The 115,343-nt window shown below is 36.5% G+C and carries 90 protein-coding genes, 18 tRNA genes, 7 rRNA genes, 1 other RNA gene, 2 pseudogenes and 1 other annotated feature (1 of these 119 running past the window's edge); of the genes and pseudogenes, 62 read left to right on the top strand and 56 right to left on the bottom strand.

The window, feature by feature from the left end:
• Nucleotides 1-81 precede the first annotated feature (81 nt).
• Nucleotides 82-915 carry an SDR family NAD(P)-dependent oxidoreductase gene (locus LDP15_RS07965; protein WP_015425627.1) on the top strand — a complete coding sequence of 278 codons (834 nt, stop codon included), beginning with the start codon at nucleotides 82-84 and terminating at the stop codon, nucleotides 913-915.
• A 227-nt stretch (nucleotides 916-1,142) separates the two neighbouring features.
• Nucleotides 1,143-2,423, top strand: coding sequence for an O-acetylhomoserine aminocarboxypropyltransferase/cysteine synthase family protein (locus LDP15_RS07960; RefSeq protein ID WP_015425626.1), 1,281 nt, complete (start codon nucleotides 1,143-1,145; stop codon nucleotides 2,421-2,423).
• Between the two features lie 404 nt (nucleotides 2,424-2,827).
• On the opposite strand, the gene LDP15_RS07955 is transcribed toward LDP15_RS07960, so the two are convergent.
• Nucleotides 2,828-2,968, bottom strand: coding sequence for a hypothetical protein (locus tag LDP15_RS07955; protein ID WP_158414567.1), 141 nt, complete (start codon nucleotides 2,966-2,968; stop codon nucleotides 2,828-2,830).
• Between the two features lie 142 nt (nucleotides 2,969-3,110).
• On the opposite strand from LDP15_RS07955, the gene LDP15_RS07950 reads away from it, so the two are divergent.
• The 4 genes from LDP15_RS07950 to plsX all read left to right on the top strand — a co-directional run bounded on the left by LDP15_RS07950 (nucleotide 3,111) and on the right by plsX (nucleotide 7,224).
• The gene (locus LDP15_RS07950; protein WP_255596467.1) at nucleotides 3,111-3,236 is read left to right on the top strand and encodes a hypothetical protein; all 126 of its coding nucleotides are present in this window, start codon (nucleotides 3,111-3,113) and stop codon (nucleotides 3,234-3,236) included.
• 313 nt (nucleotides 3,237-3,549) lie between these two features.
• Nucleotides 3,550-5,187 (top strand): ABC-F family ATP-binding cassette domain-containing protein, encoded by a 1,638-nt coding sequence (locus tag LDP15_RS07945; RefSeq protein WP_014570333.1) that lies wholly within the window; start codon nucleotides 3,550-3,552, stop codon nucleotides 5,185-5,187.
• A 126-nt stretch (nucleotides 5,188-5,313) separates the two neighbouring features.
• On the top strand, nucleotides 5,314-6,126 hold the full coding sequence (locus tag LDP15_RS07940; RefSeq protein WP_015425625.1) for a Cof-type HAD-IIB family hydrolase: 813 nt from the start codon (nucleotides 5,314-5,316) through the stop codon (nucleotides 6,124-6,126).
• Between the two features lie 102 nt (nucleotides 6,127-6,228).
• Entirely contained in the window at nucleotides 6,229-7,224 is a 996-nt protein-coding gene (plsX, locus tag LDP15_RS07935; RefSeq protein ID WP_225513351.1) for a phosphate acyltransferase PlsX, read from the top strand.
• A gap of 452 nt (nucleotides 7,225-7,676) precedes the next feature.
• Here the strand turns inward: plsX and LDP15_RS07930 are convergent, their stop codons facing one another.
• Entirely contained in the window at nucleotides 7,677-8,990 is a 1,314-nt protein-coding gene (locus LDP15_RS07930) for an APC family permease (protein ID WP_015425623.1), read from the bottom strand.
• Nucleotides 8,991-9,151: 161 nt separating this feature from the next.
• Complete coding sequence (locus LDP15_RS07925) at nucleotides 9,152-9,589, bottom strand: OsmC family protein (RefSeq protein ID WP_003132235.1); 438 nt, start codon at nucleotides 9,587-9,589, stop codon at nucleotides 9,152-9,154.
• A gap of 162 nt (nucleotides 9,590-9,751) precedes the next feature.
• Nucleotides 9,752-9,986, top strand: a binding site (T-box leader).
• A gap of 104 nt (nucleotides 9,987-10,090) precedes the next feature.
• Between LDP15_RS07925 and trpS the strand changes: the two genes are divergently transcribed.
• The 8 genes from trpS to lpdA all read left to right on the top strand — a co-directional run bounded on the left by trpS (nucleotide 10,091) and on the right by lpdA (nucleotide 19,416).
• A complete protein-coding gene (gene trpS, locus LDP15_RS07920; RefSeq protein ID WP_015425622.1) occupies nucleotides 10,091-11,116 on the top strand; it encodes a tryptophan--tRNA ligase in 1,026 nt (341 codons plus the stop codon).
• Between the two features lie 116 nt (nucleotides 11,117-11,232).
• Nucleotides 11,233-11,883, top strand: a complete 651-nt coding sequence (locus tag LDP15_RS07915; RefSeq protein WP_015425621.1) for an HD domain-containing protein — start codon at nucleotides 11,233-11,235, stop codon at nucleotides 11,881-11,883.
• A gap of 80 nt (nucleotides 11,884-11,963) precedes the next feature.
• Nucleotides 11,964-12,809, top strand: coding sequence for a glycerophosphodiester phosphodiesterase (locus tag LDP15_RS07910; RefSeq protein WP_015425620.1), 846 nt, complete (start codon nucleotides 11,964-11,966; stop codon nucleotides 12,807-12,809).
• A 200-nt stretch (nucleotides 12,810-13,009) separates the two neighbouring features.
• A complete protein-coding gene (locus LDP15_RS07905) occupies nucleotides 13,010-14,011 on the top strand; it encodes a lipoate--protein ligase (RefSeq protein WP_010905078.1) in 1,002 nt (333 codons plus the stop codon).
• 88 nt (nucleotides 14,012-14,099) lie between these two features.
• Nucleotides 14,100-15,224, top strand: a complete 1,125-nt coding sequence (locus tag LDP15_RS07900) for a thiamine pyrophosphate-dependent dehydrogenase E1 component subunit alpha (RefSeq protein WP_010905077.1) — start codon at nucleotides 14,100-14,102, stop codon at nucleotides 15,222-15,224.
• 2 nt (nucleotides 15,225-15,226) lie between these two features.
• The gene (locus tag LDP15_RS07895; RefSeq protein WP_015425618.1) at nucleotides 15,227-16,207 is read left to right on the top strand and encodes an alpha-ketoacid dehydrogenase subunit beta; all 981 of its coding nucleotides are present in this window, start codon (nucleotides 15,227-15,229) and stop codon (nucleotides 16,205-16,207) included.
• The gene (locus LDP15_RS07890) at nucleotides 16,200-17,804 is read left to right on the top strand and encodes a 2-oxo acid dehydrogenase subunit E2 (RefSeq protein WP_015425617.1); all 1,605 of its coding nucleotides are present in this window, start codon (nucleotides 16,200-16,202) and stop codon (nucleotides 17,802-17,804) included. The genes LDP15_RS07895 and LDP15_RS07890 overlap by 8 nt, the downstream gene beginning before the upstream one ends.
• A 193-nt stretch (nucleotides 17,805-17,997) precedes the next feature.
• On the top strand, nucleotides 17,998-19,416 hold the full coding sequence (gene lpdA / locus LDP15_RS07885) for a dihydrolipoyl dehydrogenase (RefSeq protein ID WP_010905074.1): 1,419 nt from the start codon (nucleotides 17,998-18,000) through the stop codon (nucleotides 19,414-19,416).
• 70 nt (nucleotides 19,417-19,486) lie between these two features.
• On the opposite strand, the gene LDP15_RS07880 is transcribed toward lpdA, so the two are convergent.
• The 5 genes from LDP15_RS07880 to LDP15_RS07860 form a co-directional block, all read right to left on the bottom strand.
• On the bottom strand, nucleotides 19,487-19,660 hold the full coding sequence (locus LDP15_RS07880) for a helix-turn-helix transcriptional regulator (protein ID WP_225513350.1): 174 nt from the start codon (nucleotides 19,658-19,660) through the stop codon (nucleotides 19,487-19,489).
• A gap of 113 nt (nucleotides 19,661-19,773) precedes the next feature.
• The gene (gene recO / locus LDP15_RS07875) at nucleotides 19,774-20,529 is read right to left on the bottom strand and encodes a DNA repair protein RecO (protein ID WP_015425615.1); all 756 of its coding nucleotides are present in this window, start codon (nucleotides 20,527-20,529) and stop codon (nucleotides 19,774-19,776) included.
• Between the two features lie 98 nt (nucleotides 20,530-20,627).
• A complete protein-coding gene (locus tag LDP15_RS07870; RefSeq protein WP_042229974.1) occupies nucleotides 20,628-21,803 on the bottom strand; it encodes a pyridoxal phosphate-dependent aminotransferase in 1,176 nt (391 codons plus the stop codon).
• Nucleotides 21,804-21,954: 151 nt separating this feature from the next.
• Nucleotides 21,955-22,027: transfer RNA gene (locus tag LDP15_RS07865), tRNA-Lys, on the bottom strand.
• A gap of 241 nt (nucleotides 22,028-22,268) precedes the next feature.
• The gene (locus tag LDP15_RS07860) at nucleotides 22,269-22,790 is read right to left on the bottom strand and encodes a GNAT family N-acetyltransferase (protein ID WP_003132215.1); all 522 of its coding nucleotides are present in this window, start codon (nucleotides 22,788-22,790) and stop codon (nucleotides 22,269-22,271) included.
• A gap of 209 nt (nucleotides 22,791-22,999) precedes the next feature.
• Between LDP15_RS07860 and LDP15_RS07855 the strand changes: the two genes are divergently transcribed.
• Complete coding sequence (locus LDP15_RS07855) at nucleotides 23,000-24,622, top strand: SulP family inorganic anion transporter (protein WP_015425613.1); 1,623 nt, start codon at nucleotides 23,000-23,002, stop codon at nucleotides 24,620-24,622.
• 80 nt (nucleotides 24,623-24,702) lie between these two features.
• Here LDP15_RS07855 and LDP15_RS07850 read toward each other — a convergent pair whose 3' ends face one another.
• The 32 genes and pseudogenes from LDP15_RS07850 to ychF all read right to left on the bottom strand — a co-directional run bounded on the left by LDP15_RS07850 (nucleotide 24,703) and on the right by ychF (nucleotide 48,163).
• Entirely contained in the window at nucleotides 24,703-24,945 is a 243-nt protein-coding gene (locus LDP15_RS07850) for a TM2 domain-containing protein (RefSeq protein WP_015425612.1), read from the bottom strand.
• Nucleotides 24,946-25,005: 60 nt separating this feature from the next.
• A pseudogene (locus tag LDP15_RS07845) lies at nucleotides 25,006-25,305 on the bottom strand (GNAT family N-acetyltransferase); the annotation flags it as partial.
• A 51-nt stretch (nucleotides 25,306-25,356) separates the two neighbouring features.
• Nucleotides 25,357-25,470 carry an acetyltransferase gene (locus LDP15_RS07840; protein ID WP_225513349.1) on the bottom strand — a complete coding sequence of 38 codons (114 nt, stop codon included), beginning with the start codon at nucleotides 25,468-25,470 and terminating at the stop codon, nucleotides 25,357-25,359.
• Between the two features lie 319 nt (nucleotides 25,471-25,789).
• A non-coding RNA gene (gene ssrS, locus LDP15_RS07835) (6S RNA) lies at nucleotides 25,790-25,982 on the bottom strand.
• Between the two features lie 105 nt (nucleotides 25,983-26,087).
• On the bottom strand, nucleotides 26,088-27,245 hold the full coding sequence (locus LDP15_RS07830) for a mannitol-1-phosphate 5-dehydrogenase (protein WP_015425610.1): 1,158 nt from the start codon (nucleotides 27,243-27,245) through the stop codon (nucleotides 26,088-26,090).
• 137 nt (nucleotides 27,246-27,382) lie between these two features.
• The gene (locus LDP15_RS07825) at nucleotides 27,383-27,814 is read right to left on the bottom strand and encodes a PTS sugar transporter subunit IIA (RefSeq protein ID WP_003132182.1); all 432 of its coding nucleotides are present in this window, start codon (nucleotides 27,812-27,814) and stop codon (nucleotides 27,383-27,385) included.
• A gap of 47 nt (nucleotides 27,815-27,861) precedes the next feature.
• The gene (locus LDP15_RS07820; RefSeq protein ID WP_015425609.1) at nucleotides 27,862-29,799 is read right to left on the bottom strand and encodes a transcription antiterminator; all 1,938 of its coding nucleotides are present in this window, start codon (nucleotides 29,797-29,799) and stop codon (nucleotides 27,862-27,864) included.
• A 59-nt stretch (nucleotides 29,800-29,858) separates the two neighbouring features.
• Nucleotides 29,859-31,682 carry a PTS transporter subunit EIIC gene (locus LDP15_RS07815; RefSeq protein WP_225513348.1) on the bottom strand — a complete coding sequence of 608 codons (1,824 nt, stop codon included), beginning with the start codon at nucleotides 31,680-31,682 and terminating at the stop codon, nucleotides 29,859-29,861.
• Between the two features lie 149 nt (nucleotides 31,683-31,831).
• Nucleotides 31,832-31,905: transfer RNA gene (locus LDP15_RS07810), tRNA-Asn, on the bottom strand.
• A gap of 6 nt (nucleotides 31,906-31,911) precedes the next feature.
• Nucleotides 31,912-32,027, bottom strand: a 5S ribosomal RNA gene (gene rrf / locus LDP15_RS07805).
• 2 nt (nucleotides 32,028-32,029) lie between these two features.
• A tRNA-Ile gene (locus LDP15_RS07800) sits at nucleotides 32,030-32,103 on the bottom strand.
• A gap of 14 nt (nucleotides 32,104-32,117) precedes the next feature.
• Nucleotides 32,118-32,188: transfer RNA gene (locus LDP15_RS07795), tRNA-Gly, on the bottom strand.
• A gap of 11 nt (nucleotides 32,189-32,199) precedes the next feature.
• Nucleotides 32,200-32,272 (bottom strand) — tRNA-Phe (locus LDP15_RS07790).
• A 4-nt stretch (nucleotides 32,273-32,276) separates the two neighbouring features.
• Nucleotides 32,277-32,350: transfer RNA gene (locus LDP15_RS07785), tRNA-Met, on the bottom strand.
• A gap of 10 nt (nucleotides 32,351-32,360) precedes the next feature.
• A tRNA-Ser gene (locus LDP15_RS07780) sits at nucleotides 32,361-32,450 on the bottom strand.
• 5 nt (nucleotides 32,451-32,455) lie between these two features.
• A tRNA-Glu gene (locus tag LDP15_RS07775) sits at nucleotides 32,456-32,527 on the bottom strand.
• A gap of 221 nt (nucleotides 32,528-32,748) precedes the next feature.
• Nucleotides 32,749-34,836 (bottom strand): ATP-dependent zinc metalloprotease FtsH, encoded by a 2,088-nt coding sequence (gene ftsH, locus LDP15_RS07770; protein ID WP_003132177.1) that lies wholly within the window; start codon nucleotides 34,834-34,836, stop codon nucleotides 32,749-32,751.
• Nucleotides 34,837-35,040: 204 nt separating this feature from the next.
• A complete protein-coding gene (hpt, locus tag LDP15_RS07765) occupies nucleotides 35,041-35,592 on the bottom strand; it encodes a hypoxanthine phosphoribosyltransferase (RefSeq protein WP_021467019.1) in 552 nt (183 codons plus the stop codon).
• Entirely contained in the window at nucleotides 35,573-36,844 is a 1,272-nt protein-coding gene (tilS, locus tag LDP15_RS07760; RefSeq protein ID WP_015425606.1) for a tRNA lysidine(34) synthetase TilS, read from the bottom strand. The genes hpt and tilS overlap by 20 nt, the downstream gene beginning before the upstream one ends.
• Nucleotides 36,841-38,190, bottom strand: a complete 1,350-nt coding sequence (locus LDP15_RS07755) for a serine hydrolase (protein WP_080619308.1) — start codon at nucleotides 38,188-38,190, stop codon at nucleotides 36,841-36,843. Before LDP15_RS07755 ends, tilS begins: the two co-directional genes overlap by 4 nt.
• A gap of 137 nt (nucleotides 38,191-38,327) precedes the next feature.
• Nucleotides 38,328-38,651: a hypothetical protein gene (locus LDP15_RS07750; RefSeq protein WP_015425604.1), complete on the bottom strand. Its 324-nt coding sequence runs from the start codon at nucleotides 38,649-38,651 to the stop codon at nucleotides 38,328-38,330.
• Complete coding sequence (locus LDP15_RS07745; protein WP_015425603.1) at nucleotides 38,651-39,025, bottom strand: septum formation initiator family protein; 375 nt, start codon at nucleotides 39,023-39,025, stop codon at nucleotides 38,651-38,653. Before LDP15_RS07745 ends, LDP15_RS07750 begins: the two co-directional genes overlap by 1 nt.
• A 28-nt stretch (nucleotides 39,026-39,053) precedes the next feature.
• The gene (locus LDP15_RS07740; protein WP_003132170.1) at nucleotides 39,054-39,323 is read right to left on the bottom strand and encodes an RNA-binding S4 domain-containing protein; all 270 of its coding nucleotides are present in this window, start codon (nucleotides 39,321-39,323) and stop codon (nucleotides 39,054-39,056) included.
• A 118-nt stretch (nucleotides 39,324-39,441) separates the two neighbouring features.
• Entirely contained in the window at nucleotides 39,442-39,912 is a 471-nt protein-coding gene (locus tag LDP15_RS07735) for a hypothetical protein (protein WP_015425602.1), read from the bottom strand.
• Nucleotides 39,913-40,070: 158 nt separating this feature from the next.
• Nucleotides 40,071-43,556 carry a transcription-repair coupling factor gene (gene mfd / locus LDP15_RS07730; RefSeq protein ID WP_015425601.1) on the bottom strand — a complete coding sequence of 1,162 codons (3,486 nt, stop codon included), beginning with the start codon at nucleotides 43,554-43,556 and terminating at the stop codon, nucleotides 40,071-40,073.
• On the bottom strand, nucleotides 43,557-44,123 hold the full coding sequence (gene pth, locus LDP15_RS07725) for an aminoacyl-tRNA hydrolase (protein ID WP_003132167.1): 567 nt from the start codon (nucleotides 44,121-44,123) through the stop codon (nucleotides 43,557-43,559).
• 17 nt (nucleotides 44,124-44,140) lie between these two features.
• Complete coding sequence (locus LDP15_RS07720; protein ID WP_225513347.1) at nucleotides 44,141-44,611, bottom strand: hypothetical protein; 471 nt, start codon at nucleotides 44,609-44,611, stop codon at nucleotides 44,141-44,143.
• 287 nt (nucleotides 44,612-44,898) lie between these two features.
• Nucleotides 44,899-45,873, bottom strand: coding sequence for a hypothetical protein (locus LDP15_RS07715; RefSeq protein ID WP_015425599.1), 975 nt, complete (start codon nucleotides 45,871-45,873; stop codon nucleotides 44,899-44,901).
• Nucleotides 45,860-46,159 carry a hypothetical protein gene (locus tag LDP15_RS07710; RefSeq protein WP_042229970.1) on the bottom strand — a complete coding sequence of 100 codons (300 nt, stop codon included), beginning with the start codon at nucleotides 46,157-46,159 and terminating at the stop codon, nucleotides 45,860-45,862. Before LDP15_RS07710 ends, LDP15_RS07715 begins: the two co-directional genes overlap by 14 nt.
• A pseudogene (locus LDP15_RS07705) lies at nucleotides 46,157-46,246 on the bottom strand (hypothetical protein); the annotation flags it as partial. The gene LDP15_RS07710 and the pseudogene LDP15_RS07705, both read right to left, overlap by 3 nt.
• A 366-nt stretch (nucleotides 46,247-46,612) precedes the next feature.
• A complete protein-coding gene (locus tag LDP15_RS07700) occupies nucleotides 46,613-46,936 on the bottom strand; it encodes a helix-turn-helix domain-containing protein (protein ID WP_015425598.1) in 324 nt (107 codons plus the stop codon).
• A gap of 111 nt (nucleotides 46,937-47,047) precedes the next feature.
• The gene (gene ychF, locus LDP15_RS07695; RefSeq protein WP_015425597.1) at nucleotides 47,048-48,163 is read right to left on the bottom strand and encodes a redox-regulated ATPase YchF; all 1,116 of its coding nucleotides are present in this window, start codon (nucleotides 48,161-48,163) and stop codon (nucleotides 47,048-47,050) included.
• Nucleotides 48,164-48,444: 281 nt separating this feature from the next.
• Here ychF and LDP15_RS07690 point away from each other — a divergent pair, with 281 nt between their 5' ends.
• A complete protein-coding gene (locus LDP15_RS07690; RefSeq protein ID WP_015425596.1) occupies nucleotides 48,445-49,002 on the top strand; it encodes a helix-turn-helix domain-containing protein in 558 nt (185 codons plus the stop codon).
• Nucleotides 49,003-49,011: 9 nt separating this feature from the next.
• Here the strand turns inward: LDP15_RS07690 and LDP15_RS07685 are convergent, their stop codons facing one another.
• From LDP15_RS07685 to dnaA, 5 genes are all read right to left on the bottom strand, one after another.
• Complete coding sequence (locus tag LDP15_RS07685) at nucleotides 49,012-49,212, bottom strand: DUF951 domain-containing protein (RefSeq protein WP_003132155.1); 201 nt, start codon at nucleotides 49,210-49,212, stop codon at nucleotides 49,012-49,014.
• A gap of 36 nt (nucleotides 49,213-49,248) precedes the next feature.
• Nucleotides 49,249-52,860: a helicase-exonuclease AddAB subunit AddA gene (gene addA, locus LDP15_RS07680; protein ID WP_225513346.1), complete on the bottom strand. Its 3,612-nt coding sequence runs from the start codon at nucleotides 52,858-52,860 to the stop codon at nucleotides 49,249-49,251.
• Nucleotides 52,853-56,152 (bottom strand): ATP-dependent nuclease subunit B, encoded by a 3,300-nt coding sequence (rexB, locus tag LDP15_RS07675; RefSeq protein WP_015425594.1) that lies wholly within the window; start codon nucleotides 56,150-56,152, stop codon nucleotides 52,853-52,855. Before rexB ends, addA begins: the two co-directional genes overlap by 8 nt.
• Nucleotides 56,153-56,257: 105 nt before the next feature.
• A complete protein-coding gene (dnaN, locus tag LDP15_RS07670; RefSeq protein WP_003130856.1) occupies nucleotides 56,258-57,400 on the bottom strand; it encodes a DNA polymerase III subunit beta in 1,143 nt (380 codons plus the stop codon).
• Nucleotides 57,401-57,556: 156 nt separating this feature from the next.
• The gene (gene dnaA, locus LDP15_RS07665) at nucleotides 57,557-58,924 is read right to left on the bottom strand and encodes a chromosomal replication initiator protein DnaA (protein ID WP_015425593.1); all 1,368 of its coding nucleotides are present in this window, start codon (nucleotides 58,922-58,924) and stop codon (nucleotides 57,557-57,559) included.
• An 843-nt stretch (nucleotides 58,925-59,767) separates the two neighbouring features.
• Between dnaA and LDP15_RS07660 the strand changes: the two genes are divergently transcribed.
• From LDP15_RS07660 to LDP15_RS07620, 9 genes are all read left to right on the top strand, one after another.
• Nucleotides 59,768-61,314: ribosomal RNA gene (locus LDP15_RS07660) — 16S ribosomal RNA — on the top strand.
• A 93-nt stretch (nucleotides 61,315-61,407) separates the two neighbouring features.
• Nucleotides 61,408-61,480: transfer RNA gene (locus tag LDP15_RS07655), tRNA-Ala, on the top strand.
• Nucleotides 61,481-61,618: 138 nt separating this feature from the next.
• Nucleotides 61,619-64,519: ribosomal RNA gene (locus tag LDP15_RS07650) — 23S ribosomal RNA — on the top strand.
• Nucleotides 64,520-64,601: 82 nt separating this feature from the next.
• Nucleotides 64,602-64,717 (top strand): 5S ribosomal RNA (rrf, locus tag LDP15_RS07645).
• A 9-nt stretch (nucleotides 64,718-64,726) separates the two neighbouring features.
• Nucleotides 64,727-64,798: transfer RNA gene (locus tag LDP15_RS07640), tRNA-Glu, on the top strand.
• Between the two features lie 36 nt (nucleotides 64,799-64,834).
• Nucleotides 64,835-64,908: transfer RNA gene (locus tag LDP15_RS07635), tRNA-Asn, on the top strand.
• Between the two features lie 95 nt (nucleotides 64,909-65,003).
• On the top strand, nucleotides 65,004-65,945 hold the full coding sequence (locus LDP15_RS07630; protein ID WP_015427248.1) for a TIGR01212 family radical SAM protein: 942 nt from the start codon (nucleotides 65,004-65,006) through the stop codon (nucleotides 65,943-65,945).
• 130 nt (nucleotides 65,946-66,075) lie between these two features.
• Entirely contained in the window at nucleotides 66,076-66,666 is a 591-nt protein-coding gene (locus LDP15_RS07625; protein WP_015427247.1) for a class I SAM-dependent methyltransferase, read from the top strand.
• Between the two features lie 125 nt (nucleotides 66,667-66,791).
• Complete coding sequence (locus LDP15_RS07620; protein ID WP_003132622.1) at nucleotides 66,792-67,679, top strand: GRP family sugar transporter; 888 nt, start codon at nucleotides 66,792-66,794, stop codon at nucleotides 67,677-67,679.
• 72 nt (nucleotides 67,680-67,751) lie between these two features.
• Here the strand turns inward: LDP15_RS07620 and LDP15_RS07615 are convergent, their stop codons facing one another.
• Nucleotides 67,752-69,059 carry a serine hydrolase gene (locus LDP15_RS07615; RefSeq protein ID WP_015427246.1) on the bottom strand — a complete coding sequence of 436 codons (1,308 nt, stop codon included), beginning with the start codon at nucleotides 69,057-69,059 and terminating at the stop codon, nucleotides 67,752-67,754.
• A gap of 327 nt (nucleotides 69,060-69,386) precedes the next feature.
• On the opposite strand from LDP15_RS07615, the gene rpsL reads away from it, so the two are divergent.
• The 4 genes from rpsL (at nucleotide 69,387) to purR (ending at nucleotide 73,848) form a co-directional block, all read left to right on the top strand.
• Nucleotides 69,387-69,800, top strand: coding sequence for a 30S ribosomal protein S12 (gene rpsL, locus LDP15_RS07610; RefSeq protein ID WP_003129874.1), 414 nt, complete (start codon nucleotides 69,387-69,389; stop codon nucleotides 69,798-69,800).
• Nucleotides 69,801-69,818: 18 nt separating this feature from the next.
• Nucleotides 69,819-70,286, top strand: a complete 468-nt coding sequence (gene rpsG / locus LDP15_RS07605; RefSeq protein ID WP_015427245.1) for a 30S ribosomal protein S7 — start codon at nucleotides 69,819-69,821, stop codon at nucleotides 70,284-70,286.
• A gap of 266 nt (nucleotides 70,287-70,552) precedes the next feature.
• Nucleotides 70,553-72,682: an elongation factor G gene (gene fusA, locus LDP15_RS07600; RefSeq protein ID WP_015427244.1), complete on the top strand. Its 2,130-nt coding sequence runs from the start codon at nucleotides 70,553-70,555 to the stop codon at nucleotides 72,680-72,682.
• Nucleotides 72,683-73,032: 350 nt separating this feature from the next.
• Entirely contained in the window at nucleotides 73,033-73,848 is an 816-nt protein-coding gene (purR, locus tag LDP15_RS07595) for a pur operon repressor (RefSeq protein ID WP_010906422.1), read from the top strand.
• Nucleotides 73,849-73,897: 49 nt separating this feature from the next.
• Here purR and lepB read toward each other — a convergent pair whose 3' ends face one another.
• The 4 genes from lepB to LDP15_RS07575 form a co-directional block, all read right to left on the bottom strand.
• Entirely contained in the window at nucleotides 73,898-74,524 is a 627-nt protein-coding gene (gene lepB, locus LDP15_RS07590; protein ID WP_012898725.1) for a signal peptidase I, read from the bottom strand.
• Between the two features lie 11 nt (nucleotides 74,525-74,535).
• Nucleotides 74,536-75,414 carry a ribonuclease HIII gene (gene rnhC, locus LDP15_RS07585; protein WP_015427243.1) on the bottom strand — a complete coding sequence of 293 codons (879 nt, stop codon included), beginning with the start codon at nucleotides 75,412-75,414 and terminating at the stop codon, nucleotides 74,536-74,538.
• A 144-nt stretch (nucleotides 75,415-75,558) separates the two neighbouring features.
• Nucleotides 75,559-76,230 carry an ABC transporter ATP-binding protein gene (locus LDP15_RS07580; protein WP_015427242.1) on the bottom strand — a complete coding sequence of 224 codons (672 nt, stop codon included), beginning with the start codon at nucleotides 76,228-76,230 and terminating at the stop codon, nucleotides 75,559-75,561.
• Between the two features lie 8 nt (nucleotides 76,231-76,238).
• Entirely contained in the window at nucleotides 76,239-77,309 is a 1,071-nt protein-coding gene (locus LDP15_RS07575; RefSeq protein ID WP_042230664.1) for an ABC transporter permease, read from the bottom strand.
• A gap of 369 nt (nucleotides 77,310-77,678) precedes the next feature.
• On the opposite strand from LDP15_RS07575, the gene rplM reads away from it, so the two are divergent.
• The 12 genes from rplM (at nucleotide 77,679) to LDP15_RS07515 (ending at nucleotide 84,420) form a co-directional block, all read left to right on the top strand.
• The gene (gene rplM / locus LDP15_RS07570) at nucleotides 77,679-78,125 is read left to right on the top strand and encodes a 50S ribosomal protein L13 (RefSeq protein WP_010906417.1); all 447 of its coding nucleotides are present in this window, start codon (nucleotides 77,679-77,681) and stop codon (nucleotides 78,123-78,125) included.
• 19 nt (nucleotides 78,126-78,144) lie between these two features.
• A complete protein-coding gene (rpsI, locus tag LDP15_RS07565; protein WP_004254378.1) occupies nucleotides 78,145-78,537 on the top strand; it encodes a 30S ribosomal protein S9 in 393 nt (130 codons plus the stop codon).
• 407 nt (nucleotides 78,538-78,944) lie between these two features.
• Nucleotides 78,945-80,491: ribosomal RNA gene (locus LDP15_RS07560) — 16S ribosomal RNA — on the top strand.
• A gap of 93 nt (nucleotides 80,492-80,584) precedes the next feature.
• Nucleotides 80,585-80,657 (top strand) — tRNA-Ala (locus LDP15_RS07555).
• Nucleotides 80,658-80,795: 138 nt separating this feature from the next.
• Nucleotides 80,796-83,696 (top strand): 23S ribosomal RNA (locus tag LDP15_RS07550).
• Nucleotides 83,697-83,778: 82 nt separating this feature from the next.
• A 5S ribosomal RNA gene (gene rrf / locus LDP15_RS07545) occupies nucleotides 83,779-83,894 on the top strand.
• Nucleotides 83,895-83,897: 3 nt separating this feature from the next.
• Nucleotides 83,898-83,970 (top strand) — tRNA-Val (locus tag LDP15_RS07540).
• A gap of 35 nt (nucleotides 83,971-84,005) precedes the next feature.
• A tRNA-Tyr gene (locus LDP15_RS07535) sits at nucleotides 84,006-84,086 on the top strand.
• Between the two features lie 6 nt (nucleotides 84,087-84,092).
• Nucleotides 84,093-84,163: transfer RNA gene (locus LDP15_RS07530), tRNA-Trp, on the top strand.
• 10 nt (nucleotides 84,164-84,173) lie between these two features.
• A tRNA-His gene (locus tag LDP15_RS07525) sits at nucleotides 84,174-84,246 on the top strand.
• Between the two features lie 6 nt (nucleotides 84,247-84,252).
• Nucleotides 84,253-84,324, top strand: a tRNA-Gln gene (locus LDP15_RS07520).
• A 12-nt stretch (nucleotides 84,325-84,336) separates the two neighbouring features.
• Nucleotides 84,337-84,420 (top strand) — tRNA-Leu (locus tag LDP15_RS07515).
• A 130-nt stretch (nucleotides 84,421-84,550) separates the two neighbouring features.
• Here LDP15_RS07515 and LDP15_RS07510 read toward each other — a convergent pair.
• Together LDP15_RS07510 and LDP15_RS07505 are read right to left on the bottom strand one after the other, a co-directional pair.
• Entirely contained in the window at nucleotides 84,551-84,844 is a 294-nt protein-coding gene (locus tag LDP15_RS07510; protein ID WP_003131256.1) for a hypothetical protein, read from the bottom strand.
• A 378-nt stretch (nucleotides 84,845-85,222) separates the two neighbouring features.
• Nucleotides 85,223-86,242 carry an SDR family NAD(P)-dependent oxidoreductase gene (locus LDP15_RS07505; RefSeq protein WP_225513536.1) on the bottom strand — a complete coding sequence of 340 codons (1,020 nt, stop codon included), beginning with the start codon at nucleotides 86,240-86,242 and terminating at the stop codon, nucleotides 85,223-85,225.
• Between the two features lie 124 nt (nucleotides 86,243-86,366).
• Here LDP15_RS07505 and LDP15_RS07500 point away from each other — a divergent pair, with 124 nt between their 5' ends.
• The gene (locus LDP15_RS07500) at nucleotides 86,367-86,894 is read left to right on the top strand and encodes a TetR/AcrR family transcriptional regulator (protein ID WP_015427239.1); all 528 of its coding nucleotides are present in this window, start codon (nucleotides 86,367-86,369) and stop codon (nucleotides 86,892-86,894) included.
• 41 nt (nucleotides 86,895-86,935) lie between these two features.
• Here LDP15_RS07500 and LDP15_RS07495 read toward each other — a convergent pair whose 3' ends face one another.
• Nucleotides 86,936-89,629 (bottom strand): cation-translocating P-type ATPase, encoded by a 2,694-nt coding sequence (locus LDP15_RS07495; protein ID WP_015427238.1) that lies wholly within the window; start codon nucleotides 89,627-89,629, stop codon nucleotides 86,936-86,938.
• Nucleotides 89,630-89,756: 127 nt separating this feature from the next.
• Between LDP15_RS07495 and LDP15_RS07490 the strand changes: the two genes are divergently transcribed.
• The 5 genes from LDP15_RS07490 (at nucleotide 89,757) to LDP15_RS07470 (ending at nucleotide 94,866) form a co-directional block, all read left to right on the top strand.
• Nucleotides 89,757-90,278, top strand: coding sequence for a DUF536 domain-containing protein (locus LDP15_RS07490; RefSeq protein WP_003131246.1), 522 nt, complete (start codon nucleotides 89,757-89,759; stop codon nucleotides 90,276-90,278).
• Nucleotides 90,279-90,557: 279 nt separating this feature from the next.
• Nucleotides 90,558-91,568 carry a type I glyceraldehyde-3-phosphate dehydrogenase gene (gene gap / locus LDP15_RS07485; RefSeq protein ID WP_003131244.1) on the top strand — a complete coding sequence of 337 codons (1,011 nt, stop codon included), beginning with the start codon at nucleotides 90,558-90,560 and terminating at the stop codon, nucleotides 91,566-91,568.
• A 69-nt stretch (nucleotides 91,569-91,637) separates the two neighbouring features.
• Complete coding sequence (locus LDP15_RS07480) at nucleotides 91,638-91,982, top strand: zinc ribbon domain-containing protein YjdM (RefSeq protein ID WP_010906411.1); 345 nt, start codon at nucleotides 91,638-91,640, stop codon at nucleotides 91,980-91,982.
• 137 nt (nucleotides 91,983-92,119) lie between these two features.
• Complete coding sequence (recG, locus tag LDP15_RS07475; protein WP_015427237.1) at nucleotides 92,120-94,120, top strand: ATP-dependent DNA helicase RecG; 2,001 nt, start codon at nucleotides 92,120-92,122, stop codon at nucleotides 94,118-94,120.
• A complete protein-coding gene (locus tag LDP15_RS07470) occupies nucleotides 94,120-94,866 on the top strand; it encodes a hypothetical protein (RefSeq protein ID WP_015427236.1) in 747 nt (248 codons plus the stop codon). Before recG ends, LDP15_RS07470 begins: the two co-directional genes overlap by 1 nt.
• A 50-nt stretch (nucleotides 94,867-94,916) precedes the next feature.
• Here the strand turns inward: LDP15_RS07470 and mnmE are convergent, their stop codons facing one another.
• A complete protein-coding gene (gene mnmE / locus LDP15_RS07465) occupies nucleotides 94,917-96,284 on the bottom strand; it encodes a tRNA uridine-5-carboxymethylaminomethyl(34) synthesis GTPase MnmE (protein WP_015427235.1) in 1,368 nt (455 codons plus the stop codon).
• Between the two features lie 211 nt (nucleotides 96,285-96,495).
• On the opposite strand from mnmE, the gene LDP15_RS07460 reads away from it, so the two are divergent.
• Nucleotides 96,496-97,131, top strand: coding sequence for a hypothetical protein (locus LDP15_RS07460; protein WP_003132036.1), 636 nt, complete (start codon nucleotides 96,496-96,498; stop codon nucleotides 97,129-97,131).
• A 116-nt stretch (nucleotides 97,132-97,247) separates the two neighbouring features.
• On the top strand, nucleotides 97,248-97,976 hold the full coding sequence (locus LDP15_RS07455) for a pseudouridine synthase (RefSeq protein ID WP_042230807.1): 729 nt from the start codon (nucleotides 97,248-97,250) through the stop codon (nucleotides 97,974-97,976).
• A 78-nt stretch (nucleotides 97,977-98,054) separates the two neighbouring features.
• On the opposite strand, the gene LDP15_RS07450 is transcribed toward LDP15_RS07455, so the two are convergent.
• Nucleotides 98,055-98,669: a TetR/AcrR family transcriptional regulator gene (locus tag LDP15_RS07450; RefSeq protein ID WP_015427233.1), complete on the bottom strand. Its 615-nt coding sequence runs from the start codon at nucleotides 98,667-98,669 to the stop codon at nucleotides 98,055-98,057.
• Between the two features lie 416 nt (nucleotides 98,670-99,085).
• Here LDP15_RS07450 and LDP15_RS07445 point away from each other — a divergent pair, with 416 nt between their 5' ends.
• The 6 genes from LDP15_RS07445 (at nucleotide 99,086) to rpiA (ending at nucleotide 107,078) form a co-directional block, all read left to right on the top strand.
• The gene (locus LDP15_RS07445) at nucleotides 99,086-103,387 is read left to right on the top strand and encodes a 2-hydroxyacyl-CoA dehydratase (protein WP_042230805.1); all 4,302 of its coding nucleotides are present in this window, start codon (nucleotides 99,086-99,088) and stop codon (nucleotides 103,385-103,387) included.
• A 220-nt stretch (nucleotides 103,388-103,607) separates the two neighbouring features.
• Complete coding sequence (locus LDP15_RS07440; protein ID WP_003132029.1) at nucleotides 103,608-103,811, top strand: hypothetical protein; 204 nt, start codon at nucleotides 103,608-103,610, stop codon at nucleotides 103,809-103,811.
• 19 nt (nucleotides 103,812-103,830) lie between these two features.
• Nucleotides 103,831-104,268, top strand: a complete 438-nt coding sequence (locus tag LDP15_RS07435; RefSeq protein ID WP_003132028.1) for a universal stress protein — start codon at nucleotides 103,831-103,833, stop codon at nucleotides 104,266-104,268.
• A 62-nt stretch (nucleotides 104,269-104,330) separates the two neighbouring features.
• Nucleotides 104,331-105,551 carry an MFS transporter gene (locus LDP15_RS07430; protein WP_010906404.1) on the top strand — a complete coding sequence of 407 codons (1,221 nt, stop codon included), beginning with the start codon at nucleotides 104,331-104,333 and terminating at the stop codon, nucleotides 105,549-105,551.
• A gap of 82 nt (nucleotides 105,552-105,633) precedes the next feature.
• On the top strand, nucleotides 105,634-106,320 hold the full coding sequence (locus LDP15_RS07425; protein ID WP_012898712.1) for a Crp/Fnr family transcriptional regulator: 687 nt from the start codon (nucleotides 105,634-105,636) through the stop codon (nucleotides 106,318-106,320).
• Nucleotides 106,321-106,403: 83 nt separating this feature from the next.
• Nucleotides 106,404-107,078 carry a ribose-5-phosphate isomerase RpiA gene (gene rpiA, locus LDP15_RS07420; protein WP_015427231.1) on the top strand — a complete coding sequence of 225 codons (675 nt, stop codon included), beginning with the start codon at nucleotides 106,404-106,406 and terminating at the stop codon, nucleotides 107,076-107,078.
• 27 nt (nucleotides 107,079-107,105) lie between these two features.
• Here the strand turns inward: rpiA and LDP15_RS07415 are convergent, their stop codons facing one another.
• A complete protein-coding gene (locus tag LDP15_RS07415) occupies nucleotides 107,106-107,546 on the bottom strand; it encodes an NUDIX hydrolase (protein ID WP_015427230.1) in 441 nt (146 codons plus the stop codon).
• A 292-nt stretch (nucleotides 107,547-107,838) separates the two neighbouring features.
• Here LDP15_RS07415 and mreC point away from each other — a divergent pair, with 292 nt between their 5' ends.
• The 7 genes from mreC to LDP15_RS07380 all read left to right on the top strand — a co-directional run.
• The gene (mreC, locus tag LDP15_RS07410) at nucleotides 107,839-108,714 is read left to right on the top strand and encodes a rod shape-determining protein MreC (protein ID WP_003132018.1); all 876 of its coding nucleotides are present in this window, start codon (nucleotides 107,839-107,841) and stop codon (nucleotides 108,712-108,714) included.
• A gap of 90 nt (nucleotides 108,715-108,804) precedes the next feature.
• Nucleotides 108,805-109,332 carry a rod shape-determining protein MreD gene (gene mreD, locus LDP15_RS07405; protein ID WP_015427229.1) on the top strand — a complete coding sequence of 176 codons (528 nt, stop codon included), beginning with the start codon at nucleotides 108,805-108,807 and terminating at the stop codon, nucleotides 109,330-109,332.
• Nucleotides 109,333-109,435: 103 nt separating this feature from the next.
• Nucleotides 109,436-110,782 carry a CHAP domain-containing protein gene (locus LDP15_RS07400; RefSeq protein WP_015427228.1) on the top strand — a complete coding sequence of 449 codons (1,347 nt, stop codon included), beginning with the start codon at nucleotides 109,436-109,438 and terminating at the stop codon, nucleotides 110,780-110,782.
• A gap of 120 nt (nucleotides 110,783-110,902) precedes the next feature.
• On the top strand, nucleotides 110,903-112,780 hold the full coding sequence (gene asnB / locus LDP15_RS07395) for an asparagine synthase (glutamine-hydrolyzing) (RefSeq protein WP_015427227.1): 1,878 nt from the start codon (nucleotides 110,903-110,905) through the stop codon (nucleotides 112,778-112,780).
• Between the two features lie 11 nt (nucleotides 112,781-112,791).
• Entirely contained in the window at nucleotides 112,792-114,018 is a 1,227-nt protein-coding gene (locus LDP15_RS07390) for a carboxylate--amine ligase (protein WP_010906398.1), read from the top strand.
• A 31-nt stretch (nucleotides 114,019-114,049) separates the two neighbouring features.
• Nucleotides 114,050-114,772, top strand: a complete 723-nt coding sequence (locus LDP15_RS07385) for an aspartate/glutamate racemase family protein (protein WP_015427226.1) — start codon at nucleotides 114,050-114,052, stop codon at nucleotides 114,770-114,772.
• Nucleotides 114,762-115,343: the 5' portion of a C39 family peptidase gene (locus LDP15_RS07380; protein WP_225513535.1), read on the top strand. It continues 162 nt past the right edge of the window; 582 of the gene's 744 nt are visible here — the first part of the coding sequence; it begins with the start codon at nucleotides 114,762-114,764; its stop codon lies beyond the right edge, outside the window. Before LDP15_RS07385 ends, LDP15_RS07380 begins: the two co-directional genes overlap by 11 nt.

The following is a 115,343-nucleotide window of genomic DNA, read 5'->3' as shown; positions in this document are numbered from 1 at the left end:
GTCTTTGATTTACTAAAGTGGTATAATTACTTTTAAAATCATGAAAACAAGATACAGACAAATTGAAAGGACTCTAAAGAGATGACACAAAAAATTGTTGCAATCACAGGTGCTTCAAATGGAATGGGGTTTGAGGCAGCAGAACTTTTTGCCAAACGTGGTTGGAAAGTTTACGCTGGTGCACGCCGCGTTGAAAAAATTCCACAATACGATAACAACATCAAAGCACTAAAACTGGATGTTACTAGCTCTGAATCAAACCAAGCCTTTGTGAAACAAATTTTAGATGAGGCAGGTCATATTGACGTCCTCATCAATAATGCAGGTTATGGCGAATACGGACCAGCCGAAGAAATCCCAATGGATAAAATTCGCAATCAGTTTGAAACCAACTTCTTTGGTGCGGTTGAATTAACTCAACTTGTCTTACCAACAATGAGAGCTCAAAATTATGGACGAATTGTTAATATTTCATCAATTGGTGGAGATGTCTATATGCCACTTGGTGCTTATTATCATGCTACAAAAGCCGCCCTTCAACAATGGTCTGACGTTTTGGACCTCGAAGTTGCCCAATTTGGTATCCGTTCAGTTTGTGTTCAACCTGGTGGAACTCAGTCAAGCTGGGGAAATATTGCCCTAGAAAATTCTAAAAAGAATATGAGTTCAAACTCTGCTTACCAACCTTTGGTAAATTCTGTTGCTTCAGGACTTAACCGTTTTATGAAAAATAGTGCTAAAGCTTCTGATTTAGCTGAAGTTTTTTATAAAGCTGCGACAGAGATTAAACCGAGCCTTCGCTACCTCCACTCTTTCGGTGATAAATTCATGGTAAATGTTGCTCGTAAACATCCAAAAATCTTTCGTAAAGCTCTTCTTATTACAATGCGTTACTTTGAAAAGCACAATCAATAAAAAAATACAACCTTGAGTTGTATTTTTTTATTTCTACTTTTAAAAGTTCTATCAGTTCCATTAAAAAATCATATCGCTAGAATTTTCTGAATTTCTTATAATTATAATAAGTTTTATAGCTAAAGGAGAAAGCTATGGTTCAAGAATTGCTGACGAATAATCAACGAATGTGATTAACGACTATTTTTTATACTAACTAAAATTTTCAAAAATAGGAGAAAAAAACTATGACTAATCACAATTATAAATTCGACACTTTGCAAGTCCATGCAGGACAAGTCCCTGATCCTGTCACAGGTTCACGCGCCGTTCCCCTCTATCAAACAACTTCTTTCGTTTTTAACAATTCAGACCATGCCGAAGCTCGTTTTGCTTTACAAGATCCTGGAGCTATTTATTCACGTTTAGGAAATCCAACCAACGATGTTTTTGAAGCACGCATCGCAGCTCTTGAAGGTGGAAGTGCAGCCCTTGGTGTTGGTTCTGGCTCAGCAGCTATTACTTATGCCATCTTGAATATCGCTACAGTCGGTGATAATATTGTTTCCGCCAGTACCCTTTATGGTGGAACCTACCACCTTTTTTCTGGGACTTTACCAAAATATGGAATTACAACTAAATTTGTCAATCCAGATGACCCGAATAATTTTGAAGAGGCGATTGATGAAAAAACCAAAGCTATTTATTATGAAACTTTGGGCAATCCGGGAAATAATGTGATTGATTATGATGCCATTGGTCAAATTGCTAAAAAACATGGAATTCCCGTTATTGTTGATGCAACGTTTACTACCCCTGTGACCTTTAAACCATTTGAACATGGTGCTAATGTAATTGTTCATTCAGCAACGAAATTCATTGGCGGTCACGGTACTTCTATTGGTGGAGTCATCGTTGATGGCGGAAACTTTGATTGGGCAAATGGTAAATTTCCTGATTTTACACAAGCTGATGAAAGCTACAATGGGATTAAATTTGCCGAATTGGGTGAAATTGCTTTTGTGACTCGGATTAGAGCTATTTTATTACGTGATACGGGTGCGGCTTTATCGCCTTTTCATTCTTGGCTTTTCTTACAGGGGCTAGAAACACTCTCACTCCGGGTAGAACGTCACATCTCCAATACTAAAAAGATTGTAGAATTTTTAGACAATCATCCTAAGGTGGAACTTGTTAACCATCCTCTGCTTGAAAGTAATTCCTATCATGCGCTCTATCAGAAATATTATCCAAAAGATGCTGGATCTATCTTTACCTTTGAACTCAAAGACAAAGATGAGAAAAAAGCGCGTGATTTGATTGATCATCTTGAAATTTTCTCACTTCTAGCCAACGTTGGAGATACCAAATCATTGGCCATTCATCCTGCTTCGACCACTCACCAGCAGCTGAATGCCGAAGAACTTGCTAGTGCAGGGATTTCCAAAGGAACCATTCGATTATCGGTTGGTATTGAAGATGTAACTGACTTGATTGCTGATTTAGAGCAAGCATTAGAAAAAATATAAAAAATGAGCGGTAACCAGCCGCTCATTCTTTTGTTTAGGAGTAAACTTTATGAAAAATTTTATTGGAATAAGTATATTATAGTCAACTTGACTTAAGTTTTACTAAAACTAGGCTAAAATGAAACTTGATTTATACTTGTATGCTAAACATACAAAAAATTTATCTTTGTGGTTTCTAGCATTGATTTAAAACTGTACAATCCTACTAACACATTTTACTTATCTAAGGAGAAACAATGTCATATACAGGTTACGAAAAAACTTTAGGTTAATCCGCGAACAAAAAGGATTGCCTTTGTCCTAATTTCAAAAAGTAGGAATCGACTTTTTGATATCAATGATTTAATTTTAAATACTCTTGGAGCAATATTGGCTTTAGTTTTTTAAACTTACTCAAATATTTTTTAGAAATTAGAAGTTGTTTTAGGAAGAATATTTGTTGGTGTTTCATAAAAAACAGCCTTATCCCCAGAAACATTTATGGAAGTTTGGCGAACGTTAGGATTTGGATTTATTAACAAGTCTATTAGGTAGTCTATTTTCAATTCTACTGTTTATTTATGTTGTAAATATTTCTGTAGATGCCAAAGAAAGTTAGGAGAAGGATAAAATATGAATAAAAACTATTTATAGGAGCCTTAATTTTTTAGTCCTAACATTATTTATTTGGGGATAGGAATTCCTGCCGTGCTTATCTTTAATCAGTTGGGATATTCTTCAAATGTTTTCATAACATTTGAAGAATTTAATGGAATTGGTTTTGTGGCTTTAGCTATTTCAATTATTTTATTCATTAAAAATAGCGATAAATAAAAAAATGAGCGGTAACCAGCCGCTCATTCTTTTATTTAGGAGTAAACTTTATGAAAAATTTTATTGGAATAAGTATATTATAGTCACCTTGACTTAAGTAATGCTAAAATTACGCTAAATTGAAACTAAACTTCATCTTTTTGTAAGAACATGAATGAAAATCTTGTCAAGATTTATAAAAAAGTGGGCTTTATAAAGTCCAAGATTTATGATAAAATAAGGGCAGAATGCTTATTTTTTAGCACAAAAGTAGTCAAACTACTTTATCGAAAAATATTTGAGAATTTTTCTCATCAATAAAAAAGGAAAATACATGCTTACAGTATCTGATATTTCATTACAATTCTCTGACCGCAAGCTTTTTGACGAAGTAAACATCAAGTTTACACCGGGAAACTGTTACGGTTTAATCGGTGCCAATGGTGCTGGTAAATCAACTTTCTTGAAAATCTTGGACGGTGAAATTCAACCAACAACAGGTCACATCTCAATGGGGCCAAACGAACGCATGTCTGTTCTTCGTCAAAATCATTACGATTACGAAGATCAAACACCACTTGATGTCGTGATGATGGGGAATGAAAAACTTTTCGCCATTAATCAAGAAAAAAATGCCATTTACATGAACCCTGATGCGACAGATGATGACTTCATGAAAGCTGCCGAACTTGAGGCAGAATTTGGTGAAATGGGTGGTTATGAAGCCGAAGCTGACGCTGCTCGTCTTTTGCAAAACCTCGGAATTAAAGCTGAACAACATACAGATTTGATGGCCAATTTGACTTCTGGCGAACACGTTAAAGTCCTTCTTGCTAAAGCACTTTTTGGTAAACCTGATGTGCTTCTTCTTGACGAACCGACCAATGGACTTGATATTCAAGCGATTGCTTGGCTTGAAGAATTTTTGATTAATTTTGAAAATACCGTTATCGTTGTTTCCCATGACCGTCACTTCTTGAACAATGTTTGTACTTACATGGCTGACCTTGACTATGGTAAAATCAAACTTTACCCAGGGAACTATGATTTCTGGAAAGAGTCTTCTGAACTTGCTCTTCGCTTGCAAGGTGACCAAAACCGTAAAGCTGAAGAAAAAATTGCCGAGTTGAAAGAGTTTATTGCTCGTTTCTCTGCTAATGCGTCTAAATCAAAACAAGCAACATCACGTAAGAAAATGCTTGATAAAATTGAAGTTGAAGAATTCGTTCCTTCATCACGCAAATATCCTTTTGTTGGTTTTGAACAAGAACGCGAAATCGGTAATGATTTACTTCGTGTAGAAAATCTTTCAGTTGCGATTGAAGGAGAAATGATTATCGAAAATATTTCATTCATCTTAAATCCTGGTGATAAGACCGTATTTATTGGTCAAAACGATATTCAACAAACAACGTTACTTCGTGCTTTAATGGATGATGTGGAAGATAATTGGACCGTAACTGGCGATATTAAATGGGGAGTTACATCTTCTCGTTCATATCTTCCAAAAGATAATACCAAAGATTTTGATACAAGTGATTCTATTCTTGACTGGTTGCGTCAATTTGTATTGACAAAAGAAGAAGATGATAATACTTATCTTCGCGGTTTCCTTGGACGTATGCTTTTCAAAGGTGAAGAATCTTTAAAAGCTGTCAATGTCCTCTCAGGGGGAGAAAAAGTTCGTGTCATGCTTTCTAAAATGATGCTTCAACGAGCTAATGTGCTTGTTCTTGATGACCCAACTAATCACTTGGATTTGGAATCTATTTCTGCACTTAATGATGGTTTGAAATCATTTAAAGGCTCAATCCTCTTTGCTTCACATGACCATGAATTCATTAATACTATTGCCAATCACATTGTTGTTCTTGGTAAATCTGGTGTCATTGACCGTATTGGTGAAACTTATGATGATTTCTTAGATAATGCAGAAGTCCAAGAAAAAGTAAAAGCACTCTGGGCCGATTAAATTTATTATTATTTAGTTCGTTTACACTGTTGTGTAAACCAAGTTTACAGTTCTGTCAGTAAAATTTACTGACAGAATTCATTTTCATCCACTGTTAGCGCTAACAGTGGACTGGGGGGAGAAGTCATGAATCAAAATTTAAAACTTTTTGCGACAGATATGGACGGAACTTTTCTGCGCAATGACCATTCGTATAATCACAAAAAACTCGCTGAAGTAATTAAAAAAATTCAAGATAAAAATCTTCTTTTTGCTGCTTCTTCTGGACGTTCTTTACTTGGTTTGATTGAAGTTTTTTCAGAATATAAAGATCAAATGGCTTTTGTTGCTGAGAATGGTGGAGTTGTTGCTTATAAAGGAGAAATTCTCTTTGCAAAAGATTTGACTGTTGCTCAAACGCAAGAATTAATTGATGACTTACAAGAGATGCCGTTTAGTCCCAAAAATGATTATTTAATTTCTGGCCTTAAAGGTGCTTATTATCCTGAAGGTATTTCTAAAGAATACCTTGCTCATGCAAAACTTTATTATCCTAACTGTCAACTTTACCATCGCTTAGATGAAATTGATGACAAATTGCTCAAGGTTACAACCAACTTCCCCGAAGACCACGTGCGTGACTGTGAACAATGGATTACAGACAGACTCTCTTTCGTAAGGGCAACAACAACTGGTTTTACTAGTATTGACATCGTGCCAAATGGTATTTCTAAAGCTTCTGGTTTGGCACATTTGTTAGCACATTTTAACTGGCTCCCTGAAAATTTAGCTGTTTTTGGTGACCAAATGAATGATTTGGAAATGTTTGAATACGCTGGTTCTTCTTTTGCTGTCAGTAACGCAGCACCTGAAATTCTTGAACTAGCTGATAAAGTCATTCTTTCTAATGACGAAGATGCTGTACTGGTTGAGATTGAAAATATTTTAAATGAAGAATAATTTTATTCAATAGATTTCCTATTGTGAAAAAAAGTGACTATCTGGTCACTTTTTTTGTTATAATTTTAATGAGAGATTATTTGATTTGGAGAAAATAAAAATATGAAAATTGCAATTGATGCAATGGGAGGAGATTTTGCTCCCGAAAATATTGTCAAAGGTGTAAACTTGGCAAAGAAAGAACTTTCTGATGTTACCTTCCAACTCTACGGAGATGGGGCAAAAATTCGTCAATTTTTAGACGATGAAACAAATATTGAAATTGTTGAAACAACTGAAGTCATTGATTTTCATGATGATCCCGTTGCTGCCATTAAATCAAAAAAAGACAGCTCACTTGTCCGAGCTGTAACTGCTGTGAAAAAAGGAGAGGCTGATGCAGTCTTGTCTGCCGGCTCAACTGGTGCACTTTTAACCGCCGGCTTACTTTTGGTTAAAAGAATTAAGCAAGTGTCACGTCCAGCCTTGATGTCAACCTTACCGACAGCTGATGGTCGCGGTTTTGATATGCTTGATTTGGGAGCAAATACTGAAAATACTGCCCATCATCTCGTTGATTTTGCCATTCTTGGTTCTTATTACGCTGAAAATGTTCGCGGCATCAATAAACCACGTGTTGCTTTGATTTCTAATGGTGCCGAAGAATCTAAAGGTTCGCCAACTGTCAAAGAAGCGCATGAAATTTTGTCAGCTATGTCTGAAATCAACTTCATCGGAAATATTGAATCTCGTGATTTACTTTCAGGTGGGGCTGATGTTGTAGTAACCGATGGTTTCACGGGAAACGCCATTTTAAAAGCGATTGAAGGAACAGCAACTGTTCTCATGAAAGAAATAAAATCAGTCATCATGGCCGGTAGTGTCACCACTAAAATTGGTGGGGCTCTAATTAAAAAACCTTTGTCTGGACTTAAAGATTTGATGAGTACAGATGGAGCTGGTGGAGCTGCTTTTGTTGGTCTTAAAGCACCTGTTGTTAAAGCTCACGGAAATTCAAGTGAATTGGCGATTGCCTCTGCCTTGAAACAAATTCATAAAATGTTGGAATCAGATGTTTCTGGTAAATTAGTCGAACATTTTGAAAAAATGGACAAATAAAAAACTCGGGAAACCGAGTTTTTTTTACTGACAGAATTGAGCTGTCAGTATTTTTTATCTACCATTTATACTTCGTACCGAAATAGTTAAAGATAATCATATCAACAACTAAAATTATAAGGAGACTCTTTTTTCAAAAAAATAGAATAAATAAACAAAATTACAAAGAGTGGAATAAAAATCCAAGCCCAAAAAACTTTTTTCTGATAAAACTTTTCGGGTAATGGTTTTCTCGATTCATTTTTGTCCTTAATGAAAAAAACTAAAACTAGTCCAATTATTAAAGCAGTAAAACTAGCATTTTGTATTGAATGACTGGGGATGAATTGCAAAATTAGACCAATTATTAAAAAAATACTGCTCAACAACCAAAATGTATATTCTTTTTTTCATATTTTTCTCCTTATTTTACTGACAGCTTTCTTCAGTAAAATAAAATATCTAAAAATTACTTACAAACGTTTAACAGTATTGACATCTGCTCCTTTTGACTTTTCTTGGTGTTCTTTGAGCCATTTTTCACGTTCATCATCATCTAATTTAACGACAAAATAAATCATAACAAGTAATATCAAGATTCCTAAACCTAAAATTAGGACGGATAAAGTAAAGCTTGTCAGTAAAACCAATGAAAAGAGAACCGAACCAATTCCAATCAAAAGGAATTTTTTCTTAATGTTAGCAAGTCCAGTTGATAAATATTGAACAAAACTCATAAAGACAGTCAGGCCACTCAGAAAAACATAATTTCCACTCAAAAAGAGAGCTATTCCACAAACTGTCGTCAAAATAATTGCCCAAGTGGGGGTTCCAAAGCGATTATTTTTAGAAACAAACATAGGCACATCTTCATGAGCCTGAGCCAAACTGGCTAAAATTGTTGGTGTATTAAAAGTGGTCGCAACAATAACACCAAAAATTGAAAAACATATTCCGACAACAAAGAGCGGAATTCCAATGCTACCCACGATTTTACTAAAAGCTGTTGCCGCAGGCACAAGTGTTTTAGTCAGCTCTGGCCCCAATGCCCCAATGGTAATGGTTTGAATAATCAGATAAACAGCCAAACAGGTTAACATGACAAGGGACATCATTTTTGGTAAATTTTTTGCTGGATTTTTCATTTTTTCAGCATTCACCGGTAGAAATGAAAAGCCAGTGAAGAAAAAGAACACAGTACCATAAGCTGACAGAAATCCTTTAAAGCCACCTAAATTTGCTGACGAAGCTGTCAGTAAATTTGGACTTAAAAAATTAAGACCACGTACCAACCATAGGCAAGTAAAAATAAAAACAAGAACTAAGACAATTTTCACAAAAGAAGTCAGATTATCTAAACCAGCAATAATTGAACTCCCAAAATAGGAGATAATTCCTAAGGTTAAAATAATGATGATACCAATTAACCGACTATTAAGATTTGGAAGAATCATTTTCATTGCTGTCAGTAAAGCCGAAACCTCTGTAGCTAGTGTCACTGTACCTAGCAACCATGTCACCATTCCCACAATAAAGCCTGGAAAACGCCCAAAAGTTTCTTTAGCATAAACAAAAGCTCCACCATTTTTTGAATAAATCTTACTCATGTTGGCATAAGCAAAAGCAATCACAAAAATTGATAAACCAGCACATAAAATAGCCAGTAAACTCCAAATTCCTGCATCTTCATAAATTTTGCCAGAAAGTAAGAAAATTCCTGAACCAATAATGGAATTCACACCCAACAGAAAAATGGCTGCCGGTGATAATAATTTATTTTCTTTCATTGAGACCTCACTTATTTTAATTAAGTTAAGACTTTATTAAACTTATTGTTAGTTAAATTATATCAGAAAGGCCTCATTTTTCGTCATTATTTCACCAGTTTATGCAAAAAAACTAAGCTATTCATTGATAACTTAGTTTTTCATTTATTCTATAAAATAGACTAGCCTAAAGTTGCTTCAAGTTCAATATCGACTCCTGACAGAGCCTTAGATACTGGACAGCTTTCCTTTACTACTTTGGCAATTTCTTGAAAATCAGCTTCAGAAAGTTCTGGTACCACTGAACGATTAGTCAATTTAATTTTTGTAATCGCTGGACCATCTGCTGTTGCTTCAAAAGTAACATCTGCCGTTGTGTCAATAGAAGTTGCTACTAAGCCTTTTTGTCCTAAAACCATTGAGAATGCCATACTAAAACAGGCTGCATGAGCAGCTCCCAAAAGTTCTTCTGGTGTGGTAATATGAGCTTGACTTTCTGAACGTGCTTTGAAATTATAGGGAGTTTCTGTAAAAATTTGAGAACTTTCAGCAGAAATTGTGCCAAAACCATTTTCTAAAGTGTCCTCCCAATGTGCTGATGCAGTAGAGATATTTTTCATTTTTTTCCTCCTTAATAGAACTGTGCAATTGCTTTATGAATTGAATACTTAAGTTGTATTTGTAATTCTCTCTTGTAATTTGAGTATATCTTTTTGCAATTGTGAATTCAAGCAAATTGATTTTCTACTTTTTAAAGTTTGACAGTTCATTACAAAAAGTGTAAAATTTAAAACAACAAGAAAGTAACTTTGATTTTGAAATCTTTAGGAAGTTGGTGGTTGTGCAAACCAATGTTTTCAGCAAAGTGAATGGGCTTGTGATTAACTAATAAATTTGATTTAAAAAAATAAAGAATCACGGCCGCTTCCGTTACAGAGCAACTTGTTTTTTGACAAGTTCTAAGAAAATCATTTGATTTTAAATTTACGGTGGCACCGCGCTCAAAGCGCCCGTAGGACTTTTTATAGTTCTATGGGTGCTTTTTTTATTTTTTATTTAGTGTAAACCAGTTTACACTCTTCAATAATCAACCTAATCCAAACACACATAAGGAGAACAAAATGACAAAACCAACTATTTTAACTGGAGACCGTCCAACAGGAAAACTTCACATCGGCCACTATGTAGGCTCTTTGCAAAATCGTGTCAAAATGCAAAATGAAGATAAATACAATATGTTTGTCTTTTTAGCTGACCAACAAGCTTTAACTGACCATGCAAAAGAACCTGAACTCATTCGTCAATCTGTCGGTGATGTTGCCCTTGACTACTTAGCAGCAGGACTTGACCCTGAAAAATCAACCATTTTCATTCAAAGTCAAATTCCTGAACTAGCTGAACTCTCAATGTATTATATGAATTTAGTTTCACTTGCCCGCCTTGAACGCAATCCTACTGTAAAAACAGAGATTGCACAAAAAGCTTTTGGTGAATCAATCCCTGCTGGCTTTTTAGTGTATCCAGTTTCTCAAGCTGCTGATATTACTGCTTTTAAAGCCACTCATATTCCAGTCGGAAATGATCAAAAACCAATGATTGAACAAACACGAGAAATTGTTCGCTCATTTAATAATGCTTATCACACAGATATTTTAGTTGAACCAGAAGGAATTTACCCTGAAAATGAAGCTGCTGGTCGTTTACCTGGACTTGACGGAAATGCCAAAATGTCTAAATCTCTTGGAAACGGAATTTTCCTTGCTGATGACATGGACACACTCAAGAAAAAAGTGATGTCAATGTATACTGACCCTGACCATATCAAAGTTGAAGATCCTGGTAAAATTGAAGGAAACATGGTTTTCCATTATCTTGATGTTTTTGGTAAAGCTGAAGATGCAGAGCAAATTGCTGAAATGAAAGCCCAATATCAAGCGGGTGGTCTTGGTGATGTGAAAACAAAACGTTTCCTTCTTGATGTTCTTGACCGCGAACTTTCACCAATCCGTGAACGTCGTATTGAGTTTGCAAAAAATATGGACTACGTTTACGATATGCTTAAAGCAGGCTCACTTAAGGCCCAAGCTGTAGCCAGTCAAACTCTTGATGAAGTCAAGTCTGCTATGGGAATCAACTATTTCAAATAATTCATTTTCAAAATTTACTTCCTTAGCCCTACTAATCTTGAGAATTCGCCAGTTTACACTATTTGGTTTTAGTTGACACTGGTGTAAACTCAAGTCATTTATTTTGGAGATTTAACTTGATTGATTTAAAGAAAATTAAAAGATTTGCTCAAGAAATTCATGATAAAAATAATGATGGACATGGCTTTGACCATATTGAACGGGTTGTTGCTCTTGCTCAAAAAATTTTACTGACAGAGCCGTCAGCAAATCAAGAACTTGTTCTAACAACTTGTTATTTACATGATACTTATGATGAAAAATTAACAGATGATGTTCCTAAACAAAAAGCTAAAGTTGCGCAATTTTTAAATGAGCTTAAAATTGATAAAAAGCTCATTGATGAACTTTTTATGATTATTGACAACATGAGTTTTTCAAGTAATTTAATTGAGAGAAAAACACTCTCTTTGAATGGACAAATTGTGCAAGATGCTGACCGCCTTGATGCAATGGGAGCTTGGGGAATTGTAAGGACACTTGAATATGGTTGGGCAAAAAATCGAGTCTTTTATGACCCAAATCTGCCACCTTTAGATTACAATTCTAAAGAAGACTATCATAGTCAAAAAAATAACTCCACACTCAATCATTTTTATGAAAAATTATTTTTGTTAAAAGATTTATTAAATACAACCGAAGGAAAAAGACTAGGCGAAAAGCGTGATAAAATAATGCACCTTTTTGTCAGCCAAATCGAAGAAGAATACAAGGAAACTCATCTTTAATTTTTACTGACAGACCCTATCAGTGCTTCTTTTATGGCCTTGTCAGTAAAAATTATTCTCAAATCGAAAGGAAGTGACTAATGTCCGGCTTCACAAAAATAGTTTTTAAACTTCATAATTTTCTTGACAGAAATAAGATCAAAAATAATTTGAAATTCAAGCCAAGCCTCACTTCTAAAACATTGGTTTTTGCTCATCGTGGTTCTAAATCCAACTGTCCAGAAAATACATTGGCCGCTTTTCATGAAGCTATTCGTGTCCATGCTGACGGAATTGAGCTTGATGTCCACTTATCACTCGATAATGAATTAATTGTTATTCACGATGAGAAAATTGACCGGACAACAAATGGTAAAGGCCTTGTCAAAAATATGAATGCTATAGATTTAAAGAAATTTGATGCTGGTTCTTGGTTCAATCCAAAATTTACTGACGAAAAAATTCCAACTTTGTCAGAGGTTTTAAAACTACTTACAGACCTATCATTTACTGGTTATTTAAATATCGAAATTAAAACTGATAAATTTGACTATCCCGGAATTGAAAAAAAACTCTCAGACTTAATGACAGAAACTAAATGGCCCTTTAGCTATATTTATAGTTCGTTTAATTTTGATTCATTAAAAAAAATACACACTTTTGATTCAAAGGCTGAAGTTAATTATCTGACAAAAAATCTTTTGACCCTAAAAAGTCATTATAAAGGCAGCTCAACAGATTTTATTTCAGGAATTCATCCCCGAAGAACCTACGCCTTCAAGCACCCACTTCTTCTCAAAAGTTCAAAAAGACCCCTTCGTCTTTGGACAGTTAATCAAGAAACAGAAATACGACAAGCTTTTCAACAACATGTAGCTGGAATCATCACCGATTTTCCGGAACGTGCCCTCGAAATTCGTCGAGAAATCCAAGACCAGTCAAAATAGACTGGTCTTTTTTTTCATCTATCACAAATGATATCTATTTCACAATATTTTGAGGTGAAAATCACATAGTACAGTAATTGTAAGCGTAAAGCATTTCTCTTTACATTTTGTTTCACAAAGGGTATAATTAAATCGTGCGTGTTATTTTGTCAAACTTGTTTGACAAAATAAGCACAAGGATTTGGAAGGGATGCATAAACATGCAATTTATTAACTATCTAGGTCAAGACGCTTACACAAATATCGCGATGGACAGCTGGCTACTTTATCACCTAAAACCAACTGAGCCTGTTTTTGCTTTATGGCAAAATAAACGTGCAGTTATTGTGGGGCGCAACCAAAACACTTTTGCTGAAGTGAATCAAGACTACATTGACAGTCATGATGTTCAAGTTGTTCGTCGAGTATCTGGCGGTGGTGCAGTTTATCATGATGAAGGAAACATCTGTTTCACATTTTTTGTTCCTGTCGAAAATTCTGGCTCTGTCAACTTTAAAAAATTTGTTCAACCGATGTATGAAGCACTCCATGCTGTTGGAATCAAAGCTGAAATCACTGGACGCAATGACCTTGAAGTTGAGGGTAAAAAGATTTCGGGAAATGCCCAACGCTATGCCGGAGGTTATTTGATGCATCACGGAACCCTCCTTTGGGACACTGATGTTGAAGCAATGATTCGTTCTCTCAATGTTTCTGATGAAAAATTTGTCAGTAAAGCAGCTAAATCAGTTCGCGCTCGTGTGGGAAATATCAAAGATTTTGCCCCTGAGGACTTAACCTTAGATAGTTTTATTGACGCATTAAAATACTATCTCACAGACGAAGGAAAAGATGGTGAATTAGTTTTAACTGATGACCAACTTAGCTCAATCAAAAAAATACGAGATGAGCAATTTGCGACTTGGGATTGGAATTATGGCGAATCACCAAAATTCTCCTTCCAAAATCACGCTAAATTTACCGGCGGAGCCATTGATATTCAAGTCAATGTCGAAAATGGTAAAATCACTGAAATTAATTTCCAAGGAGATTTCTTAGGCGTTCGAGATTGGCGAGATATCAAAGAGCAATTTATTGGTCTTGAATTTGAACCTTCAGCAATTCTTGAAGTCCTTGAAACAAATAAAGAAGGACAATATTTTGGAACAATTCAAAATACTGAACTTTCTGAAATGTTCAAAGCTGACTACCGAACAGATTAAGTTATTTCACAAGCATAACCTTAGGAAATTTCTCCAAAAAATGATAAATTTCTAATTATAGACACATAAAATAGAAAGGGAATCTATTATGTCAAATTCAGAACAAATCTTAGATTTCAAAGCGCAGCTAGAACTGCAAGACACTACATTTCCAATGCTTCAAATTCTTAACGAAGAAGGAAAAATTGTTGACGAAGATGGTCTTAAACGTGCAGGACTTTCTGATGAAAAACTCGTTGAACTCTTTAAAAGTATGCTTTTTGCACGTCAAGTTGACATTCGTTCAATGAAATTAGCTAAACAAGGACGTATGGGATTCTTTGGACCTCACGCTGGTCAAGAAGCTTCTCAAATGGCCTCATCATTCGCTTTCACTGACGAAGACTGGCTCTTCCCAGGTTACCGTGACTTGCCACAAATTTACGCAAAAGGTTGGCCAATTTGGAAAGGTCTTCTTTGGTCTCGTGGACATCAACTTGGTAATGAGTACACTACCGATGATGGTAAACCTGTAAACTCATGGTTCCCACAAATTATCATTGGTGCTCAATACGTTGAAGCCGCTGGTGTCGCACTCGGACTCAAAAAACGTAAAAAAGATGCTGTAGCTTTCGTTTACACAGGTGATGGTGGTTCTTCACAAGGTGATACTTATGAAGGAATTAACTTTGCTGGAGCTTATAAAGCCCCACTTGTTGCCTTTATCCAAAATAACGGCTATGCAATTTCGACGCCTCGTAGTCTCCAAAGTGCTGCTCCTCATTTAGCTGCTAAAGGTTGGGCCGCAGGTGCTCCTTCTATCGTAGTTGATGGAATGGACGCGATTGCCATGTATCTTGCTTCTAAAGAAGCTCGTGCTTGGGCAGTAGCTGGAAATGGTCCAGTTGTTATTGAAGCAATTACAAACCGTTTAGAACCACACTCAACAGCTGGTGATGACCCACTTCGCTATCGTACTAAAGAAGACATTGAAGCTTGGTGGAAAAAAGAACCTCTCGTTCGTATGCGTAATTTCCTGACTGAAAAAGGACTTTGGGATACAGAGAAAGAGGAAGCTTATATTGCTGAACTTGATGCAGGTATTGATGCCGACATTAAGAAAGCCAACAATGTTGAAAAACAAAAAATTTCTAGCTTCATTAAAAATACACTTGAAGTGCCAAGCCAAGCAATGGCAGAACAAATTGCAAAATTTGAAAGCGAGGGCAAATAAGAATGGCAGTAAAAACTTATATTGCAGCAATTACAGAAGCGCTTGATTTGGCGCTTGAAAAAGATAAAGATGCACTCATTTTTGGTGAAGACGTTGGACAAAATGGTGGGGTTTTCCGTGCTACTGATGGTCTGCAAGCAAAATATGGAGAAGATCGTGTTTTCAATACGCCACTTGCTGAATCAGGAATTGGTGGAATGGCAATTGGTCTTGCAACACAAGGTTTCCACCCCATTATGGAAATCCAATTCGGAACCTTTATCTTTGAAGTTTTCGACTCAATTGCTGGACAAATGAGCCGGACACGTTATCGTTTTAATAACACACGTTCAAATAATATTGTCGTGCGTACACCTTATGGAATCGGAACTAAAACGCCTGAAATGCACGCGGATTCAATTGAAGGGCTATTTTCACAAATCCCCGGAATTCGTGTTGTAATGCCTTCAAATCCAGCTGATGCTAAAGGATTGTTGCTGGCTTCAATTGAAAATAATGACCCTGTTATTTTCCTTGAAAACCTTCACCTTTATCGCTCACTTAAAGGTGAAGTTCCTGAAGGTTACTATACTACACCACTTGATACTGCTGCAGTCGCTAAAGAAGGCTCTGATGTTTCAATCATTGCTTATGGTGGAACAGTTCCACTTGCTCTTAAAGCTGCTGAACAACTCGAAAAAGATGGAATTAAAGCTGAAGTCCTTGACCTCAGAACAGTTGCTCCTCTTGATATTGAGTCAATTGGTAAAACAGTTGAAAAAACTGGGCGTGTGGTCGTTGTTCAAGAAGCTCAACGTACAGCCGGTATCGCAGCGAATGTCATGGCCGAAATTTCAGAACGTTTTGTTTTGAACCTTAAAGCGCCAATTGGACGTGTTAGTGGTCCTGACTCAATTTTCCCATTTGCACAAGCAGAAAATGACTGGGCAGTTAAAGCTGAAGATATTGTGAATAAAGTTAAAGAGGTGGTTGACTATGACTGAGATTTTTAAAATGCCTGATATTGGCGAAGGAATGCACGAAGGAGACATTGCCAACTGGTTAGTTAAAGTTGGAGATGTTGTTAAAGAAGATGACCCAATTGCTGAAGTACAAAATGATAAACTTATGCAAGAAATTCTCTCTCCTTATTCTGGTACCGTAACAAAACTTTTCGTTGAAGCTGGAACAACGGTTGAAGTTGATTCTCCTTTGGTTGAGTTTGATGGTGACGGTTCAGGATCTTCTGAAGCTGCTCCTGCTCCTCAAGACACAGCTAGTTCTGATACTGCTACAACTGATGCACCTTCTGGAGAAGCTCAAATCTTCACGATGCCTGATATTGGTGAAGGAATGCATGAAGGAGATATCGCCAACTGGTTAGTTAAAGTTGGAGACGAAATTAAAGAAGATGATCCTGTTGCAGAGGTTCAAAATGATAAACTCATGCAAGAAATTCTTTCTCCATATTCTGGAAAAGTCACTAAACTTTTCGTTGAAGCTGGAACAACTGTAGAAGTTGGGGCTCCTTTGATTGAGTACAATGGAAATGGGGCTGCTCCAGCAGCTGCTAGTCCTGCTCCAGTCGCAGAAGCACCTAAAGCACCTAAAGCAGCTACTCCTGCAAATGCTCCATTGACTAAAACAACTTCTACTGGTCACATTCTTGCGATGCCTTCTGTTCGTCATTATGCACGCAAGGCTGGTATTGATTTAAGTCAAGTTCCTGCAACTGGTCGTCACGGTCACACAACGTTGGCCGATGTTAAAGCTTTTGAATCTGGCAGTGCCGCTCCTATCGCTCAAACAGCACCAGAAGCTGCTCCAGCACCTAAGGCTGATAAACCAAAACCAGCTGCTCCTGTTGCTGAAAAAGCGCCAAGCGTTAAAGCAGGGGCTGGTGATCGACGTGAAGCAATGAATCCAACTCGTAAAGTTGTTTCTAAAGTCATGACTGCTCAACATACACACATTCCACCAGTAACAAACTTTGACCAAGTTGAAGTTTCTAAACTCGTGAAACATCGTGCTGTCTTTAAAGAAATTGCTGCAAAACAAGATATTAAATTAACTTATCTTGCTTATGTTGCTAAAGCTTTGGCTACTACTGCTCATAAATTCCCAGATATCAATGCTTCTGTTGACTATGAAAAACAAGAAATTGTTTATCACGAGCATGTCAATCTTGGAATCGCTGTAAATGCTCCAACTGGTTTGTACGTTCCGGTGATTCATGAAGCTGAAACTAAATCAATTCTTGAAATTGCTAAAGAAATCGCTGAATTAGCTACTGCTACACGAGAAGGAACACTTAAACCTCAACAAATGCAAGGTTCAACAATTACAATTTCAAATATTGGATCTGCTCGTGGTTCTTGGTTTACACCAATCATTAATGGTTCTGATGTCGTAATTTTAGGACTGGGTTCAATCGTTAAAGAACCAATTGTTAATGGTGAAGGCGAAATTGTTGTGGGACAAAACATGAAATTGTCTATGACTTATGACCACCGTTTGATTGATGGGATGTTGGGTCAAACATCACTTAACTACTTGAAATCTCTATTGGCTGACCCTGAGTTCATGCTTATGGAAATCTAATAGGCTGTAATAAATGGTGCTAAAGCATCTATTTATTACAGGCGAGTCCCCTAGAGGATACTCGCTAATTGTCTTATTAGTAAAGGAACGGAAAAATATTGTTTTCGTTTCTTTCTGTCATAGATTTAAAAAACTAGTTTACAGTATTGTAAATTCAAGTTGACACTAATGTTTACAAGAAAGAGGATATATTATGGTTGTTGGTGCACAAGCAACAGAAGTTGATTTGGTTGTTATTGGTTCAGGCCCTGGTGGTTATGTTGCAGCCATCCGTGCGGCTGAACTTGGTAAAAAAGTTACAATTATTGAAAAAGATAATGTTGGTGGGGTTTGTTTAAATATTGGTTGTATCCCATCAAAAGCATTGATTAATATTGGTCATCATTACCAAGAATCTTTGGAGGAAGAAAAAGGAGAAAATCCTTTTGGTCTTTCTGTCGGAAATGTTAAATTAAACTGGGAATCTGCCCAAAAATGGAAACAAGATAAAGTTGTCAACCAGTTGACAGGTGGCGTTAAAATGCTACTTAAAAAACACAAAGTTGACGTGATTCAAGGAACTGCAGAATTTATTGATAACAATACAATAAATGTTGAACAAGAAGATGGGTTCCAACTTTTGCAATTTAATGATGTGATTATCTCAACTGGTTCACGTCCTATCGAAATTCCTTCTTTCCCATTTGGTGGTCGCATTATTGACTCTACTGGTGCTTTGTCACTTCCAGAAGTTCCTAAACATTTGATTATTGTTGGGGGAGGAGTTATTGGTTCTGAGCTTGGTGGAGCTTACCGTATGCTCGGTTCTAAGATTACAATTGTTGAAGGTTTGGACCACATTTTAAACGGTTTTGATAAAGAAATGTCTGATATCATTGCTAATCGCGTTAAATCTGCTGGTTCTGAAATTTTTACTTCAGCAATGGCTAAATCAGCTACTCAAACTGACAAAGATGTAACATTAACTTTTGAAGTTGATGGAAAAGAACAAACAGTGACTGGTGATTACTTACTCGTTTCTGTTGGACGTCGTCCAAATACTGATTTAATCGGCTTGAACAACACTGATGTTAAATTGACTGACCGTGGTTTGATTGAAGTTGACGATTCTTATGCAACTAATGTTCCTCACATTTATGCAATCGGTGATGTGGTTCCTGGTCCAATGCTCGCTCACAAAGCTTCTTTCCAAGCTAAAGTTGCTGCTGCTGCGATTGCTGGAGCTGAGGACGACGTGGACTTACACGTTGCTTTGCCTGCTGTAGCTTATACAACAACTGAATTGGCAACAGTTGGAGAAACGCCTGAATCAGTTAAAGACCGTAAAGATGTTAAAATTTCTAAGTTCCCATTTGCTGCAAATGGCCGTGCCATTTCAATGAATGATACTACTGGTTTCTTACGTTTGATTACTGAAACTAAAGAAGGGGCCTTAATCGGTGCTCAAATCGTTGGCCCTGGTGCATCTGACTTGATTTCTGGTTTGTCACTAGCGATTGAAAATGGATTGACTTCTAAAGACATTTCACTGACTATCCAACCTCACCCAACACTTGGTGAAGCGATTATGGATACAGCTGAATTGGCTGATGGCTTACCAATTCACGTTTAATAAAATTAAAAATCACTGACAGATTTGTCAGTGATTTTTTCTATGGATAAATTTACTAACGGAAAATTTGTCAGTAAATTTTTGTGAGTGTGATATCAGATTCACCAAGTTCAAAACGTGAAACTTGTTGCTTTGAAGTAATAAAATTTGGTGAATGCTCATAATCTCCTGCAACTTTGGCTAATGACAAATTTTTCATTTCGCGAATTTCACGAAAAACTCTTCCCCATGATTTTGAGTCCATAAATTATCCTCATTTTTTACTGACAGAAATATTTAGAGGTTTCTGTCAGTAATTTTAAGTTTTCCACTGTGGATAAATTTACTGACAGAACTTCTAGCAACTTATCCACAGATTTATTTCATAATATCTGCCCAACCAGACATTCCGTCCAAGAATTTTTTGGATTTGAGATGAATTCCGACATATTCATCGTAAAGCCCATCAATAAATTGACGAATTTTTAGTTTCATATCTGCTTTTATCGAGATTTTTTTGAGTTCATCTAAAGATATTTCTTGAAAAAGATTGACCAAATAAATCACATTTGGGTCAAGATGACTTCGTCGTAAATCTTCATCAAAATGTTGGGGACAAAGGCAGCCACTAAATTTATAAGAAAAATCAAAGGGGCCAACGTTTTTATGACAAAATGCACATTCTGAGAAGTTCAAAGAAATCCCAAAACGATGAAGAACTTGTAATTCAAAAATGTTAGTCACGACTTCCATATCAAATCCTTGATCTAAAAGCTCTAAACTTCGCTTTAGAAATCCATAAAGCCCTGGGTCGTATTGATTATCAGAAATGGCCGCATCAGCCAAACTTATGATATAAGAAGCATGAGCATTGATGAAAATATCTGAACTAATATTTTTATAAACGACCACTTCACTGACATCCTCGATAAAAGAAAATCCCCCGTCATTAATCGTTGCCGTCAATTTTCCATCAGTAAAAGCTTGTAAGGAACTAGCATAAGGGGATTTTCCAAAATTTTTGACAAAAAACATCCGTTTACCAAAAGACTCTGTAAAAATCTTGACCAATTTATCTTTTTCTTTGTAATTACGACTGTAAAGCACTAGACCTTGAGTTTCGGCATCACGCATGATTTTCTCCTTTCGATATTTTATTTCATTATATCAAAAAAATCACTGACAACTCTTCTAACTGTTATCAATGATTTTTAATTTTACTGACCGATTCCTCAGCCACGTTTTTTAGTCACATAATCCGTCAATCTTGCCATTGCTTGCTCAATCATATCCATTGAAGCCGCATAAGATAAGCGGACAAATCCTTCACCATACTGACCAAAAGCGATACCAGGAATAATGGCAACTGCATTTTCTTTTGCAAAATCCACAGCAAATTTGAATGAATCTTGTTCTAAATCAGCTGGAATTTTTGCAAAAATGTAGAAAGCTCCATCTGGTTCAATAATTTTGAAACCAAGGTCTGACATCTTTTCAATAATATAATCACGACGTTTAAGATATTCTTTTTTCATAGGAAGAGCATCATCAGCACCATTTTTCAAAGCTTCAATCGCTGCAAACTGTGACTGAGTTGAAGCCGAAGTCACCAAATATTGGTGAGTCTTAATAATCTGTGCCACTAATTCACGCGCTGCAAAGATTAATCCAATCCGCCAACCAGTCATCGCATGCGATTTTGATAAACCATTAAGTACGATTGTTTGCTCAGGTGCATATTCAGCAATTGATACATGCGGTTGGTCAGTGTAATTTAATTCAGAATAAACTTCATCAGCAATCACAAATACTTCATGCTTTTTCAAAACTTCAGCTAAAGCCTTAATTTGCTCCCGATTATAAGTTACCCCTGTAGGGTTTGCTGGGTAATTCAAAATAACGGCCTTAACTTTTCCCTCACGCTCGACAATCGCTTGTTCAAGCATCTCAGGCGTGAGAACAAAATCATTAGCTCTTGTATCAATTTCAACCAAAGAACCACCAGCAAGCGTAATTAATGGCTCATAACCAGGATATGCAGGCGCAGGAATCAAAACTTCATCACCAGAAACCAAAATTGATAACAAAACACTAGAAATGGCTTCCGTTACTCCAACAGTAACTAAAATTTCATCTTCTGCTGCATAAGATAAACCATATTTTTTATTCATAAATTCACTAGCTGCCTGACGTAGTTCTAGTAAACCAGCCATTCCAGTATAATGACTTTGATTGTTTTCGATTGCCGCAATCCCTGCTTGTTTAACATGCTCAGGCGTATAAAAATCAGGTTCTCCCAAAGTCAACTTTATAATATCAGGAATAGATGAAACTTGTTGGTCAAACTGACGAATCAATGAAATTTCAATTTTATCTAAATTAGGGTTAAATTTTTTTAATAAATCCATAAAACATCCTCTACTTACCATCCTGTTCTACTGACAGAAATCTTTTGACAATATTATACACTATTTTCAGACTATTTACTTTACTGACAGATTTCTGTCAGTAAAAAAAGCACTCTAAACTTTTAAAAATTTAGAGTGCTTTTACTATTTATGGCTCGGCAGGGGCTCGAACCCTGGACCCATAGATTAAGAGTCTACTGCTCTACCAACTGAGCTACCGGGCCAACTTATAAAAAGTTGAATATTTTGTGACCACTTCTAGAATTCTAAAATTCTGTGGTAGTAATGATAAATTGCTTCGCAATTTTTCTATCCGCAACCTTGAAGCAGTGCTTCAAGCCAACTGAGCTACCGGGTCAACTTACTAGCTTATTATACCGATTTATAGACCAAAATGCAAGAATTTTTATTATTTAAGTCTTAAATATAGAGTTACTAACAAAGAGTTTTAAACTCAATTGTTACTTAGTTAAAGGCTTCTGAGTAGTGAATTACTCCTGATTTTCCTTCTAAGCCACCGTCAGTTAATTCTTTAATCATAAAGTTCTCATCAGGGACTTCAAAGGGTGCTTTGATTTGATATTGACTTGCTGGTACATAACCAAACTTAGGATAATAAGTTTCATGTCCTAAAATACTAATAAACGGATAATCCAAAATTTTTGCTCTTTTTTCAAGTTCCAATAATACTGCTGCCCCAATTCCTTTACCTTGGTAAGTAGTTAAAACATCAAGAGGAGCTAAGACCAAACCTTTGAATTTTTGTGAGTCACTTACTATCTCTACCTCACTCAAAAGACCGTGACCAACGATTTTACCATCTTCAAAAGCAACAATTTCCAAATCTTTGATATAACCTTCTTCATTACGAATTTTATCAACAAGTTCAGCCTCATTACCATAACCATGTTCTGACTGACTAAAAGATTCACGAATAAGTTCAGTAACTTCTTTATAGTTTTCCAAATTTATTGTTTTAATTATCATTATCTTCCTCTCCTAATAAAATCTCTATCATTATTTTAGCAGTTATCCTTCAATTTTTCATTAGATATTAGTAATAAATTTATTTTCTGGTTTTTTAATTACAAGAAATTTACCTAATCTTGATTTCATTTCGATTCCGATAATTATTTGATATGATTACTCATCTCTGTTATCATAGAATATTGTGATAAAAAATTAAAGGAATTATTATGATTAAACAATTTTTAGGTATTATTAACTCAGAATTCAAAGACTACAACCGACGAAAATTCTTACAAGATTTGATGGCGGGAATTACTGTAGCCGCCGTTGCCCTCCCTCTAGCCCTTGCCTTCGGTGTATCAAGTGGTACAACAGCCGCAGCCGGACTTATAACAGCCATTGTTGCAGGTATAATTATTAGCTCACTTTCTGGAGCTTTCTATCAAATTTCTGGTCCAACAGGAGCAATGGCGGCTATTTTAATTTCACTCATTGGTAAATACGGAATGAATGGAATATTTATTGCTACTTTTATGGCAGGAATCTTTCTATTACTCGCTGGTATTTTCCGTTTAGGAAATTTAATTTCACTTATTCCCTCACCAGTAATAACAGGTTTTACTTCTGGTATTGCCATCATCATTGCCAGCGGACAAATTAAAAACTTTTTCGGAATAGAACATTTTACAGGTTCTTTTTTTGATTTAATGAAATTTATCTCTGGCTTACACATTGATTATCCTTCAACAATTATTGGACTTTTAACAATCTTATTAATGATTTTCTATCCTAAATCATGGGGTAAAAAATTCCCAGCTTCATTGTTGGCTATCCTTCTGTCAACTTTAGCAGTCCTTGTTCTAAAACTAGATATTCCTTTAGTAGGAAAAATTCCAACCACCCTTATTCCCCAAGCTCATCTACGTTTGACTGAATTGAATCTTCAAGACATGAAAACTCTACTTATCCCAGCCATAAGCATTACCGTACTTGGAATGACCGAAAGTCTCCTTTGTGGTGCCTCAGCAGGTCGTGCAACCAATCACCCAATGGACAATAACCAAGAACTCGTTGCTCAAGGAATCGGAAATATTTTCATTCCCTTTTTCGGAGGAATTCCAGCAACAGCCGCAATTGCTCGAACAAGTGTAGCTATAAAAGCAGGTGCTCAAACTCGCTTAACTGGTATTATTCACGCCCTTATTCTTCTCCTCTCCATGTTTCTATTTGCACCATTTATGACTCATATTCCACTAAGTGCCCTTGCTGGTGTTCTTATCATGACCGCCGTAAGAATGAACGAGTGGGAAGCCATTCGTTTCTTATTCAAAAATAAATTAAAAAGTGGAATCATCGAATTTTTTGTAACGATGATTATCACTGTTATTTTCGATTTAAGTACTGCAATATTAGCAGGAATCATTGTTGGTTTCTTACTCTTTATCGTAAAAATTTCCCAAATTGAGATTAATAGTTCACAAATTGAACCCGAACGAATCAGTCAAAATCATCACGAAGTGTTTACTAATTGGACAGTTATTTATATCTCTGGCCCGCTTTTCTTTTTAAATAGTAGCAAGTTAAAACAAGCAATTGATGAACTTCCAGCAAATACTAATGTTGTTCTTTCTCTAAGAGGTGTACCGATGATTGACGTCACTTCTATAAAACTATTGATTGATATTTACAGTATTTTTCATAAGGAAGAACGCCAAATCGTCTTCGCCTCAATGAATCCTAAATTAAAAGAATCATTTAAGAGAACTGGACTTATTAGCATGGTTGGTGAAGAAGCCATTTACCCAAGTGTCAATGAATTCCTTTTAGATTTAGTTGATAAAAATAAATAAAAAATAGGCCAACGATTGGTCTATTTTTTATTTATAAACTTCTAAAAGAAATTTGAGAAATAACTCAAATAGATGAGCTTTTATCTAGAATATCCACCATTAATAAATGTAATATCTTCAGTATCGTTGTAAGTACTATAAGCCTTGACCAAGGCTACAATCCAATCGACAAAAGACCAAATGCCAAAAGTAGCCCAGTTGAATAATAATTCACAAATCCCCACTCCAATTTGTCCTCGCATAAAACGGTCAACCCCAAATCCCCCAAATAGAAAACTTCCTAACCAGACAAACAAATGTTTGTTAACTGTTTTCATTGTCATAATAACAATATTCCTATCAGCTTTTTACGTGGCTCAGTGCCTGCACATTATTTTAAGTTGTTAAATAAAATCAACTTTATTCAACAACTTTTTTAAAGTAAAATTAACAAAATCTTGCCCTCGCAAGTGTACACAGTTCTTTTTTGTTTCTTTATAGCCCATTTTTTCAAAGAAGGGCTTAGCAGTAATAGATGAATTAACCATAAAGCTAGTATAGTTCGAACTTTTTTCTAAATCATTTAGAAGTTTTTGCCCTACTCCCTGCCTTTGATAATCTGCACTGACATAAAATAAATCAATATGTCCTTTATCATCAATGTTACCAAATCCTACTATCTGCTCATGATTAGAAATGACTCTGGCGTAGGTTTTGCCAAGATTATCATCAAATAACTTTGTGTCAACGTCAACTCAAGCTTTAATCTGTTCCAAAGTATAATCAGAAATATTTACTTCAAAAATAGTGTTTTTAAACAGATTAATAACTTCATCTAAATCTTTTGATTCATAATTTCTAATCAGCATAAATCTTTACTCCTTTTAGATTCATATCCTTTTACAAACAAAAAACTCATAGAAGTTAAACTATGGGCTTTCAAAATCGAAAGATAGTTTGAAGTACATATCTAGGTACAAACAAAGTTAGACTGACCTTTTATTATTCGTGTAAGGTCTACACATTTGAGGTATCTTTATTCTACAAAAATTATCCAACGAATAAATTAACAAAAATTGTTAATAAATGAATGCAAAAACAACTCTAAAACTCAAACGTAGCTCTATTTAAATATATAGTCTCATAGCTCCAGATTTATTATTGCTTCGTCTAATTTTTGATATACAAAAAAACACTGATTGAATGCCGTATGCTCTTCCGTGTATTGAACCCGCTAAAACGCCAGGTGGGTGTTCTCGCTTCGCATCAGCTTCCCCTACTTTCGTTCGAGGTATTACGCTACCGAATGTCTCATGAACCCCTATGCAATACAAATATAGTCGGTCAAAAAAATGAAAGAGCTCGCACATTCCAGTGCTTTTTCTATGATTCCATAATAACACTTTTTATCTTTTTTTTCAATAGAAAGCGGTTAAATTTTGAATCATAAATTGTATTAATAAAAAATCATCATCTCTCCCAAATTTTATTTTTTATAGTGATTAATAACCTTTTCGATTTCCAAAATCAACTTTTGATTGCTTAGACCAGTCACTTCTTCAATGAGCATTGGGAGTTCTGTTATTTTTAGTTTTTCTTGGAGTTGAATGGCTTGAGCATCATTTTCATCATGGTAAGCAAAAATTTTTCCAACAATATCTAGATGATTTTGATAAGAAAGCTTACGATCGTTTAATTCTCTTATTGGACGAATAAAACGTTCATCATATCCTAATTTCCGGATAGGTGTTCTTGCCACGCGTGACACTTCATCAATAATTTCTGGATTAGAAAAGCGAGAAATGATTAGTTCATGATATTTAATTAACTCATCTTGCTTAAAATATTGAGCCCATTTTGATAAAAGTAAAGCGCGTGTTTCTTTTTGAACTGCTTTTAGGATATTCAAAATTTCTTCATCCTGTAAACCTTCTAATATTGTTTTATAACCTTTATATGCGCTAGAATAGGCAACTGCAGCATGTCCTGAGTTTACAGAAAAAAGTTTACGCTCAATAAATGGTTCGAGGTCAGTTGTATAATGAACTCCTTCAAGTTTGATTCCTTTATTTTTTAAATGACTTGCATCTATTACCCACTCACTAAAAGGTTCTACCTCAACATAGAGAACATCTTTATGTTTTTGAGCAGGAACAATACGGTCAACTGCAGCATTAGGAAAACCAATAAATTTAGAAAGATAAAGTTTATCAGATTCCGACAGATAATCGGACACTTTTTCTTCCAAAAATTCAGAGCCCCCTATCATATTCTCACAGGCAATAATATCTAACGGGCTCTGAACCTTTTCTTCCTTACGTTTCTGAAGTCCTTTTGCAATAAGCTCAGCAATATAAGGCAAGACATTAGGACCAATCGCTGTTGTTAGAATATCAGCTTTTGCAATTGCTTCAATGACTGCCTCAGGATTCTCACTATTGTTAATACCAGAGACAGCTTTTACAGAAATTTTTTCATGTTCACTACTTGCAATCCCAATTTCATAGGAATGTCGATTATTAAGTTCGTCAATTATAGACTTATTTGTGTCAACAAAGTGAATATCAAATCCATTTTTACTCAAAATTTCACCTATGAAACCACGTCCAATATTTCCTGCACCAAAATGTACTGCTTTTTTCATCTTACTTACTGCTCCTTTATTTAGAAAGTAAAAGTTCAAATAGAATCCTCTAAAATCCCTCTATATAAGCAATTGTAAGCTTTTACATTATGCTGGTAAATATAAAAAATGGCACTAAAAGCTGTGCCATTTTTTAATTAATTTTCAAAGTATTTTGCAATTTCTTCGATTGTCTGAGCATCAGCAAGTTTTACAACATTGTCAACGTCCGCACAAAAAATTGATATTTTTTGAATCAGCTCAAGATGCTCCTCTTTAATCCCCGCAATTCCAAATAGCATTGTTGCTATCTTAGGATTTTCTACTGTTCCAAAGTTTACACCACGAGGAACTTGAACAATGGCTACTCCTGTTTTTAAAACTTCTTTTTTTGATTCATCCGTTCCATGAGGAATTGCAATAAAGTTTCCCATATAGACTGACAATTCTCTATCTCGTTCAATCATTGCTGAGATATAGTTAGGTTTGACATAACCTCCATCAACCAACAAACTTCCACAATATTTTATGGCCTCTTCTTTATTTGAAAAGTTTTGATTAATTTTAATCAGACTTTTTTGAATTTCCATTTAAAAACTACCTTTCTTGGTTTACTAGGTTTACAACTTATGTAAACCTAGTCATCATAATGTTTAACAGCTTCGATAATTATCTCTCTTAGTAACTCACTTACAATTTCATAATTTCCGGAATCGTATATCCTAGTATAAAGCTTGTTTTCAATAATTGAACTTGAGATTTTACCTAATAAAAAGGAAACATACTCTGGAACTTCTGGAGGGGCTAATAACAATAGAACTCGTCCAATTTGAATAGATTGATGATCCATTGCTACTCCTTCAATTGGCTGACTTAAGTCAAAGATTTTAAAAATTGGGCTTGAGATTGATGAATGAACTGCGTGAAAGAGAGCAATTTTTGTTTCTGGAATTGCTAGATGTGTTTCTTTAAATCTTTCTTCCACCAAATGAACGAGTTCTCCACTATCCTCTGGGTTTACTCGCTGAATAATTTGTTTTACAGTATCATGTAATTCTGCCTTATTTTCAAGAGATAGGATTTCAAAAGATTTTAATATTTCATTGCCTATTGAAAATAAGTCATTGAGATTTAAAAAATTCTTTTCTTTTTCTGAATCAGAGGTAAGTGCTCGTGATTTTTGTTGAATCAACCTCAGCTGGTGACGAATATTTTCCAAATTCTTTTGATCTAGCATTGGATTGATGTAGAGGTAATCTAACTCTTTCTCTGTTGTAAAAATGACGTCATATTTTTCCTGAGTGATATGGATTGAACTTTGAATAAGTTCTATCTTTTTTAAGAAGGGAAAATTCTTTCTTAAATTACTCATGATAAATTCGCAAGAAATTCTTCCACGACTGCTGACAAGTGCGGCACTTAAAGGTAAAACTAGGTCACTGCGTTCAAGAGTCGCCACAAAGTGAAGACTTATAAAAGCAATTTCCATTTCTGAAAAATTCTTATCAAAGACCTCCCTTAATGATTCTTTGACTGTTTTATAAATTTCAGGATTATCTTTATTTATCTTTTTGATAAAATCATTTTCTTTTTTAGGAAAGAGGACTGGTAACATCTCTGATTCTTTGAGATGAGCATATAATAAACCATATAAACGGTCATCTTTCCCAAATTCTATCTCAAGAATTGTTGAAACTTTATCAATGAGTTGGCGAATTTTATAAGAAAAATCGGTATCAAATTTTTCCATAAATAGCAGCTCTCTTCCAAAGCCAAAATATAAAATATCATAAACTGATGCAAGATAAGTGATTTCAGAAACAACAAATTTTGTTACTGATAACTCTGTCAGTAACTTATTGACAAAGTTTAAGGCTTGCTTACTTGGTCTGCCCAGGGTTTCACTACCGACAGAATACCCCTCATCCAAACGCAGCAAAACAACTAAGCAAAAAAGTTGCATTAAAACTTTGACTTTGTCAGTCATTTTTTCAGGTAAATCTATACGTTTAAAAGCCTCATTAACTTGCTTAAATTTATTTAAATCTATTATTCTTAAAATTTTATTGTTAGAAAGTTGATTAAGAAGTAGTTCCTGAATGCTTGCTGAATTATAAATCACTGCCACAAATACTGGACGAATATTTTCTTCTGCCCCTTTAAGTTTTAAGCCACGATCTCGGATTAGTACTAGTTCATTTTCAAACAGAGCTTGCTCAATTTGCTTCAAATCACTAGTTACTGTCGGTTGACTAATTCCAAAATAATCTGTTAGAGAAGCGATAGATGCTTTATTTTCAATTAATAAAAGCAACTCACCATACAAACGTTCACTTATTGAATAGTCTATTAATTCATGGGCTTGAGTAAGTTGATTGATGTCCCCTTTCAAAAAATATCCTTCATCAGTATTTTCCAAACTGAGATTTTCTGGTAAAGACTTTTGTAAGTTGTTTAAATCGCGATAAAGCGTTCTGCGACTTGTATCTGTAATTTCCATCATTTCTGCTATCGTAAGCTTTCCACGTTTCAAAAATGTCTGGATTAATTTTTGCTCACGACTCGTTAAAAACATAAAAATTCCTTTTTTAAAATTCTACTCATAACTAGACTGCCCATTAACAGCTAGTATTTTTATTTGTTCATCCGTTTCACCATATTGATGTATTCAGGAGTAGTAATTAATGACTCAACAAAAAGATGTTGAGCATTTGGAGCTTCGTTTTTTACACTTGTCGTAAATTCTTTTGTTGAAACAATCATGATATTTTTGGCATTAAATGCTCCTAAACCAATAAATTCAACATCAGAAATAGGAATTTTAACACCATGCATCTGGAATATTGCTTTTAATGTTTCTTTGCCCATTGTATTTGAACCAATATGTAAATCATCATGAGCAAAGACAACTTCATCAATTTGGTTCAAGTCTATCTCATTTTTACTGACAGGTCTGTCACTAATTATTGTTTGATTTGTAGCATTTTCAGTAGTCAATAAACTACTAATGATTTCATCATAGCGAGGTGAATTGAGGAAATTAGCCACTGAGTATCTGATTGCTTCAGGAGCCATTGTCGCAGCTCGTGGAGCAAGTTCATCTTGTGTCACAACAATTGTGTCAGAACCTGCTTTTAAGTTAGCTATGGCGACATTAGTAACATCCTGTAGCAAACCTGCTTTCTTAGCTTTATTTCTCAAAATAGAGGCTCCCATTGCTGATGAACCCATTCCTGCATCACAAGCAAAGATAATATGATTAATCGTAGAGAAATCGACTTGGTCAGTAATATTATTGCTGACAGAAACTTGTCCTTTACTGACAGCTTTATCTGCAGCTACACCTACTTTTGCATTCTCAAAAGCAGAATCATCAATCATTGATTTATCCCGTTTTAAAATAAAAGATGCAACTAGAAATGAAACAATTGCTGCCACAGCTATTCCTGACCAGACACATAAGACATTTACAAAACCACCCGCTGATTTAGCTGATGCCATCCCTGTGATTGCAATAATTGAACCAGGTGAAGCAGGAGCCGCAAGACCCGAGCCTAGTAAATTATTTGTCAAGGTTCCTGATACCCCACCTGCCATCACAGCAAAAAAGAGCGCAGGTTTCATCATGACATAAGGAAAATATATTTCATGTATACCACCGACAAATTGAATCAAAATCGCACCGGGTGCCGTCGCTTTAGCTGAACCCTTACCAAAAAGCATAAAAGCAATCAGAATTCCAAGTCCTGGTCCAGGATTCGCTTCTAATAAAAATAGAAGTGATTTTCCATTTTCAGAAACTTGCTGAATTCCCAATGGAGATAAAATCCCTTGATTGATTGCATTATTTAAAAATAATATTTTTGCTGGCTCAATAAAAAGATTAGCAAGGGGAATCAAATGATTAGCAATTAAAAAGTCGACCCCATGTCCCATCACGTCGGTTAGCCAAGCTACAAGTGGACCAACCACTTTTACAGCAAAAAGTGCAAGTCCAAATCCAACTAAACCAGCTGAGAAATTATTAATTAACATTTCCAGACCTGCTTTAATATGCGGTTGAACATAGTCATCAAATTTTTTTATTACCCATGCACCAAAAGGACCCAAAATCATTGCACCTAAAATCATAGGAACATTTCCTTTAATGTTTAGACCTCCTAGAGAAAGACTAGCTGTGGCAATAATTGAACCGAAAGTCGCAATTGCACCAACCACTCCTCCACGATGTTCATAAATATTTTTTCCACCAGTGTAACCAATCATTAGGGGAATAAGAAAAGCAAGCATCGGACTAACTATTGCTGCAAATGTTTTATTAGGGGTAAAACCATCAGGAATGAAGAACATCGTCAACACCCCCCAGGCAATCAAAATAGGAATATTTGGCATTACCATATTTGATAATGCGGTACCAAGTTTTTGCACTCGTACTTTTAAGTTTACAGTATCAGTCATTTCAGACTCCTTTACATAGTAACTAGTATAATTATATTGTAACCGCTACCAACAAAGCTGTAAATAAAAACCTTGACACAAAAAGGCGTGCCAAGATTTATTGATGATATTTATAAAATAAAAAAAGTCACCCTTAGGTGACTTAGTTACTGCGGATGTCAGACTCGAACTGACGACATCATGATTAACAGTCATGCGCTACTACCAACTGAGCTAATCCGCAATGTAAACTTGGCATCGACTTTATCTCCCAGGGGGCAACCCCCAAGTACTTCCAGCGCAAAAGGACTTGACTTCTGTGTTCGACATGGGAACAGGTATATCTCCTATGCAATAAATACCAAATATGGGAATTCCAGGATTCGAACCTGGGACCCCTGCGTTATCAACACAGTGCTCTAACCAACTGAGCTAAACTCCCAAAATATTAAGTTAAGCGGATGACGAGAATCGAACTCGCGTAGCCAGCTTGGAAGGCTGGGGTTCTACCATTAAACTACATCCGCTAAATAAGGAATGGCGCGAGACGGAATCGAACCGCCGACACATGGAGCTTCAATCCATTGCTCTACCAACTGAGCTACCGAGCCAAAATTGCGGGAATAGGATTTGAACCTATGACCTTCGGGTTATGAGCCCGACGAGCTACCTAGCTGCTCCATCCCGCGATAATTAAAAAGGAGGATGTGGGATTCGAACCCACGCACGCTTTTACACGCCTGACGGTTTTCAAGACCGTTCCCTTCAGCCGGACTTGGGTAATCCTCCAGATATAGTCCGTACGGGATTCGAACCCGTGTTACCGCCGTGAAAAGGCGGTGTCTTAACCCCTTGACCAACGGACCATATATTGTTGTGCTGTCTCAAACAGTACTTTTCTATTATACACTTTTATATTTTTTTGTCAAGAATAAACTGTGTTATCTTTTCAAAATAATATTTTAGATGAATAATAAGAAAGTTAGTCGTCTCAAACGACAACTATTTAATTATATCAAAATATTATTTTTTGTCAAGAATAAACTAGACCACTTATTCTAAAACATAAAAAAAAAGAAAAACAGCCTTATTCGGCTGTTTCATCTTCTGATTTTTCTTTATTTTCTTCTGGTTTAGAATCTGTTTTTTCATCACCATTATAGATATTAATGTTTGAAAAATCATCAACATTCGCATTTGCATCTTTGAGAGATTCTTCAAATGTTTTTGGTTCTGGTACTTCTGCTGCCGCTGCTTCATCAGGCATTTTTCCTGTTTTGAAGAGTGACATGATTTGTTTCGCATCAAGTGTTTCATATTTAAGCAGAGCTTCCGCAATTGCTTTATGTTGCTCACGGTGTGTTTCAATTGCTTCTTTAGCACGGTCATAAGCTTCACCGAGAATACGACGCACTTCATCATCAATCATAACAGCAGTTGCTTCTGAGTAAGTCTTAGTTTGACCATAGTCGCGACCAATAAATACTTGATGGTCTCCTTCATAAGATACCATACCAAGTTTCTTAGACATCCCATATTCAGTTACCATTGAACGAGCAATGTGTGTTGCTTTTTCGATATCATTTGATGCCCCTGGAGTAGCTACACCAAAGACAATTTCTTCACCAAGTCGTCCACCCATAAGGCTGGCAAGTTGGTCTTGAAGATGGAAATTAGTTGGTTGCATGATTTCTTCATCTGGAAGAGCAAGCATGTAACCACCGATGCGTCCACGTGGAACAACGGTAACTTTACGAACAGTAGATCCATTTTCAAGAACGAGTCCAACAATAGCGTGACCTGCTTCGTGGTAAGCCACGATTTCACGTTCGCGCATTGATTGAATACGATCTTTCTTAGCTGGACCAGCCATTGCACGGTCCATTCCTTCATCAATGTCAGCAGCATTGATTTCTTTTTTATTTTGACGTGCAGCAACAAGTGCAGCTTCATTCAAAACATTTTCCAAATCAGCTCCGACATAGCCTGGAGTTTGTGTAGCAACATTGTGCAAATCAACATCACTTGCTAAAGGTTTGTTTTTAGCATGAACTTTAAGAACGGCTTCACGACCTTTAACATCTGGAGCTCCGACCAAGACTTTACGGTCAAAACGACCTGGACGTAAAAGTGCTGGGTCAAGCACATCTGAACGGTTAGTTGCAGCAATAACGATTACTGAGTTGCCATCATCTTGGAAACCATCCATTTCAACGAGCAATTGGTTAAGGGTTTGTTCACGTTCATCGTTACCACCACCAAGACCTGCACCACGTTGACGACCAACAGCATCAATTTCATCAATAAAGATAATTGATGGTGCAGTTTTCTTAGCATTTTCAAATAAGTCACGGACACGTGAGGCACCGACACCGACAAACATTTCAACGAAATCAGAACCTGAGATACTATAGAAAGGAACTCCTGCTTCACCGGCAACAGCCTTAGCAAGCAATGTTTTACCTGTACCTGGAGGGCCTTCAAGAAGAACACCTGCTGGGATACGAGCTCCTAAATCATGATATTTTTTCGGATTTTTAAGGAAATCAACAACTTCTACAAGCTCTTGTTTTTCCTCTTCAGAACCGGCAACGTCAGCAAAACGAACTTTAGATGTTTTACCATCTTGTTGTTTAGCACGAGATTTACCGAAGGACATCGGATTTCCACCGCCGCCTCCGCCACGAGCGCCCATTCCGCCCATCATGAGCCAGAAGATACCAACAAATAGAAGCATTGGAATGATATATGAGAGAATTTGAACCCACATACCACTTGATGAAGCTTGAACAACACTAAGTTTTACATCATTACTTTTAGCTGCATTTTGGATATCCTTGACAACACTGTCAGTTGGAATAATATAAGCTTGGAAGTTTTTAACTTCACTACTAGAATTACCTAAAAGTGGGAAATTATTTGTTCCTTTTACTTTTACAGGTTCTTTATATTCACCTGTTACAGTAATTAAGCTATCAGAAGGTTGCATTGTGACGTTTTCAATCTTGTTACCGTCAAGTTTCGTCATCAATTGTGAATAGCTAATTTTATCCACGCTCGATTGATTACTACTGAAGAAGAAATTGAAACCGACAACAACAACAATAGCCAAGATTACCCACATCAAGATATTTTTTACAAAATTTCCTTGTTTTGGTTGTTTGTTGTTATTCATATTTTCCTTATCTTTTGTTTATTTATTATTAGAAAAGCCAAGAATTTACTTCTTAGTATCACTGGTAATAAAGGATACAGGCTAGTCAATAACAGCTATACCTAGTTATAGCATATTTCCTTTTGGAATGCTAATAGTAAGTATTGGTCAGAGATTTTTTCATACTTTAGTCTGAGAAAACTTTAGATGACTAAAATCAACGAATTATTTGTTATAAACTTCTGGTTTTAAAACTCCGACATATGGAAGATTACGATAGTTTTCTTCGTAGTCCAAACCAAATCCAACAACAAATTCATTAGGAATTGTAAAACCTGAATAATCTGGTTTAATTTCAACAATTCGTCCTTCTGGTTTGTCAAGAAGTGTTACAATTTTTACGTTTGCTCCACGATGTTCCAAAAGTTCTTTTAGATATTTTAAAGTACGACCAGTATCAATAATATCCTCAACAATCAAAATTTCACGACCTTTGACTGCTGTATCAACATCTAAAATCAATTTTACTTCACCAGAAGATTTTGTACCGCCGTGATAACTTGATACAGTCATAAAGTCAGTTTCTAAGTGACAATCAATATGTTTGATTAATTCAGCTAAGAAAGGAACTGAACCACGAAGAATTCCTAAGACTAATGGATTTTTTCCTTCGTATTCTTTTGTTAATATTTCTCCAAGTTCTTTGGATTTTTCTATAATTTCTTCTTCTGAAACTAATACTTTTTCAATGGCCTTATCAAGATTTTTTTCGAGCATCGTTGATTTCCTCTCCTATACTGGGTTTGACCCATAATATTCTTCTAATTTTATCATTTTTGAGCATTTTACTCAAATCAGAACACGCAAGACCGACAATGGCATAGAGTTTTTTATCAACGAAGATAAGTGGATTCTCTCGGGCCTTTAATGGAACTTTGTTATCAATAAAAAACTTGCGTAATTTTTTATGATGACCATTGATTAGAATTTGATCCCCAGGCTGGCGTTTACGAATTTCAAGCTCTCCTTCAAGAGGCAAATAAACCTCCATAAATGATTCATCTTGTGGATTTTCACTTACAATTTCTACTGAATTCTCCCTTTCAAGTTGAATTTTTTCAAGATAAAAGAAATCTTTAGTCTTCACAAAATAAAATTCCTTATTCAATTTTGCGAAATATTGTTGAGGGCGATTGATAATATGAAGTACTTCCGCAAATTTTTTCTTACTTACTTCTATTTCTGGATATTGAGCAAAAAATGCTTGTAAGATAAAATGTTGTAATTCTTTTGTTTGGGAGATGAATTTTTTAGATGATATTTTTTCATCAACAATTTCAAGTTCCGAAATTTTTTGATTAATTACTGCCAACGCCTTTTTAATTTCCGAGCTCAAATCACTGATTGATTGTGAAAATTGAGGATTTTCTTTTGTTAATTCTGGAATTAGTTGATTACGTATTCTATTTCTAAAATAATCTAGTCCTTGATTTGTTGAATCTTCATAATAGGTTGGTGCATCAAGTTCTTCTTTTGTAAATTTCAATAAAGGTCTGATTAATTGCCCACCTGCAAAAGGTTGACGATCAGCAATGCCCTGCAGACTTCTCAAAGGACGTCCTGTAATTTGACGCATTAATACCGTTTCAACAAGATCTCCTTGATGATGAGCTGTCAGCAAAATATTGTAATTTTCTCTTATCATTAGCTTTTCAAAAAACTGATAACGGAAATCACGTGCATTTTTTTCTGTAAACTCTCCTGTAAACTTGTCAACATAAATTGGTACTTTAAGTTTTGTTGCCATTTCTCGAAGAGCAATTTCTTCAAACTTTGACTCTTCTCGTAAGCCATGATTAATGTGAGCCAGTCCCAGTTCAATACCGAGAACTTCTTTTAAATCATAGAGCCAGTTAAAAAGAGTCATTGAGTCTTTACCACCTGATAAAGCCAATAATATTTTTGAATCTTTATCAAAATAGTGTTCATCTTTGACTATTTTTAAAAATTTACGTTGAGCTGGTGTCATTTCATAACTCCATAAACATCTTGAGAAATTGCTTTTATTTCATCATCTGTTGCCCCATCAGTTTCAATTACCAAAAGATATGGTTTACTTGCAAATACAATGGCTGCATCATGATTATCTGTATCTGCACCACCAATTTTGTGAGCAACCGATATATTTTTAGGAACGCCTGCTCTAATTTTAACATCATCAAAAGAGGTATCAAATAAAGCGTTAAAGGAAGCCCCTCCTTCATTATAAAGAGCTTCTAGCATTCTACCTACCATTTGAGCTGAGGCATTTCGCTCTTTTGGACTCCACTCTTGTCCAGCAATCCTATTTATTTCTTTTTGATAGTTTGGATTAAACTCCTGGGTTTCATAATAGGCGAGCATATTACTTCCGACATTGTCTGAGAGTTTGGCTGTTCTATTGATAACATCCTGAAGACTGTAATATTTATTATCTGCTGTTTTTGGTAAATTTCCAGTTCCTTCTGGTTTATAACTTCCATAAAAAGTATTAATGGCTGGGGTGTACAATAGTTTGTCATCAAGTGAAGCCAAACCTTCATTAAGTCGTTTTTGAGTCCAATAAAGAATTGGAATTTTAGAAAGACTTGCTGAATACATTTTCTGTTCTTGGTTTACACCAGCTGTAAACTTATCGTCAAGTTCTTTGACATAGATTGAATACTTTTTGTCATTGTATTTCTGATTCAATAATGCCTGAACTTGTTTGATTTTGGGATTTTCCAAAGAAATATCATTTTCTGAAACCCAACCCGTTTGGCCATTATCCAAAGATACTTCGTAGTAAGTTCCCCAGTTAGTCTTAGCCGTTTTATCAGCAGAAAGTTGATGTGTACCACTTAAATTTGTCATTATTTGATTATCATAAGTGGTTACGGGGTTGTAAAATACATTGACACTTTTATCAGTATATATTGTTGTATTTGTTGACTCTCTAGAAATTGTAAGATCTGATATCACAGCTTTTTTGTCAGTAGAAATATACTTTCCTGTCTTTAACTTAAAGGATTTCCCAACGATTTCGGCAATATCTAATTGTGTCTTAGCTGGAATTTTACCAACTGATTTAGTAAGGTTTGAGTCCTCATAAGTTGTTAATTCTTGATAAGCCACTGCTCTTTGGGGGATTGAGGTCCAAGTTTCAGTTTCTTTTTCTTTGTCTGTAACTTTGTCAGCTACAACAATATTTTTGGATTTACTGACCTTTTTGTCAGCAAAATATCTTGTTTGTGAAAAAGCAAAAAAGCCTGTGATAATCATTAAAAGCATCACCAAGGCCACTCCACTATTAATTTTTGTTCTCTGTTTTTGCATGATTAAAACCTTGCCCAACATCTTATCCATTCCATAGAATAATTTCTGTTGTAATCTTTATCTTTTTAATTCCTAGAATTTTTCATAAAATAGGTGCTATTTTTAGTCAATAGAATAGTCAAAGAAAAAACTAAATAATATTTTTTCTTTTTAATTATTTAGTTTAATTCACGATTTTTTTGCTCAAGTTCTGTAAGTCTTTGGTGACTTGTTTCTAAAAATTCGGCATAGACATTTTTAAAATTTTTTTCTTGATAATTTAAATCAACCTTACCATCTTCGTGTATTTTTGAAATTTCAACACCAATCAAATCTCCAATTTGTACTTTGGGTACATTTTTAGGGATTTGTGACCAACGCAAAAGTCCTCTATTTTTACTGACAGCTTTGTCAGCAAGTTTTTCTGTACTTTCGTCAAGTTTGTCAGTAGAAATTTTTACAAAAAGTCCAAATCTTGTAATGTTTTCAACTTGTCCAATCATTATTTTGACCCATTACTTCCAATCAAGGGACTGTCAGTAGTAAAAACTTTTTCATCACTTTGTGAATATTCTTGACCGTCACTCCGAGCAAATTTTTGGAGATAGTTAGGATCCTGAAGTTTTGATATTTCTTCTTTTTTAATCGTTACTTCTTTAGAAAGACTCTCATATTGTTTCTTTGCACTTTGTTCTAAAGCTACTTGATTGTGCAAAGTTTCATATGATTTTATCAAACTCATACTTGCTAAACTAAAAAGTAAAATTGCCACGATCAAAATAAGCCCTAAATGTTTTCTTTTTGGTACTGGGTTTAAATTTCTTTTTTTATGCTTCTGAGTGTACTTATTATTTAGTTGAATCACTTGCTTTGCCATGACAACCTCCAATCTATTTTGATGATAATTACTCAACTTCTTCTGTAATACGAGTTTCGCTAATCATTTCATACATTTTATCAGCATCTTCTTTACGTGTAAACTCTTTTAATTCAGCAACCCGAACTTCAACAATTTTATTTCCGAAACGAATTTCAATTGTGTCATTAAATTTTACATCAGATGAAGATTTCGCTAATTTTCCATTAATTTTAATCCGACCTTTGTCGGCAACTTCTTTCGCAACTGGACGACGTTTAATCAAGCGCGAAACTTTTAAAAACTTATCTAATCTCATGGTTTGATTATAACATATTTCATTTTGTTTGAAAATGCCTTTATTTATAATAATAAGGCTCCATCATTAGTGACAGAACCTTATTAATTTACTGACAGACCTGTCAGTAATTTTTTTTTTATTTTGAACGTCTAAGTTCTTGATATTCTAGCCTTGCTGCTTTGGCGTCTTCTTTCATTGTTGGATAAGCTTTTTTTATATCATTAGCTGAAATAAAGAAGAAAACAATGGCAATAATTTCAATTGGAAGTAGAATAAGACTTGAAAGTCCTAAAGCAATATTTCCTGTCCCACCCGCTGAAACTTCGGTAACTAATAAAACCATAAGAATAACTCCTAAGCCTTGAGTTACATACATTAAAATTGGCGCCACATGTTTTCTTTTTCTTACTAAATCCAGTTTACTTGCCCAAACATGAGCAAAAATCACAAAAACAAAAACGATTGTTCCAAAAGTTCCTTTATTGTGCCCCACTAAAGATAATAGAAAAACAAGAATAATAAAGATTGGAATGATAAGATAGTAAGAATAAGTTTGATAAGGACGGCTTTTTTCTCTCAACTCCGCTTTTGCTGCTTTTAAATCCACTTTTATAAATCTCCTTTAAGATATGAGTTTAATTTTATAAATTACATCTTGAGAATTTTTTCTCTTCATGTTTTTTGTTTCCTTAAAATTATTAAACTCTATTTTTTATGGTTTTATATAAAAGTATTGTATCATATTTATCTTTTTTTACGAAATGATTACTTATTTTCGTAACTATCTCGTATTTTTGATAATTCTTCAATAAAATTCATTATTTCGCTCAAAAGAACAACTGAATTTCGATTTTCAATTTTAAAGCGGAAAGTCATTTTACCATATTTTTCCCCCACAGAAGCTTTCATGCTTGTTTTGGCCAAAGTTTTGAAATAATCTTGTGGATCATAGGTGGTATTAGCCACTTTTTCCAAAGTAACAGTTGCTTCAAACCTCGATTTTTCAATTTTTTCAACTAAGGCATTATCTGCAAAGTGTTTTAAAAGACCAATTTCCAGAAGATAAGCGACTTCATCTGGATATTCTCCAAAACGGTCAACCAATTCTTCTTGTAGTTCTTCATAAATCTCACGACTATCAATTTGACGAATTCGTTTGTAAATTTCAATTTTTTGACGTTCATCAGAAATATAATAAGCAGGAATAAAGGCATCCAATTCCAAAGAAATTTCCACATTTGAAGTCCGTTTTTGCTTACTTGTTCCAAGTTTAGCATGAATGGCTTCTTCCAACAGTTGTGAGTACAAATCGAAACCAACAGAATCAATAAATCCTGATTGCTCACTTCCCAGTAAATTACCAGCACCACGGATAGACAAATCACGCATGGCAATCTTGAAACCTGAGCCTAATTCTGTAAAGCCTTTAATAGCTTCCAAACGTTTTTCCGAAACTTCAGACAATATTTTTTCAGGTCGATACATGAAATAGGCGTAAGCCACCCGATTTGAACGCCCCACTCGCCCTCTTAATTGATAAAGTTGTGACAAGCCCATCATATCCGCATTTTCAATAAAAAGCGTATTCGCATTTGGAATATCAACCCCAGTTTCAATGATTGTCGTTGCAACAAGCACATCATAATCACCTGCGATAAAGGCAAGTAAAGTATTTTCAAGTTGTACTTCAGTCATTTGGCCGTGTATAAAACCAATTCTTGCTTCAGGAATTAATTCTTCTAATTGAGAAACTTTTTGCTCAATCGTGTCAACCCTGTTGTAAACATAGTAAACTTGTCCACCACGAGAGATTTCTCTCAACACTGCATCACGAACCACACCGTAGTTTGTTTCCATGACATAGGTTTGAACTGGATAACGGTTTGTTGGTGGTGTTTCAATAACTGACAAGTCACGAATTCCAAGCATTGACATATGTAGAGTCCTAGGAATAGGTGTGGCTGTCAATGTCAAAACATCAACCTGGGTTTTTAATTCTTTCAAACGTTCTTTATGCTTAACCCCAAAACGTTGTTCTTCATCAATAATCATCAAACCTAAATCAAAAAATTCAACATCTTTTGAAAGTAAACGGTGGGTTCCAATAATTAAATCAACTCGTCCTTTTTTCAATTTGGCTAGAATTTCAGTTTGCTGTGTTTTCGTTTGAAAACGGCTGAGAACTTCGACATTTACACCAAAGTTGATAAAACGTTCAGTAAAATTATTAAAATGCTGCTCAGCAAGAACAGTCGTTGGCACAAGAACTGCGACTTGTTTCCCGTCATTTATGGCTTTGAAGGCTGCTCGCATTGCAACTTCGGTTTTACCAAAACCAACATCACCAACTAACAAGCGGTCCATTGGCCGTTCAAGTTCCATATCATGCTTAATTTCATTGATTGAACGCATCTGGTCTTCAGTTTCAACATATGAAAAACCAGAATCAAATTCTTCTTGACTGGTGTCATCCGGCGAGAATGCAAATCCTTTTTTCGCCTGACGTTCAGCATAAAGTTTAATCAAATCATCTGAAATATCTTCAACTTGTTTACTGACAGAAGACATGGTTTTACGCCAACGCCCATCGTTCAGTTTATTGATTTTAGGACTTTTTCCTTCACCAGCTGTATATTTACTGAGTAAATCTAGGTGATCAACTGGAACAGAAATTGTATCCCCATTTTGATATTGAATGGTCAAATAATCACGATGCATTCCGCCGACTTCAAGCGTTTGTAAACCTAAATATTTCCCAATCCCATGATTCTTATGGACAACAAAATCACCAACAGCGAGTTCATTGTAATCTTTTAGTCTTTCTGCATTTGTAATATTCAGTTTGCGTGCCTTTTTCTTACGCATTTTACCAAATATTTCATGCTCAGTCATGACGACTAATTTTTCATCAAGGAAATTAAAACCATTGGATAATTGCAAATCAATCAGATTGACTTTACCCACTTGAATAGATTCTCTGTCAACCTCTTGTAAACTTAAATCTAATTCATGGAGTGATTTACGGAGTTTTTCTGATGATACAGCTAAAACAACTGTAAACTCTTGCTTAATAAATCGTTCAACTTCAGTGTAAAAAAGTTCTAATTGACCGAAAAATTGTTGCATTGAATGTTGTTTGAAATTATAAAGTTGTTCAAATCTGAGATTTCCAAGCCCTTTTTGGAAATTTGAAAAGAAAGTAGCAGGCTTATAATTTCTAACTTTTGCCATTGTATCTAGCAAATAAGTCTGCCCTTCAAATCCTCTTTCCATTGCTTTTTCAGATAAAATGAAATCTGCTAATTCCATTTCTAACTTATTATTCATTTCATTTACTTTTTGAAAATCATCAATGAATATTTGAACATTTTTTGGAAAATAATTTAAAAGTGAAGTTTTTTTATCATAAAAATACTCCGCAAATTTTCGTAAATCTTTATGATAATAGTGATTTTGAGCTGCTGAAATCACTTCTTCCATATATGATTTTGCTGACGGGTCTGTCAGTAAATTCGTCATTTCTGTCAGTGATTTTGCACCCTTGTCAAATTCTTTGTCAGTCAAAATAAAATCACTGGCCGGATATATTTCCAAACGTTCAAGGCTTGTCAGTGAACGTTGACTCTCCACATCAAATGAGCGAATCGTATCTACTTCATCACCAAAAAACTCTAAACGTACCGGATTTTCCGCATCTAAAGGATAAATATCAACGATATCTCCTCGCATTGAAAATTCACCTGGCGTCATCACGCGCTGTGTCTTTTCATAACCAGCTTTTGATAATAAATTAACTAAATTTGATAAATCATACTCATCCCCAGAGGTCAGTAAAAGATAATTTTCTAAAAAATTTTCGGGACTTGGTAAATAGCTCCGTAATGCCAAAAAAGGCACGACCAAAAATCCTGTTGACTTTTCGTCAAGTAGGAAATTAAGTGCCTCAAGTCGATAAGCAACTCGATCTTTAGATGCAAGTGCGAACTCTGCGTAGATGTTATCATCAGAAAAAAATTGAAAAACTTTTTCTTCACCAAGCAAAGTTGACAGTTCATCATAAAGTTCATTCGCATGAAACTGGCTGTCAGTAACAATAATATATTTGTCAGCAACATTTTCATAAGCATTTGCCATCACTAAGCTCTTTGCTGTTCCTGACAATCCTGTCAGTAAAGTTCGCTCACGCTTTGAAAAACCTTGTTGCCATTTTTGTAGTTGCCAATTTTGGTCAAAAAATTCAATAATATTCATTTAGTTAAATTTATTCATTGTCTTTTGAAAATCACCATTTTCAAGATAGAATTTCATTGCATCAACAGCTTTGAAAATTCCATCTTGAGCGATTTCCTTATCTTCATTGTCAAAACCAGAGAGTACATGATTCACAACTGTCATCCCATGTTTTGGACGGCCAATCCCAATTTTTACACGGTTAAAGGTTTGACTTCCCACATGTGTAATGACTGATTTTATTCCATTTTGTCCACCTGATGACCCTTTTTGTCTTAGACGCACGCGCCCAACTGGTGAATCCAAGTCATCATGCATGACCGTTAAATCTGCCTCGTCTATATTATAATATTTCAAAAGTGGCGCCACCGCACGCCCAGATTCATTCATAAAAGTCAGAGGTTTCACGAGAAACAATTTTTCACCATTCACAAACGTTGACGCGACAAGCGACATAAAAGGTTTTTCTTCTTTAAAATCAACATTCAGTTCTTTTGCCAGTAAATCAAGTGCCATAAAGCCCATATTATGTTTTGTTTTTTCATATTTATCGCCTGGGTTTCCCAAGCCAACAATCATTTTTGTCATTTTCTATTCTTTCTTCTCTATTTTTGAAAATTTTTTATAAATTGCCGAATTTCTCTTTTATTGTGTAAAACAATTTTATTTTTTTGAGCATTTATCAGTTCACTCCGGTCAATTTTTTGCCAGATAAACATCTGTTTTAACATCTGTAAACTTGGTCGATAAGTTGATTTTTCAAGTCTCAATTTTTGTTTTACATAGCGCTTAATTATCCGATATTTCAGTAAGTTCTTAGGTAAATCTAAATAAATAATCTTGTCAACTTTGTCTAACAATGGAATAAATCGTTCGCGTAATGTATCTTCAATGATAAAACACTCATTCTTAAAAATACACTCAATTGACTCGAAAACTTCTTTATCTGTTCGATTTCTTTCACCTTCATGAACGATATTATCCAAGTGAAACACTCGCATTGAGTTTTTTTCACTTAATTTCCTAGCCAACGTTGATTTTACAGAACCAACTGTTCCGACAATATAGATTTTCATTAGTTTAACCTACAAAATTTACTGACAGAATTTTCAGCTTCGCTGACAATTCTTTTATTCACCGATAAAATGCTCTTTATTCAGTCGCATTTTACTGACAGACTTTTCAGCTGTCCTATTTTTATCTGTCAGTAAATATTTCAATAAATGCCAAAAGGCCGATTCATAAAAATCAGCTTCTGAGATTATTATAACATGTTTATTTACCTAGAGGAGAAAAAAAAAGACCCAATATTTCTATTGAGCCTTTTACGTTTGCTCTATCTAAGATAATCACTCTATAGTAATTATCCACCATACCAAGCCGTTCCTTCATAGTTCCAACCTGCTCTTACAAGAGAGTCACGCTCAGCTGAACTTTGAGTATAAAAATGAGTTCCTACTGTCGCATTAGGATTATAGAGACGATAAATAGGAGTTTGAGTTGATGTACTTGAATAAAAAGCTATCCCCTCGGCACGCCAACCTAGAGAAACCAAATGAGCAACTTCTGCTTTGTTTTCAGTATAAAAATGGTCCCCAGCATTCGGATTATAAACACGATAAACTGCTTGATTATAGACTGTCTTTATTGGAGATTCTTCTGAGATTCCTTCATAGTTCCAACCAGTTTTCACGAGTGAATCACGTTCAAAGGAATTTTCCGTATAGAAATGTTCTCCAGAATTTGGATTGTACATACGATAAAGTGGGACGGTATGTTCCTTGATTGTTACATAGAAAGTTTGATTACTATATTTCGCATACATAAAATCAGGAGAACCGTAGCTAGTAGGTGCAATATTTGTCCAAGCATCAGGATATTTACTAAGTAATTCTTTTTTGAAATCACTAGACAGCATATAAGTCAATGCAACTGTAGCTGTTCCAGCTTTTTGAGCAGTATATTGCCCACCTTGTGTCAAAGCTATTGTTCCCGTGGATAGCGAGGGTAAGGTTGCCCCAATAAGATTATTAGTTGCTGTATTTTGATAAAAATTCACAGAACCCTTTGGCGTCATATTATAGATTGGCAAAACTTTAACTTGATTAAAAGCCCCACTTTCCCCAACATAAACACTTTTTGAAACCTTTGAAATATCATAAAAAGGACTATTTAAATAAAAACCATTGTCCTTATTGTAAACTTCAGTAAAACTTTCACCTGTATCTAATGATTTTGTTGATGCCTGCGCAGGTGGATTTTCTTTGAAACAAACAAGGCTCAAAATTACTAATGGAATTGTTGAAATCACTATTTTTTTATTTTTAGCTAAGACCATACCATGCTACTCCTTCATATTTCCATCCTGATTTTACAAGACTATTCTTTTCTGCCAGACTCGTTGTATAAAAGTGTGAACCAACTTTTGCATTTGAATTATACAGCCTATATACCGCCTGACCATTTGAGGGGTCAGAATAGAATGAAATTTGTTCATATCTCCACCCAACTTTTACAAGGGAATCACGCTCTACCGAATTTCCTGTATAAAAATGGTCACCTGTGTTTGGATTATACAAACGATAGATTGGTATTTTATAGTTTGTTGGCGCAAACCAATCCACCCCTTCATATCGCCATCCAGCTTTTACAAGAACGGTTTGTTCGGTTAAATTTGTAGTATAAAAATGTTCGCCACTATTTGGATTATATAACCTATAAACATTTGTATAAGAGACATAACCAGTAAAAGCAGAAACGAATGAACCTTTTGACCGAGGAAAACTTTTTTTATTTCAATTTATCATTATCTAATATCATCCACTCAATCAAATTGCTGTGAAAATTATTTTATTCATCATCTATTTTTGCGCTAATATGAGCGCGTGCAATCTTATATTTACATTATTTTCCTCCTTCTCAACACGAAATGTTTCCGTTTTCTTATAGTTATACTCTTATGTAACCTTTATGTCAATAAAAAGTTTTGTTTTTTCAATCATTGTAATATTAAGCAAGGCATGGTATTTTATAGCGAACAAAAAGACCCAATATTCCTATTGAGTCTTTCATTATCATCAAAACAAATGTAAAACAAATTTCAAAATAAAAAGTAAAGGAATGATAAATCCCCAACCCACCTTATAAATTAACTTCAAAGTCCGTTTGTCATCAATCTCATGTTTTGCTTTTTCTTCCATCTTTTTGTCACCTTTGAGCAACGTGTCCAAAGAACAATCGAAAATTTCACTAAGTAAGATAATTTGGTCTGTTGTTGGTAGTGATTTTCCTGTCTCCCATTTTGAAATTGATTGACGAGAAATATGCATTTTTTTCGCCAATTCTTCCTGACTGAGATTTTTCATTTTACGATTTTCTTTGATTATCTGAGAGATTTCCATGTTGCCTTCCTTTCATGCTTTAAGAGTATCGTTTTTTATTCTTCAACTCAAGCATTTTTAGGTTGCAAAAATGCACCGATTCGGTGCACTTCTTCATTTCATTTACAAGGTTTACACGTTGAAACGGAATTCCATAATGTCGCCATCTTGACCAACATATTCTTTTCCTTCTTCACGCAAGCGACCGGCTTCACGAACAGCTTTTTCTGAACCGTATTTAAGCAAATCATCATAAGACATAGTTACTGCGCGGATAAAGCCTTTTTCAAAGTCTGTATGGATAATTCCTGCCATTTGTGGAGCTTTCATTCCACGCTTGAAGGTCCAAGCACGGACTTCTTTTTCACCAGCAGTAAAGTAAGTGGCAAGTCCAAGAAGGTGGTAAGCTGCACGAGTCAACATATCAACACCAGATTCTTTTAAGCCAATTGCTTCCAAAAATTCTGCTTTTTCATCATCTTCCAACTCTGAGATTTCTTCTTCAACACGAGCAGAAATCACAGCAACTTCAGCATTTTCAGTCGCCGCAAACTCACGAATTTGTTTCACGTATTCGATATTATCAGGTTCGCCTACTTCATCTTCTGAAACATTAGCCACATAAAGAACTGGTTTACTTGTCAATAAGAACAAGCTTTTAAGAACCTTTGTTTCATCTTCGTCAAAGTCAATTGTTCGTGCTGATTTACCATCTTCAAGAACCGGTTTGAGCTTTTTCAAAACATTAAATTCTGCGACCGCATCTTTATCTTTTGCTGTACGAGCAACTTTTTCAACACGCGCATAACGTTTATTGACTGATTCTAAATCGGCCAAAATTAATTCAAGATTAATTGTTTCAATGTCTGCCATTGGATCAATAAAAGCATCTTCACGATTATTTTCACGCATTACATTTTCATCATCAAAAGCTCGAACAACGTGAATGATGGCATCTACTTCACGAATATTGGCAAGAAATTTATTTCCTAGACCTTCTCCGCGTGAAGCCCCTTTAACAATCCCAGCAATATCTGTAAATTCAAAAGTTGTCGGAACAGTTTTCTTAGGTTTAATCAACTCTGTTAACTTGTTTAAACGTTCATCCGGTACTTCTACCATCCCCACATTTGGGTCAATTGTTGCAAAAGGATAGTTTGCAGCTTCTGCGCCTGCTTTTGTAATTGCATTAAAAAGAGTTGATTTACCAACGTTTGGTAAACCAACGATACCTGCTGTTAAAGCCATGTTTTATATTCTCCAAAATTAAGATTAATTAGTTCTAATTATACTGTAAATCGCCTAAAAACACAATAAAGGCAAGGAAAATCATAGAAAATCTCTAAGTTTACAAGTTTACACAAGGCTCGTAAACAATAGAGCGTATCATCACTAGCCTTTATTTTAAAGGCTTGCCACAAAATGTTACCCTAAAATACCACCTATGTTCTTGCTTTTAACTTCGCTTTAGTTGATAATGAAATCAGAAACAAATCACTAGATTGCCCATTTAAATTTAAGGAGAAAAAATGCTCGGAGAAAATTTACAAAAAGCTCGTCTTGCCCAGAAGCTCACACAAGAAGAAGTTGCAAAAGAACTTTATTTTAGTAGACAAGCCATTTCACGTTGGGAATCCAATAAAACTGAACCAAATTTTGAAACATTGATTGCCCTAGCCGAATTATATGAATCAGATTTATCAGCTTTTGCTCAAGGAATTGAACCACAAAAAAGAAAGAAACATATCAACCTATTTGCTGGTTTTGGCTTAGTCTTTTTTAACTTCGTTCTTGGTTTCTGGTTGATAATTACTACTGCTTTGATTCTTTTGGCTCTCTATGCTATTATATTAGCTTTATTCCTTGCTCCATTTATTATGATTTTCGCTGTTGCTACTCATAACCCACATATTACTTTTAGCAATGCGAATGGAGCAACAGGTTTTGACTGGTGGTACTGGTTAGTTGCAATTATCGCTTGTTCGCTGATGGTTCTTGTTAGCCCTTTGATTTGGCGATTTACAAAGTTACTTTACTTTTGGCTTATTAAATATCTCAAATTTAATCTCAAATCAGTTTATAATTAAAAAAGGGGCTCACTTGAGCACCTTTTTTATTTTTTTATTAAAGTCAAAACGACTCATCATCACTTCATGATTGCAGTTTGTACATCTTATCTTGATATCTGCACCCAATCTAGTGATTTCCCAAGCATTTGCTTTTTTACCAGTCGCCTTAACAGTGCAGGCATGAGGTTTCTTCATCTCGACAATCGAACCTAATTCATATTCCAGCATTATCTATCCTTTCTATACAATCCCTGTCATTATAATCTAATCATCTAGTTTTTCAACAAAAACTTGCTGAGGGCCTCCTAATAAAATGAGATACTTGTCAACTTGGTTGACATCGTAGGCTTTTTTCAAAGCCTCACTATAAAGATTCATCTGATCTCTATAACGCTCTTTTATTTCAGAAATAGCTGAACAACTTGTAAATCTATCTGTCTTATAATCAAATAGAACGATTTTATCAGTAAGTTTAACAAATCCATCACAAATTCCCCGAACAATATACTGCTCTTTAGCAAATTCATCTGTTCTCAACATTGAAAATGGTGCTTCTTTAACTGTTTTATCAACATTTTCTGATAAAAACTGACCGAAATCTGTATCAAACAAAGTCAAAATTTTAGCAATATCAATTTGATTTTTTATTTTTTCATCAAATCCCATTTCATCAAGTGTCGCTTGAAAACTAAATAAATCTGCTTGAGAAAAATCTGCATACTGCATAAAACTATGTGTTGCCGAACCGATTTCTGCAGCAGTAACTTTCTTAGGACCAAAATCAGAAAAATCTAGCTTTTTGACCCGAGTAAATTCACTTATCGGTTGAATTTCACCCACTTGTAATTGTTTTTCATAGCTTCGTTTTTTAACCTGACTTGGTGTTTGAATACTTGAAAGCTCTGTTGCTGCTTGATTTGGATATTCATAATTCATAATTTTTTGAGCTTTTTGTATTTCATCAGAATAGGCCATGATATTATCAAATTTTTCCGATTCTTCGACCAATTTTTTGAAATCAGGTTGACTTGTAAATTCAAGTTTTTCTGCTTCCAACTCTTCTTTTGTGTAGACATTGAGTTTCATCGGAAGTTTTGTGGCATTTTGAAGCGCCAATATCCAGTGTTGAAAACCGCGACTTGAATTACGAAATTTATCTTCTAAAATCTTTCCTTCTAAACTTGCATTATCGTAAAGGTCAAGTCCTGATTTTTTATCCGTTTCTTTTATTTTTCCGACAAGATAAAGTTTTTTCCTTGCTCTTGTAAATGCAACATATAAAACACGCATTTCTTCTGAGAGAGCTGCTCTTTGTTTTAAGTCTTTATTCACCATATAAGGGAATGTTTCCATTTTCACTAAAGCATAAGGGAAATCAGTTATAACATCTGCTTCATCCTTTAAATCGGCAATAAGCTTCATTCCTAAACCATTTTCACGACTTAGGATAACATCTTCTTTCAAATCACGATCGTTGAAACGAGATTGTAAATTCATTAAAAAGACATAATCAAATTCTAATCCTTTTGATTTATGGAAGGTCATCACTCGAACAGCATTTTGAGGAAGTTTTATATTAACAGAAGCTAAATCATTATTTTGTTCCATAAATTTGTTGATTAATCTTACAAATTTAAATAATCCTTTATAACCAGAACTTTCATATGATTCTGCTCGAACCGCTAAGGCTTGTAAGTTCGCTTGACGCATTTCACCATTTTTTAAGGCACCAACATAGTCAAAATAGTAGGTTTCTGTATATATTTTCCAAAGTAAATCATGAAATGCAACTTGGTTTACAAGTTTACGCCACTCTGTAAATTTCTTGTAAAATGCTTTAAGCTTGTCCTCTAAGGAAGGATTGATAAGTTCTGGATTTTGTCCTTCTTTATTAAGTGACAAAAGAATTTTATCCCAAAATCGAAGGTCATGGCTTCCTTGAGTACTGATTCTCGTTAATTCATCTTCATTAAATCCAAATAACGGAGACCTTAACATCGCAACCAATGATAAATCATAGAGTGGATTATCAATTGCTCGTAAAACGTCTAGCATAATTAAGACTTCCATTGATTTCAAAAAATCAACTCGTCCTTCATCAAGAACGACCGGAATATCGTAACTAAGCAGAATATCCTCAATTTTATTATTATTTGATTTAGAACGAACCAAGATTGCTATATCTTTTGGCTCAACTCCAGCTTCAATCAATTCTTTTATTTCTTGAGCTGCTCCTTTAATCTCTCCATCCGAAATTCTTACTTCGGATTCATCTGTTTCTTCATCACTTGTATTTTCTTTGTATAAAAGAAGTTCTGGATAAAAATCTTTCTCAGATTCAACTGGATAATCAGTAATGTTTCCTTGAACTAAGGCTTCTTCTTTGCCATAAGTCATCTCACCTAATTTTTCATCCATCAGGTGTTTAAAGATATCATTTGTAAATGTTAAAACCTCACCACGTGAACGAAAGTTTTCTTTTAGGCGAATTAATTGATTTGGATTTTCTGTCTTGGCATAGTCTTTATATTTTTCTAAAAAGAGGCCAGGGTCAGCTAAACGAAAGCCATAAATTGATTGCTTAATATCACCAACCATGAAGAGATTATGTCCATTCGATAAAAGTTCCAGCATTCGCTCCTGAGTGTGGCTGGTATCCTGATACTCATCAATCATGATTTCATCATAATGTTCTCTTAAAGTTTCACGTATATCTGGATTTTCCTCTAAAATTTCGATGGCAAAGTGTGCGATATCAGAGTACTCAAAAGCATTTTCATTCTTTTTACGTTCTAAATAACTTTGGTAAAACTCAATAACAAATTTTTGTAAATTTTCTGCGATTTCAAATGCTTGATTTTGATATTTTTCAATCAACTGACCATGTTTTATTTTATCAACAAACTTCCGAATTTCTCCAGGTTTGGATTTCGAGCCGACTAAGTCTTGCTTTTGTGCTGAAAAATCTTTTTTCAGAGCCGAAAGTATTTCATCTTTTGAAGAACCCACTCGAATATCTGTATCTATTGATAAAAATAGTTCTGTGAAAGTTGCAAAATCTTTAGTGGTTATTGCTTCTAAGAGTTCATTTTTATTATCTAAAATAAGGTTGGCCTTATCACGTCCAGCCCCTTTTTTAGCAATTACTCCATTGGTTAATGAAGTTTCTAGAAGTTCAAAAAATATCAGTAAATTCTCTTTTATATCTGCTGAAAAATCTGCAGACAAGTCTGTCAGTGATTTATATGTTTCAAAACCTTTTAAAAATTGATTTTCTAACCACTTTATTGGATTTTCAGTTGCTGATGCAAAACGGTAAGTAGTGTAAACCACTTTTTGAAAACCAGCAATATTTCTGTCTTTAGAAAAATTTTTTATAAGTTCTTCAAATTTTTCTTTTGAAATATTCAATCCTTCATCTCCTGATAGATAAGACTCAACCAATTGTTCAAAAACTTCTTGTCTAATTAAATCACTCTCTGTTTGATCAGCTAAGATTCGGAAATTCGGGTCAATATTTACTCGATTGAAATTCGTTTTTGTCAATTTTTGGGTGAAACTATCCATAGTTCCAATATCAGCATTTGACAAGTTATGTAAAGCAAGTGTCAACCTACGAGCTTGATTTTCATCAGAACTTTCTTGTCTGGCTTTTTTTAAATCTCGCTCAAGCCGCATCCGTAATTCGCTTGCTGCTTTTTTTGTAAATGTGGAAATGAAAAGTCGATCAATTTCAATTCCTTGTTTGACTTTCTCGACAATTCTCTGAGCCATAACAAAAGTTTTTCCGGAACCAGCACTCGCTGAAACTAGAATATTCTTACCAGAACTATGAATGGCTTCATTTTGCTCTGGAGTTAATTTTACTTCACTCATTTCGCCCTTCTCCTTTTAATTCTGCTAAGATTTCTGCTTGAGATTTTTGACCAATTTCACGACTGTGATCATTCATGTGTACATTTGCTTCAAATCGACAAATAGATTTAAGCGGACAGTAGCGACAACCTCGAACATTACCTGTTTGATCAATCCCTTCGGAGCGTTTCATAATTGGATTTATTGCAATCTGACCACTCTTAAGTCGCTGACCAGCATGCTGATAATGATTTTCATTCAATTTTAAAAGCTGTTCAAATTCTTCTTGATTGTAAATATTAGATTTTTTTACAGTAATATTTTCTATTGCTTTTATTTGGTCAGCTGCCTCTTCCAAAACTAAACCATCATAGCGCATTGATTCTTTCAATAAGCCAGCAATCTCTGATAAATGATTGATTTCTGATAAGTTAATTGGTTGATTTTTAAATTGTAAATAAAGAGCACCCCATATTTTTTGATTAGGAAAAGCTTCTTTAATCACGTCTAAATAGGTCATAAATTGTAAACTCAGACCGTCATAAGCATCCTGTAATTTAAAGGAATGAGCACTTGATTTGTAATCTATAGCTCCTAAATAATCAGAAGAAAGTTGGTCCAAACGGTCAATTCTTCCTCGTAAGTAAATATCATCAACAGAAAAATTACCTAATTCACTTTTTGGTAAGCCAAAACTACTTTCTGTCAGTAAAGTATTAAGTTCATCAGTAGAAACTGTTTCCTTTAAAACTGTTGCAGTCTGTCTAACAATGTCTTCTAAATTGGTCCAAGTAAATCTTGCTGTTGCATCCTGAGTAAAATAACGAGAGTAATTACTGTCAACATCATGTAAAACTTTTGTCAATTTTTCATCAAAATTTTCAGCTGACAAAGCTTCTTCTTGCATGACTTTTTCAAAAACTTCATGGAAAAAGTTACCGACAATTTTGGAATTTATATCAATATTTTCAAAAGTTTCCAGACCCAAAGTGGTCTCTAAAAAGTACTGATATTCACAGTTATAAAAGCGTTCAAAAGAACTGACAGAAGCATACAGTTTATCACCATAAATTTGGTCTAAGGTTTCTTTTGATAAATTGACCGTATTAATATCTTTAGCTAAATCCAATAATATTTTTTGAAAATCAGGATTTGACTTAACTAAGATTCGGAAAATACTAGACCAAAAAACTCTTTTGTCATCATTTTTTTCTTCAGTTTCAACAAGTTCACGCTCAATTTTTCCAATCATAGAAATCACTGAACGACTGTTTCCAATGTGCTCTAAGCTTTCAAAAAGATTGACTTCTTGAATTTTTTGAAGAATTTTTTCATCCGCATGATTCAAAAATAATTGGAAAACTGGTGAAAATTCTCCTTGCTCATTTGCCATAATTTGTGGCATGGACAAAACTAAAGTTTCTTTTGCCGAATTCACTAAAGAAAGGACTGTAAACTGATTTTTTTGATAGTTGACAACGTTCAACTGTTCAATAAACTGATTTTCATCAGTTGTTTGATTAATTTTTAGTCGTTCTTCATCGGATAAAAGTGTTGAATTTTTCTTTATTCTTGGAAAATTAGTTTGACTCAAACCAATGGCATAGATATATTTATTAGTTTTAGGTTCAACAAGTTCATAATCTTTGATATTTACAACATCAACGTTTGCTGGAATTTGTCGATATTTTGCATTTTTCAATCCTGCTAATAAAATATCTAAAAACTCCAGACTTTTCAATTTTTCATCAGAAAAAACGGCCAAAAACTCATTCAATATCGAAATAAGCATTTGCCAAACTTGTTCATGTTTATCAGCCATTTGATGCTTACTTTCAGATTCTGCTTCTGAAAAATAAGTGTTCATATTGGCCATTACATTTCCAGTTTCAAGTAAAACTTGTAAATCAGAAACCCATTTTTTTCCTGTTTTTTGCCGATTTGTCCCCAAAAAGACTTGTAAAGGAGAATCATTTCCCAATAAATTTTCGCGAAGCTGATTCACTAATTCAATTTTAGAAAACTCACTTTCATTGAATGCTTCCGTAAATTTTTTTCGACCAGAAATCTTATATTTTTGAACATAGTATTCAAAGTAATCAATGACTTCTTCATCAAGGTTGACATCAGTGTAAACCTTGCTTTTTAGAAGATTGACAACATCATCTGTCCGATAATTATTCTTTTTAATTGAAAGTAAACTTTCAAAAAAGATAACCAAAGGATGCTGACTCATTGATTCTTCTTGGGCATAGAAAAATGGAATTTCATAAAGTTCAAAAATTTCTTTCAAAGTAATTTCATAAGCAGCTGGATCGCCTACTAAAACTGTAAAATCTTTGAAAAAAGCCCCCTGACTTATTTTTTGTCTAATTTCCTTTGCGACACCTTCAATTTCAACTTTTTGATTTTCGGCTTCCCAAATTCTGAAATATTTTGCATCAGCAGAATTTATTTCAATATTTTGATCAGAAATGGCAAATCTTGAATCTAAATCGAGTAATTTTGTCAACTTATTGTAAACTTCATTGACAGATGAAGAAGCCATTTTTCTTAGTTCTACTGGAAATTTACTGCGAAAACGCCCAATCATTTGACTCGTACTGATATAAATTGTTTCAGATCCGGCTGTCAGTGAATTTTCATCACTATAAGTTCCAATGACAAAACGTGCCACTCTATCTTGAATACTTTCAATAAAAAGCTCTTCTTCCGCAGAAAATCGAGTATATCCATCAATGACAATTGTCACATCTTTGAGTTGAAAATCAAATTCCCCATCAGCAAGACGACTAGTAAAATCACCAAATTCTGAGTAGTTAGCATAGTCATTTGCTAATTTTTCTTCAAATCTACTTAAAATCTTTTTTAATTCTTGATTTTTAGGGCTGTCAGGTAAATTTTCTACTGACAGATTTGCTGTCAGTAACTCTGTTCTTAACTGAATTAGCATTTCCAAAAAACCAGCAGAATCCTGTAGAGAAAAATACAGCGGAATTTCTTCTTTCGAAAAACTCCTCAAAACACGTCGAAAAAGCATTGAAAGGCCTGCTGTGCCCAACTCTGTCTTTGTTGTCGCTTTTTCCCGCTTATCAAAATAATAGGGCAATTGCTTAAAACGAGTGACGAGTAAGTCAAAAACTGCTGCATCACTTCCCTTAGCCAAGCGCTCTAAAATTTCTTTCTCCTTCTCAAATGACATTGAAGAAGGCACAATGTAATAAACTTTTCGATTTTTTTCAAGTTCTTCAAGAGAAATCTCTAATAGTCCCTCTGTTAAATCTTGTGTAATTTCAGTATATAAAATTTCCATAAAAAATAGACCTAACTTTCGTTAAGTCCATTATAACAAAATCTAAAATTACTGACAGACATTTTCGTCAGCAAATCTAAGCTGACAAAAGAGCTGTCAATAAAATTAATTTGTACGTACTGGTGTAATCAATTGAACAAATCCAGATTCTTCATTACGTGGTTGTAAAGTGAACGGACGAACATTAGAAATAAAGCGAATACGAACTTCTGGTGCTTTAATCACTTTCAAAGCATCAATCAAATATTCAGGATTAAAGCTGATTGCTAAGTCATTTCCTTCTTTTGATAAGGCTGTTAATTCTTCATGGACAGAACCTACCTCAGGAGAGTTGGCTGTGGTTACTACAGAATCACCAGAAACCGTCAATTTTACAGTTCCATTAGTTGTCATTACTGTCAATAAACGCGCACGATCCATTGTATGACGCAATTGCGCAGCATCAAAAACTAAATCTAAAGTATAATCAGCTTCATTTGGAATTAACCGATTAGTATCAGGATAAGATCCTTCAATCAAACGACTATAATAACTAATTGTTTCATTTCTAAAAAGCATTTGGCTTCCACTGATGAAAATTTCAATCTCTTCTTCATCATTTGTGAAAACATTTTTAAAACTATTGATTGATTTACTTGGCAAAATAACATCAAATTTTAATTCTGAATCTTCTAAAGGCAATAAACGTTGACTCATCCGATGTGAGTCAGTTGCGACTGCTTTTAATTCTCCAGTTGATAAAGTTTCTAAATGAACACCTGTAAAAATGGGACGATTTTCTTGAGTACTTACAGCAAAAACTGTTTCTGTAAAAATTTCTTTAAGTACTTTAACTTTCATTTTCAATGAAGAGCCTTCGGAAATTTCTTGTAAATGCGGATAGATTTCTGAATCCAGGCCTTTTAAAGTAATTTCTGACTTACCAGAAGTTAACAAAACTTGCTTTTGTTCTTTTTCAGTAAATTCAAGAGTGACTTCTGGTAATTGACTTACCACATTTTCAAAGAAAGCAGCTTCTAATAAAACTGAACCAGTCCCTGAAATAAGCATACTTGCATCTTTATTATCAACAGGTAAAAAATTCTTGATTGAAATTTGACCATTTGAACCAATTAAAGTAATTCCATTTTCTTCAACTTCAATTTTTAATTTTGTTAAAGCAGGAATTGTTACTTTAGAACCAATTGCTTGTTTGGTAATTCTCAAAGCATTTTGAAACGCATTTTTATTAATTGAAAATTTAATCATGAGATTCCTTTATAATTTCTTTTTATAAATATAATAGTAATAGTAGTAGGTCCTGTGGATAATCTGTATAAGACAAATCCACTTAGAAGTATAAGCTTTTCCCCTGTGGATAATTAAAGAATAAGTATTTTATAAGTCCTTGAGTTTTCCACAGGTTCAAAATTTACGTTTAATGCTATCGATGTCTTTTTGAACATCCATATCATTTTTCATCTTATCCGAAATTTGTTTATAAGCGTACATTACCGTTGTGTGATCACGGCCGCCAAAAGCAGTTCCAATTGCCGGAAGACTTGTACCTAAAAGTTCTCTGACAAGATACATCGCAATCTGTCTTGGAAAGGCAATTTCCTTAGGACGCTTAGGACCAACAAGATCTGAGAATGAAATATGATAATAATTAGCAACTTCATCTTGAATTTTTTTAATAGTAAGATTTGATAAAGATTGCTGAGTTGCATTTTTTAAAGAACGCAAAGCCTGACTTGCTGTCTCGATATCGACCACGGCAATGCCATTTGCTCGAGCCACAAATTCGACCCGATTTAGAGCGCCCTCGAGTTCTCGAACGTTTGAGTCAATCTGACCAGCAATATAAGATAGAGTTTCACTCGGAAATTCTAAACGACTTGATTCAGATTTAATCAAAAGAATAGCCATCCGAGTTTCATAGTCAGGAGCCGTAATATCAGTAGTCAAACCCCAAGAGAAGCGTGAAACCAAGCGATCTTCCAAATTATTTAATTCTTGCGGAATACGATCAGAAGTTAAAACAATTTGGGAACCTTTATCATAGAGTGCGTTGAAGGTATTAAAAAATTCATTTTTCGTCCCCTCTTTATCACTGAAAAATTGCACATCGTCCAATAGAAGTAAATCTAAATTACGATAAGTATTTTCAAAATTCTCCATTTGGTTTTTTCGCGTTGCATTAACATAGTCGTTAACGAAATTCTCCGAAGAAACATATTTAATTCGAGCAGTCGGATTGTCAGTCAAAATCTGATTTCCAATTGCATGCATTAAATGCGTCTTACCTAGACCAGCTCCACCATAAATAAATAGTGGATTATAGGTATCACCAGGTTTATCAGCAACAGCAATTGCCGCAGCCAAAGTCCAACGGTTACCAGGACCTTGCACAAAATTTTCAAAATTATATTTCTCGTTGAGACCACTAACCAAAGGAGAAGCGGGTTTAGCAGTAGAATGCGGCTGCTCTTCAATAGAAGATTGATTATTTAAACGATGAAGTTCCAGTTCAGTTAACTCATCATTTGCATAGAGTTCATAATCAATCATCCGACCAAAGACCTCAAATCCCGCCGTTGTGATCAAATCGGACTGTTTTTTCCAATAATCTTTTTTCATTCCACTATCAAGCAAGATATTGGCAGTATCTTGCTCGACAGACATTAATTGAGCAGGCTCAATAAAAAAATCATAAGCTTGTTTACCGATACTCTGCCGAGCTAGTTCGGTTACACGGGCCCAAAATTTTTGATTTTCATTAAGGGATGCCATATTACTCCTTTACTTTTTAGTTTGTTGATAACTCATTATATCATTTCACATTATATTTTTCCACAGTCTGTTGAAATTAACAAAAGAAAGTTTTCCACCATAAGAAAAAGTTATTAACAAAACTGTGGATAATGTGTAAAAGTTTTTTTATCCACAGAAAAAGATAAGGAATACCAAATGCATACGGACTTATCCACAAATCAAAAAAAGTTAAATTTATAGATTATTTGCTGTGGAAAAAGAAAAAAATAAGAAAAATTTACCACAGCTTTTAGACAGTCAGTTCTATCTTTGGGGATATTTTATCTCTAATGTAATAAAATCCAAGAATTTGAAAATAAATTGTTAAATTTTAAGTTTTCTACTATATAAAGACGGAATATAGAGACGAACTATTTGCTACAAAATAAGAGAAAGTTCAATTTTCTACTATCCATAATAAAAATTTACTTAAGTTTAAAAACATCATTTCTACGTAAAAAATCAAAGAATTTTATTCTCAGAAGGTAAGAAAGACTAAAATAAGTACCTTATCTTACTAAAAAATAAGAAAAAATAAAAAGTAATGAAAATCAGTGGTGGCATGAAATAAAGCGAATACAGGGGAGGGAAAAAGCGAACGTAAGATAAAAAAAGTCGTAAAAGCCACAGTTAATTCTTGACAAGATTAGGTAGGTTTGATAGAATATAATAGTTGTCGCAAGAGACGAGGGTCTTGAAGCGATAAGCTAGACCATTGAAAACTGAATAAAGAAGAATGACTCATGTGATGTAGTAAGATACATCAAAAATCTGTCAATCAATAATGAAAGACAAGCCAGTCACTTCGGTGACTTAAATACTTTATTTGAGAGTTTGATCCTGGCTCAGGACGAACGCTGGCGGCGTGCCTAATACATGCAAGTTGAGCGCTGAAGGTTGGTACTTGTACCAACTGGATGAGCAGCGAACGGGTGAGTAACGCGTGGGGAATCTGCCTTTGAGCGGGGGACAACATTTGGAAACGAATGCTAATACCGCATAAAAACTTTAAACACAAGTTTTAAGTTTGAAAGATGCAATTGCATCACTCAAAGATGATCCCGCGTTGTATTAGCTAGTTGGTGAGGTAAAGGCTCACCAAGGCGATGATACATAGCCGACCTGAGAGGGTGATCGGCCACATTGGGACTGAGACACGGCCCAAACTCCTACGGGAGGCAGCAGTAGGGAATCTTCGGCAATGGACGAAAGTCTGACCGAGCAACGCCGCGTGAGTGAAGAAGGTTTTCGGATCGTAAAACTCTGTTGGTAGAGAAGAACGTTGGTGAGAGTGGAAAGCTCATCAAGTGACGGTAACTACCCAGAAAGGGACGGCTAACTACGTGCCAGCAGCCGCGGTAATACGTAGGTCCCGAGCGTTGTCCGGATTTATTGGGCGTAAAGCGAGCGCAGGTGGTTTATTAAGTCTGGTGTAAAAGGCAGTGGCTCAACCATTGTATGCATTGGAAACTGGTAGACTTGAGTGCAGGAGAGGAGAGTGGAATTCCATGTGTAGCGGTGAAATGCGTAGATATATGGAGGAACACCGGTGGCGAAAGCGGCTCTCTGGCCTGTAACTGACACTGAGGCTCGAAAGCGTGGGGAGCAAACAGGATTAGATACCCTGGTAGTCCACGCCGTAAACGATGAGTGCTAGATGTAGGGAGCTATAAGTTCTCTGTATCGCAGCTAACGCAATAAGCACTCCGCCTGGGGAGTACGACCGCAAGGTTGAAACTCAAAGGAATTGACGGGGGCCCGCACAAGCGGTGGAGCATGTGGTTTAATTCGAAGCAACGCGAAGAACCTTACCAGGTCTTGACATACTCGTGCTATTCCTAGAGATAGGAAGTTCCTTCGGGACACGGGATACAGGTGGTGCATGGTTGTCGTCAGCTCGTGTCGTGAGATGTTGGGTTAAGTCCCGCAACGAGCGCAACCCCTATTGTTAGTTGCCATCATTAAGTTGGGCACTCTAACGAGACTGCCGGTGATAAACCGGAGGAAGGTGGGGATGACGTCAAATCATCATGCCCCTTATGACCTGGGCTACACACGTGCTACAATGGATGGTACAACGAGTCGCGAGACAGTGATGTTTAGCTAATCTCTTAAAACCATTCTCAGTTCGGATTGTAGGCTGCAACTCGCCTACATGAAGTCGGAATCGCTAGTAATCGCGGATCAGCACGCCGCGGTGAATACGTTCCCGGGCCTTGTACACACCGCCCGTCACACCACGGGAGTTGGGAGTACCCGAAGTAGGTTGCCTAACCGCAAGGAGGGCGCTTCCTAAGGTAAGACCGATGACTGGGGTGAAGTCGTAACAAGGTAGCCGTATCGGAAGGTGCGGCTGGATCACCTCCTTTCTAAGGAATATATACAAAGACGTGAGCATTCAACTTTATTCAGTTTTGAGGGGTTTAGTGATAAACCTAAGCAAGAATCAACTTCTTGATTGTGGGGCCTTAGCTCAGCTGGGAGAGCGCCTGCTTTGCACGCAGGAGGTCAGCGGTTCGATCCCGCTAGGCTCCATTGTCAGACAAGACGTTAAAATCACTTGAACATTGAAAACTAAATAACAATATCTAATAACGATAAATAAACCAAAAGCTGTGAATTTTAAAGAATTTACAAACTTATACTTGAAAAACGATGATTATAAATCATCATGGCAAAGTTAATAAGGGCGCACGGTGGATGCCTTGGCACTAAGAGCCGATGAAGGACGTGACTAACGACGATATTCTAGGGGGAGCAGTAAGTACGCATTGATCCCTAGGTCTCCGAATGGGGAAACCCAGCTGCTACTAGCAGTTATTCATGAGTGAATACATAGCTCATGTAAAGGTAACGCAGAGAACTGAAACATCTAAGTACCTGCAGGAAGAGAAAGTAAAAACGATTTCGTAAGTAGCGGCGAGCGAACGCGAAGAAGGGCAAACCAAGAAGCTTGCTTCTTGGGGTTGTAGGACTGCAACGTGGACTTAAGCATTATAGTCGAATAACCTGGGAAGGTTAATCAAAGAGGGTAATAATCCCGTAGACGAAATAGCGCTTATACCTAGCAGTATCCTGAGTAGGGCTGGACACGCGAAATCCAGTTTGAATCCGGGAGGACCATCTCCCAACCCTAAATACTCCTTAGTGACCGATAGTGAACCAGTACCGTGAGGGAAAGGTGAAAAGAACCCCGAGAGGGGAGTGAAATAGCACCTGAAACCGTGTGCCTACAAGAAGTTCGAGCCCGTTAATGGGTGAGAGCGTGCCTTTTGTAGAATGAACCGGCGAGTTACGTTATGATGCGAGGTTAAGTTGAAGAGACGGAGCCGTAGGGAAACCGAGTCTGAATAGGGCGACTTAGTATCATGATGTAGACCCGAAACCTAGTGACCTATCCATGAGCAGGGTGAAGGTGTGGTAAGACGCACTGGAGGCCCGAACCAGGACACGTTGAAAAGTGTTTGGATGACTTGTGGATAGCGGAGAAATTCCAAACGAACTGGGAGATAGCTGGTTCTCTCCGAAATAGCTTTAGGGCTAGCGTCGAAATGTAAGTGTATTGGAGGTAGAGCACTGTTTGGGTGAGGGGTCCGTCTAGGATTACCAATCTCAGATAAACTCCGAATGCTAATACACATGTTCGGCAGTCAGACTGCGAGTGCTAAGATCCGTAGTCGAAAGGGAAACAGCCCAGACCAACAGCTAAGGTCCCAAAATATATGTTAAGTGGAAAAGGATGTGGGGTTGCACAGACAACTAGGATGTTAGCTCAGAAGCAGCTATCATTCAAAGAGTGCGTAATAGCTCACTAGTCGAGTGACCCTGCGCCGAAAATGTACCGGGGCTAAACATATTACCGAAGCTTTGGATTGATATTTTATCAATGGTAGGAGAGCGTTCTTAACCGCGATGAAGGTATACCGTGAGGAGTGCTGGAGCGTTAAGAAGTGAGAATGCCGGTATGAGTAGCGCAAGATAAGTGAGAATCTTATCCACCGTAAGACTAAGGTTTCCAGGGGAAGGCTCGTCCGCCCTGGGTTAGTCGGGACCTAAGGCGAGGCCGAAAGGCGTAGTCGATGGACAACTGGTTGATATTCCAGTACTAGATATGATCGTGATGGAGGGACGCAGTAGGCTAAGAGATGCCAGTTAATGGATTCTGGTCTAAGCAGTGAGGTGTGAGATGTGTCAAATGCATTTCTCTTTAACATTGAGCTGTGATGGGGAAGCAACTACGGTTGCGAACTCTCTGATGTCACACTGCCAAGAAAAGCTTCTAGCGTAAAGTCATATCTACCCGTACCGCAAACCGACACAGGTAGTCGAGGCGAGTAGCCTCAGGTGATCGAGAGAACTCTCGTTAAGGAACTCGGCAAAATAGCCCCGTAACTTCGGGAGAAGGGGTGCTGGTGTAAAAGCCAGCCGCAGTGAATAGGCCCAAGCAACTGTTTATCAAAAACACAGCTCTCTGCTAAACCGCAAGGTGATGTATAGGGGGTGACGCCTGCCCGGTGCTGGAAGGTTAAGAGGAGTGCTTAGACGTAAGTCGAAGGTATGAATTGAAGCCCCAGTAAACGGCGGCCGTAACTATAACGGTCCTAAGGTAGCGAAATTCCTTGTCGGGTAAGTTCCGACCCGCACGAAAGGCGTAATGATTTGGGCACTGTCTCAACGAGAGACTCGGTGAAATTTTAGTACCTGTGAAGATGCAGGTTACCCGCGACAGGACGGAAAGACCCCATGGAGCTTTACTGTAGTTTGATATTGAGTACCTGTAAGTCATGTACAGGATAGGTAGGAGCCATTGAAATAGGGACGCTAGTTTCTATTGAGGCGTTGTTGGGATACTACCCTTGACTTATGGTTACTCTAACCCGCTGGCATAATCGGCCAGGGAGACAGTGTCTGACGGACAGTTTGACTGGGGCGGTCGCCTCCTAAAGAGTAACGGAGGCGCTCAAAGGTTGGCTCAGATTGGTTGGAAATCAATCGTAGAGTGTAAAGGTAAAAGCCAGCTTGACTGCGAGAGCTACAACTCGAGCAGGTAGGAAACTAGGACTTAGTGATCCGGTGGTACCGCATGGAAGGGCCATCGCTCAACGGATAAAAGCTACCCTGGGGATAACAGGCTTATCTCCCCCAAGAGTTCACATCGACGGGGAGGTTTGGCACCTCGATGTCGGCTCGTCGCATCCTGGGGCTGTAGTCGGTCCCAAGGGTTGGGCTGTTCGCCCATTAAAGCGGCACGCGAGCTGGGTTCAGAACGTCGTGAGACAGTTCGGTCCCTATCCGTCGCGGGCGTAGGTAATTTGAGAGGATCTGTCCTTAGTACGAGAGGACCGGGATGGACTTACCGCTGGTGTACCAGTTGTTCCGCCAGGAGCACGGCTGGATAGCTATGTAGGGAAGGGATAAGCGCTGAAAGCATCTAAGTGCGAAGCCCACCTCAAGATGAGATTACCCATTCGTAAGAATTAAGAGCCCAGAGAGATGATCTGGTAGATAGGCTGGAAGTGGAAGAGTTGCGAGACTTGGAGCGGACCAGTACTAATCGCTCGAGGACTTTACCAAAAGAGTCAAATATAAAAAGCTTAAGGTTAAGCGTTAGAAGAATTGTTATTTAGTTTTGAATGTTCAAGGTAACATTTAATGATTTGGTCATCATTGCGATGGAGATACACCTGTTCCCATGTCGAACACAGAAGTTAAGTCCATCTACGGCGGAAGTACTTGGGGGTTGCCCCCTGGGAGATAGGCGAGTGGCCAAGTTGAAAGTATGGTCCGTTGGTCAAGGGGTTAAGACACCGCCTTTTCACGGCGGTAACACGGGTTCGAATCCCGTACGGACTATATTATTAAAACTCGGGGAACCGAGTTTTATGTTATTGCGGATTAGCTCAGTTGGTAGTAGCGCATGACTGTTAATCATGATGTCGTCAGTTCGAGTCTGACATCCGCAGCTTTTAAGGGACCTACGGGTCTCTTTTTTTATTATAAATACAGAAAATGTTTAAGAAATTTTGATATAATTTGATAAACGGAGAGATGATATAGAATGCAAAAGAGATATACAACTTGGAATGAATATTTGCGAACCAATTTTGGTGAAAAAATATTTAAAGTTCCTATTGATGCTGGTTTTGACTGCCCTAATCGGGATGGTACGGTTGCTCATGGTGGATGTACTTTTTGTACAGTATCTGGTTCAGGGGACATGATTTTGGAGCCAGAAGCTCCAATTGCGGACCAATTTGCTGCCGAAGTGGCTCAATTTCATAAAAAGTGGCCTGGAGTGAAGAAATATATTGTTTATTTCCAAAATTTCACTAATACTCACGCGCCTGTTGAAGTACTGAGAGAGCGTTTTGAACAAGCGGTAAACCAACCAGATGTTGTAGGTATTTCAATTGGTACTCGTCCTGACTGTTTACCAGATGATGTTGTGGATTACTTGGCAGAATTAAATCGTCGAATGGAAGTTTGGATTGATTTGGGTTTGCAGACTACTTATGAAGAAACATCAGATTTGATTAATCGAGCTCATGATTATGAAACCTATGTAGATGCGGTGAAGAGATTGAGGCTTCATAATATTAATGTTTGTACTCACTTAATCAATGGTTTACCTGGTGAAACTAGTGAGATGATGTTAGAAAATGTTCGTCGAATGGTTTTAGATTCTGATATTCAAGGTGTGAAATTACATTTACTTCATTTGATGAAGCAAACTCGTTTGCAACGTGATTATCATGAAGGAAAATTACAGCTGATGTCGCAAGAAGAATATGTAAAAGTGATTTGTGACCAATTAGAGATGATTCCAAAAGAAATTGTTATTCATCGTTTAACAGGAGATGCTCCGCGGGATTTAATTATTGGACCTATGTGGTCTTTAAAAAAGTGGGAAGTTTTGAATAGTATTGATGCTGAAATGGAACGGCGAGGAAGTGTTCAAGGTTGTAAAGATGTTCGGCTTAGTGATCTAATTACATTTTAACTGACAGGAGGTGAATTTTTATTCATCTCTTTTTTATTGAATTTGGTGTTATAATAGGAAAGAAATTGAAAATCTGTCAGTAAAACTGAAATTGGTATATAAAAATAATTAGAAAGTGATGAGGAAATAAATGTTAAAACAGTTAGAAATGGCTCACTGGATGTTGAAAGATATCATCAACACTAATGATGTTGTGGTGGATGCAACGATGGGGAATGGTTATGATACTCAATTTTTAGCGGAATTAGGGGCGAATGTATATGCTTTTGATGTGCAAGAAGAAGCGCTGAATGCAACTGAAAAACGTTTAGATGATGCTGGAATAAAGAATCAAATATTTGAAAAAAATCTCTCGAATTTACTGACAGAGCCGTTAGTAAATCTAGTTTTGTCTGGTCATGAAAAGCTTTCTGAATATGTCAAAGAGCCAATCAAAGCAGCTATTTTTAATCTTGGATACTTACCCAAAACTGATAAAAGTGTGGTTACAAAGGCTGATACCACTTTGACTGCTCTAGATGCTTTGACTAATCAGTTAGTTGTAGGTGGAAGAATTGCGATTATGATTTATTACGGTCACGAGGGGGGAATGGAAGAAAAAGATGCCGTTATTAAGTGGACTTCTAGTTTGCCACAAAAGGACTGGGAAGTGACTTCTTATGCACCTCTTAACCAAATTCATACGCCGCCAATTTTAGTCCTAATCGAAAAAAGAAAATAAATTTACTTGAACAGTTGTGAATCTTATGTATTCTTTTATCTCTTGTTTTTTCCAAAAAAAAGAGTAAAATAGAGAAATGCTTAATTTTTTAAGTAAAAAATTATTTTAAAGAGGTAAATATACACATGCAAGGAGTTCTTCTCGCGCTTGTTCCAATGTTTGCTTGGGGTTCTATCGGATTTGTAGCTAATAAATTTGGTGGTGATGCTAAACAACAAACACTTGGAATGACTTTGGGCGCTTTTGTTTTTGCACTTATTGTTTTCTTATTCCGCATGCCAACGTTGACATGGCAAATTTTCTTAATTGGATTTATTGGTGGATTGCTTTGGGCAATTGGACAATTTGGTCAGTTTAATTCAATGAAATACATGGGTGTTTCAGTAGCAAGTCCGCTTTCATCAGGGAGTCAATTAGTAATTGGTGGCTTGATTGGGGTTTTTGCTTTCCACGAATGGACAAAACAAATTCAATTTATTCTCGGATTTATTGCGATGGCTGTTTTGGTAGTTGGGTTCTATTTCTCAGCTAAACGTGACCCAGAAAATGCAGTTGTTGAAGAAGGACGTAATTATACTAAAGGATTGACTGCTTTAACTTACTCAACTTTGGGATATGTTATCTATGTTATTCTTTTCAATAACTTAGCAGTACTTTGGTTCAATGTTCATTTTGATACATTGACAATTATCTTGCCAATGTCAGTTGGAATGATTTTTGGAGCACTTGTGATGGGGCGTTTCAAAATTAAAATGGAAAAATATGTTTATCAAAATATGATTGTTGGAGCAATGTGGGGTGTAGGTAATATCTTTATGCTTATGGCTGCAAGCGCTGCTGGTAACGCAATTGCCTTTTCATTCTCGCAATTAGGTGTCATCATTTCAACTATTGGAGGAATTCTCTTCCTTGGTGAAAAGAAAACCAAAAAAGAATTGGTTTATGTTGGAATTGGGATTGTTCTATTCGTAACAGGTGCAATTTTACTTGCAATTGTAAAATCTAAAGGATAATAAAAAAGCTGTCAGTAAATTGACGGCTTTTTTATAAGCTAATTTACTTACAGCTTTTCTGTCAGTAAAATTTTAGAGTTTTTCATTAACGAAATTTACAAAATGATTCCAAAAAACCTTTGGAGCGCTACTGCGAGGGACAGTTTTCTTGGCAACCAATGGAATTTGTTCTGCGGTACAATTTGGAAGATAGCCTAAACTATCCTTTACTGTAGTAGAAAGAGTGACAAGTTTTTGGTTTTTAGTCACAGTTGCTTCAACGGAGGCTGTTTTTTTCTTACTGAATTTGACTGTCAGTGATTTTGTATCTGCACTACCATCTGTAGCATAAGGAACAACGGGAGTGATATTTTGTGGAGCAACGAGTTGAACAGATTTTTCTTTTCCATCAGTCACAGCAATTTCTTTAAAATCATCTAAGGATTGATTTTTTTGCACAAGACTGGTCGTACGCCAATGACCATAAACATAGTTCATCAGTTGATTTGTGAGGGTGAAAGGAGTTGAGTTGTCAGCAGCAGGATCTGTAGCTTCTAAAACAACCGTAATGATTCTAAAACCGTTTTGATTTGTTGTTCCAGCAAAACAGTCAATTTGAAAACTTGTTGAACCTGTTTTCAAGCCATCCACACCAGTTCTTGAAGTAGAAAAACCACTAAGCATTTGATTGGTATTAGTTAAGGTCATCTTTGCTTCATTGCCGGTATCAAAAGGAATTTCTGTTTTTTTAGTGATTTGAAGAATTTCTGGGAAATCTTGAATAAGATGATAACTAAGTGTTGCTACAGCCTTTGCGCTCATTGTGTTTGTTGCTGAGGCACCAGACCCTGGATAAATATGACCGTTTAAATCATCATTTGGTAAGCCAGAAGCATTGACGAGATGGCTGTCAGTAATTCCCCAGTCTTTCATTTGTTTTGTCATCATATCAACAAATTTTGGTTCTGAACCAGCAATTTTTTCAGCTAAAGCGACAGCAGCAGAATTTGCTGACGGAAGAAGTAAAGCATTCAATAAATCTTTGACAGTATATTGACCATTTTGAGCAAGGGGAATATTGGAAGCATTAGAATTTTGAGTTAATTCATAAGCATAATCTGAAATAGGAACTTTAGTATTCCAAGTCAATTTATTTTCAGCTACATTTTTGTAAACTAAATAGGCTGTCAGTAATTTTGTGATAGAGGCAATGCGAGTGCTTGCATCATCAGCATTTTGTGCGTATAAAATTTTACCACTTGAGGCATCAATAGCAATTGCTGATTTAGCAGCAACCGTAAAATCATTTGTCGTTGGAGTCGTAGCAGCACTGACAGAAAAGCCCGAAAGGACTGACAGACTAATCAGGAAACTACAAAAAATAATTGCAATTTTTTTCATGACTCGATTATACCATAGTCTATTCGTAAGGTACAATAGATTCAAAACTTGATAGATAATTAAATAGTTTTATTTTTTCAAAATCAATTCTAAAAAATAGATTGACAATTGTTATAAAAAATGATATTATATTAAACGGTACTTTTTACTTTGGACTCTCAGGAGAACTTGTATAAGTTGCTAAACTTCTTGTCAGAACTTGGCTTAAGCGACCATATACTGACTAAAAAATTGGCGATTCGCCATCCAATAAAAAGAAAGGAATGCTTTTGTATTTCTCATCGCTTCGCATAAAAATGTGGAAAAATACAAAAAGCAGACAGTAAAATGCCTACAATTAACCAATTGGTACGCAAACCACGTCGTGCTCAAGTGACTAAATCTAAATCACCAGCAATGAACGTTGGCTACAACAGCCGTAAAAAAGTACAAACTAAACTTGCAAGCCCACAAAAACGTGGAGTAGCAACTCGTGTTGGTACTATGACTCCTAAAAAACCTAACTCAGCGCTTCGTAAATTCGCGCGTGTACGTCTTTCAAACCTTATGGAAGTAACAGCGTACATCCCAGGTATCGGACACAACCTCCAAGAACACAGTGTTGTACTTCTTCGTGGTGGACGTGTAAAAGACCTTCCAGGGGTACGTTACCATATCGTTCGTGGTGCACTTGATACAGCAGGTGTCGCTGACCGTAAACAAAGCCGTTCTAAATACGGTGCTAAAAAACCAAAAGCTTAAGAAGGGAGATAAGTAAGAATGCGTAAAAATCGTGCCCCAAAACGTGAAGTTTTGGCAGATCCAATGTACAACTCAATCGTCGTAACTCGTCTTATCAACCGCGTTATGCTTGATGGTAAACGTGGTGTTGCGTCTCAAATCGTTTACGGTGCCTTCAAACAAATTGAAGAAGCTACTGGAAACAACCCACTCGAAGTCTTCGAAACTGCTATGGAAAACATCATGCCAGTTCTTGAAGTTCGCGCTCGTCGTGTCGGTGGTTCTAACTATCAAGTCCCAGTTGAAGTTCGTCCAGAACGTCGTACAACTCTTGGACTTCGTTGGTTGGTAACAATCGCTCGTAACCGTGGTGAACACACAATGCAAGATCGTCTTGCAAAAGAAATCTTGGATGCAGCTAACAACACAGGTGCAGCAGTCAAAAAACGTGAAGATACTCACAAAATGGCTGAAGCTAACCGTGCGTTCGCTCACTTCCGCTGGTAAAATCTATTTGCGTTGCAGCTGCTTCGTCAGAAGAACCCTCGCGTACTCTAGTACGCTTCGGAACCTTCTTTCTCGCTTCTGCTTAGCAAATAAATTTTACGATCAGTCTTAAAGATTGTAAAGTAACATCGAATTGATGTAAAAAAACGAACATTACCGGGCTTGGGCTCCTCGCCTGCTCGGTTTTGTTTTAATTTTTTAACATAAATTTGATACAATAAAACTAATGAGAAATTCTCATGACTAAAATCAAATAGGAGAACAAAATGGCTCGCGAATTTTCACTTGCTAATACACGTAATATCGGTATCATGGCCCACGTCGATGCTGGTAAAACAACAACAACTGAACGTGTTCTTTACTACACTGGTAAAATCCATAAAATCGGTGAAACTCACGAAGGTGCATCACAAATGGACTGGATGGAGCAAGAACAAGAACGTGGTATCACAATCACATCTGCAGCAACAACTGCTGAATGGAAAGGTAACCGCGTAAATATCATTGACACACCAGGTCACGTGGACTTCACAATCGAAGTACAACGTTCACTCCGTGTTCTTGATGGTGCTGTTACCGTTCTTGATGCTCAATCAGGTGTTGAACCACAAACAGAAACTGTATGGCGTCAAGCGACTGAATACGGTGTTCCACGTATCGTTTTTGCTAACAAAATGGACAAAATCGGTGCTGATTTCTACTACTCACTTTCTACTTTGGGAGATCGTTTGGGTGCTAATGCTCATCCAATCCAAATTCCAATTGGTGCAGAAGATGACTTCATCGGTATCATTGACTTGGTAACTATGAAATCTGAAATCTATACTAACGACCTTGGTACAGATATTAAAGAAACTGTTGTAGGTTCAGACGAATTTAACGCTGAATTGGCAGCTTTGGATTTCAATGCTGAAGAATACACAGAACTTGCAAACGAATGGCGTGAAAAACTCATCGAAGCAATTGCTGATTTCGATGAAGATATCATGGAAAAATATTTTGCTGGTGAAGAAATTCCAGAAGCAGAACTTAAAGCTGCTATCCGTAAAGCAACAATCAATGTTGACTTCTACCCAATGCTTGCTGGTTCAGCCTTCAAGAACAAAGGTGTTCAAATGATGCTTGATGCAGTTATTGACTACCTTCCAAGCCCACTTGATATCCCTGCAATCCAAGGTGTTAACCCAGATACAGACGAAGAAGACGAACGCCCAGCTTCAGATGAAGAACCATTTGCAGCTCTTGCTTTCAAAATCATGACTGACCCATTTGTTGGACGTCTTTCATTCTTCCGCGTTTACTCAGGTACACTTGATGCTGGTTCATACGTTTTGAATACTTCAAAAGGTAAACGTGAACGTATCGGACGTATTCTTCAAATGCACGCTAACACTCGTAAAGAAATCCAAACAGTTTATGCTGGGGATATCGCCGCTGCTGTTGGTTTGAAAAATACAACAACTGGTGACTCATTGACAGATGAAAAAGCTAAAATCATCCTTGAATCAATTGAAGTTCCAGAACCAGTTATCCAATTGATGGTTGAACCTAAAACTAAAGCTGACCAAGATAAAATGGGTGTTGCCCTTCAAAAATTGGCTGAAGAAGATCCAACTTTCCGTGTTGAAACAAACCCAGAAACTGGTGAAACAGTTATCTCTGGTATGGGTGAACTTCACTTGGACGTCCTTGTTGACCGTATGAAACGTGAATTCAAGGTTGAAGCTAACGTTGGTGCACCTCAAGTTGCCTACCGTGAAACATTCCGTGCTTCTACACAAGCGCGTGGATTCTTCAAACGCCAATCAGGTGGTAAAGGTCAATACGGTGACGTATGGATCGAATTCACACCAAACGAAGAAGGCGCTGGATTTGAATTTGAAAATGCTATCGTCGGTGGTGTCGTTCCTCGTGAATTCGTACCAGCCGTTGAAAAAGGTTTGATTGAAACTATGGCTAACGGTGTCCTTGCTGGTTACCCAATGGTTGACATCAAAGCTAAACTTTACGATGGTTCATACCACGATGTCGATTCATCAGAAACTGCCTTCAAGGTTGCCGCATCTCTCGCTATGAAAGAAGCTGCTAAAACTGCTAAACCAGCTATCCTTGAACCAATGATGAAAGTTACCATCACTGTTCCTGAAGAAAACCTCGGAGATATCATGGGTCACGTGACTGCTCGTCGTGGTCAAGTGAACTCTATGGAAGCTCACGGTAAATCACAAATCGTTAATGCTTTCGTTCCACTTGCTGAAATGTTCGGTTACGCAACAACACTCCGTTCATCTACACAAGGACGTGGTACTTTCATGATGGTATTTGACCACTATTCAGACGTACCTAAATCAGTACAAGAAGAAATTATTGCTAAAAATGGCCGTAACGCTGACTAAGCTTTAATTTTAATAATATGAGATAACCTGTCAGTACTGACAGGTTATTTTTTTTACTGACAAGATTTTCTTTGGTTTAGTTTCACTTTATCTTGACTTAATGAACCATTAAGTCAGTGAAGCTATAATATATTTATTCCAAAAAAATTTTTCATAACTTTACTCCTAAAAGTGAAAAAGCAGTATCTAAGTGATACTGCTTTTTTTATATTGATTTTAAAATGAAATGTTACTGACAGAAAAATATTTTATGAATCTGAAATTTGTCAGTAAAATTGTTTCATGTGAAACTTGAATGTTCGGAAATGCCATGCTATAATAAGCTTATCAAATAGGAGATGAGATAATAAATGAAAAGAAACGAACGTTTAGTTGATTTTACAAATTTTTTAATTAATCATCCCAATCAAATGCTAAATTTAAATGAATTAAGTAAACATTATGAGGTAGCCAAATCATCTATCTCAGAAGATTTAGTATTTATCAAACGTGTTTTTGAAAACCAAGGAGTAGGTCTGGTTGAAACTTTCCCAGGTAGCCTTGGAGGAGTTCGGTTTACGCCTTACATTACTGACGAACGTTCGTTGGAAATGAGTCAGGAAATTGCTGAACTTTTACGTGAAGAAAATCGAATTTTACCTGGAGGATATATTTATCTGTCAGATATTTTAGGCACTCCATCAAATCTTCGTAAAATTGGTCAAATTATTGCTCATGAGTATCATGAAAAGCAAGTTGATGTCGTCATGACTATTGCCACAAAAGGGATTCCAATTGCTCAGTCAGTTGCTGAGATTCTAGATGTTCCTTTCGTAATTGTTCGTCGTGACCCTAAAGTGACCGAAGGAGCAACGCTTAATGTAAATTATATGTCAGGTTCAAGCTCTCGTGTTGAAAATATGACTTTATCCAAACGGAGTCTTTCAATTGGTCAAAATGTTTTGATCGTTGACGACTTCATGAAAGGCGCAGGAACAATCAATGGAATGAGAAGTCTTGTTCATGAATTTGATTGTTTACTTGCCGGTGTTGCCGTTTTTCTTGAAGGACCATTTAAAGGTGAGCGATTGATTGATGATTACAAATCAATCTTGAAAGTTGATCGAATTGACATTGCTAACCGCTCAATTGATGTTCAATTGGGAAATATATTTAATGACAAATAAAAAAGTTACTGACAGGATATTCTGTCAGTAACTTTTTCTATTTATTCACTTAAAAGAAAGAAATTTTGTTGAGTGGCCACACTCGTAATTTCGCTTCACCAACAATTGCTGAACGCTTGAAAGTTCCAACTGCGCGACTATCTTGAGAAACTACCCGATTATCTCCCATCAGGAAGTATTGTCCCTCAGGAACTTTTACTGTGAAGGTTGGATTACCGGTGCTGTCAGTGGTAAATGCTTTGGTGCTTTGAGCTAAACTAACAAACAAACTGCGGTTTTGTTCACTGAGTGCATTTGTTAAAGGATACTTACCGTAAGTTTTTTCCAACTGACCGTCAGCAAGTTGTTTTTGATAATCTTTGAGATAATTTTCTGGATAAACTTTGTTATTGATTGTGAGTTGGTCATGGTCGAATTTTATAGTATCTCCGGGCATTCCAATGACACGTTTCACGATATCTTTAGTTGAACCATCGGCTGTTTCTTCTTTGGCAACAACAATATCAAAACGATTAATGGTTGATTTTCTTACAATAACCAGACGTTCTTTGTCAGCTAAAGTTGGGTCCATTGAATGACCATCCACAACAACAAGTGACCAAAGAAAGACACGTGAGAGAAGAATAGCGATAATTATAAAGAGAAATAATCCCCACTCTTTTAAAAATTTCATCATAATTTTACTTTCTATAATTGAGCGATTTTAATCGCTTTTTGTGTATTAGCAAAATGAAGTTTTGCTAACTGATTCAGAGCATCAACTCCCTGACTTTTGATAATTTGTGCTGCAATTTTGTCAGATAAATTTCCTGCTCCACTGGGTAACGTGAAACCTGATTCTTTAGATAATTTTTTTAGATTTTCTAAAAAAAGATAACGAGAAATAATTGAACTGACAGCAACAGCCAGAAACTGATCTTCAGCTTTTGTCAGTAAAGTTACCGTTGTCAGCGGATGATTTTGCTCTTTATTAACATATTTTTTATAATTTGCTTCCGTTGTGAAAGCATCAATAACAATATTTTCAGGCTTATGACCTAATTGTTTTTCAAGAAGATAAATGGCTTGATTATGGAGAGCAACTTTAATGCTGACAGCATTATAACCAGAAGCAATCACCTCATTATACTTGGCAGGTTCAACCACTAAAGCAACATGTGGAATTCTATCAATCAATTTTAGAGCAATTTGACAAATTTTTTCGTCAGTTAATTTTTTAGAATCAGCGACTCCAATTTCCTTTAGAAAATTCAAGTTTTCTTCACTGACAAAACTAGCAGTAACCATTAAACCACCAAAATATGACCCGTTGCCCACCTCGTCAGTCCCAATAAGATTTGTTTGTTTTTGAGGAACGACTTGAGCAATATGACCAAAGTCACTCGCTAATTTTTCAGCCTCGTTTCCTTGAAAAACAACTTTTCCAGAAGTATAAACCGAGATAGAAGTTTTCCCAACCTTGGCAAAAAAAGTGATGTAAGGATTTTTGGAAACTTGCTCATAGGATTTGTATTTCTCAGCGAGCTGTTGGCGTTCTTTAGTCTCTAATTTTAGAACAATATTCATAAGAACATTCTACCATAAATTAGCTATTCTAGAATAAGAATCCGACCATTTATTAAAAATAATTTCTTATTAGAATCTATTATAGCAAACATGTTGTAAAATAATGAAAAAAGTCTTCATATTCTAAATACGAAGACCTCAAAGTTAGTCAACTTTCTCACTTAAACGCCCATCTTCCATCAGATAAACTTTGTCACAATAATCAACCAAACGTAAATCATGAGTGACCATAATTGTTGCCTTATTTTTTTCTTTTGCTTCCTTAGCTAATATTTTAACCACTTCATAAGCTTTTTCAGTATCCAAACTTGCGGTCGGTTCATCAGCCAAAATGATTGTAGGGTCATTATATAAAGCACGAACAATAGCTACCCGTTGCCGTTCCCCACCAGAAAGTTCCTCAGGATATTTATCCACCAATTTTTCAAGCCCCAAACGGTTGAGTAAGTCTAAGCCTGCTCTATTTTCTTTTGCCTTATTTACCTTGTCAACCAATTGAAGTTGTTTCTTAACTGTTAGGAATGGCACGAGATTAGAAGCTTGTAAAATAAAACCAATTTCTTCAAAACGAACCTTAGCGCGTGCTTTCTCCTTTTTTTCATTTAAAGCTCGGCCATTAATCCAAATTTCCCCAGAAGAAGGACTTTGCAGTCCGCCGGCAATAGTAAGTAAGGTACTTTTCCCAGAACCTGAGGGGCCAATGATTGCCGCAAACTCACCCTTATCAACAGAGAAATTAGTTTCTTTTAAAGCCTCTATTGTTTCATCCCCATCCTTAAAAGATTTTTTGACATTTTTTAATTCAATAGCTTTCATTATTTCTCCTATCCAATCGCTTTTAGTGGATCAATTTTGACAATTGCTCTGACAGAGAACAAAGCGCCCACAATTGCAACCACAATCATTAAAAGGGTAATCACTCCAAAGAAGAGGAGATTTGTTTGAAAAGGAACAGCTTCCGGTAAAATTAACGCAGAACCTAAAGTGGCTAACAAACCAATTAATACCCCACTAAAAGCTAAAATAAAAGTTTGAGCGATGACAGAATTACTAATAAAGCGACTGGAAATTCCCTGAGCCTTCATTACACCAAAAATCGCTATTTTTTGCATTGTCAGAACATAAATAAAGATTCCAATGACAACCGCAGCAATAACCACTAGAAAGCCAATCATGAAACCAAAGGTCAACACTTGTGCACTATAACCAGGAAGTTTATCTATAAATTTACTGATAGATAATTTTTGGAGCCCTTTAGGCTGTTGGCTAATTTTTCCGCGCGTGACGATAGCATTGTATGTAGTTTTAGGTTGAAAATTGGAATTTGAACCATAACGAATTTGTTGGAAAGTATCTAAAGAAGTATAAAGCACAGGTGAAATATTGAATTTAGCATTATCTGTAAAGCCAACAATAGTCAATGCTTCATTATTGGTTGCTAATTTAATTTTATCACCAAGTTTATAATCATATTGATTTTTAAAACTAATATCAGCTACTACTTCGCCCTTATTTTTAAAATCCCTCCCTTCAATAATATTGGGATTTAAAAATTCATTTGAATTAATTCCAAAAAAACTGACATTATTTTTTTTACTTTCATCATTGGCATCATAAATAATCCCAGCAGTTTGAGCGAGAACTGCCTTTTCTTTCGCCTTCACCTGGCTGGCAATATCTGAATCAATCATTGACATATTGAGAGAATCATTGGCTTTCTCAGATAAAAAAATATCAGTTGCTTTCCATTTATCAACTGCCATTCTATTTTCTTGAGCCAAACCATAGGCCAAACCAGATAAGAAAAACACAAGATAGGAAATCAAAAACATGACACCAATTACGAGAGCATATCTTAATTTTGAATGTTTAATTTCATTAATTGCTAAAAACATCATCGAGCTCCTATTTTCTATATAAATCCCAAAAATTTCTGAGGACTAACTGAATAAAAGGACTTGTATTATATAAACCCCTTTTAAAAAAGTCTATCATAGTTCAAATGGAAGTGCTACCATAATGCTTGTAGCAAAAACCACAAAGAAACATTTGAAAAGATATAAAACTAAAAAATACATAATCCACGAAAAGAAGTAAATAAAGGGGGTATAATCCCTAAAATGTCTTGACAAACCCAGGAATAATATGATATGATGATAAACGGTATTGTTTACCCCATTTTTGTGGCCCCGGAAACCCAAAAATACTTTGCAGGACTCTTACACCTGCTGTAAACAAATTCTAGTAAAAGGAAAATAACCAAAATGATGAAAACTACATTCATGGCTAACGCTCAAAACGTTGACCGTAAATGGTACGTCGTCGATGCAACTGATGTTCCTCTTGGACGTCTTTCTGCAGTTGTCGCAAGCGTACTTCGCGGAAAAAACAAACCAACATACACACCACATACTGATACAGGTGATTTCGTAATCGTTGTTAACGCTGAAAAAATCAAATTGACTGGTAAAAAAGCAACTGATAAAGTATATTACTCACACTCACTTCACCCAGGTGGATTGAAATCAGTTACTGCTGGTGAACTCCGTGAAAAAAATGCTGTACGTTTGATTGAAAAATCAGTAAAAGGTATGCTTCCACACAACACACTTGGACGTGCTCAAGGCATGAAACTTAAAGTGTTTGTTGGCGCAGAACACACACATACAGCTCAAAAACCTGAAGTCCTTGACATCACAGGTTTGATTTAATCAGGAAGGAACGAACATAATGGCACAAGTACAATATGCCGGCACAGGCCGTCGTAAAAATGCAGTAGCACGCGTACGTCTCGTACCTGGTACTGGTAAAATCACAGTTAACGGACGTGAAGTAGAAAGCTACATCCCACACGCAGACATGCGTCTCGTTATCAACCAACCATTTGCAGCTACACAAACAGAAGGTAGCTACGATACACTCGTAAACGTAAATGGTGGTGGTGTATCAGGTCAAGCAGGAGCTATCCGTCACGGAATCGCTCGTGCATTGCTCCAAGTAGACCCAGACTTCCGTAGTGCTTTGAAACGCGCTGGACTCCTTACACGTGACGCCCGTATGGTTGAACGTAAAAAACCAGGTCTCAAAAAAGCCCGTAAAGCATCACAATTCTCAAAACGTTAATATTATTCATATATCAACGTTTAAAACACTTCCATATGGAAGTGTTTTTTTGTATTAAATTTATACCTAGAAAATTTGTAAATTCTCTCATACAATATCCAAAAGGTAAAATAATAAACCCCAAAATTACATTTTCTATAAAAACTGTAGATTATAAAACATGACAACCGTGGGGTTTTCCGGATGTAAGATAAAAAAAGTCGTAAAAGCCACAGTTAATTCTTGACAAGATTAGGTAGGTTTGATAGAATATAATAGTTGTCGCAAGAGACGAGGGTCTTGAAGCGATAAGCTAGACCATTGAAAACTGAATAAAGAAGAATGACTCATGTGATGTAGTAAGATACATCAAAAATCTGTCAATCAATAATGAAAGACAAGCCAGTCACTTCGGTGACTTAAATACTTTATTTGAGAGTTTGATCCTGGCTCAGGACGAACGCTGGCGGCGTGCCTAATACATGCAAGTTGAGCGCTGAAGGTTGGTACTTGTACCAACTGGATGAGCAGCGAACGGGTGAGTAACGCGTGGGGAATCTGCCTTTGAGCGGGGGACAACATTTGGAAACGAATGCTAATACCGCATAAAAACTTTAAACACAAGTTTTAAGTTTGAAAGATGCAATTGCATCACTCAAAGATGATCCCGCGTTGTATTAGCTAGTTGGTGAGGTAAAGGCTCACCAAGGCGATGATACATAGCCGACCTGAGAGGGTGATCGGCCACATTGGGACTGAGACACGGCCCAAACTCCTACGGGAGGCAGCAGTAGGGAATCTTCGGCAATGGACGAAAGTCTGACCGAGCAACGCCGCGTGAGTGAAGAAGGTTTTCGGATCGTAAAACTCTGTTGGTAGAGAAGAACGTTGGTGAGAGTGGAAAGCTCATCAAGTGACGGTAACTACCCAGAAAGGGACGGCTAACTACGTGCCAGCAGCCGCGGTAATACGTAGGTCCCGAGCGTTGTCCGGATTTATTGGGCGTAAAGCGAGCGCAGGTGGTTTATTAAGTCTGGTGTAAAAGGCAGTGGCTCAACCATTGTATGCATTGGAAACTGGTAGACTTGAGTGCAGGAGAGGAGAGTGGAATTCCATGTGTAGCGGTGAAATGCGTAGATATATGGAGGAACACCGGTGGCGAAAGCGGCTCTCTGGCCTGTAACTGACACTGAGGCTCGAAAGCGTGGGGAGCAAACAGGATTAGATACCCTGGTAGTCCACGCCGTAAACGATGAGTGCTAGATGTAGGGAGCTATAAGTTCTCTGTATCGCAGCTAACGCAATAAGCACTCCGCCTGGGGAGTACGACCGCAAGGTTGAAACTCAAAGGAATTGACGGGGGCCCGCACAAGCGGTGGAGCATGTGGTTTAATTCGAAGCAACGCGAAGAACCTTACCAGGTCTTGACATACTCGTGCTATTCCTAGAGATAGGAAGTTCCTTCGGGACACGGGATACAGGTGGTGCATGGTTGTCGTCAGCTCGTGTCGTGAGATGTTGGGTTAAGTCCCGCAACGAGCGCAACCCCTATTGTTAGTTGCCATCATTAAGTTGGGCACTCTAACGAGACTGCCGGTGATAAACCGGAGGAAGGTGGGGATGACGTCAAATCATCATGCCCCTTATGACCTGGGCTACACACGTGCTACAATGGATGGTACAACGAGTCGCGAGACAGTGATGTTTAGCTAATCTCTTAAAACCATTCTCAGTTCGGATTGTAGGCTGCAACTCGCCTACATGAAGTCGGAATCGCTAGTAATCGCGGATCAGCACGCCGCGGTGAATACGTTCCCGGGCCTTGTACACACCGCCCGTCACACCACGGGAGTTGGGAGTACCCGAAGTAGGTTGCCTAACCGCAAGGAGGGCGCTTCCTAAGGTAAGACCGATGACTGGGGTGAAGTCGTAACAAGGTAGCCGTATCGGAAGGTGCGGCTGGATCACCTCCTTTCTAAGGAATATATACAAAGACGTGAGCATTCAACTTTATTCAGTTTTGAGGGGTTTAGTGATAAACCTAAGCAAGAATCAACTTCTTGATTGTGGGGCCTTAGCTCAGCTGGGAGAGCGCCTGCTTTGCACGCAGGAGGTCAGCGGTTCGATCCCGCTAGGCTCCATTGTCAGACAAGACGTTAAAATCACTTGAACATTGAAAACTAAATAACAATATCTAATAACGATAAATAAACCAAAAGCTGTGAATTTTAAAGAATTTACAAACTTATACTTGAAAAACGATGATTATAAATCATCATGGCAAAGTTAATAAGGGCGCACGGTGGATGCCTTGGCACTAAGAGCCGATGAAGGACGTGACTAACGACGATATTCTAGGGGGAGCAGTAAGTACGCATTGATCCCTAGGTCTCCGAATGGGGAAACCCAGCTGCTACTAGCAGTTATTCATGAGTGAATACATAGCTCATGTAAAGGTAACGCAGAGAACTGAAACATCTAAGTACCTGCAGGAAGAGAAAGTAAAAACGATTTCGTAAGTAGCGGCGAGCGAACGCGAAGAAGGGCAAACCAAGAAGCTTGCTTCTTGGGGTTGTAGGACTGCAACGTGGACTTAAGCATTATAGTCGAATAACCTGGGAAGGTTAATCAAAGAGGGTAATAATCCCGTAGACGAAATAGCGCTTATACCTAGCAGTATCCTGAGTAGGGCTGGACACGCGAAATCCAGTTTGAATCCGGGAGGACCATCTCCCAACCCTAAATACTCCTTAGTGACCGATAGTGAACCAGTACCGTGAGGGAAAGGTGAAAAGAACCCCGAGAGGGGAGTGAAATAGCACCTGAAACCGTGTGCCTACAAGAAGTTCGAGCCCGTTAATGGGTGAGAGCGTGCCTTTTGTAGAATGAACCGGCGAGTTACGTTATGATGCGAGGTTAAGTTGAAGAGACGGAGCCGTAGGGAAACCGAGTCTGAATAGGGCGACTTAGTATCATGATGTAGACCCGAAACCTAGTGACCTATCCATGAGCAGGGTGAAGGTGTGGTAAGACGCACTGGAGGCCCGAACCAGGACACGTTGAAAAGTGTTTGGATGACTTGTGGATAGCGGAGAAATTCCAAACGAACTGGGAGATAGCTGGTTCTCTCCGAAATAGCTTTAGGGCTAGCGTCGAAATGTAAGTGTATTGGAGGTAGAGCACTGTTTGGGTGAGGGGTCCGTCTAGGATTACCAATCTCAGATAAACTCCGAATGCTAATACACATGTTCGGCAGTCAGACTGCGAGTGCTAAGATCCGTAGTCGAAAGGGAAACAGCCCAGACCAACAGCTAAGGTCCCAAAATATATGTTAAGTGGAAAAGGATGTGGGGTTGCACAGACAACTAGGATGTTAGCTCAGAAGCAGCTATCATTCAAAGAGTGCGTAATAGCTCACTAGTCGAGTGACCCTGCGCCGAAAATGTACCGGGGCTAAACATATTACCGAAGCTTTGGATTGATATTTTATCAATGGTAGGAGAGCGTTCTTAACCGCGATGAAGGTATACCGTGAGGAGTGCTGGAGCGTTAAGAAGTGAGAATGCCGGTATGAGTAGCGCAAGATAAGTGAGAATCTTATCCACCGTAAGACTAAGGTTTCCAGGGGAAGGCTCGTCCGCCCTGGGTTAGTCGGGACCTAAGGCGAGGCCGAAAGGCGTAGTCGATGGACAACTGGTTGATATTCCAGTACTAGATATGATCGTGATGGAGGGACGCAGTAGGCTAAGAGATGCCAGTTAATGGATTCTGGTCTAAGCAGTGAGGTGTGAGATGTGTCAAATGCATTTCTCTTTAACATTGAGCTGTGATGGGGAAGCAACTACGGTTGCGAACTCTCTGATGTCACACTGCCAAGAAAAGCTTCTAGCGTAAAGTCATATCTACCCGTACCGCAAACCGACACAGGTAGTCGAGGCGAGTAGCCTCAGGTGATCGAGAGAACTCTCGTTAAGGAACTCGGCAAAATAGCCCCGTAACTTCGGGAGAAGGGGTGCTGGTGTAAAAGCCAGCCGCAGTGAATAGGCCCAAGCAACTGTTTATCAAAAACACAGCTCTCTGCTAAACCGCAAGGTGATGTATAGGGGGTGACGCCTGCCCGGTGCTGGAAGGTTAAGAGGAGTGCTTAGACGTAAGTCGAAGGTATGAATTGAAGCCCCAGTAAACGGCGGCCGTAACTATAACGGTCCTAAGGTAGCGAAATTCCTTGTCGGGTAAGTTCCGACCCGCACGAAAGGCGTAATGATTTGGGCACTGTCTCAACGAGAGACTCGGTGAAATTTTAGTACCTGTGAAGATGCAGGTTACCCGCGACAGGACGGAAAGACCCCATGGAGCTTTACTGTAGTTTGATATTGAGTACCTGTAAGTCATGTACAGGATAGGTAGGAGCCATTGAAATAGGGACGCTAGTTTCTATTGAGGCGTTGTTGGGATACTACCCTTGACTTATGGTTACTCTAACCCGCTGGCATAATCGGCCAGGGAGACAGTGTCTGACGGACAGTTTGACTGGGGCGGTCGCCTCCTAAAGAGTAACGGAGGCGCTCAAAGGTTGGCTCAGATTGGTTGGAAATCAATCGTAGAGTGTAAAGGTAAAAGCCAGCTTGACTGCGAGAGCTACAACTCGAGCAGGTAGGAAACTAGGACTTAGTGATCCGGTGGTACCGCATGGAAGGGCCATCGCTCAACGGATAAAAGCTACCCTGGGGATAACAGGCTTATCTCCCCCAAGAGTTCACATCGACGGGGAGGTTTGGCACCTCGATGTCGGCTCGTCGCATCCTGGGGCTGTAGTCGGTCCCAAGGGTTGGGCTGTTCGCCCATTAAAGCGGCACGCGAGCTGGGTTCAGAACGTCGTGAGACAGTTCGGTCCCTATCCGTCGCGGGCGTAGGTAATTTGAGAGGATCTGTCCTTAGTACGAGAGGACCGGGATGGACTTACCGCTGGTGTACCAGTTGTTCCGCCAGGAGCACGGCTGGATAGCTATGTAGGGAAGGGATAAGCGCTGAAAGCATCTAAGTGCGAAGCCCACCTCAAGATGAGATTACCCATTCGTAAGAATTAAGAGCCCAGAGAGATGATCTGGTAGATAGGCTGGAAGTGGAAGAGTTGCGAGACTTGGAGCGGACCAGTACTAATCGCTCGAGGACTTTACCAAAAGAGTCAAATATAAAAAGCTTAAGGTTAAGCGTTAGAAGAATTGTTATTTAGTTTTGAATGTTCAAGGTAACATTTAATGATTTGGTCATCATTGCGATGGAGATACACCTGTTCCCATGTCGAACACAGAAGTTAAGTCCATCTACGGCGGAAGTACTTGGGGGTTGCCCCCTGGGAGATAGGCGAGTGGCCAAGTTTTGGGAGTTTAGCTCAGCTGGGAGAGCATCTGCCTTACAAGCAGAGGGTCAGCGGTTCGATCCCGTTAACTCCCATTGGTTGTTTCAGCCATTAAGTGAATAAAGAGTTTGGAAGGGTAGCGAAGAGGCTAAACGCGGCGGACTGTAAATCCGCTCCTTCGGGTTCGGGGGTTCGAATCCCTCCCCTTCCATAGAAAACGGGCATCGTATAAAGGTAGTACAAAGGTCTCCAAAACCTTTAGTGTGGGTTCAATTCCTGCTGCCCGTGTTTCATTATGGCGGATGTGGTGAAGTGGTTAACACACCGGCTTGTGGCGCCGGCACTCGCGAGTTCGATCCTCGTCATCCGCCTTTTAATGGGGTATAGCCAAGCGGTAAGGCAAGGGACTTTGACTCCCTCATGCGTTGGTTCGAATCCAGCTACCCCAGTTGTTATGTTTCGCCGAAGTGGCGGAATAGGCAGACGCGCCAGACTCAAAATCTGGTTCCTTCACGGGAGTGCCGGTTCGACCCCGGCCTTCGGCATAACATAAAAGCTAACATGCCTATTGTTAGCTTTTTTTATATAATTAATTAGATTATTTTATAGTTAATAAAAACTACTGAAAACTATTGAATTCGGTAGTTTTTTATTATATTAAATAAGTTTTTGAAATCAGGAGAAGCGTAAAGCCTGAACTGAGAAGCTTGCTCCAGCAATGATAAAAATATAGCCAATAATCAAGGATTTGAGAATATTTCCGTCGCCATGAACGATTAGAGGAATCAAAAATCCTGCTAAGCACAGAATTGGGGTCCATGTTCTAGTTGCTAGATTATGCCAAGCTAAATAGAAAATTAATAGTGAAAGAATCGTCCCTACAGCTAGAAGTAAAATCAGTAGTGTAGAGTTGATTGCTGTTAAATTCCCATTTATCCAGAAGACACCATGTTTTAGTATCTCATCCACCTTTCCTCGGTAAGTCCCATCTATATCATACCTTTGCCAATCTACTTTAAAAAATGTGTGGTTAAAAATAATATAAGTGATGGTAATAATTAGTGAAAGGATAGAATATAGTAATAAGATCCATCTTTTAATATTATTTGGTTTGTTTATAAAATTTTTCATAGTTCTCCTTAATTATAAAAAACGATATATTCAAACTATTTTGAATATATAGCATAATATTAGCACTTGATCAATAACATGTCAAAGAAGTTTGTGTATTTTTAATATAAATGCCATTATTTAATCAAACGTAGTATGTATAATAAGTTTCATCTAATGAAAAAATAGATAAACTGACCTATTTATAATAGGTCAGTTTTATTTTATAGTAAGGTTTTATTCAAAATCCAGACCTGTTATATTTTTTGAAATCTGCCAAAGTCTATCTGCGTCATTGTGGTCTACTGCATGCGGACGTAAGCCTCCAGAAAAATTATTAGCTTCTTCTGATGTCATAAGTCTGGCAATATTAAGGTCTTCACAATAAAGCCCACCCTTACCTTCTAAATCAGGGCTTGTTGAGGCCCAAAGAGGTGTTGCGGCACCTTGAGCTATTGTTTTTAAATAGCGATATTTACTTCGGTCAAAGCCGGATTTAAGTGCATTAAAAAATACGGGGATATGAATTAATTTAAAATAGTCGACTAGGTAGCGGAGCCAAGGGGTAATAGGTGAATTTTGACGACCAATATTTGTCATTGGAATCATACCAGGGTGGACGGCAAAACTTCTAATTCCATATTTTTTTCCTAGTTCATCTAGTTTTATTGAAAATAAAACGTTGGCAGTTTTAGATTGTTGGTAGCCTATTTGGGGATTATAGTTTTCTATTTTTTCAAAATTCCAATCTTCTAGTAATGGTGTCATTTGTTGAGCACGACTGGATAAATTTATAACTCTTGAGATTTTTGCATTTTTTAAAGCGGGTAAAAGTTCCATTGTTAATTGATAGTGGCCTAGATGGTTTGTGGCAAAGTGATATTCTATTTCTCGAGAATCTCTTTTTAAAGGAAGGTACATTAATCCAGCGGAATTAATAAGAATATCTAGTTTTGAATTATTTTGCAAATAACTTTCGGCAAATTGATGAATACTTTCTGGATTGGTGAGGTCAAGGGGAAGAATGTCAATATTTTTTATTTTAGATAAATTTTTCTTGGCTACCTCCATTCTTCGGGCGGGGATAATAATTTTTGCTCCAGCACGTGAAAGTTGTTTGGTCATCTCTAAACCAATACCAGAATACCCACCAGTGATGATGATTGTTTTTCCTGAAAGATTAATATTTTTCATAACTTTATTTGCTGTTGTTTTATAATTAAATTTGTAGTTTGCTATTGGTTCTTGATTTGACATAATAAAATTTTCCTTTGTGTTATAATATTTATGTGATACAAGTGTAACAGCAAAAAAGAACTTTTACAATTAACTTTGGACGGTTTGTCTTTAAAAGTGACAACAAAATGAAAGTGTAACAGAAATGAAGCGAAAAGAGCAATATCAAGATTTTCATGACTTTATTATTGAAGGAATGATGTTGTGTTTAGAGAAATATACAATCAATGAATTGCCATTGACAGAAGTTTGCAAAAAAGCCGGGGTGAGTCGGATGACTTTCTATCGGCACTTCAAAAATAGGGAAGAAGTCGTATTAGAGTATTTTGAGCTAATCTATGATAAATTTCTCAAAGAACTTTTGGAGCTAGAAAGTATTAACTCACTTATTTTAAGTGAGAAGTTGGTGGGACTATTTGTTGAACAAGAAGAAGAAATAGAAAAAGCTGTCAAGGGGAATTATTATTCGCTGATTTTTCAGGTATTTGCTCAAAAGATGACTATTTTTTATAATGAAACAACGACTTGGGCTGATTATCTAGGGACAAAGCAAAAATTTTGGAACGATTTTATGGCTGCTGGTTTATTTTATGTTTTAGGAAATTGGGTAAAAAATGGCTGTCAAGAGTCTTATGATGAAGTGGTGAAGATGGTTGTAGAATTCCATGAATAAGTGGACAGATAAAAAGGCTCAAGTTATTTTGAGCCTTTTTTTTAGCCAATAAATTTTTTCCCTTGTTTATTAAGAATCACTTTTGTAATTTCAATGACAAGGGTTGGGATTAAAGCTAAGATGATAGCTATCAGCCAGTGTGTCATTGATAAAGGAGCAACTTCTAGGATGTTCATCAAAATTGGAACATTTGTAAAGAGAACGGTTATTCCTAGTGATAATAAGGTGGTACCAAAAATCATTTTATTAGTGGTAATTCCTCTTGTGAAGAGAGATTCATTACTTCTAGCATTATAGATATTTATTGTAGAAGCAAGGGTTAATATCACAAAGGCCATTGTTTGTCCTAGTTGATGATTGGGTGTCAATCCAGCGATTTCAATAAACCTACCAAGATAAAAACCAACTAGAGCAGTAATGATGAATGCAGTGGAACAAATGGCGATACGCCAGCTGACTCCTCTTGAGAAGATACTTTCTTTGACTCCAACAGGTGGCTGTTCCATGATATGACTGTCGGCTTTTTCACGTGAAAGTCCAAATCCGGGAATTCCATCAGCAAGGACATTGATGTAAAGGAGTTGAATTCCTGTAAAAGGCATTCCCCAACCGACAATTGCTCCAATGAGCATTGTTAGAATTTCAGCTACGTTTGCTGAGAGAAGGTAATAAATTGTTTTTTTGATATTGGTGTAAACGCGACGTCCTTCGCGAATGGCAGCGACGATGGTCGCAAAATTGTCGTCAGCAAGAATGATATCAGAAGCGGATTTTGCAACTTCTGTTCCAGCTATTCCCATTGCAGTTCCGACATCGGCTGCTCTTAAGCTGGGTGCGTCATTGACCCCATCTCCTGTCATGGCGACGATTTGTTCTTTTTCTTGCCAGATTTTTACAATACGAAGTTTGTCTTCAGGACTTACTCGGGCATAGACCGAAATTTGTTCAATCGTTTGGCTAAGTTCATCATCTGTCATTGATTTGAGCGTTAAGCCGTCAATAACTTTATCTCCGTCACGATAGATGTCAATTTGTTGAGCGATTGCTTTTGCTGTAAGCGCGTGGTCCCCTGTAATCATGATTGGTTTAATACCGGCAGCCCTTGCTTCTTGAACAGCGGCTTTTGATTCTAAGCGTGGAGGGTCAATCATTCCCACGATTCCAAGAAAGGTAAGATTATTTTCTAATTCAGTTAAATCTTCTGGGACTTTATCGATGATTTTGTAAGAAAGAGCAAGAACACGTAGGGCTTGGTCAGCAAAAATATCATGTATTTTTTGGGCTTGACTCAATAAATCATTTGATAAGTGAGTGGAAGTCTCCTCGTTATTTGAAGAAAGGAGCTGTGGATGCTGCGCTTGATGTTGACTGCTTGGTGCAAGTCTATCAAAAGCGCCCTTGGTCAGTACAAGATATTTTTCATTATCTTGCGGATGTGGAATGACAACGGTCATTTTTTTGCGTGAACTATCAAAAGGGAGTTCGGCAAGTCGTTTTGGATTTTTTTCGGGTTCATAGAGGTCATGAGTAATTAAGAAGCGAATGATTGCTGCTTCGGTTGGGTCACCATGGATTTCCCAATCACCGTCAATGAGTTGTGCACTGGCGTTTGAGGCATAAGCAAAATTTTGTATTAAGGAAACTTCAGAGCTTGATAATTGACCTCCTGACCAACTATCTTGTCCAGATAGCCAAAGTTTTTGAATGGTCATCTGATTTTGTGTGAGTGTTCCGGTTTTGTCAGAAGCGATGACTGTTGCGTTTCCAAGGGTTTCAACGGCAGGGACATTTCGGATAATGGCTTTTTTCTGAGCCATATTTTCTACACCGTAAATCAGACTGAGGGTAACAATAACTGGAAGTGTTTCTGGAACGGCAGCTACTCCTAAAACAACGGCGGTCATTAAATTATCAACAAAAGGAACGTTTCCATACAAAAGGTTAATGACAAAGATTAAGATTCCAGCGGCAAAGGCAATGATTGCTAAGCGTTTGGCAAGTTTATCGATTCTTTTTTGAAGAGGAGTTTTTCCTTTTATTTGTTCGCCAATAAGTGTAGCAATTTGTCCCATTTGTGATTCGGAACCAACTGCGACAACGATTCCTTCGGCTGTTCCGTTAAGGATATTTGTTCCTGAGAAAACCATGTTCAGTTGATCTCCAAGAGTAACTTCGTCAGTAATATCAAGGTCAGCATTCTTGTCAATGGGTTCTGATTCACCTGTCAGTGAAGATTCATCAACTTGCAGGCTATTACTTGTGAGTAAGCGAATATCAGCTCCAACTTGTACGCCGGCTGTCAGCTCAATGAGGTCACCGCAGACTAATTCACTTGAAGGAATAGTTTGGCGTTTTCCAGAACGAAGAACAGTTGAAGTTGGTGAGGAAAGCTCTTTGAGTGCAGCGAGTGCATTTTCCGCCCTGTTTTCTTGGAAGATTGAAACGAAAACGTTGATGGCAACGATAAGTAAAACAACAATTGTTTTAGTGTAGTTTCCGTTACTGATATAAGCCAAATAGGCTGAGAGAACACCAACTAAAATAAGAATGATATTCATGACTTCTAAGAGGTGATGAAGAAGTTTTTGAAAAATATTTGGGCCACTTTGTTCTTCAAAGTTATTATGACCGTATTTTATTCGTGAATTTGTGACTTGAGTTGGACTGAGACCAGTTTTACTATTAATATCATAGAATTTTTTTATATTATCAATGGATTCTGTTTTATATTTCATATTTTTAGTCCTTTCTTTTGGAAATTTACACTATAATATAATTATAATATATTTTTAATAATTCCTAGAACGATATGCAAATAAAATTTTTACAAAAGTCTGTATAATTAGCCGAAAATATGGTATTATGGATGATATGAAAACTAAAACAGTAAGTGAATTGGCAGAGCTTTTTGGAGTGACTCGCCAAGCGATGAATAAACGTGTTAAGTCGCTAGATACTAAATTTGTTGAAAAAAATGAGAAGAATGTAACAGTCGTTAATGCCGAGGGAATTCATGAACTTGAGGGACTATACGGAAAAGTGGTGACTGCCAAGGCAGAGGTTCTGGAAGAAAATGCTGACAAAGGTTCTGAGGTTGCGCTTAAGACAGATGATGCAACATCCGCAGCTTACGAAATGATTAGCGCTTTGATGAAAGATAAAAACGCTGAGATTGAACGTTTAAACAGTCAACTTATCTCCAAAGATCAACAATTAAACGTAAAAGATGCTCAAATTGCTGAAAAAGATGTACAGATTAAAAAACAGCAAGAGTTAATGGAAAAAGCTTTGACAGACCAAAAACAATTTTTTACGGATTTGCAAGAACAGCTAAAAACTACTGACAATAAGGGCTTTTTTGGGCGTTTATTTGGTAAGAAATAAATCATAAATTTGCTGAGCGTTTCATCAGTAAATTTTTTTTATTGCTTTTTTATAGAGGTGGAAGAAGAAACTATTCTTAAAAGTGCGAGCTTTTTTAATGTTAAACGCTTTCAAGAAAAGTGGACTTCTTTTGCTTTTGTAGAGCGCTTTCTAAGGGAGTTTATGTTTGCAAATTTTAAAAAAAGTGTTAAAATAAAAGAGTAAGTTAAATTGTTAACTTAGTCAATTTAAAAGGTAAGCCTTTTATAAAATCTAATCCCTATAAGGAGGAAACTACTAATGGTAGTTAAAGTTGGTATTAACGGTTTCGGTCGTATCGGTCGTCTTGCTTTCCGTCGTATTCAAAATGTTGAAGGTGTTGAAGTTGTTGCAATCAACGACTTGACAGATCCAGCAATGCTTGCTCACTTGCTTAAATACGATACAACTCAAGGTCGTTTTGATGGTAAAGTTGAAGTTAAAGATGGTGGTTTTGAAGTTAACGGTAAATTCGTTAAAGTTACTGCTGAATCTAACCCAGCTAACATCAACTGGGCTGAAGTTGGTGCAGAAATCGTTCTTGAAGCAACTGGTTTCTTCGCAACTAAAGAAAAAGCTGAACAACACTTGCACGCTAACGGTGCTAAAAAAGTTGTTATCACTGCACCTGGTGGATCTGATGTTAAAACAATCGTTTTCAACACTAACCACGAAGTACTTGATGGAACTGAAACAGTAATTTCAGCTGGTTCATGTACAACTAACTGTCTTGCTCCAATGGCTGATACTTTGAACAAACAATTCGGTATCAAAGTTGGTACAATGACTACAGTTCACGGTTACACTGGTGACCAAATGACTCTTGATGGCCCACACCGCGGTGGAGACTTCCGTCGCGCACGTGCTGCAGCTGAAAACATCGTACCTAACTCAACAGGTGCTGCTAAAGCTATCGGTCTTGTATTGCCAGAACTTCAAGGTAAACTTCAAGGACATGCTCAACGTGTACCAGTTCCAACTGGTTCATTGACTGAACTTGTTACTATCCTTAACAAAGAAGTTACAGTTGACGAAATCAACGCAGCTATGAAAGCTGCTTCAAATGAATCATTTGGTTACAACGAAGACCAAATCGTTTCATCTGATATCGTTGGTATCTCAAACTCTTCACTCTTTGATGCTACTCAAACTGAAGTTACTTCAGCTGATGGAGCTCAACTTGTTAAAACTGTATCTTGGTACGATAACGAAATGTCATACACTTCAAACCTTGTTCGTACACTTGCATACTTCGCTAAAATCGCTAAATAATTTTCCGATTTTAACGGTATAAAAACCAGTCTTCGGGCTGGTTTTTTTTGATTTAATAAAGGAGAGAAGATGGAAACACCAAAATGTATTCATTGTTCAAGTGAATATACTTATGAATTATCAGATACGAGCTTTGGCTGTTCTGAATGTGGAAATGAATTTACTCTTGAGGAAATTGAGGCAGCTGGAAAATTTATTGTCCTTGATAGTTTAGGAAATGAGTTAGAAACTGGGGATGACCTTGTTATTGTACAAGATTTGCCAGTTAAGGGAATGCCAAAACCAATTAAGCAGGGAACAAAAGTGAAAAACATTCGCATTAATCCAGAAGGGAAAAATGAACATTTTATTGATTCAAAAATTCCGGGCTTTGGAGCAATTGCTTTGAAGGGTTCAGTTGTTAAGAAAGCATAAAAAGTAATCAGAGTAATTTCTGATTATTTTTTTACTGACAGAGCTTTCTGTCAGTAAATTTTGCTGATAAATTCTCTGTCAGCAAATTATATTTGATTTTTGAAGCATTTAACCTTATATATTGGTATAATAAAAGTATGAAATTAACAGATTCAGTGCAATTTTTAAAAGGTGTGGGACCGAAATCTGTGGAAAATTTCCATAAGTTAGGAATTTTCACGGTTCAAGATTTATTGCTTTATTTCCCTTTTCGTTATGAAGATTTCGCAAGTCGTTCGGTTTTTGAACTTGTTGACGGAGAAAAAGCAACAATTATTGGAACGGTAGTGACACCAGCTAATGTCCAGTATTACGGATTTAAACGTAATCGACTTTCATTTAAAATTAAAGAAGGTGAGGCCGTGGTTGCTGTCAGCTTTTTTAATCAACCTTATTTGGCTGACAAAGTGGAAGTTGGTAAGGAAATTGCAGTTTACGGAAAATGGGAGCAGGCAAAGCAACAACTGATGGGGATGAAGGTTGTGGCTCAGGTGGACGATGGCTTAGAACCTGTTTATCATTTGACAGCGGGTATGAAACAAAGTCAATTGGTCAAAGTAATTCATCAGGTTTTTGAATCAGATCTTCTATCAGAATTACCTGAGAACTTACCAGAATTTTTGATTAAAAAATATCGTCTGATGAACCGGCAAGAAGCCGTTTTGGCTATGCATTTTCCTGAAGATATGGAAGCTCATAAGCAGGCTTTACGTCGTGTAAAATTTGAAGAATTATTCATGTTTCAGTTGAAATTACAGGCCTTAAAAAATAAAGAAAAATCGGGCCGAGCAGGATTAGAAGTTGTTTTTGAGCAAGGAGAAATTGATCGGAAGATTTCTGAATTACCTTTTGAACTGACAGGTGCTCAATTAAGCGCTTTGTCAGAGATTCTGACGGATATGAAATCTCCTTATCACATGAATCGACTTTTGCAAGGTGATGTGGGTTCTGGTAAAACAGTTGTTGCTTCCCTTGCCATGTACGCGGCTTGTTTGGCGAATTTTCAAGCAGCAATTATGGTACCAACAGAAATCCTTGCCCGTCAGCATTTTGCAAACTTGAAAGCTCTTTTTCCAGAATTGCAAATTTCACTTTTGGTTTCGGGTTTGAAAGTGGCAGAGCGCCGCGAGATTTTGGCTGATTTAGTTAGTGGTCATACACATATGGTAGTTGGAACTCATGCGCTGATTCAAGAAGGGGTCGATTTTTATAATTTGGGTCTTGTGATTACAGATGAACAACACCGTTTCGGAGTTAATCAGCGAAAAATTTTACGAGAAAAAGGGCAAAATCCAGATGTTCTAATGATGACAGCTACACCCATTCCAAGAACGCTTGCGATTACGGCTTTTGGGGATATGGATGTTTCAATTATTGATGAACTACCCAAGGGACGTCAACCCATTACTACAAGGTGGGTCAAACATGAACAATTTTCCGAAGTTTTAAGTTGGATAAAAGCAGAGGTTGCTAAAGATTCACAGGTTTATTTTATTTCACCTTTAATTGAGGAAAGTGAAACGTTGGACCTGAAAAACGCAGAAGCTCTTTTTGCGGAATTAAATGAATACTTTGGATTATTTGCCAAAATTGGTCTTTTACATGGAAAAATGAAAAATGATGAAAAAGACCAAATCATGCAAGAATTTAAGGCTAAAAAATTAGATATTTTGGTTTCAACAACAGTGATTGAAGTGGGAGTTGATGTTCCTAATGCTACCATTATGGTGATTATGGATGCTGACCGCTTTGGACTTTCGCAGCTTCACCAATTGCGTGGTCGTGTTGGTCGGGGAACAAAAAAATCTTATGCCATTTTAGTAGCAAATCCTAAGTCCGATTCAGGAAAACAACGGATGAAAATTATGACAGAAACACAAAATGGTTTTATTTTAGCCGAAGAAGATTTAAAAATGCGTGGTTCTGGAGAGATTTTTGGACTTCGTCAGTCAGGACTTCCAGAATTTATTGCGGCTGATTTAGTCAATGATTATAATATTTTAGAAGTGGCTAGAAAAGAAGCAGTTGAAATTTTTAAAAATGCAGATGAGTTTCCTGATTTGATTGCTCAAGTTAGTGTTGACGGGGGCTTTGATTGATGAGTAAAATGAATAATGAAAAATTAGACCACTTGATTTTAGAAACGTGGACAGATTTTATCGACTTAAAAAATAAAGCTGAGCTGTCAGAAGTTTTGATTCCAAATAGTATGCCACTTTTGTGGTTTGGTGACTTAGCCAAATATGAAAAATCAGACTTAAAAATACTGACGGTCAGTAAAAATGCTTCTTATGCAGAATTTGGTGAAAATCAACGTTATGAAAAATTACTGACAGAATTTTCGTCAGTAAATTTGGAAACTTACAAGTCAAATCTCAATCGGTATTTTGAATACAATCCTAGTCCTTGGTTCAATCAGTTAGCAAAATTTTTACCTGTTTTTGATTCAGCTTATAAAGAATCTGAAAATCAAATTAATCGAGCCTTACATATTGATTTGTTTACCCCAATTGCGACACATCCAGTTTGGCCAGGTTTAGCTAAGAGCCAACAAGAACAATTCAAGATGAAATTTCCGCAACTTTTGCAACTTTTAGAACCAGATATTTTACTGACAAGTCTGTCAGTAAGTAATTTAAAAATTTTACTTAAAAATGCTGGAACTGAAATCGAAGAAATATTTGATAAAGAAGAAATAGGAAAAGCTGCCAAATACGTTCGAGCTTATCGCGTCGATAAAAAATTAATCGTGATTAACGGTCGAAACTTTCAAGGAACTTATTTCGGTGGAATGACTGACCAGTTTGTTAGAAAATCTCTGACAGAAATTAAAGGGATGATTTGATGATTGACCAATTTCTGTCAGTAAAAAAAAGAGTTCATTTGAACTCTTTTTTATTTTCCCAAACAAAATTGTGAAAAAAGTTGTGTAATCAATTCATCTGGGGCAGCTTCCCCTGTGATTTCTCCGAGTAATTGCCAACAACGTGTGACATCCACTTGAATTAAATCAACAGGTAAGCCCAGAGCAAGCCCAGAGTTTGCTTCTTTAAGAGCCTTCAAAGCTTCTTCAACAATTGAAATGTGGCGGGCATTAGATAATACCGTTGCATCTTTGGCTTCAATTTCACCGGCAAAGAAAATTTGATTGATTTTTTCTTCAACAGCATTTAAGTTTTCATTTTTAAGAGCTGAAATTCGGATATAATCACCAGAAATTTGAGTGCTATCAATTTTTTCTGGCAGGTCGGTTTTGTTGAGTAGAACAATGCGATTTGAATTTTTAGACAGTTCTAAGAGCTCTAAATCTTTGTCAGTCAATTCATTTGAGGCATCTAAAACGAGTAAAACTAAATCAGCTTCAGCCAAAGCTTTTTTAGAACGTTCAACCCCAATCGCTTCAACTAAATCATCTGTTTCACGAATACCAGCAGTATCCACTAGTTCAAGAGGAACACCGCCAATATTGGCAAATTCAGTAATGACATCGCGCGTTGTTCCAGCAATATCAGTGACAATGGCTTTTTCTTCACGAAGCAATTGATTAAGTAAACTTGATTTTCCAACGTTTGGCCGACCAATAATCGCCGTTTTTAAACCTTCTCTTAAAATTTTTCCGCGTTTAGCTGTTGATAAAAGATTTTCCAAAAGCTGTTCAAAATGAGCCGTTTTTTCAAGGAGCATTTGTGAAGTCATTGTTTCCACATCATCATACTCTGGATAGTCAATATTGACCTCGACTTGTGCCAAACTTTCGAGAATCTCTTGACGAATGTTATTAATCATTTTTGAAAGACTTCCGTCAAGTTGTTTTACGGCAATGTTGGCAGCTTTGTCAGTTTTAGCTCGAATTAAATCCATGACAGATTCAGCCTGAGCCAAGTCAATTCGTCCATTTAAAAAGGCACGTTTGGTAAATTCGCCAGGTTCAGCGAGTCTTGCGCCATTACGTAAAAGTAATTGCAAAATTTCTTGTGTGACTGCAATTCCACCATGCGTATTTATTTCAACAATATCCTCGCGTGTAAATGTTTTAGGCGCACGCATGACTGAAACCATGACTTCGTCAACGAGACGTTCTTCTTCAAAAATATGGCCATAATTAATCGTATGGCTAGCAACTTGAGTTAAATTTTTTCCTTTATAGACAGATTGAGCAATTTTTAGGGCATCTGTCCCTGATAAACGAACAATGGCAATTGCTCCTTCACCAAGCGGTGTCGAAATCGCCGCAATCGTATCAAATTCTTGTGTTAATGTCATAAAGACTATTTTAACGCAAAAAGGCTGAATTTCCTAGCCTATTTAATTTATTTTTTTATAAAAAATAAAAATCTATAATAATTGAGTTTGCACCAATAAAAAGTGATAAAAAAAATAAATTTTGATGCTGACTAAAAATAGAAACAAAAAATTTTCTATTTTTTCTTCGCATTTTCCCAATTTATGCTCACATCTTGATATAATAGTAGATATGACCTATCAAGTAAAAATTATCTATCCAAAAGAAGAAGCCGCTGAAAATAACAAACTCACTGAGCGTACATTTAATGAGTTTATTGATGGACTCGAATTAGAAGAAGTCATCACGCAATATGAGCAATTACTGACAAAAGGTTATTCAATCTCAGTCAATTTTGCTCCACCTCAACTTGATGACAAGGGAACTGAGCCAGACCCATTTATGATTGCGGGTCGCTTAGAGCTTGCTGGGATTCCTTATAAAGCCACTTTGAAATTAAAAGCAAGTGGTGATTATGAATCAATGGTAAAAATTGCTAAAATGATTGAACAGCAAGATTATGATTATGATATCTCAGCTAAATTGCAAATTCGTGAAAATTCATCAGTTGATTTTGAAAAAGAAGGTTCTTGGTTTGATAAAGATTACACCAAATATACGATTTTACCCAAAGCCAGCAGCCAAGATATTGCCGATTTAAAAACACTTTATGACGCACTTGTTGAAGAACATCAAAAAGTGACCATTAATATCAAAGCAAAAGTCAAAAAAGATGATGATGACAGTTTTGCCAATCAATTGGCAGCATATCCACCAGAAACAATGATTATTTTTAAGCTGACAGATGCAGATATTTATGGAGAATAAGAATGAGAAAAATTACTGACAGAAATTCTGTCAGTAATTTTTTTAATTCTGTCAGTAACTTTTTTTTCATTATTTTACTGACAGACCTGTCAGCAAAATCTGATATAATAAAAGACATGAGACTAGATAAATTTTTAGCAGAAAGTGGCCTCGGAAGCCGTAGTGAAGTCAAAATTCTATTGAAAAAAGGGCGCGTGACGGTTGCTGGGAAAGTTCAGCGAGACGGCAGGTTTCAAGTAGACAAGAATTCTAGACAAGTCGTCTTTGATGGTGAGATTTTAGATTACCAAGAATATTATTATTACTTATTAAATAAACCGCAAGGTCTTGTTTCTGCAACAAAAGATAATCTTTTTAAGACAGTTGTTCAATTATTATCGGAAAAAGATTTTCGTGAGGATATTTTTCCAGTCGGACGTTTAGATAAAAATACTGAGGGACTTTTAATTTTAACGAATGACGGAGCATTGGGACATGATTTAACTCAACCCAAAAAGCATGTTGAAAAAGAATACTTTGCGCGAATTGATGGAAAAGTTACTGACGAAATTGTCAATAAATTTGCTGAGGGCTTGACTCTAAAAAATGGAGAAAAAGCACGACCAGGAGAATTATTCATTGAAAGTATTTACAAAGGAGAGAGTCAATCTGGCTGGATTAGTGAAATTCGTGTGATTATTCATGAAGGAAAATTTCATCAAGTCAAACGGATGTTTGAAGCTGTTGAAATGTACGTTCTCTATCTCAAACGCATTCGGATGGGCAATTTAGCATTAGATTCAGATTTAGCGCTAGGAGCCTATCGTCCTTTAACAACCGAAGAAATAGAAAATTTGAAAAAATAAAAAGTTACTGATGAAAATTTGAAGGTATCCGTAAGTTGAAAAACAACGGCTATCCTAGAAGTTCCATCAGTAACTTTTTTAATTTTCGCGATTAATATTGACCCCAAGGACGGTTAAATGACCATTAGAAATTAATTTGATAATCAAATGAGCAAAATCTCGAGCAGACATTTGTGTAGAAGTGCTAACCCACCAGTCTAAAGTTCCCACCAAAATCGAGCTGATATAAGAAATTACAAAATCATTGGGAACCACAACATCTTTTTCTCTAACTTCCAGTTTTTCAAATAACTCGGTATAGCGTTCAGATAAAATCTCCAGAAATCGATTTTTTAACCGTTGATCATGCGCTCTGTCAGTAATCATTTGTGCAACCTCTGGTTTGTCCTTAACAAATTCATAAAAGCGACTCAGAACAGTTTCAATTTCTTTGACATGAACATTGTTACCATCGACCAAATTTTGTTCATCTAAAATGCCAGTGAAGCTAGCTAAAAATTGGTCAATCAAACTATCATATAAATCTTGTTTGTCAGCATAATGAGCATAAAAAGTTGCCCGATTAATCATGGCTGAATCGGCAATTTCTTGAATTGAAATCTTTTCAAATTTTTTCTTGCGTAACAAACCAAAAAAAGCCTGACTAATCAATTTTCTCGTTCGTTTCACACGTAAATCATCTGATTTAACCATAAAAAACCATCTTTCCAGTTTCAAAAAGACCCAGTCCCGATAGACTGTTTTGTCTAATTTTTCACATTGTACTATTTAACTCCATTATAATCAAAAATTAGATTAAAGTCATTAAAGAATTTAGTCAAAAGATTTTGTCATTCGATGTCAAAGTCTTTTAACATAATCAACAGCTTGTTTTGAATTGTCGTTTATATGACAACCACGCCCTTTTTGCTGGTTGCTTTTCTTATGACAAATGATAAAATGAACATATAATAAGATAAGCAACAGACCGTCTAAATTACTTTTTATCAAAATTCTGCGTCCAAAAGATAAGTTAGATTTCAAATTTAACTTGCCGAAAAAATATTAAGAGCTTAGCGGACTTGTTCAAGTGATATTTCTCACATAACTAGGAGACCATCTTGACACAAATTTATAAAACAGGGATTGACGTTGGATCAACCACAGTAAAACTCGTCGTTTTTGACGAAAATTTTAAGCTCATTTTCTCACGCTATGAGCGCCATTTTTCAGATGTGAAAGCAGCAACTATCAAAGTATTCAAAGATTTTATAGAAGAACATGGAGATTTAAATCTAGAACTAGCCATTACCGGCTCAGGAGGAATGGGACTTGCGGAAGTTATTGATGTTCCTTTTGTTCAAGAAGTTATCGCTTCATCAATTACCATTGAAAAATTCATTCCCCAAACAGACGTGATGATTGAGCTGGGTGGTGAAGATGCCAAGATGACCTTTTTTGATAACGGGACTCAAGAATTACGTATGAACGGAACATGTGCCGGTGGGACAGGTGCTTTCATTGACCAAATGGCAGCCCTTTTGAAAGTTGATGCCAATGGTGTCAATGAGTTAGCTAAAAACTACGAAAAACTCTATCCGATAGCATCACGCTGTGGCGTTTTTGCCAAGACCGACGTTCAACCGCTGTTAAATGAAGGAGTGCGTCGTGAAGATATTGCTGCTAGTATTTTTCAAGCCGTTGTCAATCAAACCATTGCAGGTTTAGCAAGTGGGCGAAAAATCAAAGGAAATGTAGCCTTTCTAGGCGGTCCGCTTTTCTTTATGAGTGAATTACGCAAACGTTTCATCGAAACCTTGGATTTAAAAGAAGAAAATATTATCTTCCCAGAAAATCCACAACTTTTTGTGGCAATGGGAGCTGCGCTCTATGAAGAAACAAGTCAGAAAACAGCAACTGATTTAATTCATAGTTTAGAAAATGATGATTCAGACAGCTTAATTCCACAAGATACAATGGATAAACTTTTTGAAAATCAAGCAGAACTTGATGAATTTCGGATGCGTCATGCCAAAGCAACGGCTAACTATAAGAACCTGTCTGAACATCATGGAGCTGCCTTCTTAGGAATTGATGCCGGCTCAACCACAACAAAAGTTGTTCTTATTGATGATGAAGGAAATATTCTTTATGACCATTATGGTTCTAACAATGGAGAACCGCTTGAATCTGTCATTAATATTTTAAAAGATGTCTATGCTAAACTTCCAGCGGACGTCTATATTGCAAAATCAACAGTAACGGGTTATGGAGAACACCTGATTAAAGCAGGACTTCATGTTGATTATGGTGAAGTTGAAACAATGGCTCATTATAAGGCCGCTGATTATTTCAATCCAGGAGTAGATTTCATTCTTGATATTGGTGGACAAGATATGAAAGCTATGCGGATTCGTGATGGCGCTCTATCAAGTATTCAACTTAATGAAGCTTGTTCATCAGGTTGTGGTTCATTCATTGAAACCTTTGCCCATTCACTAAAACATGATGTTCGTGAATTTTCACAAAAAGCACTTTTGGCTGAGCATCCAGTTAACTTGGGTTCTCGTTGTACCGTCTTCATGAACTCAAAAGTAAAACAAGTTCAAAAAGAAGGAGCGACTGTTGGAGATATATCCGCAGGCCTTTCATACAGTGTCATTAAAAATGCCCTCTATAAAGTTATAAAAGTAAAACGTCCAGAAGAACTTGGTAAGAAAATCGTTGTTCAAGGGGGAACTTTTTACAATGAAGCCGTTCTACGTGCTTTTGAAAAAATTTCTGAGCGCGAAGTGGTTCGTCCAAGTATCGCTGGACTAATGGGAGCTTATGGTTGTGCTTTGATTTCCCTAGATAACCAAGAAGCAAATAAAGAATCAGAAATTCTAAAACTTGATGAATTAGAAAAATTCACAACTCATAAAGAATTTATGGTCTGTGGTCTTTGCGAAAATAACTGTAAAATGACCCTAACGGTCTTCAATGATGGGAATAAGTTTGTAACTGGGAACCGTTGCGAACGTGGTGCCGAAAAAGCTACAAAAGTTAAAGTCGCTAAAAAAGATAAAAAAGTTAACTTAGTTGATTACAAGTATAAAAAACTTTTCCGTTACCATAGCTTAAGCAAGAAAAAACAAACCAGAGGAGAAATTGGGATACCACGTGTACTCAATATGTATGAAAACTATCCGCTTTGGCACACGATGCTGACAGATCTTGGATTCCGTGTTGTTTTAAGCCCTCGCTCTGATAAAGAACTCTTTGAAGAAGGAATTGAAACCATTCCTTCAGATACGGTATGCTATCCAGCCAAAATGAGTCATGGACATATTATGGCTTTGATTAAGCAGGGCGTTCCAAATATCTTCTATCCATCTGTCCTTTTTGAACAAGAAGAACAAAAAAATGCTCAAAACCATTTTAACTGTCCGATTGTGCAATCTTACCCTGAAGTTCTTAAAAATAATATCGATGAAATTCGTGAAGGGCAAGTTAATTATCTTCATCCTTTCATTAATCTAGCCAATCCGGAAGGAGTAGCTGTTAATGTTCATAAGGCTTTAACCGCCCAAGGGATTTCTGTCAATCTTACGGAAGTACAAGCTGCTGTCCAACATGGCTTTGAAGAAATGGATAAATTTAAAGAAGATTTGCGCCTTAAAGCAGAAGAGCTGCTCATGCAAATTAATTTAAATAATGAAAAAGCCATTGTTCTCGCTGGACGTCCCTATCATTTGGACCCAGAAATCAATCATGGAATTGCTGACATCATCACTCAAGAAGGTTTCCACGTTTTGACTGAGGATTCTATTAGTCATTTAGCCGAAGTTTCTGGTCTGCGTGTGGTTAATCAATGGGTTTACCATAGCCGCCTTTATGCAGCTGCAAATGTTGTTTGTAAAAATAAAAATCTAGAACTTGTTCAACTTAATTCCTTTGGTTGTGGTCTTGATGCCGTAACGACAGACCAAGTAGAAGAAATCATGCGTGGACACAATAAGCTTTATACCGTCTTGAAAATTGACGAAGGATCAAACATGGGAGCTGTTCGGATTCGTTTACGTAGTCTGAAAGCAGCAGTTTCAGAGCGCGTGCGTCATAATATTGAAGCAAGCACCGAAGTTCACGAATTAGTACAAGAAACACCAGCTTTCACAAAAGAAATGGCTAAAAAACACACTCTTCTTTTACCAATGTTGTCACCAATTCACCAAGAAGGGCTATTAGATACAGCTTTTGCCGCTGCGGGATATAATGTCGTTTCTCTACCGGAAAGCAATACTTCTGTCAATAATGGGTTGAAATTTGTTAATAATGACTCATGTTATCCAGCGATTATTACAATAGGTCAGCTCATTGAAGCTCTTCAGTCAGGAGAATATGACCTTGATAATACTTCGGTCATGATGACTCAAACAGGTGGGGGATGTCGCGCAACAAACTATATTCCTTTATTGCGTAAAGCCCTAATTGATGCAGGTTTCCCACAAGTACCTGTTGTTTCCCTATCAATGGGTAATCAAGGAACAGAAAAAGGATTTAAATTCACAGTTCCACTTTTAACACGCTTTATGATTGCAGTTCTTTATGGAGATTTATTTGAAAGAGTCGTTTATCGCACTCGACCATATGAAGCCATTGAAGGTTCTGTCAATGAATTACATGCGAAATGGTTAGAAAAAGCTCGGAAAAATGTAGAATCTGGATCAATTTTTGAATTTAATCGTAACATGAAAAAAATTGTTGCTGAATTTGACCAAATTGAACTTTTGGATATTCAAAAACCACGAGTGGGTGTTGTCGGTGAAATTTTGGTTAAATATAGTAAAACAGCAAATGATGATATTGTGTCAATAATTGAAGGAGAGGGTGGCGAAGCAGTTGTTCTTGATTTAATTGGCTTCATGAACTATAGCTTGTACAATCAAATCTGGAAAGCAGATGAGATTGGCTTTAGTAAGAAAAATAAACTCATGGCTAAAACTTTCATTGGTATTATTAATATGTTGGAAAAACCAATGAATAAAGCCTTGAAAGCCTCAAAACGCTTTGATTCTATTGAATCAATTTATGATATTGCAGCATCAACTGAAGAAGTGATTTCAATTGGGAATCATACTGGTGAGGGTTGGTTCCTCACTGGCGAAATGATTGAACTCTTGCAAAAAGGGGTGAACAATATCATTTGTCTTCAACCATTTGGTTGTCTTCCTAACCATATCGTTGGTAAAGGAATGATGAAAGAACTTCGTCGTCAGTACCCAGGAGCCAATCTCGCTCCCATTGATTATGACCCAGGAGTTTCTGCGGTCAATCAATTGAATCGGATTCGTTTAATGATGACCACGGCTAAAAAGAGAATGAACACTACTTCCAATTCAGTCGAAGAATCAGAAAGAGAGTCAGAAATGGAAACTGCTCAAGCTTATTAAAGAATAAAGATTAAATACTGACAAATCTGTCAGTATTTTTTTATATAAAGAGTAACAAATGTTATCAATGATAGATATCAATGCTTGGTATCAAAAATTGTGGTCGCGCTTCGTATCGCTTTTGTTTAAAATAATTGAGTAACTTAAAAACATTTGAGAACAACAAGATTCCCGTTTCTCAAAAATAGAAATTATTGTTAATTAAGAAAGGAATTTCGAAATGAAATTTGAATTTAAAGGACTTTCTTCATATGAAGAAAATTCAACACCAAACTATGTAGGCGATACTAAAGTACGCAGTGTCATTCAAGACTTCGTTAACATGGATGAAGCAATTGAATTTGTTTCAAATCACCACGGTTTTATAAAAACTGAAGATGGAAAATTTGCTTTTGAAGTAAGAAATATCTCAGCTATCGGTTAATTAGATAAGGACAGTTAGCATGGAACAAAAATATTCAAGAATTTTAGTTGGTATGGATGGTTCAGCAGAATCACTTAAAGCGTTTGATGAAGCAGTTAGAGTTGCTAAGCGCAATGACGCTGAGCTCATCTTAGCCAACGTTATTGAAAAACGTTCATTTCTTGCCGTGAATACTTACGACACAATTGCCGAAGAACAGCATGAAAATGGAACAAAACTTTTATTGCAACAATTTGCTAAGGAAGCATTGGATGAAGGACTAACAAATGTTAGAACACTTTTGGAATATGGCTCACCTAAAGTAGCAATGGCAACAAAAATTCCTAAGCAAGAAAATGTTGATTTGATTGTAATTGGCGCAACAGGGATTAGTTATATAGAGCGTGTAGTTGTTGGTTCAGTTGCATCTTATATTGTTAATCATGCCACATGCAATACACTCATCGTTAGAAAATAATAGTCTTACTTAGTCACTCATAAAAAGAGCAGAGACTCTTTTACTTAGAAATGGAAAAAATCATGAAAAAAGAAAGTATTTTTACTCCTACTTTCGTTATTAACACGCTTATTAGTTTTTTATTTTATATTGTTTTTTATGTCTTAACCTCCTCAATAGGGACTTATGCGCTTCAACAACTTCATCAATCAACAGTTGTTAGTCTTTCTTTATCAAGCGTTTTTGTTATTGGAGCCCTTATTGGTCGAGTTTGGACGGGGATTAATATCACACGTATCGGAATGAAGCGATTGCTCTATATTGGTGGACTTATTTTTCTTGTTTTAACTTTTGGTTATTATTTGACAACTAATATTCCCTTACTCTTTTTGATTCGAGTGATTCAAGGAGCAGGTTTTGGGATTGGTGCAACAGCCTCAGGGACAATTGCAGGACATGTTGTCCCTGCTTCACGTCGTGGTGAAGGGATTGGTTACTACGCTTTATCTGTTACCTTGGCAGCTGCAGTTGGTCCTGCCCTTTCAATCATGATTTACTCTTCACTTGGTTTTGGTTCTTTACTTGGAATTGCTCTTGGTTTGTTGGTTATTACCTTCATATTAATTTTCTTTGTTCGTGTCAAAGAATTTTCTGCAGAAGAGCGTGCCTATGCCCTGGCGCATGAGCCTAAAGGTGTCGAACGATATATTGAAAAATCGGCCCTCCCTATTTCAATTATTGCCTTTTTAGCCGGATTTATTGACTCAGCTATTTTAACAGGAATGGGTTCATTTTCAACAGATCTTAAAATTCCACTTGCGGGATCATTGTTCTTCACGATGTATGCCGTATTAATCTTTGTTTCACGTCCATTCACAGGTCGTTTATTCGATACTAAAGGGGATAACTGGATTTTCAATCCAACATTTATTTTCTTTGCAGTGGCAATGCTTCTTGTTGGCTTAGCCGGTTTCTTCAGTCCAGCTATTGGCTTTGTTGTCTTATTAATTGCTGGTGGAGCCTTCGGTCTTGGTTACGGTGGTGTTGCACCATTTGGTCAAGCAATTGCTATTCGTGATTCAAGTAAAGATCGTATCGGTGTTGCAACGTCTACCTTCTTTGGATTTTTAGATTTAGGTGTTGGTGGAGGACCTATTGTTCTTGGAGCAATTATTCCAATGCTTGGAAATGGTATGCTTGGTTTCAGAAATTTGTATCTGTACAGTGCTCCCGCAGTTGTAATTGTTTGGATTATATACTATCTCATTCATGGTAAACATCAAAAATCAAGTTCTAAAGTTTGATTTTAATGATTTACATAAAAAATGATATAATAAAATGGCTACAGCCTTATATAGGCGAATAAATGAACAAATTAGCGAGTAGATGAGTTTTAACAAGATGGAAGAAATGGCAAACGTAAACATTGAATATCTAATCAATACACTAGAGCAAAAAAAAGTCAGTGTCGTAACACGTAAAAAGCATAGCTATATTATGTATCAAGGAATTGAGTCAGAATATATCTATGTCCTTAAAGATGGTGTAGCGAAGATTAGCAATATTTTAAGAGATGGTCGTGAATTTAATATCGCGTATGTTGCGCAGCCAGATTTTGTTTCTTTATTGGAAGAAAAACAAAATGATGGAATCTCAGCATTATTTAATGTCAGAGTAGAATCTCCAACGGCTAATTTTTATAAAATTTCGCGGAGCGATTTTTGGGATTGGGTACGCGAAGATTTAAATTTATTTAGAGTTGTTGATGATTTTTATAAAAGAAGATTGGCACTTAATTTAGAAATTCTTCAAAAAATGACAATTAATGGTAAAAAAGGAGCAGTTTGTGCTTGTCTCCATAGTTTAATTGATGATTTTGGCATTCGTAAGAAAGATGGAATTTTGATTGATTTCACAGTTACTAATGAGGATATTGCAGGCTTCTGTGGTATTTCTACAAGAAACAGTGTCAATCGTATTCTCCACGATTTAAAGGATGAGAAAGTAATTGATGTGATTGATAATAAGATCATGATTTATAATCCTCAATATTTGGAAGAATATATTAGTTAATATAAACAGATAAAAAAGCTACTTTAGGTAGCTTTTTTGTTATAATTAGGTCAGCATGATATCAAAGTATTCAAGGAGGTAAAATGGATAATTTAAAAAAACAAGTCGGCATAAAAGCGGCTGAATTTGTTAAATCGGGAATGGTCGTTGGTTTAGGAACTGGGTCAACAGCAGCCTATTTTGTCGAAGAATTGGGTCGAAGAATTTCCGAAGAACAATTGGAAATTACGGGTGTAACAACGTCTAATGTAACAAGTAGCCAAGCCAGAGCTCTTGGAATTCCTTTAGCCTCTATTGACGAAGTAGATTATGTTGATTTAACAGTTGATGGCGCAGATGAAATTGATTCTTCACTAAATGGTATTAAAGGTGGTGGAGCAGCACTTCTAATGGAAAAAATTGTTGCAACCTATTCAAAAGACTATATTTGGATTGTTGATGAAAGTAAATTATCAGAAAATCTAGGCTCCTTTAAAATTCCTGTAGAAGTTATTCCTTATGGCTCACGACAAGTTTTTAAAAAATTTGAAGAGGCTGGTTATGCTCCAACTTGGCGTCTAAATGAGGAAAACGAGAGATTGATAACGGATATGCATCACTTTATTATTGACCTTCATATCTCTCAAATTAAAGAACCAGAAAAACTTGCTGAAGAGCTTGATTTAATGGTTGGAGTTGTTGAACACGGCCTCTTTAATAACATGGTTAAAAAAGTGATTGTTGCTGGCAACGAAGGCGTAAGAATAATAAATAAGTAAATAAAAAATCGTCAATCAGACGATTTTTTATTTCTTTAACCACTCTTGAACTCCCCATTTATGAGAGCCACGTTTGAGTTTACTAATAGCTGTTTCTGGGTCAAACCAGCTAATATGGTTAAAATCTTCGAGAGGTTTGTAATCAAAGCGGACATTCTTAGTATTATAAATATAGGCGGGATTATAATAATATTTATCACGATGCGAACTATAAAAATATTCATCTGCTTGCCCTAAAAATTCTCCAATTTCAGCGGTAGCTCCTAACTCTTCCATGAGTTCACGATGAAGTGCTTTTTCTTGATCTTCCCCCGCTTCAATTTCTCCCCCAGGAAGAAAATAAGCTCCATTGGGTGCCTGGACGAGACAAATTTCTTTATTCTCTCTTGCGACAATCGAATAGACACCATATCTTGCCTGATAATTTTTCTCTTCATTTTTTTCACCGAAAACTGGAATATGATTCATAAAAAATTCTCCCCAATACTGATTATTATGATAAACATAACTATTTTAAAATAGTTAAAAACCGCTTACAGAAATTTATTACTACTATTCTATCAAAATTCTGTCAAATTTGATAAAATAAGGTACGAGTAAGAAGAACTTATACGACTATCGGATTGAAAGTGAAGATTAGTTCAAAGAGATAAACGATATAAGAATTGCTTTTGCTTATGCAAAGGGCTATGTGAAATCACAGAGCTTTCAAATTTAATTTAGAGAGTTTGAAACATATTACCGAAGGGAACATAGAATAGTGAAAAAAATTAACTTAAGTAAGCTTATTATTATTGCACTCATTATCATTATTGCAGCGATGTCAGCAATTTTTATCTCTGCCAAAAATTTTAAGTCTAACCGTAATCCGTCAGCAATGACTCAAACCATTAATGATGGGACAAGTTTTGTTGACAGAGTACTTGTGGCACCTATCCACTTTGTTCAAGACAAGGCTAATGAATTGTCGAATCTGATGGATACCTACCAACAAAACCAAAGTTTAAAAACACAATTGGCAAAGTCAAAAGATGATGATAATAAATTAAGCGGCCTTGAGTCAGAAAATAAAGAGTTGAAAAAAGCTTTGAAACTCCAAGAAACTTTAACTGATTATCAAACGGTTGCTGCAAATGTGATTACTCGTGAGCCTTCTTCATGGAATGATACACTAGTGATTGATAGCGGTAGTAAGGATGGCTTGACAACAGGCATGATTGTTATGGCAAATGGTGGCGTTGTTGGTCGAGTAACTCAAGTGAATAAAAATAGTTCAAAAGTTGCACTTTTGAGTTCTTCTAAAGGAATTGATAATAAAATTCCTGTAAGAATTGAAAGTGACGGCTCACCTATTTATGGCATTTTGAGCAGCTATGATTCCCAACAAGAGGCTTATGTAGTCAAAAATATCGACTCACAAGGGAAATTTAAAAATGGAGATTCCGTCTTTACTAGTGGTCTTGGAACGAATTCTGGTAGTCAAGGTGGAACACCAAGTGGTTTACTTATAGGAAAGGTTATCGGTGAAAAGCAAGATAGTGATGGCCTTGGTAAAATGGTTTATATCAAACCAGAAACAAATCTCTATGATATCAGATTCGTCTTTGTGGTCAAAAGCAAAATTGACGGTCAGTAGTTTTTGCTAAATGAGTATTAATTATTATTATACTTATAGAAAATAAAGCATTAATTTGTTAAAACCAACTAGAATATAAGGAATTAAGTAGTGAGTCGATTTACATTTCAATTTTTTAGTCCAATTATTCTTTTTTTACTAATGATTTTGGACGGTCAAATTACCCATATATTAACAGGGTTTAGCAGCGGGACATGGGTACCAGTGAGTCATTTATTTTTGATATTTCTGATGTACAGTGTCACTCAGCATAGACCAAGCTATATTATCATCTTAGCGGCAGTTTTGGGGGCAATATATGATAGTTATTACCTAGGGATTTATGGAATTGCGACCTTATTGTTCCCACTTATTGCTCTTTTTATATATAATATACAGATAACCATATTTACTAATCGCTGGACACGGTTATTTACAACAATCATTATTGTGACGGCTTTTGAAGTTTTTAGTGCGATCATTATGGCAGCTTTTGGATTTGCACATTTAAACTTTATTAATTTTGTTGTTTACCAGTTAGCGCCTACACTTTTGCTTAATATTATCTTAGCTGTAGCCTTGCAATTTCCTTTAGAAATCTTTTACAGATTAAAGAAAAGTCACGGAAGATACAATTAGAAAGCGTTTTGTAACCATAAAGAAATATTTTGGGTGGGTAGGAATAGTATAATATGTTTATTCAACCGAACTTAATGGGAGGAAAAATTAAAAAATTACAGTTATGAAAAAAAAGATTATCTCAGCTATTTTAATGTCTACAGTGGTACTCTCTGCTGCAGCACCGTTGTCAGGGGTCTACGCTGACACAAATTCAGATATTGCTAAACAAGATGCGACAATTTCAAGTGCGCAGTCTGCAAAGGCTCAAGCCCAAGCACAAGTTGATAGCTTACAATCAAAAGTTGATAGCTTACAACAAAAACAAGCAAGCACAAAAGCTCAAATTGCTAAAATCGAAAGTGAAGCAAAAGCGCTTAACGCACAAATTGCAACATTGAATGAAAGTATCGCAGAACGTACAAAGACATTGGAAGCTCAAGCACGTAGTGCTCAAGTTAACAGCTCAGCAACAAATTATATGGATGCTGTTGTTAATTCAAAATCTTTGACAGATGTTATTCAAAAAGTAACAGCGATTGCTACAGTTTCTAGTGCCAACAAACAAATGTTGGAACAACAAGAAAAAGAGCAAAAAGAACTTAGTCAAAAGTCAGAAACTGTTAAAAAGAACTATAACCAGTTCGTTTCTCTTTCACAAAGTTTAGATTCTCAAGCTCAAGAGTTGACTTCACAACAAGCTGAACTTAAAGTTGCTACTTTGAATTATCAAGCAACAATTGCTACTGCGCAAGATAAAAAACAATCTTTATTAGATGAAAAAGCAGCCGCAGAAAAAGCAGCCCAAGAAGCAGCCAAAAAACAAGCAGCTTATGAAGCACAACAAAAAGAGGCCGCTAAGGCTCAAGCAGCTTCTACAGCAGCAACAACTAAAGCGGTAGAAGAAGCAACTTCAACTGTTTCATCTAGTCAAGCTTCACAATCAAGTTCATCAAGTTCAAACACAAGTAGCAATAATACATCATCAAATTCAAGCAGCTCAAGTAGCAATTCATCAAGCTCTAATAGCTCATCAAGCTCTAATAGCTCTAATGGTGGTGGAAGTACAAATACTGGTAATTCTGGTGGTTCAAGTTCATCAGGTATTAATAGCACACCAATCGGTAATCCTTATGCTGGTGGTGGATGTACTGACTACGTATGGCAACACTTTGCTGCACAAGGAATCTACATCAGAAACATCATGCCTGGTAATGGTGGTCAATGGGCATCTAATGGCCCTGCACAAGGTGTTCTCCATGTAGTAGGTGCGGCTCCTGGTGTTATTGCTTCTGGATTCTCAACTGATTTTGTTGGATATGCAGGTTCGCCTTATGGTCACGTTGCTATTGTAACAGCGGTAAATTCCGATGGTACAATTGACGTTGTTGAAGGTGGAAGTGGCTTTGGATGGGGTCATACACGCTCACACGTGAGTGCAGCTGGTGTAACATTCTTAATGCCAAACTAATTCAAAAATTTTAAAGATATAAATAGTGATTTGATAGTGGGGAATAATTTTCCTTCTGTCAAATCATTTTTTATTATTGTGGTATAATAATAAGGAAAAATGATAAGGGGATAGATACAAATGTGTGGAATTGTCGGCTTTATTGACCGGATGAATCAAAATGATAAATCAAAAACTTTAGAAGAAATGATGAATACTATTGTTCACCGTGGTCCAAGTAGTTCAGGTGAATTTATTGATGAAGGTGCTGCAATTGGCTTTCGTCGTTTGAGTATTATTGACCTTGAAGGTGGAGACCAACCTATTTTTAATGAAGATAAAAGTAAATTGATTACTTTTAACGGTGAAATTTATAACTTCCGCGAATTACGTGAGGACCTTATCTCTAAAGGTCATGATTTTACAACTCATGCTGATACAGAAGTTCTTTTGCATGGTTATGAAGAATATGGTGTAGAACTTCTTCAAAAGCTTCGTGGAATGTTCGCTTTTGTTATTTGGGATAGAGAAAAACAAGAATTGTTTGGTGCTCGGGATCATTTTGGTATCAAACCACTTTACTATACTCAAATGGGTGGAACTTTCATGTATGGTTCAGAAATTAAAAGTTTTTTGAAACATCCAAACTTCAAAAAAGAATTGAATAAAGAAGCTTTAAAACCTTACATGACTTTCCAATACTCTGCTCTTGATGAAACTTTCTTTAAAAATGTTTTCCGCATTAAAGAAGGTCATTACTTTACTTACAAAGATGGGGTCTTGGATATCAAACCTTATTGGGATATGAAAGTTGATGAAAAAGATATGAGTTTGGAAGAATCAATTGATTTGATTGATAAGACTGTTTTGGGTTCTGTTGACGCTCATAAATTTGCTGACGTAGAAGTTGGAGCTTTTGTATCAAGTGGTGTCGATTCTAGTTATGTTGCTTCAACGCTTCGTCCGGAACATACTTATTCTATTGGTTTTGGTCAAGGAACTTTCAATGAATCTAAACAAGCCAAACAATTGACTGATATGATTGGTTTGAACAATACTTCTCGTGAAATCCATGGAGATGAAGCGTTCAAGTATTTCCCACAAATTCAATATTATTTGGATGAACCAGATTCAAATCCTTCTTGTGTGCCACTCTTTTTCCTCGCAGAATTAGCAGCACGTGATGTACGTGTTGTAATGAGCGGTGAAGGTGCAGATGAGCTTTTTGCTGGTTATGAGTCTTATGGATTTAGTACAAATTCTCGTGCGGTTCGTGTTTTCGCAGAAGGTTTGAAGAAATTACCAAAATCTTTACGTTTCTCAATTGCTCGTGGTATTGAAAATAAACATTTCAAAGGTCAAAAACATCTTTATGAATCACTTGCGCCTGCTGAAGATTTCTTTATCGGTCAAGCGAAAGTATTTGATGAGTCTGAATCAGTAGAGCTTTTGAAAGAAGAATTTAAAGCAGCTCCAACTGTTAAAGATATTGTTGGAAAAACTTACAAAAAGGCCCCAGAAGGTTCTGAGCTTCGTAAAATGCAATATCTTGATATGCACCAATGGATGCCAGGAGATATCCTGCTTAAAGCTGATAAAATGGCAATGGCACACTCACTTGAATTGCGTGTTCCACTACTTGATATTGAATTGATGCATACAGCGGAACAAATTCCTACAAAATATCTTTTGAATGAACATAATACAAAGTATGCTTTCCGCCAAGCAGCTCGTCGTCATTTACCAGAAGAATGGTCAAATCGTAAAAAATTAGGCTTCCCAGTGCCAATTAAAGACTGGTTGCGAGAAGAAAAATATTATAAAGTTGTTCGTCAATTATTTGAACAAGATTTTGTTGCTGAATTCTTCGATCAAGAAAAACTTTTGAAGATGTTGGATGATAACTTTGCAGATAAAAATGATGCACGTCGCAAACTCTGGACAATTTATTCATTCTTGACTTGGTATGATGTTTACTTCATCAATAATGGTGAAAAACCTGCTGTGGTTAATTTTTAAGGGAGGTTTTTGTGTCACAAACAAATGAATTTCAACCTATCTTGTTAGGTTCTGATATCAACGTCTATGGAATGGCTCGTTCATTTCATGAAGAATTTGGAATTACTTCTCTGGCTTTAAGTGCTTCTGGATTAGCTCCAACAAAGTATTCAAAAATTGTTGAAGTACAAACTCATGAAAATTTTGACCATGAAGAAACTTTTATTCAGGTGCTTCGTGATTTTGCAAGTAAACATAAAGACAGTAAGAAGAAATATCTTTTAGTAGCTTGTGGGGACGGTTATGCCCTACTTGCTTCAAAATATCGTGAGGAGCTTTCGGAATTTTTTGAAGTGCCTTATATTGACTACGCGCTTTATCGTCAATTAGAAAATAAGCCTGATTTTTATAATATCTGTGAACAATATAATTTACCTTATCCAAAAACGGTATTAGTTAATCCAAAATCAGAAATAGATACTTTAGTAGATGAGTTAACTTTCCCTTATCCAATGATTTTAAAACCAGGGAATTCTATTTCTTATTTAGATGTGCACTTTGAAGGGCAGAAAAAAGCGTTCACGATTGCATCTAACGAAGAAATGAAGTTGATGCTGCATCGTTGTTATGAAGCTGGTTATCCTGATGAGATGATTATTCAAGATTTCATTCCTGGAGGGGATGAAAATATGCGTGTTCTGAACGCTTATGTAGATAAAAATCATAAAGTTCGCATGATGTGTTTGGGTCATCCCTTACTTGAGGATCCAAGTCCAAAAGCGATTGGAAATTATGTGGCGATTTTGCCTGATTATAATCAACAAGTTTATCAACAAATTCAGGATTTTCTTGAAAAAATTGAATATACAGGCTTTGCTAATTTTGATATGAAATATGACCCACGTGATGGCTCTTATAAACTTTTTGAAATTAACTTACGTCAAGGACGAAGCTCCTTTTATGTTACTTTAAATGGTTACAATTTGACACGTTATTTAGTTGCTGACCGTATTAACAATGAACCTTTTACTGAGACAATTTATGGAAAAGGTTCAAAACTTTGGTTAGGGGTTCCTAAAAAAGTATTGCTCAAATATGTAAATCCTAGTTTTAAAGAAGAAATTCGTCGTTTTATTAATTCAGGAAACTATGGGACAACTCTATTTTATTCTAAGGATAACTCACCAAAACGTTATCTTTTGATGAAATATGCATTCCATCGTTATATTGGGGCATTTAAAACGTACTTTCACAAATAAAAATTAAGAATAAGAAGGACAGGGGGATATAATGGAAAACTTCTTTACAATCTTGGGGGGGATGGGTACTCTTGCGACTGAAAGTTTTATTCATACGCTGAATGAACGAACAGAGGCTTATCGTGACCAAGATTATTTGAATTATATCGTAGTTAATCATGCGACAATTCCTGACCGAACAGATTATATCAAGAATCCTTCATTGGAAAATCCAGAAGAAAAATTGATTGATGATATTAAGATCCACAGTCAACTTTCACCAAAATTTTTTGTTGTTCCTTGTAACACGGCTCATTATTATTTTGATGAGATGCAAAAAGCAACAGAAATTCCAATTCTACATATGCCACGCATTGCGGTTGATAGTATTAGCCATCACTTTCCAAAAGCTAAGAGGGTGGCCGTGCTAGCGACTGAAGGAACAATTTTGACAGGAGTTTATCGTGAGGCCTTGGAAGAACAAGGGTATGAAGCGGTAATTCCAGATGATCAATTGCAAGAAAAGGTAAATCGCTTGATTTATCAAGAAGTTAAGGAAAATAGAAATCTTAATTTTGAGCTTTATAAGGAAATTTTGTCTGATGTCGCGTCAGAAATGAATTGTGAAGTAACCATTTTAGGTTGTACAGAATTGTCAGTCTTATATGAAGCCTATGATTTGACAAAAGAGTACAATATAATAGATGCACAAGCTGAAACTGTACATCGAACAATATCTATGATGGGAAAAAAAGATTTATTAGATGACTATTAAAAAGAAAAAACTTTTTAAAAAAAGAATCGTAATTTTATTTGTTCTTGTGGCCTGTCTACTTATTTTTACTCTAATTGTAAATCCTAAGAATCAAGAAGATAAAAAATTAACATCTGCATCAAAAACTTTTGTCCAAACTGATCGTCAGGGTAAGTACGATTATGTTTTGATGAAAACTGGTGATGTTAATCAAATGACAATCGGAGCCTACCAGGGATGTGAAATTGTTTCTTTTTACAATGCATTGGTCTATTTGGATAAAACTCAGGGTAGGACGGTTACTGATTGGATTGAATCTTTGCCTTATGTGAGTTGGGGAGGTGATCCAGGAAGTGGTTATGCTGGGAATCCTTGGACGTCTGATGAAGACATCCCGGATGGTGGTTTTCCAACGATTTGGCCCACAGCTTTGATGAGTTTTGCTCAAGAAAATAATATCCAAGTTGCTGACTTATCTGGAAAAAGTATTAGCGAGATTAAAGATGCTGTTTTATCAGAACATTTAGTTGAAATGTGGGTGACGATTGATTTTGCTGAACCTAATATCACTTACGATGATTATTACGGTTAT

This window comes from Lactococcus sp. SK2-659 (assembly GCF_020218185.2).
GTDB lineage: Bacteria > Bacillota > Bacilli > Lactobacillales > Streptococcaceae > Lactococcus > Lactococcus lactis.
Note: the sequence above shows the minus strand (reverse complement) of the source record. Positions and strands in the feature narration are given on the sequence as shown.

Bases quoted from the DNA above. Each gene is read 5' to 3' on its own strand.
- LDP15_RS07965 (WP_015425627.1), top strand. From the start codon at position 82: ATGACACAAAAAATTGTTGCAATCACAGGTGCTTCAAATGGAATGGGG.
- LDP15_RS07960 (WP_015425626.1), top strand. From the start codon at position 1,143: ATGACTAATCACAATTATAAATTCGACACTTTGCAAGTCCATGCAGGA.
- LDP15_RS07945 (WP_014570333.1), top strand. From the start codon at position 3,550: ATGCTTACAGTATCTGATATTTCATTACAATTCTCTGACCGCAAGCTT.
- LDP15_RS07940 (WP_015425625.1), top strand. From the start codon at position 5,314: ATGAATCAAAATTTAAAACTTTTTGCGACAGATATGGACGGAACTTTT.
- plsX (WP_225513351.1), top strand. From the start codon at position 6,229: ATGAAAATTGCAATTGATGCAATGGGAGGAGATTTTGCTCCCGAAAAT.
- LDP15_RS07930 (WP_015425623.1), bottom strand. From the start codon at position 8,990: ATGAAAGAAAATAAATTATTATCACCGGCAGCCATTTTTCTGTTGGGT.
- LDP15_RS07925 (WP_003132235.1), bottom strand. From the start codon at position 9,589: ATGAAAAATATCTCTACTGCATCAGCACATTGGGAGGACACTTTAGAA.
- trpS (WP_015425622.1), top strand. From the start codon at position 10,091: ATGACAAAACCAACTATTTTAACTGGAGACCGTCCAACAGGAAAACTT.
- LDP15_RS07910 (WP_015425620.1), top strand. From the start codon at position 11,964: ATGTCCGGCTTCACAAAAATAGTTTTTAAACTTCATAATTTTCTTGAC.
- LDP15_RS07905 (WP_010905078.1), top strand. From the start codon at position 13,010: ATGCAATTTATTAACTATCTAGGTCAAGACGCTTACACAAATATCGCG.
- LDP15_RS07900 (WP_010905077.1), top strand. From the start codon at position 14,100: ATGTCAAATTCAGAACAAATCTTAGATTTCAAAGCGCAGCTAGAACTG.
- LDP15_RS07895 (WP_015425618.1), top strand. From the start codon at position 15,227: ATGGCAGTAAAAACTTATATTGCAGCAATTACAGAAGCGCTTGATTTG.
- LDP15_RS07890 (WP_015425617.1), top strand. From the start codon at position 16,200: ATGACTGAGATTTTTAAAATGCCTGATATTGGCGAAGGAATGCACGAA.
- lpdA (WP_010905074.1), top strand. From the start codon at position 17,998: ATGGTTGTTGGTGCACAAGCAACAGAAGTTGATTTGGTTGTTATTGGT.
- LDP15_RS07880 (WP_225513350.1), bottom strand. From the start codon at position 19,660: ATGGACTCAAAATCATGGGGAAGAGTTTTTCGTGAAATTCGCGAAATG.
- recO (WP_015425615.1), bottom strand. From the start codon at position 20,529: ATGCGTGATGCCGAAACTCAAGGTCTAGTGCTTTACAGTCGTAATTAC.
- LDP15_RS07870 (WP_042229974.1), bottom strand. From the start codon at position 21,803: ATGGATTTATTAAAAAAATTTAACCCTAATTTAGATAAAATTGAAATT.
- LDP15_RS07860 (WP_003132215.1), bottom strand. From the start codon at position 22,790: ATGATAATTAAAACAATAAATTTGGAAAACTATAAAGAAGTTACTGAA.
- LDP15_RS07855 (WP_015425613.1), top strand. From the start codon at position 23,000: ATGATTAAACAATTTTTAGGTATTATTAACTCAGAATTCAAAGACTAC.
- LDP15_RS07850 (WP_015425612.1), bottom strand. From the start codon at position 24,945: ATGACAATGAAAACAGTTAACAAACATTTGTTTGTCTGGTTAGGAAGT.
- LDP15_RS07840 (WP_225513349.1), bottom strand. From the start codon at position 25,470: ATGCTGATTAGAAATTATGAATCAAAAGATTTAGATGAAGTTATTAAT.
- LDP15_RS07830 (WP_015425610.1), bottom strand. From the start codon at position 27,245: ATGAAAAAAGCAGTACATTTTGGTGCAGGAAATATTGGACGTGGTTTC.
- LDP15_RS07825 (WP_003132182.1), bottom strand. From the start codon at position 27,814: ATGGAAATTCAAAAAAGTCTGATTAAAATTAATCAAAACTTTTCAAAT.
- LDP15_RS07820 (WP_015425609.1), bottom strand. From the start codon at position 29,799: ATGTTTTTAACGAGTCGTGAGCAAAAATTAATCCAGACATTTTTGAAA.
- LDP15_RS07815 (WP_225513348.1), bottom strand. From the start codon at position 31,682: ATGACTGATACTGTAAACTTAAAAGTACGAGTGCAAAAACTTGGTACC.
- ftsH (WP_003132177.1), bottom strand. From the start codon at position 34,836: ATGAATAACAACAAACAACCAAAACAAGGAAATTTTGTAAAAAATATC.
- hpt (WP_021467019.1), bottom strand. From the start codon at position 35,592: ATGCTCGAAAAAAATCTTGATAAGGCCATTGAAAAAGTATTAGTTTCA.
- tilS (WP_015425606.1), bottom strand. From the start codon at position 36,844: ATGACACCAGCTCAACGTAAATTTTTAAAAATAGTCAAAGATGAACAC.
- LDP15_RS07755 (WP_080619308.1), bottom strand. From the start codon at position 38,190: ATGTTGGGCAAGGTTTTAATCATGCAAAAACAGAGAACAAAAATTAAT.
- LDP15_RS07750 (WP_015425604.1), bottom strand. From the start codon at position 38,651: ATGATTGGACAAGTTGAAAACATTACAAGATTTGGACTTTTTGTAAAA.
- LDP15_RS07745 (WP_015425603.1), bottom strand. From the start codon at position 39,025: ATGGCAAAGCAAGTGATTCAACTAAATAATAAGTACACTCAGAAGCAT.
- LDP15_RS07740 (WP_003132170.1), bottom strand. From the start codon at position 39,323: ATGAGATTAGATAAGTTTTTAAAAGTTTCGCGCTTGATTAAACGTCGT.
- mfd (WP_015425601.1), bottom strand. From the start codon at position 43,556: ATGAATATTATTGAATTTTTTGACCAAAATTGGCAACTACAAAAATGG.
- pth (WP_003132167.1), bottom strand. From the start codon at position 44,123: ATGACAAAAATGATTGTTGGCTTGGGAAACCCAGGCGATAAATATGAA.
- LDP15_RS07720 (WP_225513347.1), bottom strand. From the start codon at position 44,611: ATGAAAATCTATATTGTCGGAACAGTTGGTTCTGTAAAATCAACGTTG.
- LDP15_RS07715 (WP_015425599.1), bottom strand. From the start codon at position 45,873: ATGGTCTTAGCTAAAAATAAAAAAATAGTGATTTCAACAATTCCATTA.
- LDP15_RS07700 (WP_015425598.1), bottom strand. From the start codon at position 46,936: ATGGAAATCTCTCAGATAATCAAAGAAAATCGTAAAATGAAAAATCTC.
- ychF (WP_015425597.1), bottom strand. From the start codon at position 48,163: ATGGCTTTAACAGCAGGTATCGTTGGTTTACCAAACGTTGGTAAATCA.
- LDP15_RS07690 (WP_015425596.1), top strand. From the start codon at position 48,445: ATGCTCGGAGAAAATTTACAAAAAGCTCGTCTTGCCCAGAAGCTCACA.
- LDP15_RS07685 (WP_003132155.1), bottom strand. From the start codon at position 49,212: ATGCTGGAATATGAATTAGGTTCGATTGTCGAGATGAAGAAACCTCAT.
- addA (WP_225513346.1), bottom strand. From the start codon at position 52,860: ATGAGTGAAGTAAAATTAACTCCAGAGCAAAATGAAGCCATTCATAGT.
- rexB (WP_015425594.1), bottom strand. From the start codon at position 56,152: ATGGAAATTTTATATACTGAAATTACACAAGATTTAACAGAGGGACTA.
- dnaN (WP_003130856.1), bottom strand. From the start codon at position 57,400: ATGATTAAATTTTCAATTAATAAAAATGCGTTTCAAAATGCTTTGAGA.
- dnaA (WP_015425593.1), bottom strand. From the start codon at position 58,924: ATGGCATCCCTTAATGAAAATCAAAAATTTTGGGCCCGTGTAACCGAA.
- LDP15_RS07630 (WP_015427248.1), top strand. From the start codon at position 65,004: ATGCAAAAGAGATATACAACTTGGAATGAATATTTGCGAACCAATTTT.
- LDP15_RS07625 (WP_015427247.1), top strand. From the start codon at position 66,076: ATGTTAAAACAGTTAGAAATGGCTCACTGGATGTTGAAAGATATCATC.
- LDP15_RS07620 (WP_003132622.1), top strand. From the start codon at position 66,792: ATGCAAGGAGTTCTTCTCGCGCTTGTTCCAATGTTTGCTTGGGGTTCT.
- LDP15_RS07615 (WP_015427246.1), bottom strand. From the start codon at position 69,059: ATGAAAAAAATTGCAATTATTTTTTGTAGTTTCCTGATTAGTCTGTCA.
- rpsL (WP_003129874.1), top strand. From the start codon at position 69,387: ATGCCTACAATTAACCAATTGGTACGCAAACCACGTCGTGCTCAAGTG.
- rpsG (WP_015427245.1), top strand. From the start codon at position 69,819: ATGCGTAAAAATCGTGCCCCAAAACGTGAAGTTTTGGCAGATCCAATG.
- fusA (WP_015427244.1), top strand. From the start codon at position 70,553: ATGGCTCGCGAATTTTCACTTGCTAATACACGTAATATCGGTATCATG.
- purR (WP_010906422.1), top strand. From the start codon at position 73,033: ATGAAAAGAAACGAACGTTTAGTTGATTTTACAAATTTTTTAATTAAT.
- lepB (WP_012898725.1), bottom strand. From the start codon at position 74,524: ATGATGAAATTTTTAAAAGAGTGGGGATTATTTCTCTTTATAATTATC.
- rnhC (WP_015427243.1), bottom strand. From the start codon at position 75,414: ATGAATATTGTTCTAAAATTAGAGACTAAAGAACGCCAACAGCTCGCT.
- LDP15_RS07580 (WP_015427242.1), bottom strand. From the start codon at position 76,230: ATGAAAGCTATTGAATTAAAAAATGTCAAAAAATCTTTTAAGGATGGG.
- LDP15_RS07575 (WP_042230664.1), bottom strand. From the start codon at position 77,309: ATGTTTTTAGCAATTAATGAAATTAAACATTCAAAATTAAGATATGCT.
- rplM (WP_010906417.1), top strand. From the start codon at position 77,679: ATGATGAAAACTACATTCATGGCTAACGCTCAAAACGTTGACCGTAAA.
- rpsI (WP_004254378.1), top strand. From the start codon at position 78,145: ATGGCACAAGTACAATATGCCGGCACAGGCCGTCGTAAAAATGCAGTA.
- LDP15_RS07505 (WP_225513536.1), bottom strand. From the start codon at position 86,242: ATGTCAAATCAAGAACCAATAGCAAACTACAAATTTAATTATAAAACA.
- LDP15_RS07500 (WP_015427239.1), top strand. From the start codon at position 86,367: ATGAAGCGAAAAGAGCAATATCAAGATTTTCATGACTTTATTATTGAA.
- LDP15_RS07495 (WP_015427238.1), bottom strand. From the start codon at position 89,629: ATGAAATATAAAACAGAATCCATTGATAATATAAAAAAATTCTATGAT.
- LDP15_RS07490 (WP_003131246.1), top strand. From the start codon at position 89,757: ATGGATGATATGAAAACTAAAACAGTAAGTGAATTGGCAGAGCTTTTT.
- gap (WP_003131244.1), top strand. From the start codon at position 90,558: ATGGTAGTTAAAGTTGGTATTAACGGTTTCGGTCGTATCGGTCGTCTT.
- LDP15_RS07480 (WP_010906411.1), top strand. From the start codon at position 91,638: ATGGAAACACCAAAATGTATTCATTGTTCAAGTGAATATACTTATGAA.
- recG (WP_015427237.1), top strand. From the start codon at position 92,120: ATGAAATTAACAGATTCAGTGCAATTTTTAAAAGGTGTGGGACCGAAA.
- LDP15_RS07470 (WP_015427236.1), top strand. From the start codon at position 94,120: ATGAGTAAAATGAATAATGAAAAATTAGACCACTTGATTTTAGAAACG.
- mnmE (WP_015427235.1), bottom strand. From the start codon at position 96,284: ATGACATTAACACAAGAATTTGATACGATTGCGGCGATTTCGACACCG.
- LDP15_RS07460 (WP_003132036.1), top strand. From the start codon at position 96,496: ATGACCTATCAAGTAAAAATTATCTATCCAAAAGAAGAAGCCGCTGAA.
- LDP15_RS07455 (WP_042230807.1), top strand. From the start codon at position 97,248: ATGAGACTAGATAAATTTTTAGCAGAAAGTGGCCTCGGAAGCCGTAGT.
- LDP15_RS07450 (WP_015427233.1), bottom strand. From the start codon at position 98,669: ATGGTTAAATCAGATGATTTACGTGTGAAACGAACGAGAAAATTGATT.
- LDP15_RS07440 (WP_003132029.1), top strand. From the start codon at position 103,608: ATGAAATTTGAATTTAAAGGACTTTCTTCATATGAAGAAAATTCAACA.
- LDP15_RS07435 (WP_003132028.1), top strand. From the start codon at position 103,831: ATGGAACAAAAATATTCAAGAATTTTAGTTGGTATGGATGGTTCAGCA.
- LDP15_RS07430 (WP_010906404.1), top strand. From the start codon at position 104,331: ATGAAAAAAGAAAGTATTTTTACTCCTACTTTCGTTATTAACACGCTT.
- LDP15_RS07425 (WP_012898712.1), top strand. From the start codon at position 105,634: ATGAGTTTTAACAAGATGGAAGAAATGGCAAACGTAAACATTGAATAT.
- rpiA (WP_015427231.1), top strand. From the start codon at position 106,404: ATGGATAATTTAAAAAAACAAGTCGGCATAAAAGCGGCTGAATTTGTT.
- LDP15_RS07415 (WP_015427230.1), bottom strand. From the start codon at position 107,546: ATGAATCATATTCCAGTTTTCGGTGAAAAAAATGAAGAGAAAAATTAT.
- LDP15_RS07400 (WP_015427228.1), top strand. From the start codon at position 109,436: ATGAAAAAAAAGATTATCTCAGCTATTTTAATGTCTACAGTGGTACTC.
- asnB (WP_015427227.1), top strand. From the start codon at position 110,903: ATGTGTGGAATTGTCGGCTTTATTGACCGGATGAATCAAAATGATAAA.
- LDP15_RS07385 (WP_015427226.1), top strand. From the start codon at position 114,050: ATGGAAAACTTCTTTACAATCTTGGGGGGGATGGGTACTCTTGCGACT.